The sequence below is a fragment of the Streptomyces sp. NPDC096013 genome (assembly GCF_044763565.1).
Classification (GTDB): domain Bacteria; phylum Actinomycetota; class Actinomycetes; order Streptomycetales; family Streptomycetaceae; genus Streptomyces.
In genome coordinates, this window is sequence record NZ_JBIWGK010000010.1 from 188,597 (window position 1) to 298,649 (window position 110,053).

A 110,053-nucleotide genomic window follows, 5' to 3' on the forward strand; every position below is an offset into this window, starting at 1 on the left:
CCGAACCGCGCCCCGTGTGGGCCTCCAGCCGGACCAGCCCGGTGCCGGCGTCGTTCGTGAGCGAACCGGGCCGCAGGATCGTCCAGTCCAGGGCGTCCAGGCCGCGCACATACGCGTCGGCCTCGCCCTTGGCCCGCAGATACACGTCGAAGACGTCGTCCCCGGAGTGCGTCGGGTCCGCGCCCATCGAGGACACGACGACATGACGTCGTACGCCCGCCAGGACCGCCGCGTCGGCGAACAGCACCGCCGCATCCCGGTCCACCGTGTTCTTGCGGTCCGTGCCGCTGCCCGGGCCCGCGCCCGCCGCGAAAACCGCCGCGTCCGCGCCCCGCAGCCGCGTCGCGACCTCCTCGACCGAGGCCGACTCCAGGTCGAGCACGAGCGGTTCGGCGCCGGCCGCCCGCAGATCGTCGCCCTGCTCTGCCTTGCGGATGATGCCCGCGACCTCGTCACCGCGCGCGGCGAGCAAGCGCTCCAGCCGCAGCGCGATCTGACCATGACCTCCAGCGATGACAATGCGCATGCCTTCGACCGTACGCCCGGACGGCCGCACGCGCCGCATGACTTCAGCCGCGCCCCAGCAGCGCACACCCGTGCCGGACGCGCCCGGCGCGCGGACCGGAGCCCGGGCGCCTCAGGCGTACGCCCCGGCGCAGCGGCGGCGGCTCACGACAACTCGCCCCGTCCCTGCCGGGGCAGCCCCAACTCCGAGCCCGCCGCCGTGTTGCAGTACTCCCGCACCGCACTCGTCCGTGCCACCACGCGCCCCCGGTGCACCACGATCCTGCTGTACGCCAGCGACAGCGCGCCCGCGAGCCGGTCGCCGCGCACCGCGAGCAGTTCGGCCGGAAATCCCGCCTCGACCCGCACTTCCGGGAGCCCGAGCGCCGCGCGTGCCGAGGAACTCACCGTGTCGTAGGCGTCCTCGGGCCGCATCCCGTGCCGCGAGGCCAGCAGGTAGGCCGCCTCCAACGGGTCCCCGCGGCCCACCGGGTTGGACACGTCACGCAGGGCGCCGCTGCCCGCCGCCACCTGGACGCCGGCCGTGCGCAGCAGCCGTACGGGAGCCGTGCCCCGGCGGTCGACGCCGCCGCAGCCGCCCTGCGGCAGGCACACCACCGTGACGTCGGCGGCGGCCAGGTGGTCCGCGATCCGGGTGACCGTGTCCGCGGGCAGCCGCCCCAGGCCCCCGCACGGGCCGAGCGTCACCCCGGGGCGCAGGCCGCCCGCGACCGCCGCCAGCCGGGCCAGCCGGGTCGGGTCGGCCGCGTCCGTGTGCAGGTCGACCGGGCAGCCGTGCTCGGACGCCACCTCCAGGACCGCTTCCACGTACCCCGTCGGATCGGGGTCCAGATCCGGACAACCGCCCACTACGGAGGCACCCATTTTCAGCGCGTCCCGCAGCATCGCGAGCCCGTCCGCCCCCGCCACCCCGGTCAGCAGCCGGGGCATCGCCACCGCCGTCAGCTCCGCGAGCCCCCGCAGTGCCCGCCGCGCCTGGAGGACGGCGGCCAGCGCGCTCAGCCCCTGGACGTCCCCCACGCGCACGTGTGCCCGCTGCGCTGTGGCCCCGTGGCCGAGTTGCAGCAGCGCGGCCTCGGTGGCGCGGCGCTGGACGTCCTCGGGGGCGTAGGAGACCGGTCCGCCGTGCTCGGCCGACAGGGCGGTGTCACTGTGCGTGTGCGGTTCCGCGGGGGCCGGGAGGAGGAGATAGCCGCTGAGGTCGACGCGCGCGCCGCACGCGCGGGTGGCGTCCGTCGCCAGGCTGCCGGCCGTGCCGACCGCCTCGATACGCCCGCCGCCCAGCCGTACGTCCACGGTCCTGCCGTCGGTCAGCCGGGCCCCGCAGAGCAGGAGCGCGGCCGGGTCGGCCGGTCCCGACGAGCCTGAGGAACCCGAGGACGAGTGGGACGGCTGGGGCTGGCTGTCGGGCATCGCGCTCCAGGGGCTCGGGGCTGCGGGGCTCAGGGCTCGGGGCTGCGCAAAGGGGCGCAAGATCACGCAGAGTGAGTCGAGCCTAGGACGGTGATCCGCTCACGGCCGGGAGGAGCGCAATAGTCGTACCGGTGTGGTTCCGCCGTACGGGAGGGGCTCCCGAGGCCGCTGGGAGGGCCGTGGAAGCGGCTTGAGCGGGGCTGTGAAACGGATTTGGGCGAACGGTCGCCGAGCGTGTAATGTCTTCATCGCTCGCCCCAATAGCTCAGTCGGTAGAGCGTCTCCATGGTAAGGAGAAGGTCTGCGGTTCGATTCCGCATTGGGGCTCTGGTGTGAAAGGTTCCCGTCGCAAGATGGGAACCGATTGCATCACAGCGGTGTAGCTCAGTCGGTAGAGCAAGCGGCTCATAATCGCTGTGTCACCGGTTCAAGTCCGGTCACCGCTACTGACAGTAGCCGATTGCGGGGTCGGTCCTTCGATCGGCTACTCTGTTATGCGTTCATAGTCCCATCCGTTCGTCAAGGAGCACTCCTGTGGCTGCCACCGACGTCCGCCCGAAGATCACGCTGGCCTGCGTGGAGTGCAAGGAGCGGAACTACATCACCAAGAAGAACCGGCGTAACAACCCGGACCGACTGGAGATGAAGAAGCACTGCCCGCGTTGCAATGCGCACACCGCGCATCGCGAAACGCGATAAGAATCAGGCTCGTACACGAGGCCGTCCCCGAAGTCTGGGGGCGGCCTCGCGTCGTTCTCCACACCGCAGCAGGAACATCAGGAGGTACCGGGCCATGGCGCTCGACCAGTCCTTCGTGGGGCGGACCTACCCGCCCACCGACCCCTACGAGGTGGGCCGGGAGAAGATCCGCGAGTTCGCGGAGGCGGTGGGTGACACCAACCCCGCCTACACGGACCCGGAGGCCGCCAAGGCGCTCGGTCACTCCGATGTGATCGCCCCGCCGACCTTTGTCTTCTCCATCACGTTCAAGGCGGCGGGACAGGTCGTCCAGGACCCGCAGCTCGGCCTCGACTACAGCCGCGTCGTGCACGGCGACCAGAAGTTCGTCTACGTCCGCCCCGTGCGCGCCGGAGACCGGCTCACGGTCACCTCCACGATCGAGGCGATCAAGTCGATGGCGGGCAACGACATCCTGGACATCCGCGGCGAGGTCCACGACGAGGCGGGCGAGCACGTCGTGACCGCCTGGACCAAGCTCGTGGCCCGCGCGGCGGAGGAGAACTGACATGACGGCGAAGATCGCGTACGACGAGGTCGAGGTCGGCACCGAACTGCCGGCCCAGGCCTTCCCCGTGACCCGCGCCGCCCTCGTCCAGTACGCGGGCGCCTCCGGGGACTTCAACCCGATCCACTGGAACGAGAAGTTCGCCAAGGAGGTCGGGCTCCCGGACGTCATCGCGCACGGCATGTTCACCATGGCCGAGGCGATCCGCGTGGTGACCGACTGGACCGGCGACCCGGGCGCGGTCGTCGAGTACGGCGTCCGCTTCACCAAGCCCGTCGTCGTCCCGAACGACGACCAGGGGGCGACCGTCGAGGTCAGCGCCAAGGTCGCCGCCAAGCTCGACGACAACACGGTCCGCGTGGACCTGGTGGCGATGAGCGCGGGGCAGAAGGTGCTGGGGATGTCACGGGCGGTCGTACGGCTGGCGTGACCGGTTGATCGTCTGGCGTGACCGGCTGATCGTCGGTCGAGGTAAGGGGTGTCCGCAATGGCGGGTGCCCCTTACCCGTACATCCGGACCCGCGTCCCCCTTGACTTAGTTAGTGATTGAGTACTAACTTTCTCGTATGGTCAGGATGAGCGCAGAAGAGAGGCGCGAGAGCGTCATCCGCGCGGCGATCGCCGAGTTCGCGCAGCGGGGGTACTACGGCACCTCCACCGAGGCGATCGCCCAGAGGGTCGGGGTCTCGCAGCCCTACCTCTTCCGGCTCTTCCCGGGCAAGAAGGCGATCTTCGCGGCGGCCTCGCTCAGGTGTGTCGAGGACGTGTGCCAGGTCCTGGAGGAGTCGTCCAAGGGGCTGGAGGGCGAAGAGGCCCTGCATGCCATGGCCAACCGTTATGTGCAGCTCATCTCGGAGTACCCCGAGAAGCTGCAGATGCAGATGCAGACGTACATCACGGTGGCCGCCGCCGAGGCGGAGGGCGACCACGAGTTCGGCGAGGCCGTACGGAAGGGCTGGATGCGGCTCTGGGACGTCGTGCATGTGCCCCTGGGGGCGGATGTCGACCAGACCACGACCTTCCTCGCGTACGGAATGCTGATCAACACCCTGGCGGCCATGGGTTTTCCACCCGAGCACCGGGTCTGGGAAGGGCTCTACCCGTCGGCTCGGATCATTGGCCGGCTGGAGAAGTAGCACGCATCGGCAAAGGGCGGATTCTTCGCCTTTTTCTGCGCGGCAAAGTTAGTCATCGATAACTAATCATCGATACGAGCACCCTTTGGGGGAGCGATGTCACAGCCAACCGCACGGCGCGGGGGAATGGTCTGGGCCCTCGTCATCACCAGCGTCGCCGGCTTCATGGCGGCCCTTGACAACCTCGTCGTCACCACCGCCCTGCCGTCCATCCGCAAGGACCTCGGGGGCGCCCTGGGCGACCTGGAGTGGACCGTGAGCGCCTACACGCTCACCTTCGCCGTCCTGCTGATGTTCGGCGCGGCGCTCGGCGACCGGTTCGGCCGCCGCCGGCTCTTCCTCATCGGCATCACCGTCTTCACCGCCGCCTCCGCCGCCGCGGCCATGGCGCCCGGCATCGAGTCCCTCATCGCGGCCCGCGCGGTCCAGGGCGTCGGCGCGGCGATCATGATGCCGCTGACACTGACCCTGCTGACGGCGGCCGTGCCCGTCGCCAAGCGCGGGATGGCGTACGGCATATGGGGCGCGGTGAACGGTCTCGCCGTCGCCTCGGGACCCCTCATCGGCGGCAGCCTCACCGAGCACATCTCCTGGCACTGGATCTTCTGGCTGAACGTCCCCCTCGGCCTGGCCCTGCTCCCGCTCGCCCGCCTGCGCCTCTCCGAGTCCCACGGCACCGGCGCCCCGCTCGACTTCCCCGGCACCCTCCTCGCCAGCAGCGGCCTCTTCGGCATCGTCTACGGCCTGGTCCGCGGGCCCGCCGACGGCTGGACCAGCTCGCTCGTCCTCACCGGGCTGTTCGCCGGGAGCGCGCTCTTCGCCGGATTCGTCATCTACAGCGTCAACGCCAAGAACCCCATGCTTCCGATGCGGCTGTTCCGCTCCCGCGCCTTCTCCGGGATCAACGCGGCGAGCCTGCTGATGTTCCTCGGGATGTTCGGGTCGATCTTCCTGCTCAGCCAGTACATGCAGGGCGTTCTCGGCTACTCGCCCACCGAGGCGGGTCTGCGGATGCTCCCCTGGACCGGCATGCCCATGCTGGTCGCCCCCGTCGCCGGCATCCTCTCCGACCGCATCGGCGGCCGTCCGGTCGTCGCCGCGGGCCTCTTCCTCCAGGCGGCCGGTCTCGGCTACCTGTCCTACGTGGTCACCACCGACGTCTCCTACAGCGCCCAGCTGCCCGGCCTGATCCTCAGCGGCATCGGCATGGCCCTGTTCTTCGCACCGGCCTCCAACCTGGTCATGTCCAGCGTCCGTCCCCAGGAGCAGGGCATCGCCTCCGGCGCCAACAACGCGCTCCGCGAGGTCGGCGGCGCGCTCGGCATCGCCGTCATGGCGTCGATCTTCTCCTCCCAGGGCGGCTACCAGACCGCACAGACCTTCGTCGATGGCCTGAAGCCCGCCCTGGTCACCGGCGCGGCGGTGGTCGCCCTCGCCGGAGTCGCGACCCTGTTCATCCCGACACGGCGCCGGGCGGCACAGCTCGCGGCGGTGGCGTCCTTCGAGTCCGACGAGCCGGCCGGGTCGGCGGACTCCGACCCGGTGCTGGAGAGCGCCGGTCGCTGAGCCGGACACCCTGGCACGCACGCGTGGAGCCCCGCCGACGTCGGCGGGGCTCCACGCGTGCGTGCGGGTTCGCCGGTGGGGCTCGACGCATGGGTGGGCTTGGAGAAGGGTTGGCCGTACGGCAGTTGAGGGCGGGAGGCTCCACACGTGCGTGCGCGTGCTGCCGGCCACGCGCGCGTGGTGCCGGGGGAGTGACCCGGTGCCGGGCGGAGGGCCCCGCGCCGCACGCGCCGTCGGACGCCCGCACCCGGTCACACGTCACGCGGCCCGCGCCGACGCCCCCCGCCCTGGACACGACGCTCCCGCCCCGGCGACGAAGCCCGCACCCCGCCACCCCGGTGGTGTCAGTCCCGTCTCGTAGTCTTGGGCGCGTGCAGGAACTCCACGATGCTCCCCTCGCCCCCCTGACCACCTTCCGGTTGGGTGGTCCCGCGACCCGGCTGATCACCGCGGCCACCGACGCCGAGGTGATCGACGTCGTGCGCGAGGCCGACGACTCCGGGACGCCGTTGCTGATCATCGGGGGCGGGTCGAACCTCGTCATCGGGGACAAGGGGTTCGAGGGCATCGCCCTGAGGATCGCCACCCGCGGTTTCGTGCTCGACGGCACGCGGCTGGAGCTGGCGGCCGGCGAGGTGTGGACCGACGCCGTCGCGCGGACCGTCGAGGCCGGGCTCGCCGGGATCGAGTGCCTCGCAGGCATCCCCGGGTCGGCCGGTGCGACCCCGATCCAGAACGTGGGGGCGTACGGCCAGGAGGTCTCCGCCACCATCACCGAGGTCGTCGCCTACGACCGCAGGACCCGGGAGACGGTCACCCTCACGAACGAGGAGTGCGCCTTCTCGTACCGGCACAGCCGCTTCAAGGCGGACCCCGAGCGCTATGTGGTGCTGCGGGTCCGGTTCCGGCTGGAGGACGCGGACGGGCTGTCGGCGCCGGTCAAGTACGCCGAGACCGCCCGTGTCCTCGGCGTCGAGCCCGGCGACCGCGTGCCGCTCGCCCGCGCGCGTGAGACCGTCCTCGCGCTGCGCGCGGGCAAGGGCATGGTCCTGGACCCCGACGACCACGACACCTGGTCGGCCGGTTCCTTCTTCACCAACCCGATCCTCACCGACGAGCAGTTCACCGCGTTCCACGCGCGCGTGAAGGAGCGCCTCGGGGAGGACGCGGAGCCGCCCGCGTATCCGTCGGGGGAGGGACACACCAAGACCTCCGCCGCCTGGCTGATCGACAAGGCGGGCTTCACCAAGGGGTACGGCAGCGGACCCGCCCGTATCTCCACCAAGCACACCCTCGCCCTCACCAACCGCGGCGAGGCGACCACCGAGGACCTGCTCGGCCTCGCGCGTGAGGTCGTCGCCGGTGTCCACGACGCCTTCGGGATCACGCTCGTGAACGAACCGGTGACGGTCGGCGTCAGCCTCGACGGCCGGTAGACCCCGCTCGGCCGGCCTCAGTAGGCCAGCCCCACGCCCTGTTTCACCGTCCCGGGGTCGTCGGTCATCGCCAGCATCGCGTGGGCGACGTCGGCGCGGCCGATGAACCGGCCCTTGTCCGGGAAGCCGCCGACCACCGTGCGGTACGTGCCCGTCACCGGCTTGTTCTGGAGGCGTGGCGGGCGGACGCTCGTCCAGTCCGTGGCGCTGGCGGCGAGGGCCGCCTCCATGGCCCGCAGGTCGTCGTAGACGTCCTTCAGGAGGGCCGAGATCAGCCCGCGCGCGGTGCGGTCGAGGAGTCCGGCGCCCGCCGGGTCAGGGCCGATGGGACCGGCGCTCACCACCAGGACCCGGCGCACCCCCTCCGCCTCCATGGCCGTCAGCACCGTCCGTGTGAGCCGGCTCGCGATGCCCGCGTCCTTGCGGCTGCGCGCGCCCAGCCCGGACAGGACCGCGTCCCGGCCCGCGACCGCCGGGCGTACCGCCTCCGGGTCGGTGAGATCCGCGCGGACCACCTCAAGGCCCGCGCCCCGCACGGTCAGCCGCGCGGGGTCCCGGACCACCGCGGTGACCTCGTGGCCCGAGGCCAGCCCCTGGCGGACGATTTCCTGGCCGATGCCTCCGGTGGCACCGAAAACGGTGAGCTTCATGGCGCACTCCTGCCCCTTCGCGAGGTGGGTGAGTATTCACTCACCTCTGCCTGCCTCTAGGGTGGGCAAGCACTCACCCACCCGTCAAGTCCGAACGGACCGTTCATGGAAACCCTGAAGCCCGCCCGGGTCCGCATCCTCGACGCCGCGCACGCGCTGATGCTCACCGTCGGCCTGGCCAAGGCGACCACCAAGGAGATCGCGAAGACGGCGGGCTGCTCCGAAGCAGCGCTCTACAAGTACTTCGCGAGCAAGGAGGAGCTGTTCATCCGCGTCCTCGCGGAACGGCTGCCCCAGCTGACCCCGCTCCTGCGCAGCCTGGCCGCCGAACCCGGACAGCACTCCCTGGAGAACAACCTCACGGAGATCGCCCGCCAGGCGGCCCTCTTCTACGAGCAGAGCTTCCCGATCGCGGCCTCCCTGTACGCCGAGACCCAGCTCAAGCGGCGCCACGACGAGGTCCTGCGGCAGCTCGGCTCCGGCCCGCACAAGCCGATCGAGGCCCTGGACGCCTATCTGCGGGCCGAACAGGCCGTCGGCCGCGTCCGCCCCGACGCCGACACTTTCGCGGCTGCGTCCCTCCTCCTGGGCGCCTGCGCACAGCGCGCGTTCGCCTACGAGGCCGCGGAGACCGGCGCCCGCCCTCCCGTGGACGAGTTCGCGCCCCGCCTGGCCCGGACGCTGCTGGGCGGAATCTCCGTTGCCGGGGACCCCGCCTGACCGCGACCCTTGCCCCATGAGGCATCCCCGATGGAGCTGAGACTCCGCGAGTTCAGGCCCCGGACCGGCCCGCACGAACACCGGGTCGTCCAGCCGTGGCAGCCCCTGCGCCACACCTCACTGCGCGACCCGGCACCGTTCGGGATGCTCATGGGGGACCACGACGGGCTGAGCCGGCTGGCCGGGCTGTTCTCGTTCGCCGCGTACTCCCGGCACACCATCGTGCACATCCCGCTGCGGGACGGCGTGCCGCCCGACGAGGGGTGCGGGGAACTGGTCGACCTGGTGGTGGCCCACCAGGAGGCGGGGCTACGGCCCTCCAGGTGGCCCGGGCTGCGGCGGTCGCTGGGGCGGGGCACCCCGCTCACCGTGCGCACGGACGAGGCCCGTACCGAGCGGCACGCGCGCGCGTGGGAGGAGCGGCCGTACGCCCGTGGGCAGTTGCGGCACAGCACGCACGCGCGTACGTACTTCCTCATCGGCGGCCGTGACGTGCTCGCCACCGCCGCCGCCCACTTCGCCCACGCGGCCGGCTGGGGACCGCGGGAGAAGGGGGTCGTCAAGGGGCGCTCGGCGTTCATGACCTCCCTGGGCGGCGAACTGGTCCCCTACCGGGACGGCTCGCGCCACCCCGAGGTCGCGATCTGTTTCAAGCCGTATCCGCCCTACGCCCACTTCAAGCGACCGGGGCGGTGAGCCAGTCGTCGATGCCCGACAGGAGCTTGGTCTTCATGTCCTCCGGGGCGGCCGAGCCGCGGACCGACTGCCGGGCCAGTTCGGCGAGTTCGCGGTCCGTGAAGCCGTGGTACCGGCGGGCGATCTCGTACTGGGCCGCCAGCCGGGAGCCGAACAGGAGCGGGTCGTCGGCGCCCAGGGCCAGCGGGACACCCGCTTCGAAGAGGGTCCTCAGGGGCACGTCCTCGGGCTTCTCGTAGACGCCCAGGGCCACGTTCGACGCCGGGCACACCTCGCAGGTGATGCCCCGGTCGGCGAGCCGCTTCAGCAGCCGCGGGTCCTCCGCCGCGCGCACACCGTGGCCGATCCGGGTCGCGTGCAGGTCGTCCAGGCAGTCCCGCACCGAGGCCGGTCCCGCCAGCTCGCCGCCGTGCGGCGCCGACAGCAGACCGCCCTCCTGGGCGATCGCGAAGGCCCGGTCGAAGTCCCGTGCCATACCCCGGCGTTCGTCGTTCGAGAGCCCGAAACCGACCACACCCTGGTCCGCGTACCGCACCGCGAGCCGGGCCAGGGTCCGCGCGTCCAGGGGGTGCTTCATCCGGTTCGCGGCCACCAGGACCCGCATCCCGAGCCCGGTCTCCCGGGAGGTCGTCTCCACCGCGTCCAGAATGACCTCCAGGGCCGGGATCAGCCCGCCCAGGCGTGGCGCGTACGACGTCGGGTCCACCTGGATCTCCAGCCAGCCCGAGCCGTCCCTGACGTCCTCCTCGGCGGCCTCGCGCACCAGCCGCTGGATGTCCTCGGGCTCCCGCAGACACGACCGCGCCGCGTCGTACAGCCGCTGGAAACGGAACCAGCCCCGCTCGTCCGTCGCCCGCAGCCTCGGCGGCTCCCCGCTGGTCAGCGCCTCGGTGAGGGCGTCGGGCAGGCGCACGCCGTACTTGTCGGCCAGCTCCAGCACGGTGGTCGGCCGCATCGACCCGGTGAAGTGCAGGTGCAGATGGGCTTTCGGCAGTTCAGAGACATCACGTACACGCTCCATCTGGGAATCCTGCCGTACGTTTCCGCCGTCCCGGTACCACTTTCCCCGATCGTGGTCTTGCTCGCACAAAGCAGCGGGCCGCCTCCCCGGAGGGGAAACGGCCCGCACACACGCGTGGAGACACGAAAACTCAGTCCGTGGCCTCCGCCAGCAGCTTCTGGATACGGCTGACGCCCTCGACGAGGTCCTCGTCACCCAGGGCGTACGACAGCCGCAGGTAACCGGGGGTCCCGAAGGCCTCGCCCGGGACGACCGCGACCTCGGCCTCCTCCAGAATCAGCGCGGCCAGCTCGACCGAGTCCTGCGGGCGCTTGCCGCGGATCTCCTTGCCCAGCAGCGCCTTGACCGACGGGTAGGCGTAGAACGCGCCCTCGGGCTCGGGGCAGAGCACGCCGTCGATCTCGTTGAGCATGCGCACGATCGTCTTCCGGCGGCGGTCGAAGGCCTCGCGCATCTCCGCGACGGCCTTCAGGTCACCGGAGACGGCGGCCAGCGCGGCGACCTGGGCCACGTTCGAGACGTTCGAGGTGGCGTGCGACTGGAGGTTCGTCGCGGCCTTGACGACGTCCTTCGGGCCGATGATCCAGCCCACCCGCCAGCCGGTCATGGCGTACGTCTTGGCGACGCCGTTGACCACAATGCACTTGTCACGCAGCTCCGGGAGGATCGCGGGCAGCGAGGTGAACTTGGCGTCGCCGTAGACGAGGTGCTCGTAGATCTCGTCCGTCATGACCCACAGGCCGTGCTCGACGGCCCAGCGGCCGATCGCCTCGGCCTCGGCCTCGCTGTAGACGGCGCCGGTCGGGTTGGACGGCGAGACGAAGAGGACGACCTTGGTGTTCTCCGTGCGGGCCGCCTCCAGCTGCTCGACGGTGACGCGGTAGCCGGTCGTCTCGTCGGCGACGACGTCCACGGGGACACCGCCCGCGAGGCGGATCGACTCCGGGTACGTCGTCCAGTACGGCGCCGGGACGATGACCTCGTCGCCCGGGTCGAGGATCGCGGCGAAGGCCTCGTAGATGGCCTGCTTGCCGCCGTTGGTGACGAGGATCTGCGAGGCGTCCACCTCGTAGCCCGAGTCGCGCAGCGTCTTCGCCGCGATCGCGGACTTCAGCTCCGGGAGACCGCCGGCCGGGGTGTAGCGGTGGTACTTGGGGTTCGAGCAGGCCTCGATGGCGGCCTGGACGACGTAGTCCGGGGTCGGGAAGTCCGGTTCACCCGCGCCGAAGCCGATCACCGGACGTCCGGCGGCCTTGAGGGCCTTGGCCTTGGCGTCCACGGCGAGGGTGGCGGACTCGGAGATCGCGCCGACTCGGGCGGAGACCCGGCGCTCGGTGGGAGGGGTTGAGGCGCTCATGGGGTCCATCGTTTCAGACCGGAAACCCGCCCGGCACACCGGTTTCACAGACTGAACAGGATGGGGAAGGCACTGAACAACCGTCCGGATTCCCGCCCCGGCCTGGGTGATCTTCCTCCGGCAATCCCCGTACAGGCACTTTCTGTTCGACGACCGGCGCCGGAGCACGTACACTCCTAGCTCGTTGGCCTTCAACAGCCGTGCCCCGCTTGGTGGACACCGAGCACCCGGGCGGATGCGGTACGTTGGGGACGTCACAAAGGGTCGTAGCTCAATTGGTAGAGCACCGGTCTCCAAAACCGGCGGTTGGGGGTTCAAGTCCCTCCGGCCCTGCTACACACACCTTCACCAGGATGTGTGCGCAGCGCATGTACGTACAGCAATGCACCGCCGTGCGGCTCAGACCGGGCGCGGCACGGCCACGACCCGGGAACAGGTGAGGATGAATGGCGGACGCCGTGGGCTCCATCGACATGCCTGATGCCCAGGACGAGGTGTCGGAGTCCAAGAAGAAGCCCCGCAAGGGTGGCAAGCGCGCCAAGAAGGGCCCGCTGAAGCGCCTCGGCATCTTCTACCGCCAGATCGTCGCGGAGCTCCGCAAGGTCGTCTGGCCGACGCGCAACCAGCTGACGACGTACACGACCGTCGTGATCGTCTTCGTCGTCATCATGATCGGTCTGGTGACCGTGATTGACTATGGACTCAATCACGCCGCGAAGTACGTCTTCGGCTGAGGCCGGAAGCGAAGGGCGCCCTGACCGGCGCCCCTTTCGCGTGTTCCACCCCCATGTATCCAGGAAGAAGCAGCCACGTGTCTGACCCGAACCTGAACGAGGCCGTCGAGCCGGACGAGTCCGTGGAAGACGAACTCGACATCGTCGAGGGCGCGGACGAGGAGCTGGACGAGGTCGAGGCTGCAGACGCCGACGCGGGCGAGCCCGCCGAGGAAGCCGCCGTGCGCGTCGAGGACGAGGACGAGGAAGCGGCCGAGGACCTCGACGACGAGACCGCGGCCGAGGACGACGAGGAAGAGGCCGAACCGGCCGAGCCCGTCGACCCCGTCGCCGCCCTGCGCGAGGAACTGCGTCTCCTTCCCGGCGAGTGGTACGTCATCCACACGTACGCCGGTTACGAGAACCGCGTGAAGACCAACCTGGAGCAGCGCGCCGTCTCGCTGAACGTCGAGGACTACATCTTCGCGGCCGAGGTGCCGCAGGAAGAGGTCGTCCAGATCAAGAACGGCGACCGCAAGACCATCAAGCAGAACAAGCTCCCGGGCTACGTCCTGGTCCGCATGGACCTGACGAACGAGTCCTGGGGCGTCGTCCGCAACACCCCCGGCGTCACCGGCTTCGTGGGCAACGCCTACGACCCGTACCCGCTGACCCTGGACGAGATCGTCAAGATGCTCGCCCCGGAGGCCGAGGAGAAGGCCGCGCGTGAGGCCGCCGAGGCCGAGGGCAAGCCGGTTCCGCAGCGCAAGGTCGAGGTCCAGGTGCTGGACTTCGAGGTCGGCGACTCGGTCACCGTCACGGACGGCCCGTTCGCGACGCTCCAGGCGACGATCAACGAGATCAACCCCGACTCGAAGAAGGTCAAGGGTCTCGTCGAGATCTTCGGCCGCGAGACGCCGGTGGAGCTCTCCTTCGACCAGATCCAGAAGAACTAGTTCTTCCTGGACCAACGTCTTCCGAGCAGGTCAGACGGGCTGTCAAAAGCCCGTCTGACCTGCTCGGTTTTTAGCCGCGCACAGATACCCGTTATCGTTGTGCGGTATGCCTCCATCCGGATTAACCGGACGGAAGCCGAACACTCTCACTAGGACCCGGAGAGAGCACATGCCTCCCAAGAAGAAGAAGGTCACGGGGCTCATCAAGCTCCAGATCCAGGCCGGCGCGGCCAACCCGGCTCCGCCGGTCGGCCCCGCGCTGGGTCAGCACGGCGTCAACATCATGGAGTTCTGCAAGGCCTACAACGCGGCGACCGAGTCGCAGCGTGGCTGGGTGATCCCGGTGGAGATCACGGTCTACGAAGACCGCTCCTTCACCTTCATCACCAAGACTCCGCCGGCCGCGAAGATGATCCTCAAGGCCGCGGGTGTCGAGAAGGGCTCCGGCGAGCCGCACAAGACCAAGGTCGCCAAGATCACCCAGGCGCAGGTCCGTGAGATCGCCACGACCAAGCTGCCCGACCTGAACGCCAACGACCTGGACGCCGCGTCGAAGATCATCGCCGGCACCGCCCGTTCCATGGGCATCACGGTCGAGGGCTGACCTTCACCTCGTAGGAAAAACCGTGGCAGGGCCTGCTCGGCCCACACCACGACTCCTCAGAACACACACAGGAGCAGTAGTGAGCAAGCGCAGCAAGTCTCTCCGCGCTGCGGACGCCAAGATCGACCGGGAGAAGCTGTACGCCCCGCTCGAGGCCGTCCGTCTCGCCAAGGAGACCTCCACCTCCAAGTTCGACGGCACCGTCGAGGTCGCCTTCCGTCTGGGTGTCGACCCGCGCAAGGCCGACCAGATGGTCCGCGGCACCGTGAACCTCCCGCACGGCACCGGCAAGACCGCCCGGGTCCTGGTCTTCGCGACCGGTGACCGTGCCGAGGCCGCGACCGCCGCAGGCGCCGACATCGTCGGTTCCGACGAACTCATCGACGAGGTGGCGAAGGGCCGGCTGGACTTCGACGCCGTCGTCGCCACCCCGGACCTCATGGGCAAGGTCGGCCGCCTCGGCCGCGTGCTCGGTCCCCGTGGTCTCATGCCGAACCCCAAGACCGGCACCGTGACGCCGGACGTGGCGAAGGCCGTCAACGAGATCAAGGGCGGAAAGATCGAGTTCCGCGTCGACAAGCACTCGAACCTGCACTTCATCATCGGCAAGTCGTCCTTCGACGACACCCAGCTGGTGGAGAACTACGGCGCGGCCCTGGACGAGATCCTCCGTCTGAAGCCGTCCGCCGCCAAGGGTCGCTACATCAAGAAGGCCGCGATCAGCACCACGATCGGCCCCGGCATTCCGGTCGACCCGAACCGCACCCGCAACCTCCTCGTCGAGGAGGACCCGGCCGCCGTCTGAGTCTCGCGCTCACCCCGGCAGCCGCGTCCAGCGCGCGTCAGCATCGGACGAGCCCCGCAACCTTCGGGTTGCGGGGCTCGTCCTCTTTTCGGACGGGGTGTCAGTGCCCTGCGCTAGCGTTCTTGGCAGGCACAGCAATCGCATAGGGGTGGGGACCGATGAAGAGCACGACCGTGCGCCGGGTGGGACTCTCGATCGCGGTGGCCACCGCGCTGGCCTCGGTGGCCGCCTGTGGCTCCTCGGGTTCCTCCGGGGGCTCCGGCAAGGACGACAAGGCCCTCGGCAAGGGCGTGACGCGGGTGAGCCCCATCGCGGCCCTGCGCAGCGCCGAGCAGTCCACCGACAAGGCGGACTCCGCGAAGGTCGAGTCGTCCACCGTGATGGGCTCCCTGATGTCCATGGACGCCAAGGGGAACCTCGGCTGGGGCCACGGCCTCACCGGCACCCTCACGATGACGTACACCGGCGGCACCCTGGCCGACACGATGCGCGCGGCGGGCAGCACATCGATGGAGGCCCGCTATCTGCCGGACGCGTACTACGCCAAGATGGGCGAGAAGTTCGCCGCGCAGGCCGACGGCAAGCACTGGCTCAAGTACGCCTACGACGACCTGGCCAAACTCGGCGGCAGCTCCGGCGCGTACCTCAAGGACCAGATACAGAACTCGACGCCGAACCAGTCGGTGAAGCTCCTGCTCGCCTCCGGTGACGTCACGAAGGTCGGTACGGAGTCGGTCCGCGGCCAGCGGACCACGCACTACGCGGGCACGGTCGACGTCGCCGACCTCGCCGCCAGGAACTCGAACCTCACCGCCAGCCAGCTCGCCGCCCTGAAGAAGCAGCTCACCGCGGCCGGCGTCACCACCGAGCACGTCGACATCTGGATCAACGCCCAGGACCTCCTGGTCAAGAAGACCGAGAAGGGCCAGATGTCGTCGGGCCAGTACACCCAGACCGCGTACTACAGCGACTATGGAGTGAAGGCCGACGCGACGGTACCCCCGGCGAGCGACACCGAGGACTTCACGGCACTGCTGAAGAAGCAGGGCCTGACCCCGGGCAGCGGCGACACGGCGACGGGGTCCGGCACGAGCTCCTGAGCAGGGCCCAACTCCGGCCGGGCCCAAGGGAATTCGGGAGACCCCCGGCACCGCCCGGGGTTAGGCTCACGGCTCTCGCTGTGCATCGGCCATGCGTTCCCTGTGTCCCATGGGTTCTTCGCGGCCGTCGCGTTCTGTTCCCTGGGGGGAAACACATGAGGTCTCCCGTACGTCGGTCCACGCGCCGCGGCGTCACCGGTGCCGGGCTCGCCGCCCTGCTCCTCGCCGGGGGAGCGGTCGGCTGCTCGAAGACCGCCGCGGACCGCTCGCCGGACATGGCGCCCGCCGCGGCCGTCGCCGCAGCGGCGAAGAAGACGCAGGACATCACGTCGCTCCGCTACCGGATGGCCGGCGAGATGCCCGGCGAGGGGACCGTCGAGGCCGAGGCCGCGATGACCACCGAGCCGCAGGCCATGAGCATGAAGATGACCTCGTCCACGTCCGGCGGGACGGTCCAGCTGCGCCTCGTCGGCAAGGCGCTCTACCTCAACGGCGGCCCCGGGACGGCGAAGGAACTGGGCGGCAAGAGCTGGGTGAAGCTCGACATGTCCGCCCTCGGAGGCGCGGGCGCCGACCTGACCGCCAACGCGATGGGCGCCGCCGAGGCCGACAAGAACCCGGCCGCCGAGACCGCCTTCCTCACCGGCGCCAAGGACGTGAAGAAGGTCGGCACCGAGACCGTCGACGGAGTGCGCACCACCCACTACGCCGGCAAGGTCACCCTCGCCGACGTCAGGGCCGCCGCCAAGAGCGAGGGCAAGGCCACCGCGGAGCAGCGCGAGAGGAGCGTCGGGCAGTACGAGAAGATGGGCGTCGACGCGATCACCATGGACATGTGGGTCGACGGCGACCACCGCGCCAAGCGGTTCCGGATGCGCGGCGAGGGCGACAAGGGCCCGCTGGACCTGACGGTCACCTTCCTCGGCCTGAACCGGCCGGTGACGGTCACCGCCCCGCCCGCGAAGGACACCACCGACCTCGCCGAGCTGATGAAGAGCGCCCAGGGCTGAGCCGTACGGGCGGATTTGCTTGAGCCTGCGGCGTTCACGTACTCTGCTCCAGAAGCCAAAGACCGCTGGTCGTTGCCGTGCCTCCCAAGGGTGTGGTGACCGAAGGATCCGCTGAACAGTGGACGACCCGCGCAGGTGAACTGGATGTGCTCCCGGAATGCTGTTTCCGGTCGAGCTACGCCCCGTGCGCCTGCGCCGGGGCGTTTTCTCTGTCCCAGCCCCTTCTGAGCGGTCCTCATCACCCGGAAGGAGGCCGACGCTCTATGGCAAGGCCCGACAAGGCTGCCGCGGTAGCCGAGCTCGCGGGACAGTTCCGCGACTCGAACGCCGCCGTGCTGACCGAGTACCGGGGTCTCACCGTGGCGCAGCTCAAGACGCTGCGTCGTTCGCTCGGTGAGAACGCCCAGTACGCCGTGGTGAAGAACACGCTGACCAAGATTGCGGCCAACGAGGCCGGGATCAACACGCTCGACGACCTGTTCAACGGTCCGACGGCGGTCGCCTTCATCACCGGTGACCCGGTGGAGTCGGCGAAGGGTCTTCGTGACTTCGCCAAGGACAACCCGAACCTCGTCATCAAGGGCGGTGTCCTTGACGGCAAGGCGCTGTCCGCCGACGAGATCAAGAAGCTCGCGGACCTCGAGTCCCGCGAGGTTCTGCTCTCCAAGCTGGCGGGTGCCTTCAAGGGCAAGCAGACGCAGGCTGCGCAGCTCTTCCAGGCGCTCCCGTCGAAGCTCGTCCGCACGGTGGACGCCCTTCGCGCCAAGCAAGAAGAGCAGGGCGGTGCCGAGTAATTCGGCTCGCAGCATGACCGCCGCCTGAGGCTCCGCGCCGCACGGCAACGGTCGTAGCGGGCCGAACGTACGCCCGCCAGACATGTACACACCGGCACCAGCCGAAATTAGTGGAAGGAAGCCATCGTGGCTCTCACCCAGGACGAACTGCTCGCCGAGTTCGAGACCATGACCCTCATCCAGCTTTCCGAGTTCGTGAAGGCGTTCGAGGAGAAGTTCGACGTCACCGCCGCCGCCGCGGTCGCCGTTGCCGGCCCCGCCGCCCCCGGCGCCCCGGTCGAGGCCGCTGAGGAGCAGGACGAGTTCGACGTCATCCTCACCGGCGCCGGCGAGAAGAAGATCCAGGTCATCAAGGTCGTGCGTGAGCTGACCTCCCTGGGTCTCAAGGAGGCCAAGGACCTCGTGGACGGCGCCCCGAAGCCCGTCCTCGAGAAGGTCGCCAAGGAGGCCGCCGAGAAGGCCGCCGAGTCCCTCAAGGGCGCCGGCGCCTCGGTCGAGGTCAAGTAACACCCTCGAGGCCGTGAACGGGGTCCCAAGGACCTTGTAACGCCTCACCCCCGAAGAGCGATCATCCATCTGGGTGGTCGCTCTTCGGCGTTCCCGGGTCGGGTGAGCGGCAGCCTTGCGGTCAGGGGTTCGCGGAGTATGGTGATCTTCTTCGTGCCTCCGGGCAGCCCTGGTGGCATGTGGTGTGGGCCATGGAGGCCTTGACGAACCGCACGCAGCGCGCAATTCTCAGGACGCGTCGTCACAACGATCCGAATCCGAGGCATGGATCGGCGGCGAAGAGGGCAGTATCAACGCGTTGAGGACGTGAGCTTGCCGAGGGTGTTGAGCACGACGAGGGTCTCAAAAAAGCGGGGCTGGACATCAGTGCGCCGAGTGGCTACACTGACCCTTTGCGCTGCCTGTTAGCTGCTCCCTGCCCGTCACCAGGGGCATGCCCTCACTTGAGCATCGATGACCGGACCATCTCTGACCTGGCCTTTCCGGGCCGTCTCAGGAAGTCCGTGTCTCCTTGCCCCTGAGAGGGGCCGGTACGCGCGTAGTGAGTCCGAGCCCTCGGAAGGACCCCCTCTTGGCCGCCTCGCGCACTGCCTCGACCGCGAATATGAACAACGGCGCCAGCACCGCCCCGCTGCGCATCTCCTTTGCAAAGATCAAGGAGCCCCTCGAGGTTCCCAACCTGCTCGCGTTGCAGACCGAGAGCTTCGACTGGCTGCTCGGCAACACCGCCTGGCAGAGTCGGGTCGAGGCGGCTCTGGAGTCGGGTCAGGACGTCCCCACCAAGTCCGGTCTGGAGGAGATCTTCGAGGAGATCTCTCCGATCGAGGACTTCTCCGGGTCGATGTCGCTGACCTTCCGCGACCACCGTTTCGAACCTCCCAAGAACAGCATCGACGAGTGCAAGGAGCGCGACTTCACGTACGCCGCCCCGCTCTTCGTAACCGCTGAATTCACCAACAACGAGACCGGCGAGATCAAGTCCCAGACGGTCTTCATGGGCGACTTCCCGCTCATGACCAACAAGGGCACCTTCGTCATCAACGGCACCGAGCGTGTCGTCGTGTCGCAGCTGGTCCGTTCGCCGGGTGTCTACTTCGACTCCTCGATCGACAAGACGTCCGACAAGGACATCTTCTCCGCCAAGGTGATCCCGTCCCGGGGTGCCTGGCTGGAGATGGAGATCGACAAGCGCGACATGGTCGGTGTCCGCATCGACCGCAAGCGCAAGCAGTCCGTCACCGTCCTGCTCAAGGCTCTCGGTTGGACGACCGAGCAGATCCTCGAGGAGTTCGGCGAGTACGAGTCCATGCGCGCCACCCTGGAGAAGGACCACACCCAGGGCCAGGACGACGCGCTCCTCGACATCTACCGCAAGCTGCGTCCGGGCGAGCCCCCGACCCGCGAGGCCGCGCAGACGCTTCTGGAGAACCTCTACTTCAACCCGAAGCGCTACGACCTCGCCAAGGTCGGCCGCTACAAGGTCAACAAGAAGCTGGGCGGCGAAGCCCCGCTCGACGCCGGTGTGCTGACCGTCGAGGACATCATCTCGTCGATCAAGTACCTGGTGAAGCTGCACGCCGGTGAGACCGAGACCGTCGGTGACAACGGCACGACGATCGTCGTCGAGACCGACGACATCGACCACTTCGGCAACCGCCGTCTGCGCAACGTCGGCGAGCTCATCCAGAACCAGGTCCGTACGGGCCTGGCGCGTATGGAGCGTGTCGTCCGCGAGCGGATGACGACCCAGGACGTCGAGGCGATCACGCCGCAGACCCTGATCAACATCCGGCCGGTCGTCGCCTCCATCAAGGAGTTCTTCGGCACCAGCCAGCTGTCGCAGTTCATGGACCAGAACAACCCGCTGTCGGGTCTCACCCACAAGCGCCGTCTGTCGGCTCTTGGCCCGGGTGGTCTCTCCCGTGAGCGGGCCGGCTTCGAGGTCCGTGACGTGCACCCCTCGCACTACGGCCGCATGTGCCCGATCGAGACCCCTGAAGGCCCGAACATCGGCCTGATCGGCTCGCTCGCCTCCTACGGCCGGGTCAACGCGTTCGGTTTCGTCGAGACGCCGTACCGCCGGGTCACCGACGGTGTCGTCACCGACGAGGTCGACTACCTGACCGCCGACGAAGAGGACCGATTCGTCATCGCGCAGGCCAACGCGCCGCTCGGGGACGACTTCCGGTTCGAGGAGACCCGCGTCCTGGTCCGCCGCCGTGGCGGAGAGGTCGACTACGTCCCCGGTGACGACGTCGACTACATGGACGTCTCCCCGCGCCAGATGGTGTCCGTCGCGACCGCGATGATCCCGTTCCTGGAGCACGACGACGCCAACCGTGCCCTCATGGGCGCGAACATGATGCGTCAGGCGGTGCCGCTGATCAAGTCCGAGGCGCCGCTGGTCGGCACCGGCATGGAGTACCGCTGCGCGGTCGACGCCGGTGACGTCCTGAAGTCGGAGAAGGACGGTGTGGTCCAGGAGGTCTCCGCGGACTACATCACCACCGCCAACGACGACGGCACGTACACCACGTACCGCCTCGCGAAGTTCTCCCGCTCGAACCAGGGCACCTCCGTCAACCAGAAGGTTGTCGTGGACGAGGGCGCCCGGGTCATCGCCGGCCAGGTGCTGGCCGACGGTCCCGCGACCGAGTTCGGCGAGATGGCGCTCGGCAAGAACCTGCTCGTGGCGTTCATGCCCTGGGAGGGTCACAACTACGAGGACGCGATCATCCTGTCGCAGCGCCTCGTCCAGGACGACGTCCTCTCCTCGATCCACATCGAGGAGCACGAGGTCGACGCCCGTGACACCAAGCTGGGCCCCGAGGAGATCACCCGGGACATCCCGAACGTCTCCGAGGAGGTCCTCGCCGACCTCGACGAGCGCGGCATCATCCGGATCGGTGCCGAGGTCGTCGCCGGTGACATCCTCGTCGGCAAGGTCACGCCCAAGGGTGAGACCGAGCTGACCCCCGAGGAGCGCCTGCTCCGCGCGATCTTCGGTGAGAAGGCGCGCGAGGTGCGCGACACCTCGCTGAAGGTGCCGCACGGCGAGATCGGCAAGGTCATCGGCGTCCGCGTCTTCGACCGCGAGGAGGGCGACGAACTGCCGCCGGGCGTCAACCAGTTGGTCCGGGTGTATGTTGCGCAGAAGCGCAAGATCACCGACGGCGACAAGCTGGCCGGCCGACACGGCAACAAGGGTGTCATCTCGAAGATCCTGCCCATCGAGGACATGCCGTTCCTCGAGGACGGGACTCCGGTCGACATCATCCTGAACCCGCTGGGTGTCCCGTCCCGAATGAACCCGGGACAGGTCCTGGAGATCCACCTCGGCTGGCTCGCCAGCCGCGGCTGGGACGTCTCCGGGCTCGGCGAGGAATGGGCGCAGCGCCTACAGGCCATCGGTGCCGACCAGGTCGTCCCGGGTACGAACGTCGCCACCCCCGTCTTCGACGGTGCGCGTGAGGACGAGCTCGCGGGTCTGCTTCAGCACACGATCCCGAACCGCGACGGAGAGCGCATGGTGCTCCCGACCGGCAAGGCCCCGCTGTTCGACGGCCGCTCCGGCGAGCCGTTCCCGGAGCCGATCTCGGTCGGCTACATGTACATCCTGAAGCTGCACCACCTGGTCGACGACAAGCTGCACGCCCGTTCGACCGGTCCGTACTCGATGATCACCCAGCAGCCGCTGGGTGGTAAGGCGCAGTTCGGCGGTCAGCGCTTCGGCGAGATGGAGGTGTGGGCGCTGGAGGCATACGGCGCCGCGTACGCCCTCCAGGAGCTGCTCACCATCAAGTCCGACGACGTCACCGGCCGCGTGAAGGTCTACGAGGCCATCGTCAAGGGCGAGAACATCCCCGAGCCCGGCATCCCCGAGTCCTTCAAGGTGCTCATCAAGGAGATGCAGTCGCTCTGCCTGAACGTGGAGGTGCTGTCCAGTGACGGTATGTCCATCGAGATGCGTGACACCGACGAGGATGTCTTCCGCGCAGCGGAGGAGCTCGGCATCGACCTGTCCCGGCGCGAGCCGAGCAGCGTCGAAGAGGTCTGACGGGAGTCCGGAGACCTGCCGCGCGCAGGTCTCCGGCCCCAGGACCCCCGTATCAGACCCCAAGACTTACAACCCTGAGAGGGATTGACGCATAGTGCTCGACGTCAACTTCTTCGATGAGCTCCGGATCGGTCTGGCAACCGCTGACGACATCCGTCAGTGGAGCCACGGCGAGGTCAAGAAGCCCGAGACCATCAACTACCGCACGCTCAAGCCCGAAAAGGACGGACTCTTCTGCGAGAAGATCTTCGGTCCGACCCGGGACTGGGAGTGCTACTGCGGCAAGTACAAGCGCGTCCGCTTCAAGGGCATCATCTGTGAGCGCTGCGGCGTCGAGGTGACCCGCGCCAAGGTGCGCCGTGAGCGGATGGGCCACATCGAACTGGCCGCGCCCGTCACCCACATCTGGTACTTCAAGGGTGTCCCGTCCCGTCTGGGATACCTGCTCGACCTCGCCCCGAAGGACCTCGAGAAGGTCATCTACTTCGCGGCGTACATGATCACGTTCGTCGACGAAGAGCGCCGCACGCGTGACCTGCCCTCGCTGGAGGCGCACGTCTCCGTGGAGCGTCAGCAGGTCGAGAACCGGCGTGACTCCGACCTCGAGGCCCGTGCCAAGAAGCTCGAGACCGACCTGGCCGAGCTGGAGGCCGAGGGCGCCAAGGCCGACGTGCGCCGCAAGGTGCGCGAAGGCGCCGAGCGGGAGATGAAGCAGCTGCGCGACCGTGCGCAGCGCGAGATCGACCGCCTGGACGAGGTGTGGACCCGGTTCAAGAACCTCAAGGTCCAGGACCTCGAGGGCGACGAGCTCCTCTACCGCGAGCTGCGTGACCGCTTCGGCACGTACTTCGACGGTTCGATGGGTGCCGCGGCGCTCCAGAAGCGCCTGGAGTCCTTCGACCTCGACGAGGAGGCCGAGCGCCTCCGCGAGATCATCCGCACCGGCAAGGGCCAGAAGAAGACCCGTGCGCTGAAGCGGCTCAAGGTGGTGTCCGCGTTCCTGCAGACCTCCAACAGCCCCAAGGGCATGGTCCTCGACTGCGTCCCGGTCATCCCGCCGGACCTCCGCCCGATGGTGCAGCTGGACGGTGGCCGCTTCGCGACCTCCGACCTGAACGACCTGTACCGCCGTGTGATCAACCGCAACAACCGCCTGAAGCGCCTTCTCGACCTCGGTGCCCCCGAGATCATCGTGAACAACGAGAAGCGCATGCTCCAGGAGGCCGTCGACGCGCTCTTCGACAACGGCCGTCGTGGCCGCCCGGTGACGGGCCCCGGCAACCGTCCGCTGAAGTCGCTGTCCGACATGCTCAAGGGCAAGCAGGGTCGCTTCCGTCAGAACCTGCTCGGCAAGCGCGTGGACTACTCCGCGCGTTCCGTGATCGTCGTCGGTCCGCAGCTGAAGCTCCACCAGTGCGGTCTGCCGAAGGCCATGGCGCTGGAGCTCTTCAAGCCGTTCGTGATGAAGCGCCTGGTCGACCTGAACCACGCGCAGAACATCAAGTCGGCGAAGCGGATGGTCGAGCGCGGCCGCACGGTGGTCTACGACGTCCTCGAAGAGGTCATCGCGGAGCACCCGGTCCTGCTGAACCGTGCGCCCACGCTGCACCGCCTCGGCATCCAGGCCTTCGAGCCGCAGCTGGTCGAGGGCAAGGCCATCCAGATCCACCCGCTCGTCTGCACCGCGTTCAACGCGGACTTCGACGGTGACCAGATGGCCGTGCACCTGCCGCTCTCCGCGGAGGCGCAGGCCGAGGCCCGCATCCTGATGCTGTCCTCGAACAACATCCTGAAGCCCGCCGACGGCCGTCCGGTGACGATGCCGACCCAGGACATGGTCCTCGGTCTGTTCTTCCTCACCACCGACGGTGAGCTCCGCGACGTCAAGGGCGAGGGCCGCGCGTTCGGCTCCACGGCCGAGGCGACGATGGCGTTCGACGCCGGCGAGCTGGCGCTCCAGTCGCCCGTCGACATCCGCTTCCCGGTGGGCACCATCCCGCCGCGTGGCTGGGTGCCGCCGGTCCGCGAGGAGGGCGAGCCCGAGTGGCAGCAGGGTGACACCTTCCGCCTCCGTACGACCCTGGGCCGCGCGCTCTTCAACGAGCTGCTGCCCGAGGACTACCCGTTCGTCGACTACTCGGTGGGCAAGAAGCAGCTCTCCGAGATCGTCAACGACCTGGCCGAGCGCTACCCCAAGGTCATCGTGGCGGCGACGCTCGACAACCTGAAGGCGGCCGGCTTCTTCTGGGCGACCCGTTCCGGTGTCACCGTGGCCATCTCCGACGTCGTCGTTCCCGAGGCGAAGAAGGAGATCGTCAAGGGTTACGAGGCGCAGGACGAGAAGGTCCAGAAGCAGTACGAGCGCGGTCTGATCACCAAGGAAGAGCGCACTCAGGAGCTCATCGCGATCTGGACCAAGGCGACCAACGAGGTCGCCGAGGCGATGAACGCGAACTTCCCGAAGACCAACCCCATCTTCATGATGGTTGACTCGGGTGCCCGAGGAAACATGATGCAGATGCGTCAGATCGCCGGTATGCGTGGTCTGGTGTCGAACGCCAAGAACGAGACGATTCCCCGTCCCATCAAGGCGTCCTTCCGTGAAGGCCTGTCCGTGCTGGAGTACTTCATCTCCACCCACGGTGCCCGTAAGGGTCTGGCCGACACCGCGCTGCGTACCGCCGACTCGGGTTACCTCACCCGTCGTCTGGTCGACGTCTCCCAGGACGTCATCATCCGCGAGGAGGACTGCGGCACCGACCGCGGCCTCAAGCTGCACATCGCGGAGCGCGGCGCGGACGGCGTCCTGCGCAAGGCCGACAACGTCGAGACCAGCGTGTACGCCCGTGCGCTGGCCGAGGACATCACCGTCGACGGCAAGGTGCTGGCCCCGGCCAACACCGACCTCGGCGACGTCCTCATCGACGAGCTGGTCAAGCACGGCATCGAGACGGTCAAGACCCGCTCGGTCCTGACCTGCGAGTCCGCCGTCGGCACCTGCGCCATGTGCTACGGCCGCTCGCTGGCCACCGGCAAGCTGGTCGACATCGGTGAGGCGGTCGGCATCATCGCCGCCCAGTCCATCGGTGAGCCCGGCACGCAGCTGACGATGCGTACCTTCCACACCGGTGGTGTGGCCGGTGACGACATCACCCAGGGTCTGCCCCGTGTCGTCGAGCTCTTCGAGGCTCGTACGCCGAAGGGTGTCGCCCCGATCTCCGAGGCCCAGGGCCGCGTGCGGATCGAGGAGACCGAGAAGACCAAGAAGATCGTCGTCACCCCGGACGACGGCAGCGACGAGACGGCGTTCCCGATCTCGAAACGTGCCCGTCTTCTGGTCAGCGAGGGCGAGCACGTCGAGGTGGGCCAGAAGCTCACCGTGGGTGCCACCAACCCGCACGACGTGCTGCGCATCCTGGGTCAGCGTGCCGTCCAGGTCCACCTGGTCGGCGAGGTCCAGAAGGTGTACAACTCGCAGGGTGTGTCGATCCACGACAAGCACATCGAGATCATCATCCGGCAGATGCTCCGCCGTGTGACGATCATCGAGTCCGGCGACGCCGAGCTGCTGCCCGGCGAGCTGGTCGAGCGCTCCCGCTTCGAGCAGGAGAACCGTCGTGTGGTGCAGGAGGGCGGTCACCCGGCCTCCGGTCGTCCGCAGCTCATGGGTATCACCAAGGCCTCGCTGGCCACGGAGTCCTGGCTGTCGGCGGCGTCCTTCCAGGAGACGACCAGGGTTCTGACGGACGCGGCGATCAACGCCAAGTCCGACTCCCTGATCGGCCTCAAGGAGAACGTCATCATCGGTAAGCTCATCCCGGCCGGTACGGGCCTGTCCCGCTACCGCAACATCCGGGTCGAGCCGACCGAGGAAGCCAAGGCCGCGATGTACTCGGCCGTCGGCTACGACGACATCGACTACTCGCCGTTCGGCACGGGCTCCGGCCAGGCCGTCCCGCTGGAGGACTACGACTACGGTCCGTACAACCAGTGAGTAGCTGAAACGAGTCGAAGGGCGGCACCCCGTGCGGGGTGCCGCCCTTCGGCGTTTCTCAGTGCGGTGTCAGCTCCCAGGCCGTGACCACCACCGTGGCGATCGCGGCCAGGGCGCCGATGCTGGCGAGCGGCCAGCGGGAGCGTTCCAGGGCGTCCAGCCGCTGTTCGTGGTCGGCGAGCTGGCGGTCGGTCTGGTCGCTGCGCTGGACCAGCAGCGCGAGCGAGCCGTCGACGCGGGCGAAGCCGGCCTCGACGGTTCCGCGCAGCCGTTCCAGTTCCACGGCGACGGCGAGCGGGTCGGACAGGGAGGAGGATTCGTTCACATGTCCTCCCGTCCCGGCTCGGCCTTGACCAGCTTCAGCAGCGCGCCGTCCCCGGCCGCGGGCACGTCGGTGCGCAGCCAGGAGGGCAGCAGGGCCTGTACGGCGGGCAGGGCCATGACCCTGGTGACGCCGGCGGCGACGGCCAGCGCCGCGGCCACCCAGGGCAGGGTGTCCGGGACACCGGCGGCGTCGACGACCGCCGGGAGCAGGACACACAGGCCGACAGCGGTCTGTAGAACGGTACGGAGGGTGCGCTTGGCGGCCTCTGACATGGGTGGACCTCGTCCTTCCGAGCGGTTCAGGAGCTGTACGGGACTTTCAGCGCGGCCCAGGAGGTGGCGCCGGGCCAGCCGTCGGCGGCGGTGCCGGTGTAGCCGAGCTTGCGCTGCCACTTGGCGTAGGAGGCGCGGTCCGCGGTGGTCCACCGGGGGCCGGGACCTGTGGTGTACGCCGAGCAGCCGACGGCGACCAGGCGCTTGCCCATCGCGGTGACGATCGCGGACTCGGGGTTCTTCTTGAACCAGTCCGCGCCGGGGAAGGGCTGGTGGGCCGGTTTGGCGGGCGGGGTGACCTTGGTGCCGAGGCGGGTGGCGACGCGGCTGCGGAAGCCGGCCATCGTGAAGCCCCGCGGGTCGATCTTGGTGTTCGTCCACTCCTTGTGGCCGATCACCGAGTGGGCGTTCCAGCCGTGTGCCCGGCAGAGTGCGGCCGAGGCCCGGACCATCGCGTCCAGCTGGACCGCGGGCCAGGGGTCCTTGCCGTCGCCGAGGTTGACGCACTCGAAGCCGTAGAAGTGGACGTTGCCGTCCGTGTCGTTCCGGTTCGGGGCGGGGAGGGTGGGGCTCTGGGCGATGACGGCCTTCAGTACGGCGCCGTCGCCGCTGCCCGCGTGGTTGGCTCGGCCGTTGCCGACGAGGTGGACGGTGCCGTCCTTGGCGATGACGCCGTGGCAGAGGGGGCCGGGGAGTTCCGAGTGGCCGTTGTAGCAGAGGTTGACGGAGGGGGTGGTGCCGGTGGTGACGGTGTGGTGGATGACGACGCCGTTCACTGGGCCCCAACTGCCTTTGCTGTTGCGGTTGTTGGTGCGCCAGCCGGGGTGTTCGACGACGGTGATGCCCTCGGCTTTGAGGGCTGCGATCAGGGTGTCCGGGGAGAGGGGTTGGGCCATGGGGTGCCTTCTTGGTCGGCGGGGTGGGCATGAAAAAACCCGGGCCTGGGGTGGGGGCTCGGGTTGTGTGCGGGGTGCGGGTGGGTGGGGGCTGGTCGCGCAGTTCCCCGCGCCCCTAGGGAGTTGCCGCTGCTGTTGGTTCGCCGTTGCCGTTGCCGTCGCCGTCTCCCGGGGGCGTGTCCGGTGGGGTCCACTTGGCGCAGAGGGTTGTGTATGCCGCCGTGTTGTCCACGAAGTTGGCCAGGGCTGCGGCGACCGCCTGTTGGGCCGCTGTGGGGTCGGGGACCACCGGGTTGGTGCCGACCGGGAGGACGGTGACGCGGCCGCTGCCGCGGAGGGTGGCGGCGCCGGGGCCGGACTCGGTGAACTGGGCGGTGACGGTGACCGGGGAGTAGAGGCCGGTGACCGAGTCGGGGGCGATGACGCTGTTGTAGCTGGAGTCGGAGACGTTGACGTAGACGGTGTGGCCGGCCTCGGTGATGGTGGCGCGGCCCGCGAAGTCGATGGCGAGGCCCCAGGGCTGGGTGGGGTCGATGTCCATGGGCTGTCCTTCCTCAGGTCTGGCGGCCGTACATCAGTACGGGGTTGACGTAGACGGTGCCGGAGGCGCTGGTGACCTGGGCCTGGACCTCGACCTTGAGCAGGCCGCCGTAGGCCGCGGAGAAGTCGGAGGCGACCGGGCCCGACTGGTCGAAGTCGGCGCCGGCGGCGACGACGGTGCCCCACTGGGCGCCGTTGACGAGGAGCTGGACGGAGCCGGTGGCGCCGGAGCTGGCGCGGGTGTTCATGAGGAGCCGCATCTTCGGCTGCCAGACGACGTTGTAGGACATCGCGATGGTCGTCATCGTGGTCGCCGTAGTCTGCGGCCAGCGGGTGACGGCCGCGTCCTGCGGCGGCAGCAGGTTCAGCCAGGGCCGGGCGAGACCGCCGGTGGCGACGTCGTCCGAGATCAGCTCGCGCTCGGCGATGTCGTAGATCCGCAGGGGCTGGGCGGAGGTGGCGGTGCCGTCGCCGTTGTACATGCTCATGGCGCGGGTGCCGGTCTGGCGGCGGAGTTCCATGCGGTACTCGCTGGTGCCGGGCCACTTGCCGACCTTGAAGATCGGGGAGCCGGTGGCCGGGCCGACCTCCAGGGTGCCGCCGGAGACGGTGTTGAGGGCGGGGCGGGTGTTGACGGCGGTGGAGAGCTGCTGGATGCGGCGCTCCATCTGGGTGAGCCGGTCGATGATGTCCTCGGGGAGCTGGGGCATCAGACCTCCTCCAGGTAGAGGTCGGCGGTGTCGGGCCGGCCGCGCTGGGCGGGGCTGACCTTGACGCCGATGATCCGGTAGCGGGTGTCGAGGCCCTCGGCGTACCACTCGTCGGTGATCCGGATGCGGGCCGTGCGGCCGATCAGCGCGGACGGGACCAGGTCGTCGAGGCGGACGCTGATCTCGGGGATCACCACCGCGCCGGTCGCGGCGGCCAGTTCGGTGCGGGCGAGGGCGGTCAGGGTGGCCGTGTCGGTGATGTCGTTGTGGTCCGAGGTCAGGTCGATGCGGGGATAACCCGCTTGTCCGATCAGGTCGTTGGCCACCGCGACCGTCGAGCAGAGCGGCCGGGACTCGCTGGCCTGGTCGCTGTTGGTGGAGGCGCCGCGGGCCCGGTCGGTGGTGCCGCCGCGGGTCGCGTCGCGCGGGAAGGAGTACGCCAGGATCGTGCCCGGGCGGTCCATCACCAGGTCGGTGGCGCCGGTGAGGATCTTCGGGCTGCCGAGCCGGAGGCGGCGCACCCGGGCGCCGGTCGTCGGGTCCGTGTACACCGAGATGTAGTGCTCGAAGCCGTTCTCCAGCGCGGCCAGGGCGTCCAGCGCGTCGAGGTAGACCGTCTCGTCGCCGTCGCGGTAGCTCGCCGAGCGGGTCACGCCGGAGGTCTCGGTGCCGTAGGTGACGCCGATGTCGCCGCCGGGCAGCGCGGTCTGGAGGTCGGTCCACAGGGCCCGGGCCACATCCAACTGGTCACCGTGGAGCGCCAGTTGGTAGTCCTCGTCGTACTCCGGTGTGGGCGCCCGGATCACGCGCCGTCCCGCGTACGACTCGAAGGTCGCCGCCTGGACACCGAGGGTGAGGACGCCCTGGTCGTCGCTCTGGAGGGTGCTGGTCCAGACGATGCCGCCCCACCACAGGTCGCTGCCGCGCTGGAGGTAGACCGAGGTGCGGCCCTCCTCGATCCGGCGGACCCGGGCGGCCATCGCCGCGTCCGGCACCGGGATGGTGCCCGAGAGCGAGCCGGCCTTGCCGATGTAGTCGTCGACGGTGACATCGCGCAGCGGCAGGATGTCGATGGTGTTGTCGGTGCGCAGGTCGCAGAAGATCGCCCGGTAGGGCGTGTTGACGGTGGTCATACGGCGGCCTCGTAGGTCGCCGACCCGAAGATGGTGTGGCCGTTCGCCCAGGTCCACGGGGAGAGGGAGTCCACTCCACCGGTGTTGGTGAGGGCGACGGCCGTGCCCTGGCCTGAGGAGGTGACGAGCTCGAAGGTCCCGGTGGTGGTGGGGTAGAGCCGGGCCATGACGCGGTTGCCCGCGGTGTTGGCCGACAGTTCGGCGAAGCCGATCGACATCCGGGTCGCGGCCGCGGCGACCGGCAGCGAGAAGCGCCAGTTGTCGTTGGTGGTGGGGTTGGTGCCGAAGGTGGTGGTGCTGCCGAAGATGATCTGGAAGTTCAGGTGCACGGTCGTACCGAACTTCACGTACCGGCAGCTCACCGAGGCGTTGCCGAAGGACGGGGTCGCCGAACCGCTGTTGGTGGTCCAGGCCGGGGTCCAGCTCTGCCAGGTCGGCAGCACCGGGTAGTCGGACCAGGCGGTGCCGTTCCAGCGCTGCAACTGGCCGCTCACGTCCCGGTACTGGCCCGGGTAGGCGCCGTTCGCGGTGTCGGTGGTGACCGGGAGGATGCCGCCGAGGCCGACCGTCGCGTTGCGGACGCCGGTGAGGGCGGTGGCCCAGGCGATGCCGCCGGTGCCCGCGCTCGTGTTCTTCGGTACGGCGATCTGGTAGAGCGGGATGGCGAGGTCGGGGGTGGCCGGGACCGCCGGGGTGGCCGCGGGGGTGCCCTGGACGATCTCGACGACGGCCTCGCTGCGGCCCGAGCCGTCGTAGAGGTCGTCGTAGATCCGCAGGACGAGCAGGTCGATCCGGCCGTACTGGGCGTCGCCGTCGGCGAAGGTGACGTTCAGGTACTCGGTCAGGGCGACCGGGTAGGCGCCGCGGCTGTCGGTGGACTGGATGACCGCGCGGCCGGGGCTGACCGAGGCGCGCATGCTGCTCGCGGTGCCGGTCAGGGTGAAGCCGGTGATGCGGAACTGGCCGTCGGGGGAGCCCGGGAGGATGCCGGAGCGGGTGGCGACGGGCGAGGTGGGGGTGAGGGCACCGAGCGAGACGAGCCGGGTGTCCTCGCGGGTCTGGCTGTCCGGGGAGAGCCAGCCGGAGCGAACGGCCATGGTCGAACTCCAATCAATGAGTGGGTGGTTGAGGGGATGTCAGAGGACTGGCTCCACGCGTCGCAGCTGTCCGCGACGAACCGTCACGACGCGGACTCGTACGTGCCGTGGATCGACAGCACGTCGCCGACCGCCCAGGCGTAGGGCAGCGACTTGTCCCAGATGCCGGTGCTGGTGCCGGAGGTGTCGCGCAGCGAGCGGACGTAGCCGACACCGCTGGTCGACGTGAGCAGGCCGCTGCCCTGGTAGAAGAGCAGCGCCGACGAGTCGTAGGCCTCCGCGTTCAGCACCCGGCCGTCGAGCTTCCACGCGGTGCCGTTCGGCGCGAACGGCAGCCGGAACGTCCAGTTCGCGTTCGCGTCCTGGGCGGCCAGGTTGGTCGTCGAGCCGATCTTCAGATAGATCCGGACGTGCACGACCGTCCCGAGCTTCGCGTACGACCCCGCCAGCGTGCCGTTGCCGACCACGGGCGCGGCGCCGGTCTCGGCTCCCCACACCGGGGTGTAGTCCGTCCAGGTCGGCGCGGGCAGGTAGTTCACCCAGGCGGTGCCGTTCCAGCGCTGGAGCACACCGCCGGAGGTGTCGCGGTACTGGCCGGTGTAGCTCGCGGTGGTGACCGCGCCGGCCGGGGCGATCCCGCCCAGGGCGCTCGGGTACGACACCCAGGCCGAGCCGTCCCAGCGCTGAAGCGCCCCGCCCGAGTCGCGGAACTGGCCCGGATAGGCGCCGTTGCCGGTCTCGCCGTACGCCGGGAGGATGCCGCCGACCGCCACGACGGGGGTGCGCAGGTCGGTGACGTCGGTGCTCCAGGTGATACCGCCCCTGCCCGCGCTGATGCCCGCGGCGACCCTGACCTGGTAGAGCGCGAGGCCGATGCCGGGGATCACCGGGGCGACGGGGGTGGCGGCCGGGGTGCCCTTGATGATCTCCAGGGCGGCCTTCGTCTGGCCGGAGTTGTCGTAGAGCGAGTCGTAGATCCGCAGGACGACCAGGTCGATACGGGGGTTGGTGGCGTCGCCGTCGGTGAAGGTCAGGGCGGACGGCTCGGGGAGGGTGACCGGGTAGGCGCCCCGGGTGGCGCCCGCCGCGATGACGGCGCGTCCCTCGTGGACCGTCGCCGACATGGCGCCCGCCGCGCCCTCCAGCCAGAAGCCGGACATGCGGTAGAGGCCGTCGTACGAACCCGGGAGGATGCCGGAGCGGACCTCCAGGGGATTGACGGGAGTGGTCGCGCCGAGCTGGGTCAGACGGGTGTCCTCGCGGGTCTGGCCGGTCTCGGCCACCCATGCGCTGCGGAGGTTCATGTACGGGCTCCTGTGGTGGAGGGGGTGAGATGGTGGGGCTGCGGTGCGTGGGCCGTCCCGGTCGATCCCCGGCGGGGCGACTGGCCCCGGACGCGCGGCGGTTCAGGTGCGCAGCCACTCCGCGGCGAAGCTGGTGGCGTAGCCCGAGCCGCCGAGGGTGGTGAGGGTGGTGCCGGAGTTCTGGAGGCCGTGGAGGGCGAGCTTGTCGCCCGCCGCGCACTTGAGGAGGGCCGTGCCGGTGACGCTGGTGGCGCCCGGGCCGGCTCCCACCAGCCAGGTGGCGCGGGGGACTCCGGCGCCGTTCTGGTGGATCCGGGCGCCGCGCGAACCGGTCGTGGACTCGTTGAACCAGGTGAGGGTGCAGCTCACCCGCCACCAGCCCGCCCTCGGCACGGTGTAGGTGTTCGACCCCGACCAGCCGGTGACGTCGTCGACGTCCGTCGTCTGGAGGGTGATCTGCGTCCAGGGGCCGGAGGTGACGGACTGGGCGGTGGTCTGCTCCACGCTCAGCAGGATCTTTGAACGACCCTCCGCGTACTGCCAGTTGGAGCCGTCCCAGCGCTGAAGGAGACCGGACGCGTTCTCCTGGTACTGACCGGCGTAACTGCCCGTCGTCAGCGCCCCGATGGGCGCGATGCCGCCCACCGCCTTCGGGTACGACACCCAGGCCGAGCCGTCCCACCGCTGGAACGTGCCCGGGGTGTCGCGGTACTGCCCGGGATAGGCGCCCTCGAAGCCCGACGCCGGGACGATCCCGCCCAACGCGGCCGTGGAATAACGGAGGTTGGTGACCGCCGTGGTCCACGACAGACCGCCGTTCCCCGCCGAGGCGCCGGCCGGGACCGCTATCCGGTAGAGGGGGACGGCGTTGCCGTTCGGGGTGACGGGGGCGGTGGGGACGGCCGCCGGGGTGCCCTTGACCAGCCGTAACAGCGCGGTGGTCGAGCCCGTTCCGTCGTAGTCGTCGTCCAGTACGGCGAGTTCGACCAGGTCGATCCGGCCGTACTGGGCGTCGCCGTCCGGCACGGTCAGGGTCTCGGGATCGGTCACCGCGACCGGATAGGCGCCCTGGAGGATGCGGGAGCTCTGGACGAAGGCGCGGCCGGTGCCGATCGTGAACGTCATCGTCCCGGTGGCGCCGGTGAGCGCGAAACCGCCGGGGACGATGCCGCCGCGTGCCTTCAGGGGGACGTTCTCGGCCGTGCTCGCGTTGATGGTGAGCAGGCCGGAGAGGGTCAGCCGGGTGTCCTCACGAGTCTGGTCGCCCGGCGTGAGCCAGGCCGCTCTGACCGTCATGCGATCACCACTCCGCCGAGCGCCAGCGCACCGAGAGCTGCGCGCCCGTGTCGTAGGTGTCGGGGCGGAACGCCAGCTCGGCGCGGCCCGGTTCGAAGGCGAAGAGCTCCTCGGGGCTGCTGTCCGCCGCCGCGGTGTGGCGCCGGGAGGCGGTGGCGTTGAGGGTGACCGTGCCGGCCGCCGTGTCCACGACGAGTTCGTCGCCGGCGGCGAGTCCGATCTCGTAGCGCAGCCGCCGGCCCGACGTCCGGTCGGTGACGGTCGGGTTGGTGCAGGGGCCGGTGAAGGTCAGGACCGGATGCGTGGGCGCCGAACCGGAGTTGTCGGCGCCGACGTCTCCCGTGGACGATGCCTGGCCCCAGTACAGCGGCCAGGTCAGCGGCCAGGTGAGGCCGCTCTCCGGCTGCGGGGCGCCGGTGACGGCGGTCTGCTCGTCGACGGTGTAGCGGCGCGGATCGGTGGCGTACCACTGCACGGAGGCCTTGGAGACGCCCTGTGTGGTGTACGTCCGGTCGGCGGCCAGCACGCGCTGACTCACCCGGGCCCGGACGGCCAGGGTCTCGCCGTGCAGCCGTACCGCCAGCCAGCGTTCGGAGTCGCCGAGCAGCAGGGCCTGGCGCAGGGCGCGGGTCGCGGCGAGCGAGGACGCGGTGTCGTCGCTCGGGGGCACGGTCCACACCGAGCCGCCGACCTTGCGGGGCTTGGCGTACCGTGCGCCCGGCCAGGCGCCGTGCGCGGTGGGGTGATCGGCGTCGGTCGTGTCGTAGTCCGGCAGGTCCTCCCACCCGGTCAGTCCGTCACTGCCGATCTCGTACGGCGTACCGGGGCCGAGCAGCAGGCCCGCCCACTGGAGTTGGCCGTCGCGGGTGATGAGGGTGCCGGGGGGGATGTCGTCGGTGGTCGTGGTGGATGGGGTGGTCGTGAGATCGGGCATGGGGCGTCACCTCGCTGGGGTGGGTGGGGCAGGGGGGTTGGGGGCGTGGTGGCTTCGCCGGGAGGTTGTTCGTCGGCTGCGGGTGCGTTGTGGCTGGTCGCGCAGTTCCCCGCGCCCCTTAGGGGGTGAGGCTGGGCCGGGGTGGAGTGGTTGCGCGTTGCCCGCGCCCCTAGGGGGTGTTGCTGGGCCGGGGTTGAGTGGTTGCGGTTTACCTTCGGGCGGCTGCGTGGGCGGTGGCCAGGAAGAGGAGGTCGGTTGCGGTGCCGTGGGCGCCGGTGCCGTTGCTCTCGTAAAACTCCTTGATGTGGTGGGCGCGTTGGGTGTGCCGGGATGTGCGGGTGCGGGCGGCGAGGGCGCGTTGGCGGTCGAGGGCCGTGAGGGAGAGGACCTTGCCGGTGCGGGCGCCGGGGACCGCGATGCCGCCCTCCGCGAGCATCGGGATCTTGCTCAGGTGCACCCCGAACTTCTTGCCGAGGATGCTGAAGCTGAGCTTGTTCAGGCCGTCGATCACCCAGTTCGCGAAGGCGACCAGGCCCTCGATCGGACCCTTCACGACCCCGGCGACGGTCTGGGCGCCGGTGGTGACGAACTGGCCCATCGCGCGCAGGGTGTTGCTGGTGGCGTTCTTGATCCGGGTGAAGCCGGCCGGGATGTCCTTGGTGATCCAGTTCAGGACCGGCTTGACGGCGTTCTTGAAGCCGCTCCAGATCGCGGACACCCTGCCGCTCAGGGCGCGGGTGTCGCCGGTGGTCAGCGCCTTGAGGACGGCGAAGCCGGTGCCGATGACCGTGCCGAGGGCGGAGAGGGTGGTGGTGATCAGGGTGAGGTAGCCGGTGACGTACGTGTTCACCGCGCTCGCGATCAGCTTCAGGATCGGGCCGAGGATCGTGAGGTAGCTCTGGACGTACTTCAGGATCAGCGTGGCCAGTTGGTCCATCAGGCGCCGGCCGGTCTCGGAGTTCAGGGCGATGTCCAGCAGCCAGCCGGCCAGGGGGAGCAGGATGCCGGCGACGAAGCCGAGGGGGTTGGCCCGGGTGACGGCGTTGATGATGATCATCACGCCGGAGCCGATCGTCATCGCCGTACCGAAGGTGTCGAGGAGACCGCCCAGGACACCGGACGCGGCGATGAGGGTGCCGACCACGGCGAAGACACCGCCCAGGCCGGTGCTGAGCCTGCCGAGGGCCTTCTTGGCCGAACTGACCCTGGTGGCGGTCGACTTGATGCCGGAGGCCGCGGTGGTCGCGGTCTGCCCGGTCCTGGTGACGGAACGGGCCGCGGTGTCCGCGTTCGTCTTGAGCTGCTGTACGGCGGTGGCGCCCTGGGCCGCGGGTGCGGCGACGCGGTCGAGGTCGGCGGCGGCGCCGGTGACGCGTTGGGCGAAGGACCGTACTCCGGACTGGGCCTGGTCGACCCTGGTCCGGAAGGAACGCAGGGCGGGGACGGCACCGGCGAGGGGGTCGCGGAGCGGGCCGGCCGCGCCGCTCATCCGCGTGCCTTCGCCAGGAACATCAGCGCGTCGGCGGTGCTCTGCGGGGTGCTGGTCTGGGCCGCGTAGTAGTTCTCGATGTGCAGCGCGCTGCCGTCGGTGCCGGACATCCCGGCGTACGCCTGCCCGCGTGAGGCCGCGGCCTTGAGCAGCCGGTCGAGCTTGCTGAGCGGCAGGACGGCCTCCGCCTCGCCGGCCTCGGCCAGGAGCGCCGGGACACCGCCGGAACGGGGCATCACGACACCGCCGGAGGCCAGCGCGGGAATCCTCGGCAGGCTGACGCCGAAGGTCTTGCCGCCGACCATCGGGACCCAGCCGGGGATGGAGACGTGGATGCCGTTGAGGGCGCCGATCGCGCGGTTGATGAGCCCGATGACGGCGTTGATCGGGTCGCGGACCGCGCCCTTGATGCCGTTGAAGGCCTGGCCGGCGATGCCCTTCAGTCCGCCCCAGATGCTGGACAGCCGGTCCTTCACGGCCCGGAAGGCGTCCGGGATCGCGGACTTGACCCAGCTCACGACCGGCGAGATGACGGCCTTGATGCCCTTCCAGACGTTCGAGACGACCGTACCGATCGCCTTCAGGACGCCGGTGATGATCGACTTCCATACGTTGACGTAGGTCCTGATCACCGTGGCGACGGCCTTGACGATGTTCGTGATCGCCGTCTTGATCCCGCTCCACACCGACTTGATCAGCTTGCCCGCGTTCTTCATGATCGGCTCGATGGCCTTCATGACGCTGCTGATCACGGACTTGATGACCTCGAAGGCCTGCTTCAGGACCTTCTGCATGGTCTTGGAGTTGGTCACCATGTCGATGACCTTTGAGATGAGTGGCTGGAGCAGGCTCATGAGCATGCCGAAGAAGTTGCCCTTCATCGACTTGTTCATCTTGTCCTGGCCGGTGGCCGCTTTGCCCGCACCGGATTCGTACTTGCCGAGATTGACACCGGCGCTCGAGCCCGTCTTGCCGGCCTTGGCGAGGGACACCTCGGCCCGGTCGGAGGCGGTCTTGAGGTCTTTCAGCTCCTTCCCGGAGCCCTGGGCGGCGGTCTTGAACTGCTTGAGCTGACCTTCACCGGACTTCGCCTTGTCACCGACGCCTTTGACGGCGGTACCGGCCGTGCCCGCCTGGGTCTGGAAGTTCTTGAGTCCGGTCGATGATCTGCTGAGTGCCTGAACGAGGGACATCTGTTCTCTGGTCCTTTCGCGGTCGGGGTGCATATGAACTGGCCCAGTCCATTGCTTTTAGATGCCCGCCAAGGCCTGGCTCAGCGTGTTGACGGAGCCCGTCAATGCGACGAGATTTTTAGCCGTACTGTCCCTGGGTTTTGGTGCCTGCGGTTTTCCGGCGCTTCCGGCCGCTCGCAGCCTGCTGCGAAGGTCGTCCACGCCGCTTTTCGCTTCGTCCGCTGTCCGCTGGGCCAATCGGACATCGCTGTGCAGGTCCTGGCCCTGCGCGGCTTTATAGAAGGTCCCCTTCGCCCAGGTGCGTATCTGTTGCTTCTCCTGCGCCAGCCTCCGCATCATCTCCTGCTTCTGTTCCTGTTCCTTGTTCTTCTTTTCCTGGTCCTCTGTCTCCAGTCTTCTGACGATCTTGTCGGGCATGACCCTGTGCCACCACTTGTTGTCGGGCTTGGTCCAGGGAAAGGCGTAGAGGGAGTTTCCCAGCCAGCTGATCCCTTTCTCGTCCACTTTGAAGAGAGTGAAGTCGACCTTGACGAGAGTGAGTCCCGTGGCCACCGCAGCGAGACCGATTTTCACGTAGTCAAGCGAGTGATTGATCGCCGTCACCTTCATGGTGAGCGTCTTGGCTTCGTCTTTTCGGAAGTAGGCCTGGAGGACGTTACTCAGGGAAGGGACGTCCTTGCCCCAGTCCAGGGAGTGTTCGGCGCTACCGCCCGAGGGACCTGACATGTGTGTGCCTCTCTTCTGTGTTGAACTCTTCTTCTCCTGAAGGACTTGAATCCCGGTAATGCGCGATGCGATCATCTGCGGAGTGGCCGAGAACGTGGCTTAAAAAGGGGAAGATGTGGACGCTGCGGTAGTCGTGGATATCCAGGGCGGATTCGTCCCCAATGTGGTGTTGGAGAGCGTTCGGTTTGCCGTGCCGCTGGCCGAGTCCGAGTTCGGCGGACTGGCGGCAGGCATCTGGTTCTGCGCCGGCAGACCGATCAGGATTCCCCTTCCGGAGCCGGCGGGGCTCGACGTCTGGGTCGACGATTGGCTCGACCGCGGTTCGCCGACCGCGCGGCTACGCGGTGTGAAGCGCGACAATGGCTTGCAGCGCTTGAAGGAGAGCGGGAAAATCCGCAGCGGTCAGCCGTTCCGGCTTAGTCCGACGCTGGAAGCTGTCCTCGACGCGTCGGCGAATCTGCGGGACCACACCGTCGTGTTCGTCGTGCTGACGGAGGAGCCGGAGGACGGCGCGGAGTTCATGGCGACGATGAAGCGCGCGGCACGCTATCCGGTGTTCTGGGTCTTCATCGGAGCCGAGGCATCGGTGGAGCGGTCGGCGCGGCTAGGGGTGGTGGACACCCTGGGCCGAGAGCCCGGGGACCCGGAGAACTTCGTCATCGTCAAGGTCAACGGCTGGCCCGCCGTGACGCGTTGGTCCGTCTCCAGGAAGGTCAGGCGGGCGGTCCGACACTGGCGCAGCCGGACTCCCCTCGGCTGAGGCCGACGGGGCGGAAGCGAGCCTGGAGATGAGCGGCGGGCGTTCAGCGCCGAGCTACGCCTCCGTACGCAGCAGCCCTGACCCCACGGCCCCCGCGAACTCCGCCCACGCCCTCCGGCTCACCGTCGCCCACGGCAGTTCCGGCTGCTTCGAGTCGCGGAGCGCGATGAGGGGGCCGGTGGTCGCTATTTCGACGCACGCGTTGGCGGATGCCTCGGAGTACGAGGACTTGCGCCACTTCGGCTCGGACACGGGGGTACCTCTCACAGGTCGGCGGCGATCGAGAGGATGAGGTCTCTCGACTTGTTCGGATTCAACGCGACCTGTTCGACCAAGTCCAGCCGTCGTCGGAAGTTGGCCAGTTGGGTCGGAGAGTCGAAGAACACCGCGCCGATGGGGGAGTCCACCTCGACTGTGTCCAGGTGGGAGCTGGCGGCGGAGACGTACATCATCGTGTCGCCGGCCATGGGGAAGCCCTCAGCGGTGAACGGGATCACGAGCAGCCGGACGTTGGGGCGCTCGCTCTCCTCCAGCAGCCGGCCGAGTTGGGCCTTGGCGACCCGGCGGCCTCCGGTGTGCATGCGCAGCGCCGCTTCGTGGACCAGGCCGACGTACGGAATACCCGGAGCGTCCGCGATCACGGTGTGCCTCGCCAGGCGCTGGGCGATCCTCAACTCGACCTCCAGGCGCGGCAGTGCCGGGACGAAGAGGTCGAACAATGCCCGTGCGTGCTCCTCGGTCTGGAAGAGCCCAGGGATGTGGGCGGTCTGCAGCGTGCGCAACCCGGTGGCGTGATGTTCGAGTTCCGCAAGGTCCACGAAGTCCGGCGGGATCTTGCCCCGGTACTCGTCCCACCAGCCCTTCGACCGTCCGCCGGTCATCGAGGCGAGGGCGTCGATCAGTTCGGGGTCGTCGCATTCGTAGATGCTCGCGAGACGGCGGAGGCGCTCCTCGCTGATGCCGAAACGACCAGCCTCGATGTTGGAGATCATCGTCCGGTCGGCGCCGAGCCGTTCGCCCGCGACCGGGGCGGTCATGCCGATGGCCTCGCGCAGTCTGCGCAGCTCGGCGCCGAAGCGACGTTGGCGAATGGTGGGGGCCTGTCGGGGTGCCATGGATCAACTCCTCGCTCGCGCGCACAGTTTGCCGACCTGTGAGCCGGGCGTCCAACTCGTTCAACGATAGTACTCGTTTTAGTGAATCGGGTAGCACGCGTTTTAGTTCCGCTAGTAGCTTGTGCAGCAAGCCGCTCATCGACTCCCCGCGAGGTGAACGATGGACCACCCTCCCTTCAACACCACCCCCACCCGCGTCGGTTGGGACACCTCCGCCCTCGACCCCCTCCGCCCCGTCGCCGAGGCCCGGCACCGCACCCGCGTCTGGCTCCAAGAGCACTGGAAACTGGGCGAGTTGGCCGGCTCCGTCGAGCTCGCCGTGGGGGAACTGTGCACCAATGCCGTACGGCACGGCGGTGGGCTCGCCGGGTTGGAGCTGACACTCGGGACCGGGCGGGAGTTTGCTCCACCGTCTCTGCGGGTGATGGTGACCGACCGTGCGCCTGCGCTGGCGCCCGAACTGCCCGCGTGCGCCGACCTGTTGGACGAGGGCGGGCGGGGGCTGCGGCTCGTCGAGGCGTTGGCGCGGCGGTGGGGATGGCATCGCACCGGGTTCGACGAGAAGCAGGTCTGGTGCACATTCACCGTGTGAGGCGGTGACCGGTGTTCACGGTCGGCCGCCCCGTCCCCGCCCCGCCTCCGTCAGCGCGTCCGTCCACCCCGCCGCGTACGCCCGTGACTCGCGCGTGAGCAACTCCTCGTACAGCCGGTCGAGCAGTGCCTCGCGGTTCGGCGCGGGGGAGCGCAGGAGGTGGGCGAGGTGGGCGTAGGTGTCGATCGGCTGGTGCGGGGAGTTGCTCGTGCCAGTCGCCATGTCGGCCTGCTTTCCGGTCTGTCCGCTGGGCTGGTGGTACAGGTGGCGCTCCTGAGGCGTTCGAAGCGTCTGTTCGAACTAGTGTACGAGTAATCTCATGGTGGCGTTTCGTGTTTGCCGAACCCCGCCGCCCGCTCGGCGCTCCGGACCTGCGGTGATGCGGGGTGCGGTGGCAGTTGTGCCGGCTCGGTGAAGTAGTATCCGGCCGTTCTCCCGTCAGTGAATGAGAGGTGAATGACCAGGTCCCGTACGGCATTTGAGGGCCTGTGTACGACGGTGGGCGGCGACAGGGCGGCCGTCCTCGCGCTGGGGGGCGCGGTGGGGCAGAGACGAGAGCAAGGCCTACGGGGTGGATGGGAACGCGAGCGACGCGCGGCAGACGCATGTGATCGACTGGCTCGAACAGGCCCCCGATCTCCCTCATCTCATCGCCCGGCTGTCCGAACTCGTCCTACGGCTCGGCTACGCCCCCGACGACCTCGTCGTCCTTCCCCGCGCCGAACTCGACCGGCGTGAACTGGCCGCCTACAGCGCCGGCTGGGCCGACGTCGTCGACGAGCAGCTCCCCGCCGTCCGGCGGGCGTACGAGCGGCGCATCACCGCCGCCTACCTCCAGGGCCAGGAGGACGCCCGTACCGGACGCCGCCCGCACCGCGCACCTCATGAGTACGGGAGCGGGAGTGAGAGTAATGGGAGCGGTGGCGGTGAGGTCATTCAGCTTCCCTATGTTCAACTGCTGCGGCCTCCCTCCGAGTTGACGCGGGTAGAGGAACGCGGGGAACGGGAGCGGTCCCTCGCGGACGGGGCGCCCAGGCCAATACCCGAGGCGGAGATCGAGGTCGAGCCCCCGGTGGAGACCGAGGCCGACATCCTCGTCTCCGCCCGTGACGTCCGCGAGAAGCGGCCCGCGCCTACCGAACGGCGTCCGGTCGTACGGCGCAACGGGCGGCCCAGCGTGCCCCCGCTGAACGCCGGTGCCGGACGCGACAAGGGACGTAGAGCAGAGCCTGCCGAGCCGTCGTCGGCGTCCGCCTCCACCGGCGAGCGAAGTGAGAAACGGCCCCGGCTCTCCGCCAAGGTCCGTGCCCTCGCTGATGAGTTGGAGGGGCGGGCCCCCGGCCGGTCCCGGGGCGAGGGGCCGGGACCGGGACGGGCGGAAGGGCCGGCGGACTGACGATCAGCCGAAGAAACGGGCCAGTTGGACCGTCGACGGGGCTGCGGCGTCCGTATGCGTGTCCGCAGCCGCCGTCTCCTTCGGCCGCGCCCCGGCCGGGATCTCCTCGCCCCCGGTCTCCGTGTCGTCGTCGTACGACGGGCGCGGTACCGGCGCCGGCGGGTCCGGCTGGTCGCCCTCCTCCGAGTTGACGGAGGCGAACATCCAGTTGGCGGCGGCGAGATGGTCCACGGCGGCGGCCAGCAGATGGTCGGTCACCGACCAGTCGGCGGCCTCGCCGTGCAGCTCCCGGTTGAGGGCGCTGTCGTGCGGCAACTGCCGTATGAGCACGGTGAGTCGGCGCGCGGAGAGCCGGTCACGGTGCCAGTCGAGCAGATCGATGCCGTAATAGCGGAGCAGGTCCGCCTCAAGGGCCTCGGCGTGTTCGTCGACGAACCCGACGAGGCTCAGCCTTCCCCCAGGCCGAGCCCGGTCTCCTTGCCGTAGGCCTCCAGGATGGCGGCGATGTCCTGCATCGTGACCTCGTGCTGTTCGAAGCGGGTGAACTGCTTCTCGCCCAGCAGGAGTCGGAGCAGCCCGTCCACGTCGTTGTCGTCGAGCTTGCGCAGTGCCTTGGCGGTGGCGCGGGTCAACTCGGTGGGGAGGGTGTAGCTCTCGGTGTCGAGTTCGAACGACCAGGTACGGCCGAGGGCTTCGAGCCGCTGGGCGCGGGCCGCGTTGACGTCGAAACGGGTCATGGTGATGAGGGCTCCTGACTGGGTTCGTAAGTAACTGAGTTGGGGTTGGGGGTGGGACGGGCGAGCCCGCCCGTCCCACCCCGGTGGGTCAGGACGCGGCGTACGCGGCGTCCTTCATCACGAAACTGGCCAGCGGCGAACCGTCGGCCGCGGACATCGCGCTGAACGTGATGCCCAGCTGCGCCGCCGACTTGCGGGCCAGCTTGATGTCGTCCGACGCGGTGACCTGGCCGCGCGGGATGCCGAAGCGGTACGTCACCTTCGAGCCGTCGCTCGCCCGCACATCCGTGAACTCCAGTCCGAGGGCGCGGACATCGGCGAACGGCCGGTCGGCGATGTCGTACTGGTAGACACCCGTCGAACCGGTCACCGCGGCGACCCCGCCGCCGCCCATGAAGAACGGCAGCGTGTCCTCGTTGAACTGCATCAGCGAGAACTTCAGGGTCAGGTCGCGGTCCGAGTACACGAAGTGCACCGGGCTCACGGCCTGCCACACGTCGACCGGCTCCAGCTTGTCCTTCTTGCTGAAGGTGACGCCGTCACCGGAGGTGAACCCGAGGTTCTTCCAGGACGACCAGTCGGTCGCGCCGTCGGCGGAGAACGTCGACGGTACGGCCGTGTCGGCCGGGGCGACGTAGAGACGGCCCACACCGGCGATGCGGATCTCGGAGGAGTTGGTTCCTGCCATGGTGAATCTCCTTGTTTTCCAGGTGAGTTCGGATGTGGTGCGGTCGTACTCGGGAGGTCCGGGTACGAAGAAGGCCCCGCCGGGGGGTGGCGGGGCCTTCGGTCTGTGGGGCGTGCGGCGTGGAGCGTCCGGGGGATCGGGGAGGGGATCAGTAGACGTCCACGTACACCTTCATCACCGTGACGTAGCGGTTGGCCGCGGAGTAGAGGTAGTCGGGCAGCCAGCGCGGGCCGTCCTGCTCCTCGACCTCGGTGACGAGGTTCGTGCCGTACCTGTTGTTCGCCATCGCTAGTACGGCCTGCCGGGCGTCGTTGGCCAGGAGGTGCGCGGCCTGCTTGGTCGGGCCGTACACCTCCAGCTCGATCAGCGGCTGGTCGACATGGCGCTCGCCGACCCAGGCGCCGCCGCGCCGGTTGACGAACACGGCGGCGGCCGTGCCGTCGAAGCCGGTCGGCGCCTGTACGGCGACGACGGCGCCGGAGAGCCGGGGGTCGTCCTTCAGGATGTCGACGATCATCGCCTCGACGTCCGGGAAGGCGCTCGGTGGAGTGGGTGTGGTCATGCCGGGTCACCTCGGGGCAGCTTCGGGAGAGCGTGCGGGACGCGACGAGGCGCTGAGCGGCCGACCTGCGGGCGCAGCTCCGCCGCTGCACCAACTGTGACAGACGAGCGTGCGCGCACGCAACTAAAAACCGAGAACCGGTGGGGCAGCGGTGACCTGAGGTGGGGGAGGGGCTCGGGAGCCGAGGGGGTGCTGGGTGGGGTGAGGGTGGGGGAGAAGCCTGGGGAGCGGGGAGGGAGGGACCAGTTCCCTCTACCGCGAAACGGGGACCGTCAAAGCGGAAACCGGACGTCGGCCGGTCAGTCGGTCACCAGCATCCGGGCGCCCTCGTGATCGGCGTGCTCCGCCCCCGGCGCCTCGTTCGGCAGGAACTGCTCGACCACCCGCACGAACATCTCCCGCCGGTCGGCCGGTACCCCCAGCAGGTCGGCGACCTCCTCCAGCGTGGGGCGGCGGCCGAACTCAGCGCCGGGCGCGGGGGAGGCCAGGTACTCGTGCGGGTCGGCGAGTTCCTCCGCGGTGAGCCGGCCGGAGCGGATGAGCATGTCGCGGACCGGCACGCCCAGCACGCGGGCGAGCCTGCGCGTGGTCTCGAGGTCCGGCATGCTCTGGCGCTGCAACAGGCGGGTGACGGCGGCCCGGTGGACGCCCGCCTCGTCCGCTATCCGGGACTTGCCGCCGCCGCGCGGGCTGTCGATGTCGTAGCCGCGGTCGCGCATCAGGTCCTCGACCCACGCGGCGAACGCGTCCAGATCCTGGCTGGTCATCTGTGTGCTCGCTTCCTTCGGATTGCAGCGAGTTTAGCTTGCTTGCGCGCACGGAATTACGTGCTCGCGTGCAAGCACTGAGGAAAATCCGCCTAATTGGGCGGAGGTTTGGTGGAGGTGAGGCCCCGGGGGCCGGTTTCGTGACGGATTGTCGTCACGACTGTGAGGTGGGTGACCGCAGTGAACGTTGCGAGCGCGCGCGCAATCTGTAAACCTGGATGACCGGATGGCACGTGCCAAACGCCTGTGCCACACCCGTCCGACAGGGAGGCCCCATGTCCACCGACTCCTGCCCGCCACCACGCCCCTACGACGAACCCGCGGGCTGGCAGAGCACCGCCGCCTGCGCCGGGCTCCCGCCCAAGGCCGTCTTCTCGAAGAAGGTCAAGGAGGCGGCCCCCGTTCTGCGGGCCTGCGCCCGCTGCCCGGTACGGCGGAACTGCGAGCGCATCGTCGCCCCGACCGACAACTGGTTCGACGGCGTCTGCGGCGGCCGGCTCTACCGCTCGGGGCGCCCGGTCGAGATCCCCGCGCACCTCCTCCCGAACATGCCGGCGGCGCCGGCTCCGCGGGGAGGCTCCCTTGCCTGACCGGAGTCCGGCGTCCGCCGCGGCGGACCCGACCACGCACGCCGCCCTCTGGATCGGCATGCTGCTCCAGCAGTTCCCCGAACTCACCGTCGAACTCGCCCCCGGCCGCACCGCCCCCACCCGCCGCGCCCCCGGCCCACCGCCCCCCGACCTCGCCGACCGGCTCCGCGAGGAGCGCGCCGAGGCCCTCCTCCTGGAACAACGGCACGGACTCGCCGCCCCCGGCCACAGCGCGGCCCCGCTGCGCCTGCACATCTCCGACACGATCCGGGACATCACCGACGGCGTCGTAGAACTGGAGGAGGCCGTGCGGGAGCGGCTCGGGCTGCCTCGGGCGCGACGGGTGTCCGTGCCCGAGCGGCTGCGGCGGATCGCCGGACTGCTCGACGAGGTGGCGGCCGACGCCGTACTCGCCGCGCATGTGCGGGACGAGACGCGGCGGATGGCGCGGCGCTGTGCGCGGGCGCTGGGGGACACCGAGACCGTCGTACGGGTGTCGGGCCGCTGCTCCTGGTGCGACTCCGTCTCGCTGCGGGCCTTCCCCGACCGGGGCGCGGTGCTCTGTGTGAACCCGGCCTGCCGCTGCCCGGAGCCGGACTGCGGCTGCCACGACGACCCGGCCTACCGGCACACCTGGGACGAGGGGGAATGGGACCGATGACGACACTCACCAGGGGCGGGATGCCGACGCTGATCCCCGGGCCGCTCGCCGCGCAGGAGGCCGGGGTCGCCCCCGCCACCATCCGCAAGTGGGTCCAGCTCGGGCACCTGACGCCGGTCGCCAAGGCGGGACGGGCCCAACTGTTCCGGCTGGAGGACGTGTTCGCCGCGGAACGCGCGGCGGGCGGCGCCCAGCGCGCCAGGCGCACCCGGTGATGGACGCCCGTCGCCGTGCCGCTTCCCGGGACCTCGGGGTCGCTCCATCCGCAAGTGGGTGCGGCTCGGATATCTGACGCCGGGTCGGCAGGCCGGGACGCGCGGCTGGCGGTCCCTGGCGCACCCGGTGACGGACGGCCGTCGCCGTGCCGCTTCCCGGGACCTCGGGGCCCCCGCCACCCGCGAGCGGGTGCGGCTCGGCGTCTGACGCCGGTCGGTAAGCCGGGACGCGCGGCCGGCGGCGCCCGGCGCACCCGGTGACGGACGCCGGTCGCCGTGCCGCTTCCCGGGGTCCCGGGGCCCCCGCCACCCGCAAGTGGGTGCGGCTCGGCGTCTGACGCTGGTCGGCAAGCCGGGACGCGCGGCCGGCGGTCCCCGGCGCACCCGGTGACGGACGCCCGTCGCCGTGTCCCTTCCCGGGACCCCGGGGCCCCGCCACCCGCGAGCGGGTGCGGCTCGGCATCCGACACCGGTCGGCAAGGCGGACGCGCCGCCGGCGGCACCCGGCGCACCTGGTGAAGGGGCCGCCCCCACCCCCCTCTACGTCGTCGGCCGCGCTCCCCTCAACGCCGGCAACCCCCGCTCCCCTCTATCTCGGCCGCCCCCGCCCCTCTAACAGGGAACCGGGGGCGGCCCCTTTGTACCCCCGGAGGGAACCGGTGCCGTTTTCTGTGCGTTGGAGCATGATGAAGGCATTCGGTCTCCGGCGCCGGGGGAGGTGCTCTGTGTCGTACCCGACACCGTGGCAGGGGCAGGGGCAGGGGCAGGGGCAGGGGCAGGGGTCGCCGCAGCCCTGGCAGGGGCAGAGCGGGGCGTCGATGCTGGCCGCGACCGCCGACCGGGAGCGGACGGTGGACGTGCTCCGGGCCGGCTTCGCCGAGGGGCGGCTGCGCGAGGACGAGCTGGAGAAGCGGGTCGCGCGGGCCTACGACTCCCGGACCGTGGGCGAGTTGATGCTCCTGGTCGCCGATCTGCCCCAGGGTCCGCTGGCGGCGCCGGTGTACCAGGGGCCGCAGGCAGGTTTCCGCCCGGTGCCTCCGACGTTCCTGCCGCCCCCGGTCCAGCCGACCAACGGCAAGGCGGTCGGCTCCCTGGTCTGCGGGCTGCTCACCGTGCCGACGATCGGCCTCACCGGCATCCCCGCGGCGATCCTCGGCCACACCGCCCGCGCCGAGATACGCAGGACCCACGAGGGCGGCGACGGGTTAGCGCTGACCGGACTGGTCTTCGGCTGGCTCGCGCTCACCGGCTGGACCCTGATGCTGCTGCTCCTGATCGTGGCCGCCGCCAGCTCCCCGTGAGGGGCGGTCGCCGTAGAATCGAAGATCGCTGAGGGGGTCCGGCTTCGGCATGTCCCGTGCCGAGCCGTGGGTGCCACCCATTTGTTTTGACCGCAGCGAATGAGGTAGGTACGCTCAGACCTTGTGCCTGGGGTGTGCCCTGGCTCTCGTGCGTGCCTTGAACCGCACTAAGGGAGCCGTCACTGGCCACCGCAATCTGCGCCCCTTTTGCTCACCGGCGAAAGTCTGCGGGATTCGACACACCCGACCGCGTGGGTCGGTGACGTTCCAGGTTAGCTTCACCATCGGCACACAGAAACCGGAGAAGTAGTGCCTACGATCCAGCAGCTGGTCCGGAAGGGCCGGCAGGACAAGGTCGAGAAGAACAAGACGCCCGCACTCGAGGGTTCCCCTCAGCGTCGTGGCGTCTGCACGCGTGTGTTCACGACCACCCCGAAGAAGCCGAACTCGGCCCTGCGTAAGGTCGCGCGTGTGCGTCTGACCAGCGGGATCGAGGTCACCGCTTACATTCCGGGTGAGGGACACAACCTGCAGGAGCACTCCATCGTGCTCGTGCGCGGCGGCCGTGTGAAGGACCTGCCCGGTGTTCGCTACAAGATCATCCGCGGTTCGCTTGACACCCAGGGTGTGAAGAACCGCAAGCAGGCCCGCAGCCGCTACGGCGCCAAGAAGGAGAAGTAGAAAATGCCTCGTAAGGGCCCCGCCCCGAAGCGCCCGGTCATCATCGACCCGGTCTACGGTTCTCCTCTTGTCACCTCCCTGATCAACAAGGTGCTGCTGAACGGCAAGCGCTCCACCGCCGAGCGCATCGTGTACGGCGCCATGGAGGGCCTGCGCGAGAAGACCAGCAACGACCCGGTCATCACGCTGAAGCGCGCGCTGGAGAACATCAAGCCCACGCTTGAGGTCAAGTCCCGCCGTGTCGGTGGCGCCACGTACCAGGTTCCGATCGAGGTCAAGCCCGGTCGCGCCAACACGCTCGCGCTCCGCTGGCTGGTCGGCTACTCCCGCGCCCGTCGCGAGAAGACCATGACCGAGCGTCTGCTCAACGAGCTTCTCGACGCTTCGAACGGCCTCGGTGCGGCCGTCAAGAAGCGCGAGGACACCCACAAGATGGCCGAGTCCAACAAGGCCTTCGCGCACTACCGCTGGTAGTCGCAGACCCCATCGAGACCGAGAGAAGACTGAAGCCTTATGGCTACCACTTCACTTGACCTGGCCAAGGTCCGCAACATTGGGATCATGGCCCACATCGACGCGGGCAAGACGACCACCACTGAGCGGATCCTCTTCTACACCGGCGTCAGCTACAAGATCGGTGAAGTCCACGACGGCGCCGCCACCATGGACTGGATGGAGCAGGAGCAGGAGCGTGGCATCACGATCACCTCTGCTGCCACCACCTGTCACTGGCCGCTCGAGGACGACGACTACACCATCAACATCATCGACACCCCGGGGCACGTCGACTTCACCGTCGAGGTGGAGCGTTCGCTGCGCGTCCTCGACGGTGCCGTCACGGTGTTCGACGGTGTCGCCGGCGTTGAGCCGCAGTCCGAGACGGTGTGGCGTCAGGCCGACCGTTACGGCGTGCCGCGCATCTGCTTCGTGAACAAGCTCGACCGGACCGGCGCGGAGTTCCACCGCTGCGTCGACATGATCAAGGACCGCCTCGGTGCGGTTCCGCTGATCATGCAGCTTCCGATCGGTGCCGAGATGGACTTCAAGGGCGTTGTGGACCTGGTCCGCATGAAGGCGCTCGTGTGGTCCGCCGAGGCGGCGAAGGGCGAGATGTACGACGTCGTCGACATCCCGGCCACGCACGCCGAGGCCGCCGAGGAGTACCGCGGCAAGCTGGTCGAGGCCGTCGCCGAGAACGACGACGAGATCATGGAGCTGTTCCTGGAGGGCGTCGAGCCCACCGAGGAGCAGCTGTACGCCGCGATCCGTCGCGTCACCATCGCGTCCGGCAAGTCCAAGGGCGTCACGGTCACCCCGGTGTTCTGTGGCACCGCGTTCAAGAACAAGGGCGTCCAGCCCCTGCTCGACGCGGTCGTGCGCTACCTCCCGACCCCCCTGGACGTCGAGGCCATCGAGGGCCACGACGTCAAGGACCCCGAGGTCGTCGTCAAGCGCAAGCCGTCCGTGGACGAGCCGCTGTCCGCGCTCGCGTTCAAGATCATGAGCGACCCGCACCTGGGCAAGCTCACCTTCGTCCGGGTCTACTCGGGCCGCCTGGAGGCGGGTTCGGCAGTGCTGAACTCGGTCAAGGGCAAGAAGGAGCGCATCGGCAAGATCTACCGCATGCACGCGAACAAGCGTGAGGAGATCGAGTCGGTGGGCGCCGGCGACATCGTCGCCGTCATGGGCCTGAAGCAGACCACCACCGGTGAGACGCTGTCCGACGACAAGAACCCGGTCATCCTGGAGTCCATGGACTTCCCGGCGCCGGTCATTCAGGTCGCCATCGAGCCCAAGTCCAAGGGTGACCAGGAGAAGCTGGGTGTGGCCATCCAGCGTCTCGCGGAGGAGGACCCCTCCTTCCAGGTCCACTCGGACGAGGAGACCGGCCAGACCATCATCGGTGGTATGGGCGAGCTGCACCTCGAGGTGCTGGTCGACCGTATGCGCCGTGAGTTCAAGGTCGAGGCCAACGTCGGTAAGCCGCAGGTCGCGTACCGTGAGACGATCCGCAAGGCCGTCGAGCGTGTGGACTACACCCACAAGAAGCAGACCGGTGGTACCGGTCAGTTCGCCAAGGTGCAGATCGCGATCGAGCCCATCACCGAGGCCGACGGTCCGGCGTACGAGTTCGTGAACAAGGTCACCGGTGGCCGTATCCCGCGGGAGTACATCCCGTCGGTGGACGCCGGTGCGCAGGAGGCCATGCAGTTCGGCATCCTCGCCGGGTACGAGATGACGGGTGTCCGCATCACGCTTCTCGACGGTGCCTACCACGAGGTCGACTCCTCCGAGCTCGCGTTCAAGATCGCCGGTTCGCAGGCCTTCAAGGAGGCCGCGCGCAAGGCGTCTCCCGTGCTCCTTGAGCCGATGATGGCCGTCGAGGTCACCACGCCCGAGGACTACATGGGTGACGTCATCGGCGACATCAACTCCCGCCGTGGCCAGATCCAGGCCATGGAGGAGCGTGCCGGTGCCCGCGTCGTGAAGGGCCTCGTGCCCCTCTCGGAGATGTTCGGCTACGTCGGCGACCTCCGCAGCAAGACCTCGGGTCGCGCAAGCTACTCGATGCAGTTCGACTCCTACGCCGAGGTTCCCCGGAACGTCGCCGAGGAGATCATCGCGAAGGCCAAGGGCGAGTAACACACACCGTTTGCACGCTTTAGGCTTGACACCGACCGCCGGGGTCCGAAGACCGGCAGCGGGACGAGAGATCGTCCCCGGAACCCGGGATCAGAACCCCGGCGGGCGGCATCCCAGCAAAGATCACCTGGCGCCGATGAGTAAGGCGTACCAGAACCACTCCACAGGAGGACCCAGTGGCGAAGGCGAAGTTCGAGCGGACTAAGCCGCACGTCAACATCGGCACCATCGGTCACATCGACCACGGTAAGACGACCCTCACGGCCGCCATTACCAAGGTGCTGCACGACGCGTACCCGGACCTGAACGAGGCCTCGGCCTTCGACCAGATCGACAAGGCTCCTGAGGAGCGCCAGCGCGGTATCACGATCTCGATCGCGCACGTCGAGTACCAGACCGAGACGCGTCACTACGCCCACGTCGACTGCCCCGGTCACGCGGACTACATCAAGAACATGATCACGGGTGCCGCGCAGATGGACGGCGCGATCCTCGTTGTCGCCGCCACCGACGGCCCGATGCCGCAGACCAAGGAGCACGTGCTCCTGGCCCGCCAGGTCGGCGTTCCGTACATCGTCGTCGCCCTGAACAAGGCCGACATGGTGGACGACGAGGAGATCCTGGAGCTCGTCGAGCTCGAGGTCCGTGAGCTCCTCTCCGAGTACGAGTTCCCGGGCGACGACCTTCCGGTCGTCAAGGTCTCGGCGCTCAAGGCTCTCGAGGGCGACAAGGAGTGGGGCCAGACGGTCCTCGACCTGATGGCCGCCGTCGACGAGTCGATCCCGACCCCCGAGCGTGACGTCGACAAGCCGTTCCTCATGCCCGTCGAGGACGTCTTCACGATCACCGGTCGCGGTACGGTCGTCACCGGCCGTATCGAGCGTGGTGTCCTGAAGGTCAACGAGACCGTTGACATCATCGGCATCAAGCAGGAGAAGACCACCACCACGGTCACCGGCATCGAGATGTTCCGCAAGCTGCTCGACGAGGGCCAGGCCGGTGAGAACGTCGGTCTCCTCCTCCGTGGCATCAAGCGCGAGGACGTCGAGCGCGGCCAGGTCATCATCAAGCCCGGCTCGGTCACCCCGCACACGGAGTTCGAGGCCCAGGCGTACATCCTGTCCAAGGACGAGGGTGGCCGTCACACGCCGTTCTTCAACAACTACCGTCCCCAGTTCTACTTCCGCACCACGGACGTGACCGGCGTCGTGACCCTCCCCGAGGGTACCGAGATGGTCATGCCGGGCGACAACACTGAGATGACGGTTTCGCTCATCCAGCCCGTCGCCATGGAAGAGGGCCTGAAGTTCGCCATCCGCGAGGGTGGTCGCACGGTGGGCGCCGGCCAGGTCACCAAGATCAACAAGTAGTCTTGGCTGATCCGACCGGTCTCTGACCGGTAGGTCTCGAAGAGGCCCGTACGACTTCGGTCGTACGGGCCTCTTTGCTGTTACGAAACTATTCGTCGGGTACGACCCGTTGTCCCCTCCCTCCCCTCGCCCCACCATTTGTCATGCCGCTGACCAAATGAGGTGTGGAGGGGTGTGCCATGGCTGCGTCCGTCAGTCGAAGGGCCGTTCTGGGGGCGGGAGTCGCCGCGGTACCGGTGCTGTCGTCCGGAGTGACCTCGCCGGCGTCGGGGCCCCTGGACGCGGGTCCGTACCTCTCCTTCTCGCGTACGGCGGGTGCCTTCCCCCTGGTCGGCGCCCCGGTCGTGGTGGACCCCGGCGATCACCCCGGAGTCGTACGGGTGGCGGCGGACCTGAGGGACGACATCGAACGCGTCACCGGCATACGCCCCGGCGGCGCGCTCGCGCGTGAGCGTGACGTGGTGCTGGTCGGCACGATCGGGCGCAGCGCGCTGATCGACGGTCTGGTCGCCGCCGGGAAACTGGACGTGTCCGGGGTGCGGGGCCGGTGGGAGACCTCGCTTCAGACCGTGGTCGAGCGGCCGATGCCGGGGGTGGAGCGGGCGTTCGTCATCGCGGGGAGCGACCCGCGCGGCACGATCTTCGGTGCCTACGACGTCTCGTACGGCATCGGGGTCTCGCCCTGGCACTGGTGGGACGACGTGCCGCCGGCGCACCGCGACGAGGTGTGGGTGCGGCCGGGGCGGTACTCGCAGGGGACGCCGGTGGTGAAGTACCGCGGCTTCTTCATCAACGACGAGAACCCGGCGCTGGGGACCTGGGCGCCAGAGTACTTCGGTCCCGGCAAGGCGCCGGGGTATCCGGGCGGCTTCACCGCGGACTTCTACGGCAAGGTCTTCGAGGTGCTGCTGCGGCTGAAGGGGAACTACCTCTGGCCGGCGGTGTGGGGCCGGGCGTTCGCGGAGGACGACCCGGAGAACCACCGGCGGGCCTCGGAGTACGGGATTGTCATGGGCACGTCGCACGAGGCGCCCATGATGCGGGGCATCGAGGAGTGGAACCGGCACGCCGTGGCCGCCGTCCGGGACTCCTCCGGTGCGATCGTGACCCCGGGGCACGATCCGTACGGCGGCACGGGGGAGTGGTCGTACCGCCTCAACTCCCAGGCGATACGCGCCTATTGGCGGGCCGGAGTACAGCGCATGGTCGACCAGGGCTTCGAGGGCGTCGTCACGCTCGGCATGCGCGGCAACGGCGACACCAGCCTCCCCGACGGCGACGGCATCGAGCTGATGCAGGAGATCATCGCGGCACAGCGGCAGATCATCGAGGAGGTGACGGGACGGCCCGCGGCGGACACCCCGCAGGTGTGGACGCTCTACAAGGAGGTGCAGCGGTACTGGGACCGGGGGTTGAGGGCACCGGACGACGTCACGGTGGTCCTCACGGACGACAACTGGGGGAACATCCGTAAGCACCCGGAAGCCGCGGACGCCGACCGGGCCGGCGGCTTCGGCCTGTACTACCACTTCGACTACGTGGGCGCCGGGCGGAACTACAAGTGGGTGGACACGGCGAACCTGCGGAACGTGTGGGAGCAGCTGCACGCGGCGCACGCGTACGGGAACCACGGGCTGTGGGTCGCGAACGTCGGCGACCTGAAGGGGAACGAACTGCCGACCGAGTTTTTCCTCGACTACGCCTGGAACCCGGCGGACTGGGATGCCGACGACCTTCCGGCCTGGGAACTCCGTTACGCCCGGCAGAACTTCGGCGCCGGACAGGCCGAGGAGATCGCCTCGGTCCTCGCCGCGTACGGACACTTGCAGGCGCGCCGCAAACCGGAGCTGCTGAACCGGCGGATCACGCTCGTCGACGGCCGGGTGGTCACCGACGACCAGCAGACCCCCTTCGCCTTCGGACACCGGGAGTTGGAGCGGGTCACGGAGGAGTGGCGGGAGCTGGGACGCCGGGCCGAGCGCATCGGCCGACGGCTGCCGGCCGGGGTGCGGGACGCGTGGTTCGAACTCGTCGGCTACGAGGTCCAGGCCACCGCCAACCTCTACGGGCTGCGCGCGGCCGAGTTCACGAACCTGCTCTACGCGGCCCAGGGCCGGGCCGCCACGAACGACCTCGCGGAGGCGGCGGAAGCGGGACTGGAGACGGACTTCGCGCTGGCCGACCGCTTCAACTCGGCGGTGGCGAACGGGAAATGGCGGGGTTTCCAGACCCAGCCGCACATCGACTACGGGGATGTGGAGCGGTACGGGCCCAACGCCGGGTGGCAGCAGCCGGAGAAGGACAACGTGGCGTTGCCGGATGTGCTGTTCCCGGCGGTGCGGCGGATCGAGGTGCCGGAGGCGGCGGAGCTCGGGGTGGCGGTGGACGGCTCGGAGGCGGCGTGGCCCGCCGAGCCGGGTGCCGGGGCGGCCGTACTGCCGACGTTCAGTCCGTATCAGACGCGGCCGCAGCAGTTCGTCGAGGTGTTCAACCGGGGGCGTACCGCCTTCGACTACCGGATCGAGGCGTCGGTGCCGTGGCTGACCGTGGACCGGCCGCGGGGACGGGTCGAGCGGCAGGTGCGGGTCGAGGTACGGGTGGACTGGGCGAAGGCACCGGCCGGACGGGCCGAGGGGGAGCTGACGGTGACCGGCGCCGGGGGATCGGTCACGGTCGGCTGCGTCGCCGAGCGGCCGTCGGGGCGGGGAATGCGGGGGTTCGTGGAGGCGGGCGGGTACGTCGCGATCGACGGCGAGCACTACGACCGGGCGGTCGGCGGGTGGCGCCGTATCGAGGGCATCGGGCGGACCGGCGCGGGAATGACACCGTGGCCGGTGACGCTGCCCCGGCAGACGCCGGGCGGGGTGGGGTCGCCGCGGCTGGAGTACGAGGTGACGCTGCTGACGCCGGGTTCCGGGGTGTCCGGGGTGTCAGGGGTGTCAGGGGCATCCGGGGTTTCCACGGCGTCCAGGACTTCCGGGGTTTCCGGGGGCGAGGTGACGGTGTGGGTGTACCTGTCACCGCGTAACCCTGCGTTGCAGACGGGCGGCCTACGCTACGGCGTCTCCCTCGACGCCGGTCCGATCCAGACCGTCGACATCACCATCGGCGCAGATGACGGGCTGTTGAACGACGTGTGGGCCCGCCACACCTCCGACAACGTCAACGCGACGGCGACGAAACACTCCGTGACGAAGGCCGGGGTCCACCGGTTGAAGTTCTGGATGGTGGACCCGACGGTGGTGCTGCAGCGGCTCGTGATCGACACGGGGGGTCTGCCGGCGCTGTACCTGGGGCCGTTGGAGAGTCGGCGGGTGTAGCGAGGAGACCTCAGTGGGCGGGCCGAGTGTGTCGAGCGTGTCGGGTGTGCCGAGCGAACCGGGCGTCTCGGCAACGAGGAAGCTGGCGTCCTCACCGGGTGAGAAACGGGCGGCGGCGCGGGCGATCGAGGACCACATCGAACCCGGTACGCGGGCGGCGGGGCGATGGGCTGACGACGAACACGACGCCGCCGTACGGGAGTTCGCCGCGCGGGACGGGGACGGGTGGGTGACTTCGGGGGCGCTGAAGAAGGCACACGGGGCGTGGGCGGACCAGGTACGGAACCTGATGGACCGGCTGGGCGCGGAGAAGGACGCGTTGCGGAGCGGGAACGCGGTGCTGACGAGCACGGATCTGGCGGTGGGGTCGGCGGTGCGGGAGCGGTCGTCGTTGGACACGTACTGAGACTCCAGGCTTCGAACTGCCGTCATCACAAGGACTATTGGGGCAACCGGGCGCATGCCGACGTATCACGAGATCATGACCACCGACCTCGCCGCGCTGACCACCGCGGCCGAGCGCTGGGACGGCATGGCGGGCGAGTTCGAGAAACAGGAGACGGCGTACCGGCGGGATGTGCACGGCATCTCGATGGGCACGTCGTGGACAGGGCTCAGCGCCGACGCGGCGAGCGTCCGCTTCGACACCACGCTGAAGGAGTTCCAGTACGCCCAGACGGAGGCCAAGGGCATCGCCTCGCTGCTGCGGGACGCGCACGACCGGTTCGTGGAGTTACGGAGCCGGGTGGTGGCGGCCCGGTGGGACGCGGTCCGAGCGGGCATGCGGGTCTCCGACTCGGGCGTGGTGAGCCCGGGTTCGGACCAGCCGGACACCCCCGGCGACCCCAAGGCCGTAGAGCCGTGGCAGGAGCGGATCACCAAGGCGGTGCGCGATGTGACGGACGCGGACGAAGGGGTCCGGGTCGCGTTGGCGGGGGTGGTGGTCGACTCCGAACTGCTGGCCGGTGGGCGGGGGTTCAACGGCCGGGCGGTGGGTGACGTCGAGGTGTACGAGGCGGTGGAGGCGGAGGGGTACCTGCGGAAACTGAGCGGGGGAGGTGACTTGACGGCACCTCAACTCGCTGAGCTGGAACGGTCGTTCCGTGACAACGCCGAGGACGAGAGGTTCTCGCGGATGGTCCTGGACGACCTCGGCACCGCCGGCACGCTCAAGCTCACCAACGAGCTGAACGACCGTATCCACGTCCAGGGCGGGGCGGGGACCGGCTCGTACTCGGCGATCGAGACGGGTCTGGCGAACGCGCTCGCCACGGCGACGAAGGACACGAAGTCGGCGTGGTACCGGAAGTGGCGGGCCGGGATGCGGCACGCGGGCGTCGAGCACTACGCCACGGACGCGCAGGGCCTCCACCTGGACAAGGCGGTCGGCTATCAGTCCCTCGTCACGCTGATGCGGCAGGGGCACGGTTACTCCCCGGGGATGGTCGAGGATCTCACCGGGGACATGATCGCGGCGGAGAAGAAGCATCCCGGGATCTGGCGGGTGAAGGGCACGTATGCCGGGGCGGACGGTGGCTGGTTCGCCAACGACCCCGTCGACGGCATGCTCGGCATCATGAGCCGTGACCCCGCGGAGGCCGCGCGCTATCTGCATTCCGACGTCCACATGAAGTACCTCATGAAGGACCGCGACTGGAATGTCACCCTGAACGACGAGGGGGTTTCCAAGGGCGGCCACCATGTGCCCCGGCTGGACGGGGACGACCGGGCCGGATTCGGGGCGGCGTTGCAGGCGGGGGCCACGGGGATTGATCCTGCGGATCCGGGCGGGGTGCGTCAGGGGGACCGGGCCACGCAGGACGCGGTGTTCAAGTCGGCGCTCACGTATCTCTCGGACAGCGGGGATGAGTTCCCGCCTTCGTTGCGGGGGCCGATGGCGAACGTGCTTATCAATCACGGGGATACGGTGCATGCGGCCATGGGTGAAGTCGCCGTGGCTAAGTCGCCCTTGGATCAGCATCAGCTCTTCGAGGTTGTGAAGCAGGTGTCCAAGGACGAGGGGGCGTACGGCACGTTGAACGGCGGGATGAACCAGGCCATGGTGTCGGCCATTCACAAGGATCACTCGGACTCGGCTGATTCTCTTATCCGAGCTGGCCGGACCGTGGGCTTCCTGGAGGAGGGGCGTTTGCAGGCTGCGGGCGACCCGAAGGTTGCTGAGTTCGAGACCAAGCCGTTCTTCGACAAGGCGATCAGCTACATCCCTGTGGTCAGTGGTGATGTGCAGACGGGGTTCGACTACGTGACCGATCAATGGCTCGCGGACGAACAGAAGAGGCTCGATGACAAGCAGGCGGATAAGAACGTCCAGGACTATTCCAAGAGGAACGGCCAATTGATGGCTCTCGCAGGAGAGTGGAGAAAGCTGCACCCGGTGAAGGGTGGTTCGTACTTCAACCCCGAAGAGCAGATCAGCAGGTCCTCTCGGGACGGGATTGCGCAGGCAACAGGAGTGTCTGGAGAGCAATCCAGGTGAACGTCCGCATGTGCCTGGCCGCTTTGACGCTTGCCGCCCTTGTGGTGTCCTGTGGGACCTCCACTGATCGCGAAGTACCGCAGGTGATTTGCGGTACACGTATCGATCCAGCCCTCACTCAGCCGCTCGTGAAGAATGAGAAAGGTTTCCACGAGTTCACCCGAGTCGAACGCTCCGAGGCGATCTCTGCACCCTGCGCATTGTTGGAGGGGAGCGACCCGGTCCTTGAGTTCCGTTTCTCGTGGGAAGAAACCGAAGCAGATCTCATGTACCTGGCGTTGGACGCTGGAACCGTTTCACGCATCACGGAACCCCGCACCATCAACTTCACCTACAAGACAATCGTCGGCACCGACGGAGCCATCTCGACCACCCCCTGCAAAACCAACGGCGGCGACTACTTCACCCTCACCCTCCAAGTCCCCCAAATCCCCCTCACGGACCAGACCCACCGCAAGGACATCGAGAAGTTCATGCGGGCCTACTTCCCGGCGACGCTCAAGACCCTGGGGTGCGGAGCCCACGCGGCCCCGCACCCCTCCGGGAGTTGAGCTACGACGCCACGCGGTAGCTGATCACCTCACCGGGCTGTGTCCTGAACTCCAGGCGGAAGCGGGTGTTGTCCCGCACGTTGGTGGACAGGGTCGTCCAGCCCGGATACGGCAGCAGCTTCCACGCACTGCAGCCGATCGTCGAACCGTTGGCCCGCTCCAGGCAGGAGCGGGCATCCGTCTGGTAGCGGACGTACGTGAGGCGCACGTTGATGTCCGCGCACCGGTTGGTCGTGTAGTACGGCCCGACCGCGTTGAAGCCGTACCGCAGCCCGATGGTCGCCGACCGGGCACCCCCGTAACAGCTGGTCGCCGCGGAACTGACTCCCGCGCTCGGTCCCGACATTCCCCCCAAGGCCATGGCTGCCACAAGAGCGATCTTCGCCCACTTGCGCATACACACCTCCATCGACAGACCGGATTATTCGGTCGATGGGCACATTAAATTACTCATCTTGTGCTTTGCGGGTGGATGTAAAGAAGTGCCATCAAGGGGTCAACAGGAGGCCCCACCCTGTCCGTTGGTGTCCGGCGGGACGGGCCTTGTCGGTCAGTGTTGTTCAGTGGTCCGCGTCGGCGTGCGCGCCCCGCGGGGCATTTCCACCGCGTGCCCGAACGCCGAATCCCGCCCCGCCGCGAACTCCCCCTTCGTAAACACGGGGCGATTCGGGTCGTGCCCTCGGGAAGCCGGCGGCGAGGGGCTTGATGCCGACGCGGGCGCCTGCGGGGCGGGACTGGCATGGACGCCGAGGCCGATCAACTGGACCGACTTCGTGGCGTACAGCGTTCTAATAGGGGCCATCCCCTACGGGTTCACCACCGTCCCCCCGAACGTCACCCTCAACGTCCCGCTCGACGTGAACGACCAGCCCAGCGCGCCGCTGTACGACGCGCACCGGGACCCGTTCGTCCCGGTCCAGAACTGGTTCGAGCTGTCCGCGTCGCCCACTGTCTTGTCGTTCGAGCCGCTGACCGCGAACCGGCACGACGTGTTCGTACGGAACACCGACGTCCCCTTGTCGAAGGAGAAGTTGCGTTCCGCGTTGTCGATGCCGACGTTGTTGGAGACCGTCATCGTGCCCGGGTTGCTGTTGTAGGTGAACCCGTGATGGCCGTTGCCGTAGGCGATGTCGTGCCGGACGACGTGGTTGACCGCGATGTCGTCGCCGCCGAGCTTGTAGCCGTTGCGGTCGCCGTCGCCGCTCTGGCTGCCGTCGGTGAGGGTGCCGTTGCCGTAGGAGAGGCTGTATTCGATGGTCACGGGGCCGATCGCTCCCGTGTCCGTCTTGGTGTAGAGGTCCCAGCCGTCGTCGATGTTGTTGTGGGAGACGTCGTAGCGGAAGACGTTCCCCGTACCGGTCGTCAGCTTCGCCGCGAAGCCGTCCGCGTCCTCGCCGTCCGAGTCGGCGTTGTCGTGCGACTCGGAACTGACCACCAGGTTGTTCGAGGGCCAGGACGAGCTCGGCGTGCTGGAGGAGATGCGGCCCAGCTGGAGGCCCGTGTCGCGGTTGTGCGACGTCACCGTGCGCTCGATGACGTTGTTGCTGCCTCCGACGTAGATCCCGTTGTCGCCCGCGTGCGACACCGTGAGGCCGTAGACGTGCCAGTAGTTGGCGTACAGCTGGAGCCCGCGGTTGGACGAACTCTCGCTCTGGGCGGAGAAGTCGAGGACCGGTGCCTCGCCGTTGTAGGCGGTGAGCGTGGTGCGGGCGGACGCCGTGCCGTCCGCGCCCGCCGGGATCGTGATCGTCGAGCTGTTGGCGTACGTCCCGCCGCGCAGGTAGATCGTGCCGCCGGGCGCGATGCGGCTGATCGCGGTGGCGAGGGTGGTGGGGGCGGAGAGGGTGCCGGCCGCGCTCGCGGTGCCGGTCGGTGACACGTACTGCGTGGCGCTCGCGGCCTGTGCGGGGGTGCCGGACAGGGCGACGAGTGTGCCGGCCATCAGGCCGACGCACGCGATGACTGGTCTCGCTTGCATCGTTCTGCCTCCAGGGTCGTCCCATGACCAGGGAATCCAGGGTTCCGTGCAGGAGCTCCATGCGATGGAAAGCGCTTTCCGGCGCTCCGTCAGCGAACGTAAGCGCTTGCTATGGGCGCGTCAAGATGCGCGTACTTGATTCCTGTTCACGGAGATGAACTCGCGGGAGGGCGTCGCTGGCGCGTGTGTTTGACCTGCGTCACTCCGGGGGTAATCTCTACGCCCCGATTGGCCAGCCGCCTGCGCCATATGGCAGACTGTCGGAGTTGCTCGGTCGAGTGTTGATGCTGCGCGCCTCCCGTCGGGAGGACCGGAAGCGAGTCCCACGGTACTCGTCGTCCCAACTGCCTCACGGCAGCGCTGGGACGGACGTACGGGAATCTTTCGGGAAGTGTCAGTGCGGCGCCGGCCAGGCACCCGGTGGGCTTCTTCGCCCTCGGCTTGCGGTTCCGGAAGGGCCGTGCTTTCCCAGCAGGGAAGTTCCGTATATGGGACTTCTGTGTCGGTGAGAGCGCGACACACCCGACCGCGTGGGTCGGAGGAATCGAAGTGAGCAGAAGGGCATACCGGGGTGCAGAGCGTTACTAGAGACAGGACTACTGAGTAGCCATGGCGGGACAGAAGATCCGCATCCGGCTCAAGGCCTACGACCACGAGGTCATCGACTCCTCGGCGAAGAAGATCGTCGAGACGGTGACGCGCACTGGTGCGTCGGTCGCGGGCCCGGTGCCGCTGCCCACTGAGAAGAACGTGTACTGCGTCATCAAGTCGCCGCACAAGTACAAGGACTCGCGCGAGCACTTCGAGATGCGCACGCACAAGCGCCTGATCGACATCCTCGACCCCACCCCCAAGACCGTTGACTCTCTGATGCGACTCGACCTCCCGGCCGGTGTCGACATCGAGATCAAGCTCTAGGGGTCGGTGAGCTGAAGATGGCAAAGCAGATCAAGGGCATCCTGGGCGAGAAGCTCGGCATGACGCAGGTGTGGGACGAGAACAACCGTGTTGTTCCGGTCACCGTCGTCAAGGCCGGCCCGAACGTCGTGACCCAGGTCCGTACGAATGACTCCGACGGCTACGAGTCGGTCCAGATCGCCTTCGGCGAGATCGACCCGCGCAAGGTGAACAAGCCCCTCAAGGGCCACTTCGCCAAGGCCGATGTCACCCCCCGTCGTCACCTCGTCGAGATCCGTACCGCTGACGCCAGCGAGTACACCCTCGGCCAGGAGATCACCGCCGCGACCTTCGAGGCCGGCGTCAAGGTGGACGTGACCGGCAAGAGCAAGGGCAAGGGCTTCGCCGGTGTCATGAAGCGTCACAACTTCAAGGGCCTCGGCGCCGGACACGGCACCCAGCGCAAGCACCGCTCTCCCGGCTCCATCGGTGGCTGTGCCACCCCGGGCCGTGTGTTCAAGGGCCTCCGCATGGCGGGTCGTATGGGCAACGAGCGGGTCACCACCCAGAACCTGACCGTTCACGCCGTTGACGCGGAGAAGGGCCTGCTCCTCATCAAGGGCGCGGTTCCTGGTCCGAACGGCGGCCTCGTCCTGGTCCGCACCGCGGCCAAGGGGGCCTGAGGACTATGAGCACCATTGACATTCTGTCGCCCTCCGGCGACACCGCCGGGACTGTAGAGCTCCCGGCCGAGATCTTCGACGTCGAGAAGATCAGCATCCCGCTGCTTCACCAGGTCGTCGTCGCGCAGCTGGCCGCCGCCCGTCAGGGCACGCACAAGGTCAAGCGTCGTGGCGAGGTCCGCGGTGGTGGTAAGAAGCCGTACCGCCAGAAGGGCACCGGCCGCGCCCGTCAGGGTTCGACCCGCGCCCCGCAGTTCGCCGGCGGTGGCGTCGTGCACGGCCCGACGCCGCGCGACTACTCGCAGCGGACCCCGAAGAAGATGAAGGCCGCGGCCCTGCGCCACGCCCTCACCGACCGGGCCCGCAACGCTCGCATCCACGTCGTCACCGGCGTGATCGAGGGCGAGACCCCCTCCACCAAGGCCGCCAAGAGCTTCCTCGGCAAGGTCAGCGAGCGCAAGAACGTGCTCCTGGTCATCGAGCGCTCCGACGAGGCCGCGCTGCTTTCCGCGCGCAACCTGCCCCAGGTCCACATCCTGGAGCCGGGCCAGCTGAACACGTACGACGTACTCGTCTCGGACGACGTGGTCTTCACCCAGGCCGCTTTCGAGTCCTTCGTGTCTGGCCCCCAGGCCGCTGACACCGAAGGGAGCGAAGCCTGATGGCTACGCGTCACCCGAGCATTGCCTCCAAGGCGGCCAAGGCCGCCAAGGCCGCGCGCGTCGCCAAGGCGAAGCGTCACGAGGCCGAGGGCAAGAACACTGTCGAGACGCCGATCAGCAAGTCGTTCACGGACCCCCGTGACGTGCTGCTGAAGCCGGTCGTCTCGGAGAAGAGCTACGCGCTTCTCGACGAGGGCAAGTACACCTTCATCGTGGCCCCGGGCGCCAACAAGACCCAGATCAAGCAGGCCGTCCAGGCGGTCTTCTCGGTCAAGGTCACCGGGGTCAACACGATCAACCGCCAGGGCAAGCGCAAGCGCACCAAGACCGGTTTCGGTCAGCGCGCGGGCTCCAAGCGCGCGATCGTGACCCTCGCTGAGGGCGACCGTATCGACATCTTCGGCGGTCCGTCCGCGTAAGCGGGTCGGATCGTCCGATATCGGACGAGGACTGAGAAATGGGAATCCGCAAGTACAAGCCGACTACGCCGGGCCGTCGTGGCTCCAGCGTCGCCGACTTCGTCGAGGTCACGCGGTCCACGCCGGAGAAGTCGCTGGTCCGCCCGCTGCACAGCAAGGGCGGCCGTAACAACGCCGGTCGTGTGACCGTTCGCCACCAGGGTGGCGGACACAAGCGCGCCTACCGAGTCATCGACTTCCGTCGCCATGACAAGGACGGCGTGCCGGCGAAGGTCGCGCACATCGAGTACGACCCCAACCGCACCGCGCGCATCGCGCTGCTGCACTACGCGGACGGCGAGAAGCGCTACATCCTCGCCCCCCGCAACCTGTCGCAGGGCGACCGCGTCGAGAACGGTCCCGGGGCCGACATCAAGCCGGGCAACAACCTGGCGCTCCGCAACATCCCGGTCGGTACCACGATCCACGCGATCGAGCTCCGTCCCGGTGGCGGCGCCAAGTTCGCCCGCTCCGCCGGTGCCTCCGTGCAGCTGCTCGCGAAGGAGGGCTCGATGGCCCACCTCCGCATGCCCTCCGGTGAGATCCGCCTGGTCGACCAGCGCTGCCGCGCCACGGTCGGCGAGGTCGGCAACGCCGAGCAGAGCAACATCAACTGGGGCAAGGCCGGCCGCAAGCGCTGGCTGGGCGTCCGCCCGACCGTCCGCGGTGTGGCGATGAACCCGGTCGACCACCCGCACGGTGGTGGTGAGGGCAAGACCTCCGGTGGTCGCCACCCGGTCTCCCCGTGGGGTCAGAAGGAGGGTCGTACTCGTTCGCCGAAGAAGGCTTCGAACAAGTACATCGTCCGCCGCCGCAAGACGAACAAGAAGCGCTAGGAGCGGGTTTAGATGCCGCGCAGTCTCAAGAAGGGGCCCTTCGTCGACGGACACCTCATCAAGAAGGTGGACGCCCAGAACGAAGCCGGTTCCAAGAACGTCATCAAGACCTGGTCCCGCCGCTCGATGATCGTCCCGGCCATGCTCGGCCACACGATCGCGGTGCACAACGGCAAGACCCACATCCCGGTGTTTGTCACCGAGTCGATGGTCGGCCACAAGCTCGGCGAGTTCTCGCCGACGCGCACCTTCCGGGGTCACGTCAAGGACGACCGGAAGTCGAAGCGCCGCTAGCGCGGGGTGAACGACCATGACAAACACTGAAGGGACAACCATGGAAGCCAGGGCCCAGGCGCGGTACATCCGCGTCACGCCCATGAAGGCCCGCCGAGTGGTGGACCTCATCCGTGGCATGGACGCCACGGAGGCTCAGGCGGTCCTGCGTTTCGCCCCGCAGGCCGCGAGCGTGCCGGTGGGCAAGGTGCTGGACAGCGCCATTGCCAACGCCGCGCACAACTACGACCACACCGACGCCGACAGCCTCTTCATTTCCGAGGCGTACGTCGACGAGGGTCCGACCCTGAAGCGGTTCCGGCCGCGCGCCCAGGGCCGTGCCTACCGGATCCGCAAGCGGACCAGCCACATCACCGTGGTCGTCAGCAGCAAGGAAGGAACCCGGTAATGGGCCAGAAGGTTAACCCGCACGGGTTCCGGCTCGGCATCACCACGGACTTCAAGTCCCGGTGGTACGCCGACAAGCTGTACAAGGACTACGTCAAGGAAGACGTCGCCATCCGTCGGATGATGACGTCCGGCATGGAGCGCGCCGGCATCTCGAAGGTGGAGATCGAGCGCACCCGTGACCGCGTGCGTGTGGACATCCACACCGCTCGTCCGGGCATCGTCATCGGCCGCCGTGGCGCCGAGGCCGACCGCATCCGCGGCGACCTCGAGAAGCTCACGGGCAAGCAGGTCCAGCTGAACATCCTCGAGGTCAAGAACCCCGAGACGGATGCCCAGCTGGTCGCGCAGGCCGTCGCCGAGCAGCTCTCCTCCCGCGTCTCCTTCCGCCGCGCCATGCGTAAGAGCATGCAGTCGGCGATGAAGGCCGGCGCCAAGGGCATCAAGATCCAGTGCGGCGGTCGCCTCGGCGGCGCCGAGATGTCCCGCTCGGAGTTCTACCGCGAGGGCCGCGTGCCCCTGCACACGCTCCGCGCGAACGTGGACTACGGCTTCTTCGAGGCCAAGACGACCTTCGGCCGTATCGGTGTGAAGGTCTGGATCTACAAGGGCGACGTCAAGAACATCGCCGAGGTCCGCGCCGAGAACGCCGCTGCCCGTGCGGGTAACCGCCCGGCGCGCGGTGGCGGCGCGGGCGGCGACCGCCCGGCCCGCGGCGGTGGCCGCGGTGGCGAGCGTGGCGGCCGCGGCCGCAAGCCGCAGCAGCAGTCCGCGCCGGCTGCCGAGGCCCCCAAGGCCGAGGCTCCCGCCGCCGCTGCCGCTCCGGCTGAGGCGCCGTCCTCTTCTACTGGCGGAACGGAGGCCTGACCGAAATGCTGATCCCCCGTAGGGTCAAGCACCGCAAGCAGCACCACCCCAAGCGTCGTGGTCAGGCCAAGGGCGGTACGCAGGTTTCGTTCGGCGAGTACGGCATTCAGGCCCTCACGCCGGCGTACGTGACGAACCGCCAGATCGAGGCCGCCCGTATCGCGATGACCCGCCACATCAAGCGTGGCGGCAAGGTCTGGATCAACATCTACCCGGACCGCCCGCTCACGAAGAAGCCTGCCGAGACCCGCATGGGTTCCGGTAAGGGTTCTCCCGAGTGGTGGATCGCGAACGTGCACCCGGGACGGGTCATGTTCGAGCTGTCCTACCCCAACGAGAAGATCGCCCGTGAGGCCCTCACTCGCGCAGCGCACAAGCTGCCGATGAAGTGCCGGATCGTCAAGCGCGAGGCAGGTGAAGCGTGATGTCGGCCGGTACCAAGGCGTCCGAGCTGCGCGAACTGGGTGACGAGGAGCTTCTCGCGAAGCTCCGCGAAGCCAAGGAAGAGCTGTTCAACCTCCGCTTCCAGGCGGCGACCGGTCAGCTCGAGAACCACGGTCGGCTCAAGGCCGTCCGCAAGGACATCGCGCGGATCTACACCCTGATGCGTGAGCGCGAGCTGGGCATCGAGACGGTGGAGAGCGCCTGATGAGCGAGAGCAACGTGACTGAAGAGCAGACCGCATCCCGCGGCTTCCGCAAGACCCGTGAGGGTCTCGTCGTCAGCGACAAGATGGACAAGACCGTCGTCGTCGCCGTCGAGGACCGCGTGAAGCACGCGCTGTACGGCAAGGTCATCCGCCGTACGAACAAGCTCAAGGCCCACGACGAGCAGAACGCCGCAGGCGTCGGCGACCGCGTCCTCCTCATGGAGACGCGCCCGCTGTCCGCGACGAAGCGCTGGCGCATCGTCGAGATCCTCGAGAAGGCCAAGTAGGTAATTCCCGCAAGGGAATTCCACGTAATGCAGCCTGCGGGCAATCCCGCAGGACAGTTCCGCCAGGCTCCAGGGGCCGTTCACTGAACGGCCCCTGGGGAACCGGCAGACGATCAGGAGATAGACGTGATCCAGCAGGAGTCGCGACTGCGCGTCGCCGACAACACTGGTGCGAAGGAAATCCTTTGCATCCGTGTGCTCGGTGGCTCCGGTCGCCGCTACGCGGGCATCGGTGACGTCATCGTCGCCACCGTCAAGGACGCGATCCCCGGTGGCAACGTGAAGAAGGGTGACGTCGTCAAGGCCGTCATCGTTCGCACCGTCAAGGAGCGCCGCCGTCCGGACGGCTCGTACATCCGCTTCGACGAGAACGCCGCCGTCATTCTGAAGAACGACGGCGACCCTCGCGGCACCCGCATCTTCGGCCCGGTCGGGCGCGAGCTGCGCGAGAAGAAGTTCATGAAGATCATCTCGCTGGCTCCGGAGGTGCTGTAAGCATGAAGATCAAGAAGGGTGACACGGTTCAGGTCATCACCGGCAAGGACAAGGGCAAGCAGGGCAAGGTCATTGCCGCTTACCCGCGCGACGAGCGCGTCCTGGTCGAGGGTGTGAACCGGGTCAAGAAGCACACCAAGGCAGGCCCCACCGCCAAGGGTTCGCAGGCCGGTGGCATCGTCACGACCGAGGCGCCGATCCACGTCTCCAACGTCCAGCTGGTCGTTGAGAAGGACGGCAACAAGGTCGTCACGCGTGTCGGCTACCGCTTCGACGACGAGGGCAACAAGGTTCGCGTTGCCAAGCGGACGGGTGAGGACATCTGATGACTACCACCACCACTCCGCGTCTCAAGACGAAGTACCGCGAGGAGATCGCGGGCAAGCTGCGTGAGGAGTTCTCCTACGAGAACGTCATGCAGATCCCCGGCCTCGTCAAGATCGTGGTGAACATGGGTGTCGGCGACGCCGCCCGTGACTCCAAGCTCATGGACGGTGCCGTCCGTGACCTGACCACGATCACCGGTCAGAAGCCGGCCATCACCAAGGCCCGCAAGTCCATCGCGCAGTTCAAGCTGCGCGAGGGTCAGCCGATCGGTGCCCACGTCACGCTCCGTGGCGACCGCATGTGGGAGTTCCTGGACCGCACCCTGTCGCTCGCGCTTCCGCGCATCCGCGACTTCCGTGGTCTGTCTCCCAAGCAGTTCGACGGTCGTGGCAACTACACCTTCGGTCTCACCGAGCAGGTCATGTTCCACGAGATCGACCAGGACAAGATCGACCGCGTCCGGGGTATGGACATCACCGTGGTGACCACGGCGACCAACGACGCCGAAGGCCGTGCCCTTCTCCGTCACCTCGGCTTCCCCTTCAAGGAGGCGTAAGCGAGATGGCGAAGAAGGCTCTGATTGCCAAGGCTGCTCGTAAGCCCAAGTTCGGTGTGCGTGGCTACACCCGCTGCCAGCGCTGCGGCCGCCCGCACTCCGTGTACCGCAAGTTCGGCCTCTGCCGTGTGTGCCTTCGTGAGATGGCTCACCGTGGCGAGCTGCCGGGCGTGACCAAGAGCTCCTGGTAGTCCGGTAGTTCCGGACTCCCGAAGCTCTCGGTAAGCACAGGGCACGGTCAGGTGCCCACCCCTCCATGGCGTAGGCTGGGAGGGTTGGGCGCCTGACTGCCGCCCATACGCACGCGGACCCTGTCCGCTAATGAATGCTTACTACGCCGTAGGTCCACCGCACCGCACCCGCCTCGTCTCGGATCGAGGAGAGGGATGGGCACCTGGAAACCCCGGCGAGAGAGGCCGAAGGCCAATTCATGACCATGACTGATCCGATCGCAGACATGCTTACGCGTCTGCGGAACGCGAACTCGGCATACCACGACTCCGTGACGATGCCGGCATCGAAGATCAAGTCGCACATCGCGGAGATCCTCCAGCAGGAGGGCTTCATCACGGGCTGGAAGGTCGAGGACGCCGAGGTCGGCAAGAACCTCGTTCTCGAGCTGAAGTTCGGCCCGAACCGTGAGCGCTCCATCGCGGGCATCAAGCGGATCTCCAAGCCCGGTCTCCGGGTGTACGCGAAGTCCACCTCCCTGCCCAAGGTGCTCGGTGGCCTCGGCGTGGCGATCATCTCCACGTCGCACGGTCTCCTCACCGACAAGCAGGCCGGCAAGAAGGGCGTAGGCGGAGAAGTTCTCGCCTACGTCTGGTAGCGGAAGGGAAACGGAAGAAGCTATGTCGCGTATTGGCAAGCTCCCCATCACGGTTCCCGCCGGCGTGGACGTCACCATCGACGGCCGTACGGTCTCGGTCAAGGGCCCCAAGGGCACCCTGACCCACACCGTCGCAGCGCCGATCGACATCGCCAAGGGTGAGGACGGCGTGCTGAGCGTCACCCGCCCCAACGACGAGCGTCAGAACAAGGCCTTGCACGGCCTGTCCCGCACGCTGGTGGCGAACATGATCACCGGCGTGACCGAGGGTTACGTGAAGAAGCTCGAAATCAGTGGTGTCGGTTACCGCGTAGCGGCCAAGGGTTCGAACCTCGAGTTCGCTCTCGGCTACAGCCACTCGATCACCGTCGAGGCGCCCGAGGGCATCTCGTTCAAGGTCGAGAACCCGACGCACTTCTCGGTCGAGGGCATCGACAAGCAGAAGGTCGGCGAGGTTGCGGCCAACATCCGCAAGCTGCGCAAGCCCGACCCGTACAAGGCCAAGGGCGTCAAGTACGAGGGCGAAGTCATCCGGCGCAAGGTCGGAAAGGCGGGTAAGTAAGCCATGGCATACGGTACGAAGATCGCTAAGGGCGACGCTTACAAGCGTGCTGCCATCAAGCGTCGTCACATCCGCATCCGGAAGCACATTTCCGGTACGGCTGAGCGTCCGCGCCTGGTCGTGACCCGCTCCAACCGCCACATCGTGGCCCAGGTCATCGACGACATCAAGGGTCACACCCTGGCGTCGGCGTCGACCCTGGACACCTCGATCCGCGGCGGCGAGAGCGACAAGTCCGCGCAGGCCAAGTCGGTCGGCGCCCTGGTCGCCGAGCGCGCCAAGGCCGCCGGTGTCGAGGCTGTCGTATTCGACCGTGGCGGCAATCAGTACGCGGGGCGCATCGCCGCCCTGGCGGACGCCGCCCGCGAAGCCGGACTGAAGTTCTAGTCGCTTCCGTAGCTAGCGGAAAGAGAGAGGTAATCCAATGGCTGGACCCCAGCGCCGTGGAAGCGGTGCCGGTGGCGGCGAGCGGCGGGACCGGAAGGGCCGTGACGGCGGCGCTGCTGCCGCCGAGAAGACCGCGTACGTTGAGCGCGTAGTCGCGATCAACCGCGTCGCCAAGGTTGTCAAGGGTGGTCGTCGCTTCAGCTTCACCGCGCTCGTCGTGGTGGGCGACGGTGACGGCACCGTCGGTGTCGGTTACGGCAAGGCCAAGGAGGTGCCGGCCGCGATCGCCAAGGGTGTTGAAGAGGCCAAGAAGCACTTCTTCAAGGTCCCCCGTATCCAGGGCACCATCCCGCACCCGATCACGGGTGAGAAGGCCGCGGGCGTCGTCCTGCTCAAGCCTGCTTCCCCCGGTACCGGCGTTATCGCCGGTGGCCCGGTGCGTGCGGTACTCGAGTGCGCCGGCGTTCACGACATCCTGTCGAAGTCGCTCGGCTCGTCCAACGCGATCAACATCGTGCACGCGACCGTGGCGGCCCTCAAGGGCCTGCAGCGTCCCGAGGAGATCGCGGCCCGCCGCGGTCTGCCCCTCGAGGACGTCGCCCCCGCGGCTCTCCTTCGTGCACGTGCCGGGGCGGGTGCGTAATGGCTCGCCTCAAGGTCACACAGACGAAGTCGTACATCGGCAGCAAGCAGAACCACCGTGACACTCTGCGGTCCCTTGGTCTCAAGGGGATCAACACCGTGGTCGTCAAGGAGGACCGCCCCGAGTTCCGCGGAATGGTGCACACCGTCCGCCACCTCGTGACGGTTGAGGAGGTCGACTGATCATGGCGGACAATAACCCGCTCAAGATCCACAACCTCCGTCCCGCCCCGGGCGCCAAGACCGCCAAGACCCGTGTGGGTCGTGGTGAGGCGTCGAAGGGTAAGACGGCCGGTCGTGGAACCAAGGGCACGAAGGCCCGTTACCAGGTTCCGGAGCGCTTCGAGGGTGGCCAGATGCCCCTCCACATGCGTCTCCCGAAGCTGAAGGGTTTCCGTAACCCGTTCAAGACCGAGTTCCAGGTCGTCAACCTCGACAAGCTGGGCGCGCTGTACCCCGAGGGTGGCGAGGTCACCGTAGAGGGTCTCGTCGCCAAGGGTGCCGTTCGCAAGAACAGCCTCGTCAAGGTGCTCGGCCAGGGCGAGATCTCCGTGGCGCTGCAGGTGACGGTGGACGCCGTCTCCGGTTCCGCCAAGGAGAAGATCACCGCCGCAGGCGGTACCGTCACCGAGCTCGTCTGAGCGCGATGACATAAGCGATCCCGACCGGGGATACCCCATAACGGGGTATCCCCGGTTGGTCGTTCCACGGGGGCAGTGTCGCCGGTAAGGTGGCCTGCACTGTTCTTATTCGTCGAACCTCAAGACCGTCACCCTTGACGCACGCGCGCGGGGGTCGCAGGAGGCACCGTGCTCACCGCGTTCGCCCGGGCGTTCAGGACGCCCGACCTGCGCAAGAAGCTGCTCTTCACGCTCGGCATCATCGTGGTCTACCGGGTCGGTACCCACGTTCCGATCCCCGGCGTCAACTACACGGCCGTACAGCAGTGTGTGACCGAGGCCTCCGGCAACCAGGGCCTCTTCGGTCTCGTCAACATGTTCTCCGGCGGTGCGCTGCTGCAGATCACGGTCTTCGCGCTCGGCATCATGCCGTACATCACGGCAAGCATCATTCTGCAGCTGCTGACCGTGGTGATCCCGCGTCTGGAAGCCCTCAAGAAAGAGGGCCAGGCCGGTACGGCGAAGATCACTCAGTACACGCGCTATCTGACCGTGGCACTCGCCATCCTTCAGGGCACCGGCCTGGTGGCCACCGCCCGCAGCGGCGCCCTCTTCTCCGGCTGCACGGTCGCGACGAGCATCGTCCCCGACCGCGCCATCTTCACGACCATCACCATGGTCGTCACCATGACCGCCGGCACCGGCGTCGTGATGTGGCTCGGCGAGCTCATCACCGACCGCGGCATCGGCAACGGCATGTCGATCCTGATGTTCATCTCGATCGCGGCCACCTTCCCCTCCGCGCTGTGGACCATCAAGAAGCAGGGCACGCTGGCCGGCGGCTGGATCGAGTTCGGCACCGTCATCCTCGTCGGCCTGGTGATGGTCGGCCTGGTGGTCTTCGTCGAACAGGCCCAGCGCCGCATTCCCGTGCAGTACGCGAAGCGCATGATCGGCCGCCGTTCCTACGGCGGTACGTCGACCTACATCCCGCTGAAGGTCAATCAGGCGGGTGTGATTCCCGTCATCTTCGCGTCGTCGCTGCTCTACATCCCGGCTCTGGTCGCGCAGTTCTCCAGCGGCGACGCCGCCTGGAAGACCTGGGTGACGCAGAACCTGACCAAGGGTGACCACCCGATCTACATCACCGCGTACTTCCTCCTGATCGTTTTCTTCGCGTTCTTCTACGTGGCGATCTCGTTCAACCCCGAGGAAGTAGCGGACAACATGAAGAAGTATGGTGGCTTCATCCCGGGCATCCGGGCTGGCCGACCGACCGCTGAGTACCTGAGCTACGTACTCAACCGGATCACCTGGCCGGGTTCGCTGTACTTGGGTCTGATCGCTCTCGTCCCGACGATGGCGTTGGTTGGCTTCGGGGCAAGCCAGAACTTCCCGTTCGGTGGCACCAGCATCCTGATCATCGTGGGTGTCGGTCTGGAGACGGTGAAGCAGATCGAGAGCCAGCTCCAGCAGCGCAATTACGAAGGGTTCCTCCGCTGATGCGAATCGTCCTCGTCGGGCCGCCGGGTGCCGGTAAGGGAACGCAGGCTGTGCGTCTCGCCAAGACGCTGCACATCCCGCACATCTCCACGGGCGACCTCTTCCGTGCCAACATCAGTCAGGCCACGGAACTCGGCAAACTGGCGAAGTCCTACATGGACGCGGGCAACCTGGTCCCGGACGAGGTCACCATCGCGATGGCCAAGGACCGCATGGAGCAGCCGGACGCGGTCAACGGCTTCCTCCTGGACGGGTTTCCGCGCAATGTGTCGCAGGCCGAGGCGCTGGACGAGCTGCTGAAGACCGAGGGCATCAAGCTGGACGCGGTCCTGGACCTGGAGGTCCCGGAGGACGAGGTGGTCCGGCGCATCGCCGGCCGCCGCATCTGCCGCAAGGACTCCAGCCATGTCTTCCACGTGACCTACAGCCCCCCGCAGCAGGACGGCGTCTGTGACGTCTGCGGCGGCGAGCTGTACCAGCGCGACGACGACTCCGAGGACACGGTCCGTACGCGCCTGGAGGTCTACCACACGCAGACCGAGCCGATCATCGACTACTACAAGGCCCAGGGCCTGGTGGTCACGATCTCCGCGCTCGGCCCGGTGGACGAGGTCACGCAGCGGGCGCTCGACGCGCTGAAGGGCGAGGACGAGGGCGACAAGTAGTCGTCAGGCAGATCCGGCCGCGGTGCCCGCAGGGGTGCCGCGGCCGTACTGTTGTACAGGTACATCACCGGTAGGACGCGGAAGACGGAGAGCGCAGGCCCCCATGGTGCAGATCAAGACCCCCGAGCAGATCTCCAAGATGCGCGAGGCGGGGCTGGTCGTCGCCGCGATCCACGCGGCCACGCGTGAGGCGGCCGTACCCGGAGCGAGCACGAAGGACCTGGACGAGGTCGCCCGCAAGGTCCTCGCCGACCACAACGCGAAGCCGAACTTCCTTGGCTACGGCGGCTTCCCCGCGACGATCTGCACCTCGGTGAACGAGGTCGTCGTCCACGGCATCCCCTCCGAGGACGTCGTCCTGAAGGACGGCGACATCATCTCCATCGACTGCGGCGCGATCATCGACGGCTGGCACGGGGACGCGGCGTACACCGCGTTCGTCGGCTCCGGCCACTCCCCGGAGCTCATCGAGCTGTCCCGGGTCACCGAGGAGTCGATGTGGGCCGGCATCGCCGCGATGAAGCTCGGCAATCGGCTCGTCGACATCTCCCGTGCCATCGAGACGTACATCCGCCGGCAGCCGAAGCCGGGCGGCGGGAAGTACGGGATCGTCGAGGACTACGGCGGCCACGGCATCGGTACGGAGATGCACATGGACCCGCATCTGCTGAACTACGTGGAGAAGCGGCGGGGCAAGGGGCCCAAGCTGGTCCCGGGGTTCTGTCTGGCGATCGAGCCGATGGTGTCCCTGGGGACCCCGAAGACCGAGGTGCTCTCCGACGACTGGACGGTCATCACGACCGACGGGACGTGGTCCTCGCACTGGGAGCACTCGATCGCGCTGACGGAGGAGGGGCCGCTCGTGCTGACGGCTCCCGACGGGGGCAGGGCGAAGCTGGCCGAGTACGGGATCACGGCTGCGCCGGATCCGCTCGCGTAGTTCTTCGTCCGCGCGCCCGCTGGGGCTGGTCGCGCAGTTCCCCGCGCCCCTGAAAGGACAGGGCATTGCCGCGCCCTGTGCTTAAGGATCTCGACTCCGGGGCATCCTTCCTCGATTCGTCTTTCCGAGTGGCCTGACGTAGACTGACTCGTCGGCTCTCGTGCACCCGCATGTCCGCATGCACCCCGCAAGGGGACGCACAGAGTCGATCAAGGTAGTCGATTCGAAGGGCGAAGCGTGGCCAAGAAGCAAGGTGCCATCGAGATCGAAGGCACTGTCGTCGAGTCTCTCCCGAACGCCATGTTCAAGGTGGAGCTCCAGAACGGCCACCAGGTCCTGGCACACATCAGCGGCAAGATGCGTATGCACTACATCCGCATCCTCCCTGACGACCGGGTCGTGGTGGAGCTGTCTCCGTACGACCTGACGCGTGGCCGGATCGTCTACCGCTACAAGTAGATCTTGCCCAGGCTCCGCGCAAGCGGCGCCGAAGGCAACTGACCCGGAGAACCTCACCAATGAAGGTCAAGCCGAGCGTCAAGAAGATCTGCGACAAGTGCAGGGTGATCCGCCGTCACGGTCGGGTCATGGTCATCTGCGAGAACCCGCGCCACAAGCAGCGCCAGGGCTGACGCACGACCTTCCCTCTGCATTCATCGCAGAGTTTCGCGCGACGCGAGCAGTACATGTTCATACGCAGGACCCGGGCGTAGTAGGCGCCCGACACCCCCGGCTCGGAGGCTGGGGACCCACGCCGTACCAAATCTTCCGCGGAAGAGGCCGGCGGCTGGGATCCGGTTCTGCGGAAGACCTCCGAAGATCAACTGGAGCCATTGAATGGCACGCGTTTCCGGTGTCGACATCCCGCGCGAAAAGCGTGTGGAGGTCGCCCTCACCTACGTGTTCGGCATTGGTCGGACCCTTTCCCAGCTGACGCTGGCCGAGACCGGCATCGACCCCAACACCCGCGTTCGCGACCTCTCGGAAGAGCAGCTCGTCGCGATCCGCGAGTACGTCGACGCCAACATCAAGACCGAGGGTGACCTCCGTCGCGAGATCCAGGCCGACATCCGCCGCAAGGTGGAGATCGGCTGCTACCAGGGTCTCCGTCACCGTCGTGGTCTGCCCGTTCGCGGTCAGCGCACCAGCACGAACGCTCGTACCCGCAAGGGTCCGCGTCGCGCCATCGCCGGCAAGAAGAAGCCGGGCAAGAAGTAGTCCACAGCGGACAACGCTTCACCAGCGGTCTTCGCTGTAGGACCGACCACCTCCCCGTAGGAGTAATAGATGCCCCCCAAGGGTCGTCAGGGCGCTGCCAAGAAGGTGCGCCGCAAGGAAAAGAAGAACGTCGCTCACGGCCACGCGCACATCAAGAGCACGTTCAACAACACGATCGTCTCGATCACGGACCCCTCGGGCAACGTGATCTCCTGGGCCTCCGCCGGCCACGTCGGCTTCAAGGGCTCGCGCAAGTCCACCCCCTTCGCCGCGCAGATGGCCGCCGAGTCGGCCGCCCGTCGCGCGCAGGAGCACGGCATGCGCAAGGTTGACGTCTTCGTGAAGGGCCCGGGCTCCGGTCGCGAGACCGCGATCCGCTCCCTCCAGGCCACTGGCCTCGAGGTCGGCTCCATCCAGGACGTCACCCCCACCCCGCACAACGGCTGCCGTCCGCCGAAGCGCCGCCGCGTCTGACGCACGGTTCGCCTGAGGTTTCGGGCGGTACGGCTCGTAAGGGTCGTGCCGCCCGTACCCTTGTAGCTGTATCAACATCGGGCTGACGCCCGGTGGCAAGGGCGTCAAATAGCGGGCGCCCATGACAGAAGGATCGAACATGCTGATTGCTCAGCGCCCCTCGTTGACCGAAGAGGTCGTCGACGAGTTCCGCTCCCGGTTCGTCATCGAGCCGCTGGAGCCGGGCTTCGGCTACACCCTCGGCAACTCCCTCCGTCGTACGCTCCTCTCCTCGATCCCCGGCGCTGCTGTCACCAGCATCCGGATCGACGGTGTCCTGCACGAGTTCACCACCGTGCCGGGCGTCAAGGAGGACGTCACCGACCTGATCCTCAACATCAAGCAGCTGGTCGTCTCCTCGGAGCACGACGAGCCGGTCGTGATGTACCTGCGCAAGCAGGGCCCGGGTCTGGTCACCGCCGCCGACATCGCGCCCCCGGCCGGTGTCGAGGTGCACAACCCCGACCTCGTCCTGGCCACGCTGAACGGCAAGGGCAAGCTGGAGATGGAGCTGACCGTCGAGCGCGGTCGCGGCTACGTCTCCGCCGTGCAGAACAAGCAGGTGGGCCAGGAGATCGGCCGTATCCCGGTCGACTCCATCTACAGCCCGGTGCTGAAGGTCACGTACAAGGTCGAGGCCACGCGTGTCGAGCAGCGGACCGACTTCGACAAGCTGATCGTCGACGTCGAGACCAAGCAGGCCATGCGTCCCCGTGACGCCATGGCGTCGGCCGGCAAGACCCTGGTGGAGCTGTTCGGTCTCGCCCGCGAGCTGAACATCGACGCCGAGGGCATCGACATGGGCCCGTCCCCGACGGACGCCGCCCTTGCCGCTGACCTCGCCCTGCCGATCGAGGAGCTGGAGCTCACGGTCCGCTCCTACAACTGCCTCAAGCGCGAGGGCATCCACTCCGTGGGTGAGCTCGTGGCGCGTTCCGAGGCCGACCTCCTGGACATCCGCAACTTCGGTGCGAAGTCCATCGACGAGGTCAAGGCGAAGCTGGCCGGCATGGGCCTGGCCCTGAAGGACAGCCCGCCCGGATTCGACCCGACGGCCGCTGCCGACGCCTTTGGCGCCGACGACGACGTGGACGCCGGGTTCGTCGAGACCGAGCAGTACTAGGCGCTTCGCGAGGACGCCGGATTTTGGCTGCGGACCGGCTGTGGCTGGTCGCGCAGTTCCCCGCGCCCCTTACGGGGCTCGGGGTCTCCGACGGGCGATCGCCCGCTCGGACACTGACCTCGGTACCTGATACGGCCGGGGCAGACACCTAGGAGAAACACCATGCCGAAGCCCACCAAGGGTGCCCGTCTGGGCGGCAGTGCCGCGCACGAGAAGCTGCTCCTCGCGAACCTCGCGAAGTCGCTCTTCGAGCACGGCCGCATCACCACCACCGAGGCGAAGGCCCGCAAGCTGCGGCCGTACGCCGAGCGTCTGATCACCAAGGGCAAGAAGGGCGACCTTCACAACCGCCGTCAGGTGCTTCAGGTGATCACGGACAAGAGCGTCGTCCACACGCTCTTCACCGAGATCGGCCCGCGCTACGAGAACCGTCCCGGTGGCTACACCCGTATCACCAAGATCGGTAACCGTCGTGGCGACAACGCGCCCATGGCTGTCATCGAGCTCGTCGAGGCGCTGACTGTCGCACAGGCTGCGACGGGTGAGGCCGAGGCGGCGACGAAGCGTGCGGCCAAGGACAACGAGGCTGCGGCTCCTGCCGAGGTCGTCGAGGACGCCAAGCCGGTCGAAGCCGACGAGGAGTCGAAGGACGCGTAACACCGTCTCTCGGCTGCCGGTCCGCTGTGGCCGGTTGCGCAGTTCCCCGCGCCCCTTGAAAACGGGGTGTGTGGCGGGTCCGTTCCTTTCGGGGGGCGGGCCCGCTTTTGTGTACCTGAAAGGATCCAGGGGTGAGTGACGAAGTTCAGCCTGGTCATGTCCGCGTACGACTCGACCTTTCCTACGACGGGACCGGCTTCTCCGGGTGGGCCAGGCAGGCCGGGGGGCGGCGGACCGTGCAGGGGGAGGTCGAGGAGGCGCTGCGGACGGTGACGCGGTCGGGGGAGGTGGCGTACGACCTGACCGTGGCCGGACGGACCGATGCCGGGGTGCATGCCCGGGGGCAGGTGGCCCATGTCGATCTGCCGGGAGAGGTGTGGGAGGAGCACCGCGAGAAGCTGCTGAAGCGGCTTGCGGGGCGGCTGCCGAAGGATGTGCGGGTGTGGGGCGTCACGGAGGCCGCCGAGGGCTTCAACGCGCGGTTCGCGGCCCTGTGGCGGCGTTACGTCTACCGGGTGGGGGACCGGCCGGGGGGCGTGGACCCGTTGCTGCGGAACCATGTGCTGTGGCACGACTGGGAGTTGGACGTCGACGTGATGGACGCCGCCGCAAAGTCCCTGGTCGGGGAGCATGACTTCGCCGCCTACGCGAAGAAGCGCGAGGGCGCGTCGACCGTGCGGGAGATCTTCGACTTCGGGGTGCGGCGGCGCGGTGACGGGGTCATCGAGATCGAGGTGCGCGCCGACGCCTTCTGCCACAACCAAGTGCGGTCCATGGTCGGCGCGTTGCTGTTCGTCGGCGACGGGCACCGGGGCGCCGAGTGGCCGCGGAAGGTGCTGGACGCGGGCGTACGGGACAGTGCCGTGCATGTCGTACGGCCGCTCGGTCTGACCCTGGAGGAGGTCGCCTATCCGGCGGACGAGGGGCTCGCGGAGCGGCAGTTGCTGGCCCGGCGGGTGCGGGGCACCGTGCACTGAGGGGCCGGTCGGGCGCCAACTTCCGTCGGCGCCCCGCTCGTTACTGTGCCGCCGCCGAAGCCTGGGTCTCGCCGCGGGCGTGGATCTGGTCGAAGGCGAACTTGCCGAGGTCGTCGCCGATCGTGAAGACCGCGGTGTCCTTCGCCGTCACGTCCTTGCCGTTGTCGAAGCCGGCGATCGTGAAGTAGGCGTAGCGGCCGTAGGAGTTGGTGGTCGTGCGGCAGATGGCGCCGTCGCAGAACGGCTTGACGCCCTTGCCGGAGAGGGACTTGACGACGCTCTTGGTGTCCGCCTGGCCCTTGACCTTCGTCGCCTGGGCCTCGGTGTCGAAGAGGGCGACGCCGACCGTGACCGCGATGTTGCCCTTGACGTACGTGACCCGCATGAGGCGGGTGCAGCCGTTCGCGGTGAGGACCTTGGGGAGGGTGCCCGCGGCGACCGAGGCGCAGTTCGTGGTGTCGGCCGTCGGGCCCTTCTTGTACACGGTCGAGGCGACCGTTAGCTGGGTGCCCGGGAAGAGGGTGGTGGGGCTGAGCGGCGCGGTGTCCTTCGCCTTGCTGGAGATGAACTCCTTCGGGTCCAGCGGCGGGGGCGCGCTGGTCGGGGCGAAGGACGGCGAGGTGGCGCCGGTGGGCAGGGACCCGCTCGCGGGCAGGTTCGTGGGCTTGCCGGACGCGCTGTCGTCGCCGTTCGCCGAGACCACGGCCATGGCCACGGCCGTCCCGACGGCCACCGTCGCGAGCGCGCCGCCGCCTATGAACAGCAGGCGCTTGCGTCTGTTGCGCGTCTCCGACGCCTCGGCGAGCGCGGCCCAGTCCGGGGTCTGCTCGTCGACGTTGCCGCCCCACGGCTGCTGCGAATTGGGTTTCCAGGGATCCCACTGGGACTGGGGTCCCCCCTGTCCGAAGCTCATGGGTCGCATCCTAGACGGGGTGACGGGGGTACCGGTGCGCCTCAATGAGGCCTGTGGCGACTGACGTTGGGGAAGTCACGGTAAGTGGTTCCACGGTCGCTGTCCGCTGTGGAACGGGGTCGGCCCCACGCGTTTTGACCCGTCCGGGGCGGCGCGGGTACTCTTACGGTTTGTTATGCGTATCGGCTTGGTCCCTTGCGGACAAGAGGCCCTTACGTAGGTTCCCTGGAGCAGTTACCAGTGGGCGGCATACGGGCAGGGTCCCCGGCACTGTCGTCCCCAGCTGCACGATCGCTTCAGTGATGCCATGTGTCAGGCCCTATCCACTGAAGAAGTGAAGGCTACGAAGTGCGTACGTACAGCCCCAAGCCCGGCGATGTGACTCGCCAGTGGCACGTCATCGACGCCCAGGACATCGTCCTCGGCCGTCTGGCTACCACTGCTGCGAACCTCCTCCGCGGCAAGCACAAGCCGACCTATGCCCCCCACATGGACATGGGCGACTTCGTCATCATCATCAACGCCGACAAGGTTCACCTGTCCGGCAACAAGAAGACCCAGAAGCTGGCGTACCGCCACTCCGGTTACCCGGGTGGTCTGCGCTCCGTCCGTTACGACGAGCTGCTGGCGAAGAACCCCGAGAAGGCCGTCGAGAAGGCCATCAAGGGCATGATCCCCAAGAACACCCTGGGCCGTCAGATGCTCAGCAAGCTGAAGGTCTACTCGGGCGACCAGCACCCGCACGCTGCGCAGCAGCCGGTGCCGTTCGAGATCACCCAGGTCGCGCAGTAGTTCCGGCCACACCCCCTAAGACAGAAAAGAATCTGAGGAGAACCGTGGCCGAGACCACCGTTGAGCAGCCGGTCGAAGAGACCGAGACCGAGCTCGTCGACATCGAGAGCTACACCACCGAGTCCGACGTCCCCGTCGAGGGTGAGTACACGTCGGAGTCGCTCGCCGGCCGCTTCGGCGACCCGCAGCCGGCCGCCGGCCTGGGCCGTCGCAAGAACGCCATCGCGCGCGTTCGCATCGTGCCCGGCACCGGCAAGTGGAAGGTCAACGGGCGCACGCTCGAGGACTACTTCCCGAACAAGGTCCACCAGCAGGAAGTCAACGAGCCCTTCAAGGTGCTCGAGCTGGACGGCCGCTACGACGTCATCGCCCGCATCTCGGGTGGCGGCGTCTCCGGTCAGGCCGGTGCCCTGCGCCTCGGCGTGGCCCGCGCGCTGAACGAGGCCGACGTGGACAACAACCGCGGCGCCCTCAAGAAGGCCGGTTACCTCCGTCGCGACGACCGTGCGGTCGAGCGCAAGAAGGCCGGTCTCAAGAAGGCCCGCAAGGCTCCGCAGTACAGCAAGCGCTAGATCCCGCCTGCTGTCTGTACTCCGAACGCCCCGGCGGCACGCCAGTCGTGCCGCCGGGGCGTTCGTTTATCACAGCGCGGGGCGTATAACGGCACAAGACGCTCAAAGGCTTGTGTGATCGGATGACCAGGCATCGTATGCCTGGAACGCAGGACTTTCGCCTTGCAGAACTTTCGCCTTCCTCAGGAGGACAAGTGGGACGACTCTTCGGCACGGACGGCGTGCGCGGTGTCGCCAACGCGGATCTGACGGCCGAGATGGCGCTCGGCCTCTCCGTCGCCGCGGCGCACGTGCTCGCCGAGGCGGGCACCTTCGCCGGCCACCGGGCGACGGCCGTGGTCGGGCGGGACCCGCGCGCGTCCGGGGAGTTCCTGGAGGCCGCCGTGGTCGCGGGCCTGGCCAGCGCCGGCGTGGACGTGCTGCTCGTCGGCGTGCTGCCCACCCCCGCGGTGGCGTATCTCACCGGCGTGCTGGGCGCCGACCTCGGCGTGATGCTCTCCGCGAGCCACAACGCCATGCCGGACAACGGCGTGAAGTTCCTCGCCCGCGGCGGGCACAAGCTCGACGACGAGCTGGAGGACCGGATCGAGAAGATCTACGACGAGCACCGCACCGGCGCCCCCTGGGACCGCCCGACCGGTGCGGGCGTGGGCAGGATCCGGCACTACAGCGAAGGCTTCGACCAGTACGTCGCCCACCTCATCGGCGTGCTCCCGAACCGGCTCGACGGCCTGAAGATCGTCCTCGACGAGGCGCACGGCGCCGCCGCCCGGGTCTCCCCGGAGGCGTTCTCGCGGGCCGGTGCCGAGGTCGTCACGATCGGCGCGGACCCCGACGGGCTCAACATCAACGACGGGTGCGGCTCGACCCACCTGGATCTCCTCAAGGCCGCCGTCGTCGAGCACGGCGCGGACTTCGGCATCGCGCACGACGGTGACGCCGACCGCTGCCTGGCCGTGGACCACACCGGCGAAGAGGTCGACGGGGATCAGATCATGGCCGTGATCGCGCTGGCGATGCGGGAGCGTTCCGCACTGCGCTCCGACACCGTCGTCGCGACCGTCATGTCGAACCTGGGCTTCAAACTGGCCATGGAGCGCGAGGGCCTGACGCTCGTCCAGACCGCGGTCGGCGACCGCTACGTCCTGGAGGAGATGAAGGAGCACGGCTACGCGCTGGGCGGCGAGCAGTCCGGCCACGTCATCATCCTGGACCACGCGACCACCGGCGACGGCACGCTGACCGGCCTGATGCTGGCGGCGCGGGTCGCCGCCACGGGTCGTACGCTCAAGGACCTCGCGTCCGTGATGACGCGGCTGCCGCAGGTCCTCATCAACGTGCCCGACGTGGACCGCACCCGGGTCGGCACCTCCGCGGACCTGGCCGCCGCGGTGGCCGAGGCGGAGCGTGAACTCGGCTCCACGGGACGGGTGTTGCTGCGTCCGTCCGGTACCGAGCCGCTGGTCCGGGTGATGGTGGAGGCCGCCGACATCGACCAGGCCCGGTCGGTGGCGGGACGGTTGGCGGATGCCGTGAAGTCGGCGCTCGGCTAGGTGGGCCGAGCGGTGGCGCGCTCGCGCTGCCAGGCCCAGAAGGTCTTCTGCGCCAGCAGTGTGAGCGTGCCCGCCGCGACGATCCCCCCGAGGTTGGCGAGGAGCTGCCAACTGGAGCCCCACGTCTGGGAGTAGTCGCGGTAGCTGAAGGCCACGGCGGCGTTCGCGGCGGCCGGGACGGTCGTCACCGAGATCGCGACACCGATCAGCGCACCGGACTTGGCCGAGGTGAGGGACAGCGTGCCCGCGATGCCGGCCAGGAAGGCCACGACGAAGGACATCAAGTCGGGCTTCCAGATGAAGGCGGTGTTGGGCCGGGCCGCCTCCACCATCGACTTCTCGAACAGGCCGAAGGCGTCCAGCAGCCAGCTGAAGCCCGCCGTCAGCAGCATGGCCGCGGCGAACCCGGCCAGCAGCGCCCACAGCGACCGCCACACCAGCTGCGGCGCCCTCCGCACCAGCGCGGTGGAGATCCCGGCGAGCGGCCCGAACTCCGGTCCCACGGCCATCGCGCCCACGATCAGGATCGCGTTGTCCAGCATCACACCGCAGGCCGCGAGCATCGTGGCGACGGCCAGGAACGCGACGTAGGTGACGGTGAGCGTCGACTCCTCGTGGGTGGCGTCCGCGAGGTGCTCCCACAGGACGGCGTCGGCACCCTCGCCCGGCGCGTCCTCCTCGGCCCGGTCGGCCCGCTCCGACAGCGACAGGCCGATCTCGTCGACGGCGATGGAACCGGTGCGGTCCAGCCCCGACTCCCGTAGCGCGCTGATGAGTTCGTCGCCGGCCTCGCGGGCGACGTCGCACATCACGACATCGCCGACGGGGTCGCGGGCGGCGCCGGTCAGGACGACGAGATGCGCGGTGCCGACCGTCGACTCGATCAGCCGGACCACGTCGTCGGTCCGGTCGGCGGGGGTGATCAGGCGCAGATGCAGCATGACGCCTTTCTAACAGGCGCCCGCCGCGGATCTACAGCTTGCGCAGCCTCAGCCGCTGGACCTTGTGGTCGGTGCCCTTGCGGATGACCAGGGTGGCGCGGCCCCGGGTGGGGGCGATGTTCTCGACCAGGTTGGGCTTGTTGATGGTGCGCCAGAGGGTCCGGGCGTAGTCGACGGCCTCCTCCTCGGAGACCTGGGTGTACTTGCGGAAGTACGAGTCGGGGTTCTGGAACGCGGTGGCGCGCAGCTTGCGGAACCGGTTCAGGTACCAGCGCTCGATGTCCTCGGCGCTCGCGTCGACGTAGACACTGAAGTCGAAGTAGTCGGCGAGCCCGACGCGGGTGCGGCCGTCCTTGCCGGGGAGCGCGGGCTGAAGCACGTTGAGCCCCTCGACGATCAGGATGTCCGGGCGGCGGACGGTGAGCCGCTGGTCGGGGACGATGTCGTAGATGAGGTGGGAGTAGACGGGCGCGGTGACCTCGTCCTTGCCGGCCTTGATGTCGGCGACGAAACGGGTCAGCGCGCGGCGGTCGTACGACTCCGGGAACCCCTTGCGCGACATCAGCCCGCGTGCCTCCAACTCCCGGGTGGGCAGCAGGAATCCGTCGGTGGTGACCAGCTCCACGCGGGGGTGCTCGGGCCAGCGGGAGAGCAGCGCCTGGAGGAGACGGGCGACGGTCGACTTCCCTACGGCGACGGAGCCGGCGACGCCTATGACGAACGGCGTGCCGGACTGGGACCCCTGCTCGCCCAGGAAGGTGTTCAGGGCGCCTCGGAGCGCGTCCGTGGCGCCGACGTAGAGATTGAGGAGTCTGGAGAGCGGGAGGTAGATGTCCCGCACCTCGTCGAGGTCGATGACATCACCGAGGCCACGCAGCTTCTCGACCTCCTCGGCGGTGAGCGGCAGCGGCGTCTTGTCGCGCAGCGCGCTCCACTCGGCTCGGGTGAGGTCGACGTAGGGAGTCGCCTCCGGCTTGTGCCGGTGGGCGCTCCGGGGCATCGGGGAGACCGGGGAGATCACCAGTCCATTGTTAACGGAGTTTGAACGGGGTGGTGGGTGGGGTGCGTCACGTGGGGTGGCATCGGGGCGTGGGCTGGGGCCCCGGGCCCTGACCCGGTGGGCGGTATCCCCCGTCGATCGTGGCCGTAATTTCCGAAATCGGGCACGGAGTGCCGGGTTCGGGCGGGGTTCGGCGCCTAGGCTGCGGCGCATGTGCGGAATCGTGGGATACGTGGGGTCGCAGTCGGCGCTCGATGTCGTGATGGCCGGGCTGAAGCGGCTGGAGTACCGGGGGTACGACTCGTCGGGGGTCGCCGTGCTCGCGGACGGTGGGCTGGCGGCGGCGAAGAAGGCGGGGAAACTCGTCAATCTGGAGAAGGAACTGGTCGACCGCCCGCTGCCCGCGGGGTCGACCGGCATCGGGCACACGCGCTGGGCCACGCACGGCGGCCCGACCGACGCGAACGCCCACCCGCATCTCGACAACGCGGGCCGGGTCGCCGTCGTCCACAACGGCATCATCGAGAACTTCGCCTGTCTGCGGGCCGAGCTGGCCGAGCGCGGGCACGACCTCGCCTCCGACACGGACACCGAGGTGGTCGCGCATCTGCTGGCCGAGGAGTTCTCGGCGTGCGCGGACCTGGCGGAGGCGATGCGGCAGGTGTGCCGGCGGCTGGAGGGCGCGTTCACGCTGGTCGCGGTGCACGCGGACGAGCCGGACGTGGTCGTGGGGGCGCGGCGCAACTCGCCGCTCGTGGTCGGGGTCGGCGAGGGTGAGGCCTTTCTCGCCTCCGACGTCGCCGCGTTCATCGCCCACACGCGCTCCGCGATCGAGCTGGGCCAGGACCAGGTCGTCGAGCTGCGCCGGGACGGGGTGACCGTCACCGGGTTCGACGGCGCTCCGGCCGAGGTCCGCTCCTATCACGTCGACTGGGACGCCTCCGCCGCCGAGAAGGGCGGCTACGACTACTTCATGCTCAAGGAGATCGCCGAGCAGCCGAAGGCGGTCGCCGACACGCTGCTGGGCCGGATCGACGCGGCGGGCCTGCTCACCCTGGACGAAGTCCGCATCCCCGTCCATGAGTTGAGGGAGATCGACAAGGTCGTCATCGTCGCCTGCGGTACGGCCTTCCACGCCGGCCTGATCGCCAAGTACGCCATCGAGCACTGGACCCGGATTCCCTGTGAGGTGGAGCTGGCCAGCGAGTTCCGGTACCGGGACCCGATCCTCGGGGCCCGCTCGCTGGTGATCGCCATCTCCCAGTCCGGCGAGACGATGGACACCCTGATGGCGCTGCGGCACGCCCGTGAGCAGGGTTCGAAGGTCCTGGCCATCTGCAACACCAACGGGTCGACGATCCCCCGTGAGTCGGACGCGGTGCTGTACACGCACGCCGGGCCCGAGGTCGCGGTGGCGTCGACGAAGGCGTTCCTGACGCAGCTGGTCGCGTGCTACCTCGTGGCGCTGTATCTCGGGCAGGTCCGCGGCACCAAGTGGGGGGACGAGATCCAGGCCGTCATCCGGGACCTGTCGCAGATCTCCGGTGAGGTCGAGCGGGTGCTGGAAACCATGGAGCCGGTACGGGAGTTGGCGCGCTCGGTCGCCTCCAAGAACACCGTGCTGTTCCTGGGGCGGCACGTCGGTTATCCCGTCGCTCTCGAAGGCGCCCTGAAACTCAAGGAGTTGGCGTACATGCACGCCGAGGGCTTCGCGGCGGGCGAGCTGAAGCACGGGCCGATCGCCCTGATCGAGGAGGGCATGCCGGTCGTCGTGGTCGTGCCGTCGCCGCGCGGGCGGTCCGTGCTGCACGACAAGATCGTGTCCAACATCCAGGAGATCCGGGCGCGGGGCGCGATGACGATCGTGATCGCGGAGGAGGGCGACGACACGGTCGTACCGTACGCGGACCATCTGATCCGGATTCCGGTCACCCCGACCCTGCTCCAACCGCTGGTCGCGACCGTGCCGTTGCAGGTGTTCGCCTGCGAGCTGGCGACGGCTCGGGGCAACGAGGTGGACCAGCCGCGGAATCTGGCGAAGTCGGTGACGGTGGAGTAGGCGGCCACGGCGGCGGCGGTGGCACCTGGTTGTCCCAGCCGCGTGCGCCGGGCTTCCCGGGGCGGGAACTGCCTGAGCGCGGCGCACGCGGTTGCGCGCCGCGCTCGGCACAGGCAGGGGGACGGGCCGCCGGGGAGAGCAGGGCTACTCCTCGACCGTGAGTCCCTTTCGCAGTTTCGTCAGGGTGCGCGACAGCAGCCGCGACACGTGCATCTGCGAGATGCCCAGTTCGTCGCCGATCTCCGACTGCGTCATGTTGGCCACGAAGCGCAGGGAGAGGATCTGCCGGTCCCGGGACGGGAGTTCGGCGATCAGGGGCTTCAACGACTCGACGTACTCGATGCCTTCGAGTCCGTGGTCCTCGTAGCCGATGCGGTCCGCGAGGGCGCCCTCGGAGTCGTCCTCCTCGGGCTGGGCGTCAAGTGAGCTGGCCGTGTAGGCGTTTGACGCCGCCATGCCCTCGACGACCTCGTCCCTCGAGATCTTCAGGCGCTCCGCCAGCTCGCCCACGGTGGGGGCGCGGTCGAGCTGCTGGGCCAGTTCGTCGCCGGCCTTGGCGAGGTCCAGCCGGAGTTCCTGGAGCCGGCGCGGGACGCGCACGGACCATGAGGTGTCACGGAAGAAGCGCTTGATCTCCCCGACGATGGTTGGCATCGCGAAAGTGGGGAACTCGACACCGCGGCTGAGTTCGAAACGGTCGATCGCCTTGATCAGGCCGACGGTGCCGACCTGGATGATGTCCTCCATCGGCTCGCTGCGCGAGCGGAAGCGGGAGGCGGCGAACTTGACCAGCGCGAGGTTGAGTTCCACGAGCGTGTTGCGGACGTACGAGTATTCGTGCGTGCCTTCTTCGAGCGATTCGAGCCGCTCGAAGAGGGTCTTGGAAAGCGCCCGCGCGTCGACTGCGCCGACCTCGTCGTACGGGGGGATCTCGGGGAGCCCCTCGATGGCGGTGGGATCCAGTTGAGCCGGTGGGGGTGTCGACGTCGCTGCCGGGGTAGGCGATGCGTCGAGCCGGGGTGACATGGTGTCCTCCATCGTTCTCGGCATATGGCTGCCGAAGCCGGTGCGTGCACTGCGGAGTGCGGCGCCTCCAAAGCCGGTCGTGTCGGTCATATCGAATGTCCAATACTTGTCCCTACTAGCCCTACCCGTTTTCTGGAGCCCGCCGCAAGTGCGTTGTGCGCCCATATGTCTGAATATGGGCGTTTGTTCGGGTGTCAGAGAGTGTGAGGAAGGCGTAGTGTTCCAGGGCGAACGTCAACAGCCACGACCTCGGGAGAGAGAGACGGCATGGACCGCGGGACGGTCGGCAGCGCACAGTCGGGCCGGCTTCTGGTCGAGGTGCGGAAACAGGGCCTCAGCGCCGTTGTGACACCGGCGGGTGAGTTGGATCACCACACCGCCGATCTGTTGCGCGAACCGCTGGAGGACCTGCTCGCCCATGGGTACGCACGGCTCGTCGTGGACTGCTCACGACTGGAGTTCTGCGACTCCACGGGCCTCAACGTGCTGCTCGGCGCGCGCCTCAAGGCGGAAGCCGCAGGTGGTGGAGTGCATCTCGCGGGGATGATGCCCGCGGTGGCGCGCGTCTTCGAGATCACAGGGGCGGATGCGGTGTTCACCGTCCACGACACACTCGGGGCGGCCCTCGCCGACGAGTCCGGCTGAGCCCCCTTTCTGCCCGTGCGACCGGTGAATTACCCGCGCCTCGGCTTCCGTGCCGAGTAAGGGGTGTTTTGCCGGTTCGCTCGGGCAGGAGAACATCTGAACCTGTTGAGAACCAGAGCGACCAAAACGCTCGCGATCCACGTACTGACACTTGAACACGTACCGACTCTTGAATCGTGAACCGGTGAATCGGTGAGGTGAAGCGCTGATGAGCACCACCCGGCCCTACCCGCCGGGCGACCGCCCGGAGCCCGGTGGCGCTGCGGAGGCGCCCGCCGGAGGCGCTGCCGCGCCGTCCGTCGGGGACGACGCCGAACCGGCCGTGGGCCGGGACACCCGCAGGCTCAGTTTCGCGGGTGAGAGCGGCGTCGTCCCGCTGGCCCGCGACTTCGCCCGCCAGGCGCTGTACGCCTGGGGCTGGCTGCCCGCCGAGGGCGCCGACCGGCGCGCCGCCGCCGAGGATGTGCTCCTCGTCGTCTCCGAGCTGGTCACCAACGCCTGTCTGCACGCCGAGGGCCCGGACGAGATGTGGATCACCTGCGACAACAAGGTGATCCGCGTCGAGGTCTCCGACCGCGGCACCGGTCAGCCCGCCCCCAGAACCCCGCACCGCGCGGGCCGCCCCGGCGGCCACGGCATGTTCATCGTGCAGCGGCTGTGCCTGGACTGGGGGGTCGTCCGCGCGCCGGGCCTCACCGGAAAGACGGTATGGGCGGAACTGGGCGCGCCGGCCTAGCCCGGATCGTGCCCCTGCCCGCCCCCTGACCTGGTCCTCCCTTACCCACCTCGGGTTACCTCCGGTCACCCCCTCCACTCGGTGCTCCCCTCGCGCACGTCGGATCGTCACAACTCCGGCGTGCGTCTTGTCTTCCCTCCTCACGGGCCCGGGCGTACCTTGACGGCCGATCTGATGTGCCGTCAGGAATGAGGGGACCGTGTCGTACCAGAAACGAACCGCAGCGCTCGCGTCTGTCGCGGCCCTGGCCGGCTCGGCGGTATTCATGGCCGCCCCCGCAGCCCGGGCCGACGTGGTCGACGTCAACTACAAGTGCCAGACGCCCATCGGCGTCAAGACCGCCGTCTCGCCGATCGACATCAAGGGTGTCAAGAGCGGCAGCGGCTACCGGCTCACCATGTCCTGGCAGAAGGGCGTCTCCTCCAGCCCCGTCGAACTCGGCAAGGGGGCGATGAGCCCGAGCGCCACCATCAAGGTGGGCGGCGCGGACAGCGGCACGGTCTCGGTGTCGGGGCCGGCGAACCAGGCGGCGATTCCCGCCAACACCCCCATCAAGATCAACGACTTGACGGGTACGTACACCCCGAAGGCGTCCGGCAAGGTCACGTTCACCGCGGCCGTGCTCACCATCAAGGCCCTGGGTACGACGACGACGTGCACGCCGACCAACAGTCCCGGGCCGTCGCTCACGCTGGACGTGACAGGGTCGGGCGGTTCGTCGGGGGGCTCCGGCGGCTCCGGCGGGTCGACCGGCTCCACCGGTTCGACGGGGAGCGGCACCGGTACGGACTCCAGCGGCACGCTTCCGAAGACCGGCCCCGACGACTCGGTCATCGCCCTCGGCACGCTCGGCGGCACGGTCCTGCTCGCGGGCGCGGCGGGCACCCTGTGGCTGACCCGGCGCAACCAGACGGCCCGCGCCCGCCGCTGACAGCCCCCCGTACGCCCGCTGGAGCCGCCCATGCCGCCGTCGTCGACCGCCCGCGTCCTGTGTCTGTCCCTCCTCGCCCTCCTGGCGGCCGCGCCGACCGCAACGGCCGCCGGGGGATGGACCGTTGCGCCCGCGGGCGGCGGACGGCCGACGTTCTACGCCGAGGGCGAGCCCGGCACGACCCTCCAGGACACGGTGTCCGTGACCAACCCCACCACCCGCGCGGTCACCGTCCGGCTGCGTGCCACCGGCGTCCCGGTCACCTTCGCCGACACCGGGGTGCGGGTCCCCGCCCGCACCCGCGCCGACGTCCCGTTCACGGTGAACGTCCCGGCGACCGCCACCCCGGGCGACCGCACCGCCACGATCCTCGCGCGTGACACGAGGGGCCGGGAGGCGACCGTACGGCTTCAACTCCGGGTGCGCGGACCGGCGTTGTCGGCGCTGACCGTCGAACACGTCACGGTCCACGGCGACCGCATCGCCTACGAACTGGTCAACCGCGGCACCACCCCCCTCACCCCGACACTCGCCGTCCACGCCACCGGCGTCCTCGGCACCCTCCTCGACCGCGCCCCCCGCGCCCTCCCCGTCCAACTCCCGCCGGGCGCACGCCGGAAGCTCACCGAACCCTGGCCCGGCCACCCCACCCTGGACGCGGTCGACCTGCGCCTCACGGTCACGGCGGCCGGCGGCGCCCACGACACGGCGGACACGACGACACGGTTCGTGCCGTGGGGCGCGGTGACGGGGATCGGCGGTGCGGCGGTGGCCGGGAGCACGCTGCTTCTCGTACGACGGCAACGGCGCCGCAGGGGCGACGAGGTGGCCGAACATCCGCGGGCGGAAGCCGAGTTGACGGGAGCGGTGAGGTGAGCGGCAAGGTGCGGATACCGGCGCTGGTGGCGGTGCTCGCGCTGCTCCTGCTGCCGTTGGCGGGGGCGGCGCCGGCCGCGGCGGCGGGCGGGCCGGGTGTGAAGCTCTCCACGTCGCAGGCGGGGACGGGCGGTTCGATCACCGTCTCCGGCAGCGGGTGGCGGGCGCACGCCCTGCTGATGGTGCTGATCTGCGGGCAGGCGACGCCCGCGCGCGGGGTGATCGGCGGCACCAACTCCTGTGCCAACGCGGACGGCCGGGCCGTGACGACGGACGCCAAGGGCGCCTTCAGCAGGAAGCTGCCGGTGTCGGAGCCGCCCGTGCCGTGCCCGTGCGTGGTGCACGTGGCGACGGTGACCGGGGCGAGCGCGTCCGCCGACACGGTGTTCCAGGTGGCAGGACACGCGGTCGAACCACTCCCCGCGGAGCCCTCCGCCGGACGCCTGTCGGTCCTCTCGGACACCCGGCTGGACGGTTCGAGCGGCCTGCTGACCTGGTTCGGGGCGCCACCGTCCCGCACGCTGGTCTTCACCGTCGGCAACGCCGGCTCGTCCCCCGTCAAGAACCCCGTCTTCCAAGTCGGCACCTCCCACGGGGTGTTCGCGCCGCAGTGGGACGACCAGGAGTTCAACGGCACGATCGCGCCCGGCGGGAAGGCGGAGATCAGACTCCCGGTCGACCTCGCGGCCGGGGCGCACGGCGACTACACCGTCTCGATGAAGTACGGCGGCCGAGTCCTGGCCGAACAACCATGGGGAGTCGGCCGCCCCTGGGGCGTGACCCTGTTCTGGGTCCTGCTCTGCGTGGTCGTACCGGCGGCGGTGTTCCGCGTCGGGATGGCCGTGGTGGACCGGCTGCGCCCCCGCAAGGCGGCCCGCAGCACGGGCCCGCCCCGGCACCGGGCCCTGCACATGCCCGCCCAAGTCACCCTGCGCATGCCGAAGTTCGGCACGGCGGACCCCTCGCGTGAGGACGCCCCGACGACCTCGACCCTGCCGTGGTTCACCCCGGACTCCGATCCGGGCACGGCCGGTCGACTCTCCGCACCGCACGACGACAGCCCGACGAGTCCGACGACTCCCACCAGGAAGGGACTTACGTGAGCAAGCGAAGGAGAGTCATACCGGCCGGCGGAGGCGGTGTACGGAGAGCGGGTGCGGCGACGTTCGCGCTGGTCCTCGGCGGCGCGGGCCTCGCGCTCGGCCTGACCGCCGGGACCGCGCAGGCCGCCGAGGTGTCCTACGCCACCCACTGCGTGCCGCCCGCCGGAATCGACCCCGTCGACGGCACCACCAAGGTCGAGATCACCGCGCCCGCGACGGCGAAGGTCGGCGACACCGTCGACGTCGTCTGGAAGTTCACGCAGGCCGCGTCCAAGAACCCCGACATCATCGACCTTCCCGCCAACTCGGTCCAGCCGTCGGGGACGTTGAAGGCGAAGGGTGCGCAGACCGCCGACATCGCGATGCAGGGGCCGCGCGAGAACCCGGCGATTCCCAAGGGCGCGGTCATGACCCTGTCCGACATGAAGGGCTCCCTGAAGCTGACGACGCCGGGTGAGGTGACGCTGACCCCGGACGCGTACACGGTCAACGCGTTCTCGACGGACACGAAGTGCGCTCCTACGGCGACGGTCTCGCCGTCGGCGACGATCAACGTGACGGCGGGGGACGGCAGTTCGTCGAGTACGTCACCCACGCCATCGGACTCGCCGTCGGAATCCGCGTCGCCCAGTGATTCGGCGTCTGCGTCTGCGTCTGCGTCGGCATCGGCATCGGCGTCCGCCTCGTCGAGCGACGGCACCGGGACCGGGCAGACCGACTTCACCGGCAAGGAGGTCTCCGTCCCGTACGCGTGCAAGACGCCCATCGGCGACAAGAACGCGACCTCGCCCGTCCAGATCAACGCCTCGAAGGACGGCGGGAGTTACGCCCTCACCGTCCAGTTCAAGAAGTCGGTGATGGACAGCCCCGCCGACATCCCGGCGGGCTCCGTGAAACCGTCGATGGAGGTCACCCTGGGCGGCGCGGACAAGGGCACGGTCCATGTCGAGGGGCCGACCAACTCCGCCGCCATCAAGTCCGGCGACCCGATCGAGATACCGGACCTCACCGGCACGTACAAGCCCGGCGCGAGCGGCACGTCGACCCTCTCACCCGGGGTTCTCACGATCAACGCCCTCGGTACGACGACGACGTGCACGCCCACCAAGTCCGAGGTCTCCCTCACCCTCGACACGACGGCACAGGCCAGCGGCGCGTCCGGGGGTTCCTCCACGTCGGGCGGTACGTCCGGGTCGACGTCCACCTCCGGAGGCCTGGCGGAAACGGGCTCCGACAGCCACGGCGGCCTGAAGGCCCTCGGGTTGGTCTCCGGCACGGCGATCCTTTTGGGCGTGGCGGTGTTCACGTTCATGCCGGGGCGGAGGCGACTGCGCTAGCGAGGTGAAGGTTGGGCCACTCGCTTCTTGCCAGTGTCGGGCTTCCGCGGCCCGAGTAAAGGGCGCTCCGCTGCGCTGCGCGTCGGCTGCGCCGATGGCCCTGCGGGCCACCCTTGACTCGGTCCGCTCCAGCCCGTTGGAGAAGCGAGCGAGCGGCCCGGAGGAATGGGTGGCCAGCTAGGAATCCCCGTGCCGGTACTGGGCTGTGGACCGGTGTGGGGGGATGCGCGCTGGCGTCTCGCCTGCACGCCGCCTCGGCTCAGCGGCGACCGCCCAGTGGGGACTTCCCAACAGACAAAAGGCAGAGCAGAAGGGAAATGGCGAGAGGGGAGAGGCGAGGAGCGGGGGGGGCGAGGGACGGGGGACGAGGGGCAAGGGGCAGCGGGCAAGGGGGAGTGGGCAGCGGTCGGTGGGTAGGGGGTCGGCGGGTGGGGGTCGCTGGAAGCCGGGGGTAAATCTAACCACTGTCATGTGCTGTAACTGGTTAGAAAAGACCCGGGCCCGCACCGTCGCCCGCCCTAGCCCCGGCCCCACTTCCCCCGCCTCCCGCCCTGCCTCCCGTCTCTCCCCCCCGGGCCCTAGCCGTCCTCCCTCTTCCCCCGCCTCCCGCCCTGCCTCCCGTCTCTCCCCCCCGGGCCCTAGCCGTCCTCCCTCTTCCCCCGGCCCTCGCCCTCCTTCCCGTCTCTCCGCCCCCCGGGGCTCTCGTCCTCCCTCTCGCCTTCGTCGTGGCTCGTAGAGGGCGGCGGCTAGGAAGGTGATGGCGAACAGGGCAGGCTCCTCGCCCCTGCTCCCGTCGTCGACTTCTTCTCCGCGTCTCCTGTGCCGTTTCCGAGGGGCTCGGGCCGCCGGTTTTCTTCTCCTCGCGCACCCACCACTCCCGCCGCCGCCCTCCACAAGCCGGGGTCTTTTCTAACCAGTCATCGCATCCGACAGTGGTTAGATTTACCCACAGCTTCCAGGGCCCTCCAGGGCCCTCCGGGTCGCCCGTTGGCTGGCCGCCGCTGCTCCCTGCTTGTTGACTGCTGAGGAAGTCCCCGCCGGGCGGTAGCCGCCCAGTAGGGCTGGCGCGTAAGCAAGACGGCAGCGCTCCCCCACCCATGGCCGATGGCCGGTCGGCGCTGCGTCGGTGTGGGCCTGCGCAGGAGGTGCCTGTCCGTGCGCCTGTGTCTCTCCTCACCGGCGGTTGGCCGCTGGGCCGGTCCGGCGCGCGGGTGGGACGCCGACGTGTCACCCTCGCCCTCGAACCCGGTCCTCTTTGAAAGCCGGGAACATTTCTAACTGGCCAAGGGTGCGACAGCGGTTAGATTTATACCTGGCTTCCAGCACCCACCCACCCATCCACTCACCCCTCGTCCACGCACTCAGGGTTGGCCGCTGAGCCGGCCCGGCGTGCTGGCGAGGCGCGAGCGCGTATCCCTCACACCGGCCAGCAGCCCAGTACAGATATGGGCCTTTCTGCCTGGCCACCCATCCTTCCGGGCCGCTCGCTCGCTTCTGAAACGGGCTGGAGCGGTCCTAGTCAAGGGTGGCCCGTAGGGCCATCGCCGGAGGCGACGCGTAGCGCAGCGGAGCGCCCTTTACTCGGGCCGTGGAAGCCCGACACTGGCCGAGAAGCGAGTGGCCCAACGGTGACTTGGGGATGCCGGGGGGTGTGAGAAGGGCCGCCACATCCCGGGGGATGTGACGGCCCTTTCGGTGAGTCGTCGTAGGGCGGACTCGGTCAGTGGACGTCGCCCATGAGTTCTCGGACCTTCTTGCGGTACATCCAGACCGCCGCGCCGGCGAGGACCGCCAGGAAGGCCTGGAGGGCGACGATGCCGGTCTTGTTGAGGTCCACGCCGGCGATGGAGAGGAGGCCCGTGGTCGCGTCGCCCGCTGTGACCGCCAGGAACCAGACGCCCATCATCTGGGAGGCGTACTTCGCGGGGGCCATCTTCGTGGTGACGGAGAGGCCGACGGGGGAGAGGGTCAGCTCGCCCACCGTCTGGACGAAGTAGATCGCCACCAGCCACATCGCCGCCGCCTTGTGACCGCCGTCGGCGATCGCGAGCGGGGCCAGGAAGAGGAAGAAGGACGCGCCGATCAGGACGAGGCCCATCGCGAACTTCGTCGCCGTGCTCGGCTCCTTGCCGCGGCGGGCCAGGGCCAGCCAGGCCCAGGCGAAGACCGGGGCGAGGGCCATGATGAGGACGGGGTTGACGGACTGGTACCAGGAGATCGGGAAGTTCCAGCCGAAGACGGTGTTCTTCGCCGAGGAGTCGGCGAACAGGGACACCGTCGAGCCGCCCTGGTCGTAGATCATCCAGAACACGGCCGCGGCGACGAAGAACCAGATGTACGCGGACATCTTCGACTGCTCGGAGCGGTCGAGGTCCTTGTCGCGCTTGATGCGGGCGATCACCAGGACGGGGATGACCAGGCCGGCGATCGTGATCGGGACCAGCAGCCAGTTCAGGGTGTAGTGGCCGGAGAAGCCGACGATCGCGTAGAAGACGACGGCGACAGCCGCCCACAGGGCCGACTTGCGGAGCGTGGCCGCCTTCTCCTGCGCGGACAGCGGCGTGGGGACGATGTCCGAGCGGGAGCTGAGGTGGCGCGTGCCGAGCAGGTACTGGGCGAGGCCGAGGGCCATGCCGACCGCGGCGAGCGCGAAGCCGAAGTGCCAGTTGACGTTCTCGCCGACCGTGCCGATGGCCAGCGGCGCGGCGAACGCGCCGACGTTGATGCCGATGTAGAAGAGCGTGAAGCCGCCGTCACGGCGCGGGTCGTCCGGGCCCTCGTAGAGGTGGCCGACCATCGTGGAGATGTTGGCCTTCAGCAGGCCCGAGCCGATCGCCACCAGGCCGAGGCCCGCGAAGAACGTGCCCGAGGTCGGCAGCGCCAGGGTGAGGTGGCCGAGCATGATGACCACGCCGGCCACGGCGACCGTCTTGCGGGGGCCGAGGACCCGGTCCGCGAACCAGCCACCGGGGAGGGTGAGCAGGTACACGAGCGACAGGTACACCGAGTAGATCGCGGTCGCGGTGGCCGCGCTCATGTGCAGGCCGCCGGGTGCCACCAGGTACAGCGGGAGGAGAGCCTTCATGCCGTAGTAGGAGAATCGCTCCCACATCTCGGTCATGAAGAGAGTGGCCAGTCCGCGGGGGTGGCCGAAGAAGGTCTTCTCGGAACCGGGGGTGCCCGGAGTCACCGAGTCCTTCGTCAGGCTGGACGCCATGATCGATCCTTGCTGGTCGGGAAACCGCACACAAATAAGACCTTCAGCCGTAAAAGCTCGCCAAAGGTCTTCAGTGTCACTACAGGCGGTCAGGCCACCATACGGCAGGACACTGCCGGATATGGAAGGACTTGAGACATCGATCACAGGGATTAGTGGAACCGCGAGCACCTTTTCGAAGGTGGATACAAGGATCACACCCCACAGGCAGAGGTTCCGACCACCTTCTTCACAGAAGCGAATGCGGCGTGCCGCAAGGTAAGAACCACTCGTGGCGATCACACCCCGACCGCTGTCCGAGGCGGACTACCATCACCCCATGACCCGTGTACTGCTCGCCGAGGACGACGCGTCCATCTCGGAGCCGCTGGCCCGCGCTTTGCGCCGGGAAGGTTACGAGGTCGAGGTGCGCGAGGATGGCCCCACAGCGCTCGACGCCGGCATTCAGGGCGGCATCGACCTGTGTGTCCTGGACCTGGGCCTGCCCGGCATGGACGGCCTGGAAGTGGCCCGCCGACTGCGCGCCGAGGGCCACACCGTCCCCATCCTCATCCTGACCGCGCGCGCCGACGAGGTGGACACCGTCGTCGGACTCGACGCGGGCGCCGACGACTACGTCACCAAGCCCTTCCGGCTCGCCGAACTGCTCGCCCGCGTCCGGGCCCTGCTCCGGCGCGGTGCCGCCGAGCCCGCGCAGCCGCCCGCAACGCACGGCGTCCGGATCGACGTCGAGTCGCACCGCGCGTGGATGGGCGACGAGGAACTCCAGCTCACCGCCAAGGAGTTCGACCTGCTGCGGGTTCTGGTGCGGGACGCGGGACGGGTGGTCACCCGGGACCAGTTGATGCGCGAGGTCTGGGACACGACGTGGTGGTCGTCGACCAAGACCCTCGACATGCACATCTCGTGGTTGCGGAAGAAGCTCGGTGACGACGCGGCCAACCCCCGGTACATCGCCACGGTGCGGGGTGTCGGGTTCCGGTTCGAGAAGAGCTGACCCGGTTTACGCGCGTCATCACCGTGGTGGCTCGGGTGGGTGCACGGGTGCGGGCTGTGCGTGGCTCGTCGCGCCCACGCGGCGGCCCCGCGCATCGACACTGCCCGCGCCCCTGAGGGCGCCGCACACACCGGTTCTCACACAGTCTCCGGCCGGAGGGCTCCGTGCGTCGTCGTCTTATTCAGTCCACCCTCGCCGTGGTGCTCGTGGTGATCGCTGTCTTCGGTGTGTCCCTTGTCATCGTGGAGACGCGGACCATCAGCAACAGCGCTCAGGAACGGGTGGATTCCGAGGCGCTCCGGCTGGCCAGCATCGTGGACAGCCGGATTCTCGGCGCCGAGATCGTCGACTCCGAGGTGCTGCGCACGCAGGTCACCGAGGACCGGTACGCCGTGATCCGCATCCCGGGCGACCCGGTGATCGAGGTGGGCACCAAGCCGGCCGGTGACGTCATCCGCTCCACCGCCAAGGGCGAGGAGGGCGAGACGGTCACCGTCGAGGAGCCCCGCTCGACCGTCACCCGCGAGGTCGGGCGGACGCTGCTCATCATCGGCGCCGTCGCCCTGCTCGCCGTGGTGGCCGCCGTCCTGCTCGCCGTACGGCAGGCCAACCGGCTCGCCTCCCCGCTCACCGACCTCGCGGAGACCGCGGAGCGGCTCGGTTCGGGTGACCCGCGGCCCCGGCACAAGCGGTACAGCGTCCCGGAGCTGGACCGGGTCGCCGATGTCCTCGATTCCTCCGCCGAGCGCATCGCCCGGATGCTCACCGCCGAGCGGCGGCTGGCCGCCGATGCCTCGCACCAGTTGCGTACGCCCCTGACCGCGCTGTCCATGCGCCTTGAGGAGATCACCCTCACCGACGACCCGGACACGGTGAAGGAGGAGGCGACGATCGCGCTGACGCAGGTCGAGCGGCTCACGGACGTCGTGGAGCGGCTGCTGACGAACGCGCGGGACCCTCGTACCGGCTCCGCCGTCTCCTTCGACCTCGACGAGGTCATTCAGCAGCAGCTCGCCGAGTGGCGGCCCGCCTACCGCAGTGCCGGGCGCGCGATCGTCAGCTCGGGCAAGCGGCATCTTCAGGCCGTCGGCACCCCGGGCGCCGTCGCGCAGGTGCTGGCCGCGCTGATCGAGAACTCTCTGATGCACGGCGGCGGCACGGTCGCCCTGCGCACCCGCGTCACCGGCAACCAGGCCGTCGTGGAGGTCACCGACGAGGGACCCGGGGTGCCGACCGATCTCGGCGCCCGCATCTTCGAGCGCACGATCAGCGGCCGTAACTCCACCGGGATCGGGCTGGCCGTCGCGCGCGACCTCGCGGAGGCGGACGGCGGGCGGCTGGAGATGCTGCAGGCGCAGCCGCCGGTGTTCGGGCTGTTCCTGTCGCGTACGCCGCCGACGAAGCGGGTGCCCGTGGACGACGACGAGCCCACGGTCCGCTGAGGGAGCGGGGGCAGGCGGAGAGAGTGGTTCAGCTCACGTGCTGCTTGGGGCGGGGCAGCGGCTCGGTGGCGGGAGCGGGGACGGCGGGGTCCGCCGACTCCGCCAGCACCTCGTCCTCCACCGGCAGCGCCTTGAACACCCAGCTGCGGTACGACCAGAAGCGGAACAGCGTCGCGATGCCGATGCCGAGCACCTTGAAGACGTTGCGCTGCAACGAGCTGTCCCAGCCGAAGCCGTAGATCGCGGCGAACAGGACGCCGTTCTCGATGACCAGGCCGACCAGGCTGAACGCCAGGAACAGGCTGAGTTCCTTGGTGCGGGCGCTCTTGTCGCGGTCACGGTAGGTGAAGTAGCGGAAGCCGACGTAGTTGCACCCGATGGCGACGATCGTCGCGATCACGTTGGCGCGTACGGCCTGGAGGCTGGTCAGATGCCACAGCAGGTTGGAGACCGCGAAGTTCACCACGGTGCCGACCACGCCCACCGCGCCGAACTTGGCGACCTCGCGGGCGAGCCGTTTGAAAGGCCCTTCGGAACCACGTCCCATGGTTGTGCAGGCCCCTGTCTTCTCGGATTCTCGACCCAGTCATGCTAACCACCGCTTTCCCCCGGCGTCCGCGAAGCCGCTCACAGGTCGGGAAGAGACCCGGAAAAGAACGGTAAGAGGTACGGAAATCAGGCCGCCCTGGCGTGACCGATACCCTGAGGGGGTGACGTTCCCGGTAGTCGGCATGGTCGGCGGCGGTCAGCTCGCTCGTATGACACACGAGGCGGGCATCCCGCTCGGCATCAAATTCAAGCTCCTCAGTGACACCCCTCAGGATTCCGCGGCGCAGGTCGTCGGCGATGTCGTCATCGGCGACTACCGCGACCTCGACACGCTGCGTGACTTCGCGCGGGGCTGCGATGTGATCACCTTCGATCACGAACACGTACCCACCGAGCATCTGCGCGCCCTGGAGGCGGACGGCATCCCCGTGCGCCCCGGCCCGGACGCGCTCGTGCACGCCCAGGACAAGGGCGTGATGCGGGCCAAGCTCGTCGAGATCGGTGTGCCGTGCCCACGGCACCGGCTCGTGAGCGACCCCGCGGACGTCGTCGCGTTCGCCGGGGAGGGGGAAGGCTTCCCCGTCGTCCTCAAGACCGTCCGCGGCGGCTACGACGGCAAGGGCGTCTGGGTCGTCGACTCCCCGGAGGAGGCCGCCGACCCGTTCCGCGCCGGCGTCCCCGTCCTCGCCGAGGAGAAGGTCGACTTCGTGCGCGAGCTGGCGGCGAACGTCGTCCGCTCCCCGCACGGGCAGGCCGTCGCCTACCCGGTGGTCGAGTCCCAGCAGGTCAACGGCGTCTGCGACACGGTCATCGCGCCCGCCCCCGACCTGGACGAGTCCCTCGCGCTGCACGCCGAGGAGATGGCGCTGCGCATCGCCAAGGAACTCGGGGTCGTCGGCCATCTCGCCGTCGAGCTGTTCCAGACCCGCGACGGCCGCATCCTCGTCAACGAACTCGCCATGCGCCCGCACAACTCCGGTCACTGGACCCAGGACGGCGCGGTCACCAGCCAGTTCGCGAACCACGTCCGCGCGGTCCTCGACCTCCCGCTGGGCGATCCGCGGGCCCGGGCCCCCTGGACCGTGATGTGTAACGTTCTCGGCGGCGACTACCCGGACATGTACTCCGCGTATCTGCACTGCATGGCCCGGGACCCCCAGCTGAAGATCCACATGTACGGCAAGGACGTGAAGCCCGGCCGCAAGGTGGGCCACGTCAACACCTACGGCGACGACCTGGACGACGTCCTGGACCGCGCCCGTCACGCAGCCGGCTATCTGAGAGGCACGATCACCGAATGAGCCCCGTCGCAGGACCCGTCGTAGGAATCGTCATGGGGTCGGACTCCGACTGGCCCGTCATGGAGGCCGCCGCGAAGGCCCTCGACGAGTTCGAGATCGCGTACGAGGTCGACGTCGTCTCCGCGCACCGCATGCCCCGCGAGATGATCACGTACGGGGAGCGCGCCGACGGCCGCGGCCTCAAGGTGATCATCGCGGGCGCGGGCGGCGCCGCCCACCTCCCCGGCATGCTCGCCTCGGTGACCCCGCTCCCGGTGATCGGCGTGCCCGTGCCGCTGAAGTACCTGGACGGCATGGACTCGCTGCTGTCCATCGTTCAGATGCCGGCCGGGGTCCCCGTCGCCACCGTCTCGGTCGCCGGCGCGCGCAACGCGGGTCTGCTCGCCGCCCGCATCCTGGCCACGCACGACGACGAACTCCTCGTCCGCATGCGGGAGTTCCAGCAGGAGCTGAACGACCAGGCCGCCGAGAAGGGCAAGCGGCTGCGCGCCAAGGTCGAGGGCGGCGGCGCCAGCGGCTTCGGTTTCGGGAAGTGACGGCGATGACGTCACTGGACCGGGCCCGGGAGCTGCTCCGCGAGTTCCCCGTCGTCGACGGGCACAACGACCTGCCCTGGGCGCTGCGCAAGCAGGTCACCTACGACCTCGACGCCCGCGACATCGCCGTGGCGCAGAACGCGCACCTGCACACCGACATCCCGCGGCTGCGCGAGGGCGGCGTCGGGGCGCAGTACTGGTCGGTGTACGTCCGCTCGGACCTGCCCGACCCGGTGTCGATGACGCTCGAACAGATCGACTGCGTACGGCAGTTGCTCGCCCGCTACCCGCGGGACCTGGCGCCCGCGCTGACCGCCGCGGACATGGAGGCGGCGCGCGCCGAAGGCCGTATCGCCTCCCTCATGGGTGCGGAGGGCGGCCACTCGATCGCCAACTCCCTCGGCACGCTGCGGGGGTTGTACGCGCTCGGCGTCCGCTACATGACGCTCACGCACAACGACAACGTGGCGTGGGCGGACTCGGCGACGGACGAGCCGGGCGTGGGCGGGCTGTCGGCGTTCGGCCGGGAGGTCGTCCGCGAGATGAACCGCGAGGGCATGCTCGTCGACCTCTCGCACGTGGCGGCCACGACGATGCGCGACGCGCTGGACACGTCGACCGCCCCGGTGATCTTCTCGCACTCCTCGGCGCGCGCGGTCTGCGACCACCCGCGCAATGTCCCGGACGACGTGCTGGAGCGGCTGGCCGGCAACGGCGGCATGGCGATGGTGACGTTCGTACCGAAGTTCGTGCTCCAGGCCGCCGTGGACTGGACGGCCGCGGCCGACGACAACATGCGCGCGCACGGCCTGCACCACCTGGAGACCACGGCGGAGGCGATGAAGGTGCACCGCGCCTTCGAGGAACTCCACCCGCGCCCCGTCGCCACGGTCTCCACCGTCGCCGACCACCTCGACCACATGCGTGAGGTCGCGGGCGTCGACCACCTCGGCATCGGCGGCGACTACGACGGCACGGCCTTCACCCCGGACGGACTGAACGACGTCTCCGGCTACCCGAACCTCATCGCGGAACTGCTCGACCGCGGCTGGTCCACCACCGACCTGGCCAAGCTGACCTGGCAGAACGCGGTACGGGTGCTGGGCGCGGCGGAGGACGTGGCGCGGGACCTTCAGGGGACGCGGGGGCCGTCGAACGCGACGATCGAGTCGCTGGACGGCTGACCGGCGGGTGAGCCGCGCGGCGCGGGAGCGCCTGTTCCCGCGCCGTACCCCGAACGCCCCGCCCACCAGGAAGCCCCCACGTCAGCGTGCGACGGTGACCGTACTGCCGTAACGACGTACGGAGCCCGCCATGGCCGACCTCCAGGACCAACTGCACGCGACGACCGAGGTCGGCGAGCTCGACGACTTGGTCCACGAGCCCTTTCCCGGGGGGCCCTTCCCGCCGGACACCGCGGAAGCGTACGATCCCGTCTCCGACCCGGACGCCGCCCCGCTGGAGCGCGCGCACGCCATCCTCGCCGCGCACCCCGTCGCGGACGGCTACAGCGGGCTGCCGTGGGCGCTGCGGCACCTGCCGTGGTTCGACCTGGAGCTGGGGGAGAGCTCCGTGGACACCGACGTGCCCCGGCTGCGCGAGGGGCACGTGGGCGCGCTGTTCTGGTCGCTGCACCTGCCCGAGGGGCTCGCCGGGGACCGGGCCGTCGGCGCCACCCTGGAGCAGCTCGACCTGGTGAAGACGGTGGTCCGCGCCCACCCCGAGGGGCTGCGGCTCGCGCACACCGCCGGCGAGACCACCGACGTGCGCAACTGCGGCCGTATCGCCGTGCTGCTCGGCCCCGCCGGAGCCGCCGCGCTCGGCGACTCGCTGGGCATCCTGCGCTCCCTGCACGCGCTGGGGCTGCGGGTCCTCACGCTGTCCCGGGTGTCCTGGGCGAGCGAGGCCGGGCTGACCCGGTTCGGCGAGGAGGTGGTCCGCGAGATGAACCGGCTCGGCGTGCTCGCGGACCTCTCCGGCGCCTCCGACGGCACCATCCACCGCGCCCTCGCGGTCTCCAAGGCGCCCGTCCTGTTCACCCGCTCCGCCGCCCGCACGCTGCGCCCGCACCCGGCCAACCTCTCCGACGAACTCCTCGCCGCGGTCGGCGCCGCCAAGGGCCTGTGCATGGTGCCGCTCACCGCCGAGCAGACCGGCCCGTCCGTCCGGGACGTCGCCGACCACCTCGACCACGTGCACGAGGTCGCGGGCCGCGAGTGCGTCGCCCTGTCCGGCACGTACGACGCCGGTACGGCCCACCCGCAGGACCTCGCCGACGCCTCCTGCTACCCGCACCTCATCGCCGAGCTCCTCCACCGCGGCTGGTCCGAACCCGACCTCGCGCTGCTCAGCTGGGGCAATGTCCAACGCGTCCTGCGCAGCGCCGACTTCACCGCGCGGGCGGCACAGCAGCGCCGGGAGCCGTCGACGGCGAAGATCGCGGAGCTGGACGGGTAGCGGGCGGTTCCCCAGGTCCTGCGGGTCGTACAGGCCCTACAGGTCTTACAGGTCCTACGGGTGGTCGATCCGGCAGAGGCAGAAGGGGTGCCCCGCCGGGTCGGCGTACACCCGGAAGTCCTCCTTGTCCTCCTGGTGCAGGGGCCGCGCGCCGAGCGCCAGGGCCTTGGCCTCCGCGACCTCCAGCTCCTCCCAGGTCGACCCGGAGTCGAAGTCGAGATGAAACTGCTGCGGCCGGTCCGCGCGCGGCCACTCCGGCGGGGTGTAGTCCGTCACCCGCTGGAAGGCGATCCGGGGGCCGTCCGGGATGTTGAGTACAACCCACTCGTCGGTGGCGACGTGGGGCGTGCCGCCGAGGATGCCGGCGTAGAACCTGGCGAGCGCGACGGGGTCGGGGCAGTCGATCACGGTGGAACGGAAACGGGCGACGGCGGTCAAGGCGACCTCTCTGGTGTCGGTGTCGGGGGCGATCGCGCCGCTGGTCGTCAGCAGGCGCAGAGGCAGAACGGGTGCCCCGCCGGATCGGCGTACACACGCCAGGTGCGGGCCCGGTCGTCGGTGTCCAGCGGTCTCGCGCCCAGGGCCAGGACGCCCTTCTCGGCCGCGTCCAGGTCCGTGACGGTCAGGTCGAGATGGAACTGCTGGGAGCCGCCGGGCGCGGGCCACTTCGGCGGTTCGTGTCCGGGGGCCTTCTGGAACGCGAGTGTCCGTCCGCCGGGGAGCTTCAGGTCGAACCAGGCGCCCTCCTCGTCCTCCTCGGGGGTGCCGCCCAGGATTCCGGCGTAGAAGGCGGCGAGTGCGCGGGGGTCGGGGCAGTCGAGGACCACTGCGCCCAGTTCGGCGATGGGGGCGGGAGCGGTGCCGGGGCGGGGGTCGGGGTCGGTCATGACGGACTCCTCCTTGTTACCCGTTGACGGCGTGAGCCGGTAACGACGGTTACTGCATGCTCCCGTACAGGGGGTAACGTCGCAAGCATGAAGTGGTCGCGCACATGAGTGAGAGAGTCCCCGCGCCCGGAGACCTGGCCCTGATCGAGGCCCTGGTCAACACCCTGGACATCGAGGCGGGCACCGACGAACTCGACACGGCGGACGGCCGGGCCCCCTTCGGCCTCACGGAGCCGGAGCTGCCGGCCGCCCGCGAACTCCGCGAGTCCCTGCGCGCCACCCTGCTCGCCCACGCGGGCCACCCCGCGCACCGAGCGACCACCCCGCTCGGCGAACTCCTGTCGCGGGCCCCGCTGTTGATCGCGGTGGACGCCCACGACGGCTCCGCGAGCCTCGAACCAGCCGACTCCGCCCCCCTGCTCTCCCGGGTGGCATCGGCGGTCGCCCAGTCCCTCGTCCAGGGCATCTGGCCCCGCCTCAAGGCCTGCGAGGCCCCCACCTGCCACTGGGCGTACTACGACCGCAGCCCGGCGGGCCGGGGGCGCTGGTGCTCGATGGCGGTCTGCGGGGCACGGGCGAAGATGCGGCGGTACCGGGCCAAGTCGCCTTGAGGGAGGGCGACTTGAGCGGTCACGGCGCCCCGCACAGTCCAGTGGTGCAGAATGCAGCCAGACGTCGGTCCGGCCGACTGAGCCTCGGCCGGACCGACGTCGTCCGCCCGGCCGCGCGCTACGCGGTGGGCCGCCCCATCGCCCGGAACGTCCAGCCCGCCTTCCGCCACAGCGCCGGGTCGAGGGCGTTGCGGCCGTCCAGGACCACGCGGGCGCGTACCGCGTCGCCGAGGGACGCCGGGTCCAGCTCGCGGAACTCGCGCCATTCCGTCAGGTGCAGGACCACGTCCGCGCCGCGCACGGCCTCCACGGCGGTGTCGGCGTAGCCGAGGGTCGGGAAGAGGCGGCGGGCGTTGTCCATGCCCTTCGGGTCGTAGACGGTGACCTGGCCGCCCTGGAGGTGGATCTGGCCGGCGACGTTGAGCGCGGGGGAGTCGCGGACGTCGTCGGAGTCGGGCTTGAAGGTCGCGCCGAGGACGGCGACCCGCTTGCCGAGGAAGGAGCCGCCGCCGAGCGCCTCGCGGGTCATCTCGACCATCTGGCCGCGCCGGCGCATGTTGATGGAGTCGATCTCGCGGAGGAAGGTCAGCGCCTGGTCGGCGCCCAGTTCACCGGCGCGCGCCATGAACGCCCGGATGTCCTTCGGGAGGCAGCCCCCGCCGAAGCCGATCCCGGCCCGCAGGAACTTCTTGCCGATCCGCTCGTCGTGCCCGATCGCCTCCGCCAGCTTCACGACATCGCCGTCCGCCGCCTCGCAGACCTCGGCCATCGCGTTGATGAAGGAGATCTTCGTGGCGAGGAAGGAGTTCGCGGCCGTCTTCACCAGTTCGGCGGTCGGGAAGTCCGTCACGACGAACGGCGACCCGTCCGCGATCGGCCCCGCGTACACCTCGCGCAGCAGCCTCTCGGCCCGCTCGCTGCGGACGCCGACGACGATTCGGTCGGGGTGCAGCGTGTCCGCGACGGCGAAGCCCTCGCGCAGGAACTCCGGGTTCCAGGCCAGCTCGGCGTCCTCGCCGGCGGGCGCGTGCGCGGCGAGGTAGGCGGCGAGCCGGTCCGCCGAGCCCACGGGGACGGTGGACTTGCCGACGACCAGCGCGGGACGCGTGAGGTGCGGGGCGAGCAGCTCGAAGGCCCGGTCGACGTACGACATGTCGCAGGCGTACTCCCCGTGCTTCTGCGGGGTGTTCGTGCACATGAAGTGGACGTCGCCGAACTCGGCGACCTCGGCCCAGTCCATGGTGAAGCGCAGCCGCCCGGTGGAGCCCTCGATCCCGGCGACATGCTTGCGCAGCAGGTCCTCCAGCCCCGGTTCGTACATCGGGACCTCGCCCCGTTGCAGCATCTCGATCTTCTCGGGGACGACGTCCAGCCCCAGCACCTCGTAGCCCAGCTCGGCCATGGCCGCGGCGTGCGTGGCGCCGAGATAGCCGGTGCCGATCACGGTGATCTTGAGGGCCATGAGTGCTCCAGAAGGGGGACGGGGGCGATGCGCGCCCGAGCATAACCGGCGCTCTCACCGGGCACCTTTCCCCCTGTCGCCAAGCTCACGTATCACTCCCGTGGGCGGGCCCCTAAAATTTGGGTTACTTAACGGTAATTAGCGCCGTCATCACAGCGTCCCTTGGAGCGTGAGAGACCTTGGCCGGATCGGCTGACTTCGACCTGTACCGCCCGTCGGAGGAGCACGACATGCTCCGCGACGCGATCCGCTCACTGGCCGAGGCGAAGATCGCGCCGTACGCCGCCGCGGTGGACGAGGAGTCCCGCTTCCCGCAGGAGGCCCTGGACGCCCTCGTCGCGAACGACCTGCACGCCGTCCACGTACCCGAGGAGTACGGCGGCACGGGCGCGGACGCGCTGGCCACGGTGATCGTGATCGAGGAGGTGGCCCGCGTGTGCGCGTCCTCCTCCCTCATCCCCGCGGTGAACAAGCTGGGCTCGCTCCCGGTGATCCTCTCGGGCTCCGAGGACCTGAAGAAGCGGTACATGACCCCGCTCGCCAAGGGCGACGCGATGTTCTCGTACGCCCTCTCCGAGCCGGACGCGGGCTCGGACGCGGCCGGCATGAAGACGAAGGCGGTCCGCGACGGCGACCACTACGTCCTGAACGGCGTGAAGCGCTGGATCACGAACGCGGGCGTCTCCGAGTACTACACGGTGATGGCGGTCACGGACCCCGAGAAGCGCTCCAAGGGCATCAGCGCCTTCGTCGTCGAGAAGTCCGACGAGGGCGTCTCCTTCGGCGCTCCGGAGAAGAAGCTCGGCATCAAGGGCTCCCCGACCCGCGAGGTCTACCTCGACAACGTCCGCATCCCGGCCGACCGCATGATCGGCGCCGAGGGCACCGGCTTCGCCACCGCGATGAAGACCCTGGACCACACCCGCATCACCATCGCGGCCCAGGCCCTCGGCATCGCCCAGGGCGCCCTCGACTACGCCAAGGGCTACGTCCAGGAGCGCAAGCAGTTCGGCAAGCCGATCGCCGACTTCCAGGGCATCCAGTTCATGCTCGCCGACATGGCCATGAAGATCGAGGCCGCCCGCGCCCTCACCTACCAGGCCGCCGCCGCCTCGGAACGCGGCGACAAGAACCTCACCTTCCAGGGCGCCGCGGCCAAGTGCTTCGCCTCGGACGTCGCCATGGAGGTCACGGTCGACGCCGTCCAGCTCCTCGGCGGCTACGGCTACACCCGCGACTACCCGGTCGAGCGCATGATGCGCGACGCCAAGATCACCCAGATTTATGAAGGCACGAACCAAGTTCAGCGGATCGTGATGGCAAGGAACCTTCCCTAGCAGGGTTTTTGCAGGTCAGGGGCCGTTTCGAGGTCTGGAGGAGCGCTCTCGGCTTCCTGCCCGTTGCGGCCCGATCAGGGCTGTTCCTGGGCATCATGCTGGGGGAAATCCTGGGCGGAAAACAGCCAGTGACCTGCACAAACAACACAGCCCCCGGCAGGATGCCGGGGGCTGTTGTCGTACGCGTCTCAGGCGACCTCTGACACCTCCGACGGGTCGTCGGCGCCGGGCGTCAACATCGTTGCGATGGCGGCTCGACCGCGCTGCTCGGCTCCTTCGAAAATGTAGTGATAGTGCTCCCTCAGCACGTCTGTGCTGCTGTGGCCCATCCAGTCGGCCACGTCGTTCTCAGGGACTCCGGCGTACAGAAGCCGCGACCCGTAGTAGTGCCGGAGTGAGTGCGCCTTGCAGTACTTCACCTGTCCGTTGTCCAGCGCCTCCATCCAGATCTTCGGGTAGAAGTAGGACGCGTAGAGGTAGCCAGTCCGCGTCACGTTGGGGAAGAGAAGCCGTTCCGGCCCCCATACGCCGTGGTTCTTGATGTGCCGCCGTAGCTCGAAGGCGACGTTCGGCGGGAGGGGGACGGAACGCCCTGGCTCGCCTTCATCGCGAGCCTTGATGTGCCGACGCTGGATCGCGCTGTTCTTCCCCGACTCGGTGTCGCCGTCCTCCGCAATCTGGAAGTCGACGCGCAGCGTCTCCGCCTTGAAGTCGATCTGATCGCGGGACACCGCCATGGCCTCACCCAGCCGCAGGCCGCACCCGGCCATGAGCCACAGCATCGCGCGGTATCGCGGAGGAGCGGCATCCAACATCGCCAGAACTTCCCGCGTCGTGAGCCGCCGTGCGGTGCTCTTCTGCTCCCGGATCTCCTTGGCGCGGCTCCCTGCGCCCTTGACCCTCTTGCACGGGTTCCGGCCGATGATCTCGTCGGCGACGGCCCAGTCCATCATCCCGGAGAAGAACGAGAACCGCTGACGGCGTGTACGGGCGGACAGCTTCCGATCCTGCTCCATCCACAAGAGCCACTGCTCAACATCTGCGACCTTCAGGGACACGATGGACCGAGCCTTGAAGAATGGCTCAAGGGTCGTTCTCTGGATGGATCGGTACTGCTTCTTGGTGCTGTTCTCCAGCTTCCTTTGATCCGTCCACTGCTCCCACACGGCCGTCACAGGCTGCTTGCCCAACCGGTCGTCCAGGTAGGTCCCGGCGTCGAGTTCCTGTTCCTTGCGCTTGCGCTGGTCGTCAGCTCGCGTCTTGGTGCTGAAGGTCTTCCGACGCTGCTTGCCGTCAGGGTCGTACCAAAACGTCGTCCACTTCTTCGGGTCGTCCGTCGATCGTGCGACCCATGCCCTTGCCACTGAGGCGCCCCCTCTTGCTGCTGCCGACACACGGGACCCCCGCCGCCGTGCCAGTCACTCACTGGCGTCTCAAGTTTGCTCATCAGCCACCCTGGGTTGTCAACACAGGGTGGAGCACCCTGTGTGGTACTTTCGGAAACATGGACGCGGATGAGAGCGGGTTCGAGATCACTCAGGAGCAAGGGGCCTGGGTGATCCGCATGTGGTGGCCGGCCGGACCGATCGCGGGAGGGCCGCAGCGGATCACTGTCGAGGCGTCAGGAGACGCTGTCACTCGTGACGTGGCGCGCGGGATCTCCACGACCGTTCTGCGCAGGCTCGACCTGGCGGCGGCCATGAAGCTGGCTGAGCAGGCGCCCGAACTGCAACAGGGCATGGCGGAGGTGACGGCGAAGGTGGAGGAAGCCGGATCGTCGGCGGGTCTGCTACTAGCCGACCAAGGGGTGTCAGAGACCTACTTGGCCATGCTGGCCGCGACTTACAAGACCATGGCTGACACGGGTGCTCCGGCGCCTGTTCCGTGGTTGGCGCGGCTCATCGGTCGCCGTCCCGAGACCGTGAAGGATCATCTCAAGCGGGCGCGAAGAGAGGGGTACCTGACCACCGTTGCGGGCAAGGCTGGCGGCGACCTGACTGAGAAAGCGACGGAGGCACTTGCGACCTTCGCTAAATCCGGTGACGAACAAGGCTGACATTCGCTATTGCTGAAGCAGCACACAATGAGCCCCCA

General features: G+C 68.7%; 120 protein-coding genes, 3 tRNA genes and 1 pseudogene (1 of these 124 only partly in view). 86 read left to right on the forward strand and 38 right to left on the reverse strand.

Annotated elements, in window-relative coordinates:
• A protein-coding gene (locus ACIRB1_RS30660) for an NAD(P)H-binding protein (protein ID WP_403467695.1) crosses the window boundary here: on the reverse strand, positions 1–526 show its 5' portion. 131 nt of this gene lie to the left of the window's left edge; the window shows 526 of its 657 coding nt (coding positions 1–526); its start codon is at positions 524–526; its stop codon lies off the left edge, out of view.
• A 143-nt stretch (positions 527–669) separates the two neighbouring features.
• Positions 670–1,938: an amidohydrolase family protein gene (locus tag ACIRB1_RS30665; RefSeq protein WP_403467696.1), complete on the reverse strand. Its 1,269-nt coding sequence runs from the start codon at positions 1,936–1,938 to the stop codon at positions 670–672.
• Between the two features lie 254 nt (positions 1,939–2,192).
• Between ACIRB1_RS30665 and ACIRB1_RS30670 the strand changes: the two genes are divergently transcribed.
• The 8 genes from ACIRB1_RS30670 (at position 2,193) to ACIRB1_RS30705 (ending at position 7,322) form a co-directional block, all read left to right on the forward strand.
• Positions 2,193–2,265: transfer RNA gene (locus ACIRB1_RS30670), tRNA-Thr, on the forward strand.
• Positions 2,266–2,311: 46 nt separating this feature from the next.
• Positions 2,312–2,384 (forward strand) — tRNA-Met (locus tag ACIRB1_RS30675).
• Between the two features lie 88 nt (positions 2,385–2,472).
• Complete coding sequence (gene rpmG, locus ACIRB1_RS30680; RefSeq protein WP_003948671.1) at positions 2,473–2,637, forward strand: 50S ribosomal protein L33; 165 nt, start codon at positions 2,473–2,475, stop codon at positions 2,635–2,637.
• Positions 2,638–2,731: 94 nt separating this feature from the next.
• The gene (locus ACIRB1_RS30685) at positions 2,732–3,184 is read left to right on the forward strand and encodes a MaoC family dehydratase N-terminal domain-containing protein (protein ID WP_352184847.1); all 453 of its coding nucleotides are present in this window, start codon (positions 2,732–2,734) and stop codon (positions 3,182–3,184) included.
• Between the two features lies 1 nt (position 3,185).
• The gene (locus tag ACIRB1_RS30690; RefSeq protein WP_352184848.1) at positions 3,186–3,614 is read left to right on the forward strand and encodes a MaoC family dehydratase; all 429 of its coding nucleotides are present in this window, start codon (positions 3,186–3,188) and stop codon (positions 3,612–3,614) included.
• Between the two features lie 136 nt (positions 3,615–3,750).
• Positions 3,751–4,320: a TetR/AcrR family transcriptional regulator gene (locus ACIRB1_RS30695; RefSeq protein ID WP_403467697.1), complete on the forward strand. Its 570-nt coding sequence runs from the start codon at positions 3,751–3,753 to the stop codon at positions 4,318–4,320.
• Positions 4,321–4,416: 96 nt separating this feature from the next.
• Entirely contained in the window at positions 4,417–5,886 is a 1,470-nt protein-coding gene (locus tag ACIRB1_RS30700; protein WP_403467698.1) for a DHA2 family efflux MFS transporter permease subunit, read from the forward strand.
• Between the two features lie 371 nt (positions 5,887–6,257).
• Entirely contained in the window at positions 6,258–7,322 is a 1,065-nt protein-coding gene (locus ACIRB1_RS30705; RefSeq protein ID WP_403467699.1) for a UDP-N-acetylmuramate dehydrogenase, read from the forward strand.
• A gap of 17 nt (positions 7,323–7,339) precedes the next feature.
• Here ACIRB1_RS30705 and ACIRB1_RS30710 read toward each other — a convergent pair whose 3' ends face one another.
• Positions 7,340–7,972 carry an NAD(P)-dependent oxidoreductase gene (locus ACIRB1_RS30710; RefSeq protein WP_403467700.1) on the reverse strand — a complete coding sequence of 211 codons (633 nt, stop codon included), beginning with the start codon at positions 7,970–7,972 and terminating at the stop codon, positions 7,340–7,342.
• A 105-nt stretch (positions 7,973–8,077) separates the two neighbouring features.
• Here ACIRB1_RS30710 and ACIRB1_RS30715 point away from each other — a divergent pair, with 105 nt between their 5' ends.
• Positions 8,078–8,692, forward strand: a complete 615-nt coding sequence (locus tag ACIRB1_RS30715) for a TetR/AcrR family transcriptional regulator (RefSeq protein ID WP_403467701.1) — start codon at positions 8,078–8,080, stop codon at positions 8,690–8,692.
• Positions 8,693–8,722: 30 nt separating this feature from the next.
• On the forward strand, positions 8,723–9,388 hold the full coding sequence (locus tag ACIRB1_RS30720) for a hypothetical protein (RefSeq protein ID WP_403467702.1): 666 nt from the start codon (positions 8,723–8,725) through the stop codon (positions 9,386–9,388).
• Here ACIRB1_RS30720 and ACIRB1_RS30725 read toward each other — a convergent pair.
• Positions 9,369–10,409: an adenosine deaminase gene (locus tag ACIRB1_RS30725; RefSeq protein WP_403467703.1), complete on the reverse strand. Its 1,041-nt coding sequence runs from the start codon at positions 10,407–10,409 to the stop codon at positions 9,369–9,371. The two genes, ACIRB1_RS30720 and ACIRB1_RS30725, sit on opposite strands and share 20 nt — an antisense overlap.
• Before the next feature lie 130 nt (positions 10,410–10,539).
• Positions 10,540–11,766 carry a pyridoxal phosphate-dependent aminotransferase gene (locus ACIRB1_RS30730; RefSeq protein WP_329554512.1) on the reverse strand — a complete coding sequence of 409 codons (1,227 nt, stop codon included), beginning with the start codon at positions 11,764–11,766 and terminating at the stop codon, positions 10,540–10,542.
• Between the two features lie 260 nt (positions 11,767–12,026).
• Here ACIRB1_RS30730 and ACIRB1_RS30735 point away from each other — a divergent pair.
• The 11 genes from ACIRB1_RS30735 to ACIRB1_RS30785 all read left to right on the forward strand — a co-directional run bounded on the left by ACIRB1_RS30735 (position 12,027) and on the right by ACIRB1_RS30785 (position 26,306).
• Positions 12,027–12,099: transfer RNA gene (locus ACIRB1_RS30735), tRNA-Trp, on the forward strand.
• A 113-nt stretch (positions 12,100–12,212) separates the two neighbouring features.
• The gene (gene secE, locus ACIRB1_RS30740) at positions 12,213–12,500 is read left to right on the forward strand and encodes a preprotein translocase subunit SecE (RefSeq protein ID WP_266769433.1); all 288 of its coding nucleotides are present in this window, start codon (positions 12,213–12,215) and stop codon (positions 12,498–12,500) included.
• Between the two features lie 77 nt (positions 12,501–12,577).
• Complete coding sequence (nusG, locus tag ACIRB1_RS30745) at positions 12,578–13,435, forward strand: transcription termination/antitermination protein NusG (protein WP_352184856.1); 858 nt, start codon at positions 12,578–12,580, stop codon at positions 13,433–13,435.
• Between the two features lie 169 nt (positions 13,436–13,604).
• On the forward strand, positions 13,605–14,039 hold the full coding sequence (rplK, locus tag ACIRB1_RS30750) for a 50S ribosomal protein L11 (RefSeq protein WP_010986329.1): 435 nt from the start codon (positions 13,605–13,607) through the stop codon (positions 14,037–14,039).
• Positions 14,040–14,118: 79 nt separating this feature from the next.
• Entirely contained in the window at positions 14,119–14,844 is a 726-nt protein-coding gene (rplA, locus tag ACIRB1_RS30755) for a 50S ribosomal protein L1 (protein WP_352184857.1), read from the forward strand.
• Between the two features lie 158 nt (positions 14,845–15,002).
• Positions 15,003–15,944, forward strand: a complete 942-nt coding sequence (locus tag ACIRB1_RS30760) for a hypothetical protein (RefSeq protein ID WP_352184858.1) — start codon at positions 15,003–15,005, stop codon at positions 15,942–15,944.
• A 155-nt stretch (positions 15,945–16,099) separates the two neighbouring features.
• Entirely contained in the window at positions 16,100–16,954 is an 855-nt protein-coding gene (locus ACIRB1_RS30765) for a DUF1396 domain-containing protein (protein WP_403467704.1), read from the forward strand.
• Between the two features lie 263 nt (positions 16,955–17,217).
• Positions 17,218–17,748, forward strand: coding sequence for a 50S ribosomal protein L10 (gene rplJ / locus ACIRB1_RS30770; protein WP_328830971.1), 531 nt, complete (start codon positions 17,218–17,220; stop codon positions 17,746–17,748).
• A 123-nt stretch (positions 17,749–17,871) separates the two neighbouring features.
• Complete coding sequence (rplL, locus tag ACIRB1_RS30775; RefSeq protein ID WP_352184925.1) at positions 17,872–18,255, forward strand: 50S ribosomal protein L7/L12; 384 nt, start codon at positions 17,872–17,874, stop codon at positions 18,253–18,255.
• Between the two features lie 571 nt (positions 18,256–18,826).
• A complete protein-coding gene (gene rpoB, locus ACIRB1_RS30780; protein ID WP_352184860.1) occupies positions 18,827–22,312 on the forward strand; it encodes a DNA-directed RNA polymerase subunit beta in 3,486 nt (1,161 codons plus the stop codon).
• Positions 22,313–22,406: 94 nt separating this feature from the next.
• Positions 22,407–26,306: a DNA-directed RNA polymerase subunit beta' gene (locus ACIRB1_RS30785; RefSeq protein WP_352184861.1), complete on the forward strand. Its 3,900-nt coding sequence runs from the start codon at positions 22,407–22,409 to the stop codon at positions 26,304–26,306.
• 58 nt (positions 26,307–26,364) lie between these two features.
• On the opposite strand, the gene ACIRB1_RS30790 is transcribed toward ACIRB1_RS30785, so the two are convergent.
• The 13 genes from ACIRB1_RS30790 to ACIRB1_RS30850 form a co-directional block, all read right to left on the reverse strand.
• Positions 26,365–26,631 carry a hypothetical protein gene (locus ACIRB1_RS30790; RefSeq protein WP_352184862.1) on the reverse strand — a complete coding sequence of 89 codons (267 nt, stop codon included), beginning with the start codon at positions 26,629–26,631 and terminating at the stop codon, positions 26,365–26,367.
• A complete protein-coding gene (locus ACIRB1_RS30795; RefSeq protein WP_403467705.1) occupies positions 26,628–26,903 on the reverse strand; it encodes a hypothetical protein in 276 nt (91 codons plus the stop codon). The genes ACIRB1_RS30790 and ACIRB1_RS30795 overlap by 4 nt, the downstream gene beginning before the upstream one ends.
• A gap of 26 nt (positions 26,904–26,929) precedes the next feature.
• The gene (locus ACIRB1_RS30800) at positions 26,930–27,799 is read right to left on the reverse strand and encodes a peptidoglycan-binding protein (protein WP_403467706.1); all 870 of its coding nucleotides are present in this window, start codon (positions 27,797–27,799) and stop codon (positions 26,930–26,932) included.
• A 115-nt stretch (positions 27,800–27,914) separates the two neighbouring features.
• Positions 27,915–28,340 (reverse strand): ATP-binding protein, encoded by a 426-nt coding sequence (locus ACIRB1_RS30805; RefSeq protein ID WP_403467707.1) that lies wholly within the window; start codon positions 28,338–28,340, stop codon positions 27,915–27,917.
• A 13-nt stretch (positions 28,341–28,353) separates the two neighbouring features.
• Positions 28,354–29,049 (reverse strand): hypothetical protein, encoded by a 696-nt coding sequence (locus tag ACIRB1_RS30810; protein ID WP_403467708.1) that lies wholly within the window; start codon positions 29,047–29,049, stop codon positions 28,354–28,356.
• Complete coding sequence (locus tag ACIRB1_RS30815; RefSeq protein ID WP_403467709.1) at positions 29,049–30,182, reverse strand: hypothetical protein; 1,134 nt, start codon at positions 30,180–30,182, stop codon at positions 29,049–29,051. The genes ACIRB1_RS30810 and ACIRB1_RS30815 overlap by 1 nt, the downstream gene beginning before the upstream one ends.
• Entirely contained in the window at positions 30,179–31,279 is a 1,101-nt protein-coding gene (locus ACIRB1_RS30820; RefSeq protein WP_403467710.1) for a hypothetical protein, read from the reverse strand. Before ACIRB1_RS30820 ends, ACIRB1_RS30815 begins: the two co-directional genes overlap by 4 nt.
• A gap of 83 nt (positions 31,280–31,362) precedes the next feature.
• On the reverse strand, positions 31,363–32,583 hold the full coding sequence (locus tag ACIRB1_RS30825) for a hypothetical protein (protein ID WP_403467711.1): 1,221 nt from the start codon (positions 32,581–32,583) through the stop codon (positions 31,363–31,365).
• A 102-nt stretch (positions 32,584–32,685) separates the two neighbouring features.
• Positions 32,686–33,879, reverse strand: a complete 1,194-nt coding sequence (locus ACIRB1_RS30830; protein ID WP_403467712.1) for a hypothetical protein — start codon at positions 33,877–33,879, stop codon at positions 32,686–32,688.
• Positions 33,880–33,883: 4 nt separating this feature from the next.
• A complete protein-coding gene (locus ACIRB1_RS30835; protein WP_403467713.1) occupies positions 33,884–34,813 on the reverse strand; it encodes a phage distal tail protein in 930 nt (309 codons plus the stop codon).
• Positions 34,814–35,021: 208 nt separating this feature from the next.
• A complete protein-coding gene (locus ACIRB1_RS30840) occupies positions 35,022–36,302 on the reverse strand; it encodes a tape-measure protein (RefSeq protein WP_403467714.1) in 1,281 nt (426 codons plus the stop codon).
• Positions 36,299–37,495 (reverse strand): phage tail protein, encoded by a 1,197-nt coding sequence (locus tag ACIRB1_RS30845; protein ID WP_403467715.1) that lies wholly within the window; start codon positions 37,493–37,495, stop codon positions 36,299–36,301. The genes ACIRB1_RS30840 and ACIRB1_RS30845 overlap by 4 nt, the downstream gene beginning before the upstream one ends.
• 57 nt (positions 37,496–37,552) lie before the next feature.
• Positions 37,553–38,296, reverse strand: a complete 744-nt coding sequence (locus tag ACIRB1_RS30850) for a hypothetical protein (RefSeq protein ID WP_403467716.1) — start codon at positions 38,294–38,296, stop codon at positions 37,553–37,555.
• Positions 38,297–38,336: 40 nt separating this feature from the next.
• Between ACIRB1_RS30850 and ACIRB1_RS30855 the strand changes: the two genes are divergently transcribed.
• Positions 38,337–38,981 carry a hypothetical protein gene (locus tag ACIRB1_RS30855; protein WP_403467717.1) on the forward strand — a complete coding sequence of 215 codons (645 nt, stop codon included), beginning with the start codon at positions 38,337–38,339 and terminating at the stop codon, positions 38,979–38,981.
• Positions 38,982–39,035: 54 nt separating this feature from the next.
• Here ACIRB1_RS30855 and ACIRB1_RS30860 read toward each other — a convergent pair whose 3' ends face one another.
• Together ACIRB1_RS30860 and ACIRB1_RS30865 are read right to left on the reverse strand one after the other, a co-directional pair.
• A complete protein-coding gene (locus tag ACIRB1_RS30860; protein WP_403467718.1) occupies positions 39,036–39,233 on the reverse strand; it encodes a DUF397 domain-containing protein in 198 nt (65 codons plus the stop codon).
• 11 nt (positions 39,234–39,244) lie between these two features.
• Positions 39,245–40,096 (reverse strand): helix-turn-helix domain-containing protein, encoded by an 852-nt coding sequence (locus tag ACIRB1_RS30865; protein ID WP_403467719.1) that lies wholly within the window; start codon positions 40,094–40,096, stop codon positions 39,245–39,247.
• A 160-nt stretch (positions 40,097–40,256) separates the two neighbouring features.
• Between ACIRB1_RS30865 and ACIRB1_RS30870 the strand changes: the two genes are divergently transcribed.
• Positions 40,257–40,688 (forward strand): ATP-binding protein, encoded by a 432-nt coding sequence (locus tag ACIRB1_RS30870; protein ID WP_403467720.1) that lies wholly within the window; start codon positions 40,257–40,259, stop codon positions 40,686–40,688.
• 15 nt (positions 40,689–40,703) lie between these two features.
• Here ACIRB1_RS30870 and ACIRB1_RS30875 read toward each other — a convergent pair whose 3' ends face one another.
• Positions 40,704–40,910 (reverse strand): hypothetical protein, encoded by a 207-nt coding sequence (locus tag ACIRB1_RS30875; RefSeq protein ID WP_266769384.1) that lies wholly within the window; start codon positions 40,908–40,910, stop codon positions 40,704–40,706.
• A gap of 349 nt (positions 40,911–41,259) precedes the next feature.
• Between ACIRB1_RS30875 and ACIRB1_RS30880 the strand changes: the two genes are divergently transcribed.
• The gene (locus tag ACIRB1_RS30880; protein ID WP_403467721.1) at positions 41,260–42,084 is read left to right on the forward strand and encodes a hypothetical protein; all 825 of its coding nucleotides are present in this window, start codon (positions 41,260–41,262) and stop codon (positions 42,082–42,084) included.
• A 3-nt stretch (positions 42,085–42,087) separates the two neighbouring features.
• On the opposite strand, the gene ACIRB1_RS30885 is transcribed toward ACIRB1_RS30880, so the two are convergent.
• The 5 genes from ACIRB1_RS30885 to ACIRB1_RS30905 all read right to left on the reverse strand — a co-directional run bounded on the left by ACIRB1_RS30885 (position 42,088) and on the right by ACIRB1_RS30905 (position 44,838).
• Complete coding sequence (locus ACIRB1_RS30885; RefSeq protein ID WP_403467758.1) at positions 42,088–42,465, reverse strand: hypothetical protein; 378 nt, start codon at positions 42,463–42,465, stop codon at positions 42,088–42,090.
• A gap of 65 nt (positions 42,466–42,530) precedes the next feature.
• The gene (locus tag ACIRB1_RS30890) at positions 42,531–42,821 is read right to left on the reverse strand and encodes a hypothetical protein (RefSeq protein ID WP_266769381.1); all 291 of its coding nucleotides are present in this window, start codon (positions 42,819–42,821) and stop codon (positions 42,531–42,533) included.
• An 88-nt stretch (positions 42,822–42,909) separates the two neighbouring features.
• Complete coding sequence (locus ACIRB1_RS30895; protein WP_352184879.1) at positions 42,910–43,509, reverse strand: phage tail protein; 600 nt, start codon at positions 43,507–43,509, stop codon at positions 42,910–42,912.
• Between the two features lie 148 nt (positions 43,510–43,657).
• On the reverse strand, positions 43,658–44,071 hold the full coding sequence (locus ACIRB1_RS30900) for a hypothetical protein (RefSeq protein WP_403467722.1): 414 nt from the start codon (positions 44,069–44,071) through the stop codon (positions 43,658–43,660).
• A gap of 299 nt (positions 44,072–44,370) precedes the next feature.
• Positions 44,371–44,838: a helix-turn-helix transcriptional regulator gene (locus ACIRB1_RS30905; protein WP_352184881.1), complete on the reverse strand. Its 468-nt coding sequence runs from the start codon at positions 44,836–44,838 to the stop codon at positions 44,371–44,373.
• Between the two features lie 275 nt (positions 44,839–45,113).
• Here ACIRB1_RS30905 and ACIRB1_RS30910 point away from each other — a divergent pair, with 275 nt between their 5' ends.
• From ACIRB1_RS30910 to ACIRB1_RS30965, 12 genes are all read left to right on the forward strand, one after another.
• Positions 45,114–45,428, forward strand: coding sequence for a WhiB family transcriptional regulator (locus ACIRB1_RS30910; protein WP_403467723.1), 315 nt, complete (start codon positions 45,114–45,116; stop codon positions 45,426–45,428).
• Positions 45,421–46,089: a hypothetical protein gene (locus tag ACIRB1_RS30915; protein WP_403467724.1), complete on the forward strand. Its 669-nt coding sequence runs from the start codon at positions 45,421–45,423 to the stop codon at positions 46,087–46,089. Before ACIRB1_RS30910 ends, ACIRB1_RS30915 begins: the two co-directional genes overlap by 8 nt.
• Positions 46,086–46,304, forward strand: a complete 219-nt coding sequence (locus ACIRB1_RS30920) for a hypothetical protein (RefSeq protein ID WP_352184884.1) — start codon at positions 46,086–46,088, stop codon at positions 46,302–46,304. Before ACIRB1_RS30915 ends, ACIRB1_RS30920 begins: the two co-directional genes overlap by 4 nt.
• 725 nt (positions 46,305–47,029) lie before the next feature.
• The gene (locus ACIRB1_RS30925) at positions 47,030–47,605 is read left to right on the forward strand and encodes a DUF1707 and DUF4190 domain-containing protein (protein ID WP_403467725.1); all 576 of its coding nucleotides are present in this window, start codon (positions 47,030–47,032) and stop codon (positions 47,603–47,605) included.
• Positions 47,606–47,914: 309 nt separating this feature from the next.
• The gene (gene rpsL, locus ACIRB1_RS30930; RefSeq protein ID WP_003948652.1) at positions 47,915–48,286 is read left to right on the forward strand and encodes a 30S ribosomal protein S12; all 372 of its coding nucleotides are present in this window, start codon (positions 47,915–47,917) and stop codon (positions 48,284–48,286) included.
• Positions 48,287–48,289: 3 nt separating this feature from the next.
• Positions 48,290–48,760: a 30S ribosomal protein S7 gene (gene rpsG, locus ACIRB1_RS30935; protein ID WP_005481264.1), complete on the forward strand. Its 471-nt coding sequence runs from the start codon at positions 48,290–48,292 to the stop codon at positions 48,758–48,760.
• A gap of 39 nt (positions 48,761–48,799) precedes the next feature.
• Positions 48,800–50,929: an elongation factor G gene (gene fusA, locus ACIRB1_RS30940; protein WP_328830998.1), complete on the forward strand. Its 2,130-nt coding sequence runs from the start codon at positions 48,800–48,802 to the stop codon at positions 50,927–50,929.
• 176 nt (positions 50,930–51,105) lie between these two features.
• Positions 51,106–52,299, forward strand: coding sequence for an elongation factor Tu (tuf, locus tag ACIRB1_RS30945; protein ID WP_019072299.1), 1,194 nt, complete (start codon positions 51,106–51,108; stop codon positions 52,297–52,299).
• Positions 52,300–52,478: 179 nt separating this feature from the next.
• Complete coding sequence (locus tag ACIRB1_RS30950) at positions 52,479–55,619, forward strand: glycosyl hydrolase 115 family protein (RefSeq protein WP_403467726.1); 3,141 nt, start codon at positions 52,479–52,481, stop codon at positions 55,617–55,619.
• A 13-nt stretch (positions 55,620–55,632) separates the two neighbouring features.
• Positions 55,633–56,025, forward strand: coding sequence for a hypothetical protein (locus ACIRB1_RS30955; RefSeq protein WP_352184886.1), 393 nt, complete (start codon positions 55,633–55,635; stop codon positions 56,023–56,025).
• A 75-nt stretch (positions 56,026–56,100) separates the two neighbouring features.
• Complete coding sequence (locus tag ACIRB1_RS30960) at positions 56,101–58,116, forward strand: hypothetical protein (RefSeq protein ID WP_403467727.1); 2,016 nt, start codon at positions 56,101–56,103, stop codon at positions 58,114–58,116.
• Positions 58,113–58,667, forward strand: a complete 555-nt coding sequence (locus ACIRB1_RS30965) for a hypothetical protein (RefSeq protein WP_403467728.1) — start codon at positions 58,113–58,115, stop codon at positions 58,665–58,667. The genes ACIRB1_RS30960 and ACIRB1_RS30965 overlap by 4 nt, the downstream gene beginning before the upstream one ends.
• Position 58,668: 1 nt before the next feature.
• On the opposite strand, the gene ACIRB1_RS30970 is transcribed toward ACIRB1_RS30965, so the two are convergent.
• On the reverse strand, positions 58,669–59,064 hold the full coding sequence (locus tag ACIRB1_RS30970) for a hypothetical protein (RefSeq protein ID WP_403467729.1): 396 nt from the start codon (positions 59,062–59,064) through the stop codon (positions 58,669–58,671).
• A 408-nt stretch (positions 59,065–59,472) separates the two neighbouring features.
• Positions 59,473–60,555, reverse strand: a pseudogene (locus ACIRB1_RS30975) (right-handed parallel beta-helix repeat-containing protein); the annotation flags it as partial.
• A 699-nt stretch (positions 60,556–61,254) separates the two neighbouring features.
• Here ACIRB1_RS30975 and rpsJ point away from each other — a divergent pair.
• From rpsJ to truA, 31 genes are all read left to right on the forward strand, one after another.
• Positions 61,255–61,563 (forward strand): 30S ribosomal protein S10, encoded by a 309-nt coding sequence (gene rpsJ / locus ACIRB1_RS30980; RefSeq protein WP_003948644.1) that lies wholly within the window; start codon positions 61,255–61,257, stop codon positions 61,561–61,563.
• Positions 61,564–61,580: 17 nt separating this feature from the next.
• Positions 61,581–62,225: a 50S ribosomal protein L3 gene (rplC, locus tag ACIRB1_RS30985; protein WP_019072287.1), complete on the forward strand. Its 645-nt coding sequence runs from the start codon at positions 61,581–61,583 to the stop codon at positions 62,223–62,225.
• A gap of 5 nt (positions 62,226–62,230) precedes the next feature.
• Complete coding sequence (gene rplD, locus ACIRB1_RS30990; protein WP_328831004.1) at positions 62,231–62,887, forward strand: 50S ribosomal protein L4; 657 nt, start codon at positions 62,231–62,233, stop codon at positions 62,885–62,887.
• Positions 62,887–63,306, forward strand: coding sequence for a 50S ribosomal protein L23 (gene rplW / locus ACIRB1_RS30995; RefSeq protein WP_266769358.1), 420 nt, complete (start codon positions 62,887–62,889; stop codon positions 63,304–63,306). Before rplD ends, rplW begins: the two co-directional genes overlap by 1 nt.
• 38 nt (positions 63,307–63,344) lie before the next feature.
• A complete protein-coding gene (gene rplB / locus ACIRB1_RS31000; protein ID WP_093824855.1) occupies positions 63,345–64,181 on the forward strand; it encodes a 50S ribosomal protein L2 in 837 nt (278 codons plus the stop codon).
• Positions 64,182–64,193: 12 nt separating this feature from the next.
• Positions 64,194–64,475, forward strand: a complete 282-nt coding sequence (rpsS, locus tag ACIRB1_RS31005; protein WP_019072284.1) for a 30S ribosomal protein S19 — start codon at positions 64,194–64,196, stop codon at positions 64,473–64,475.
• Between the two features lie 40 nt (positions 64,476–64,515).
• A complete protein-coding gene (rplV, locus tag ACIRB1_RS31010) occupies positions 64,516–64,863 on the forward strand; it encodes a 50S ribosomal protein L22 (RefSeq protein ID WP_003974262.1) in 348 nt (115 codons plus the stop codon).
• Positions 64,863–65,729, forward strand: coding sequence for a 30S ribosomal protein S3 (gene rpsC / locus ACIRB1_RS31015; RefSeq protein WP_352184889.1), 867 nt, complete (start codon positions 64,863–64,865; stop codon positions 65,727–65,729). Before rplV ends, rpsC begins: the two co-directional genes overlap by 1 nt.
• A 5-nt stretch (positions 65,730–65,734) precedes the next feature.
• Positions 65,735–66,154, forward strand: a complete 420-nt coding sequence (rplP, locus tag ACIRB1_RS31020; protein ID WP_010986348.1) for a 50S ribosomal protein L16 — start codon at positions 65,735–65,737, stop codon at positions 66,152–66,154.
• Positions 66,154–66,378, forward strand: a complete 225-nt coding sequence (gene rpmC / locus ACIRB1_RS31025; protein ID WP_003998824.1) for a 50S ribosomal protein L29 — start codon at positions 66,154–66,156, stop codon at positions 66,376–66,378. Before rplP ends, rpmC begins: the two co-directional genes overlap by 1 nt.
• Positions 66,378–66,665, forward strand: coding sequence for a 30S ribosomal protein S17 (gene rpsQ, locus ACIRB1_RS31030; RefSeq protein WP_019072282.1), 288 nt, complete (start codon positions 66,378–66,380; stop codon positions 66,663–66,665). The genes rpmC and rpsQ overlap by 1 nt, the downstream gene beginning before the upstream one ends.
• Positions 66,666–66,791: 126 nt before the next feature.
• Positions 66,792–67,160 (forward strand): 50S ribosomal protein L14, encoded by a 369-nt coding sequence (gene rplN, locus ACIRB1_RS31035; protein WP_003998823.1) that lies wholly within the window; start codon positions 66,792–66,794, stop codon positions 67,158–67,160.
• 2 nt (positions 67,161–67,162) lie between these two features.
• Complete coding sequence (gene rplX, locus ACIRB1_RS31040) at positions 67,163–67,486, forward strand: 50S ribosomal protein L24 (RefSeq protein WP_019072281.1); 324 nt, start codon at positions 67,163–67,165, stop codon at positions 67,484–67,486.
• Positions 67,486–68,043 (forward strand): 50S ribosomal protein L5, encoded by a 558-nt coding sequence (gene rplE / locus ACIRB1_RS31045; RefSeq protein WP_019072280.1) that lies wholly within the window; start codon positions 67,486–67,488, stop codon positions 68,041–68,043. Before rplX ends, rplE begins: the two co-directional genes overlap by 1 nt.
• A 5-nt stretch (positions 68,044–68,048) precedes the next feature.
• The gene (locus ACIRB1_RS31050; protein ID WP_003948630.1) at positions 68,049–68,234 is read left to right on the forward strand and encodes a type Z 30S ribosomal protein S14; all 186 of its coding nucleotides are present in this window, start codon (positions 68,049–68,051) and stop codon (positions 68,232–68,234) included.
• A gap of 239 nt (positions 68,235–68,473) precedes the next feature.
• A complete protein-coding gene (gene rpsH, locus ACIRB1_RS31055) occupies positions 68,474–68,872 on the forward strand; it encodes a 30S ribosomal protein S8 (protein WP_013001411.1) in 399 nt (132 codons plus the stop codon).
• Positions 68,873–68,894: 22 nt separating this feature from the next.
• Positions 68,895–69,434 carry a 50S ribosomal protein L6 gene (rplF, locus tag ACIRB1_RS31060; protein WP_318018230.1) on the forward strand — a complete coding sequence of 180 codons (540 nt, stop codon included), beginning with the start codon at positions 68,895–68,897 and terminating at the stop codon, positions 69,432–69,434.
• A 3-nt stretch (positions 69,435–69,437) separates the two neighbouring features.
• Positions 69,438–69,821, forward strand: a complete 384-nt coding sequence (gene rplR, locus ACIRB1_RS31065) for a 50S ribosomal protein L18 (protein ID WP_019055526.1) — start codon at positions 69,438–69,440, stop codon at positions 69,819–69,821.
• A 37-nt stretch (positions 69,822–69,858) separates the two neighbouring features.
• Positions 69,859–70,464, forward strand: coding sequence for a 30S ribosomal protein S5 (rpsE, locus tag ACIRB1_RS31070; protein ID WP_006376045.1), 606 nt, complete (start codon positions 69,859–69,861; stop codon positions 70,462–70,464).
• Complete coding sequence (gene rpmD, locus ACIRB1_RS31075; protein WP_006376032.1) at positions 70,464–70,646, forward strand: 50S ribosomal protein L30; 183 nt, start codon at positions 70,464–70,466, stop codon at positions 70,644–70,646. Before rpsE ends, rpmD begins: the two co-directional genes overlap by 1 nt.
• Before the next feature lie 2 nt (positions 70,647–70,648).
• Positions 70,649–71,104 carry a 50S ribosomal protein L15 gene (gene rplO, locus ACIRB1_RS31080; RefSeq protein WP_352184890.1) on the forward strand — a complete coding sequence of 152 codons (456 nt, stop codon included), beginning with the start codon at positions 70,649–70,651 and terminating at the stop codon, positions 71,102–71,104.
• Between the two features lie 168 nt (positions 71,105–71,272).
• Positions 71,273–72,586: a preprotein translocase subunit SecY gene (gene secY, locus ACIRB1_RS31085; RefSeq protein WP_328831007.1), complete on the forward strand. Its 1,314-nt coding sequence runs from the start codon at positions 71,273–71,275 to the stop codon at positions 72,584–72,586.
• Positions 72,586–73,251, forward strand: coding sequence for an adenylate kinase (locus tag ACIRB1_RS31090; RefSeq protein WP_352184891.1), 666 nt, complete (start codon positions 72,586–72,588; stop codon positions 73,249–73,251). Before secY ends, ACIRB1_RS31090 begins: the two co-directional genes overlap by 1 nt.
• Before the next feature lie 103 nt (positions 73,252–73,354).
• Positions 73,355–74,191: a type I methionyl aminopeptidase gene (gene map, locus ACIRB1_RS31095; RefSeq protein ID WP_352184892.1), complete on the forward strand. Its 837-nt coding sequence runs from the start codon at positions 73,355–73,357 to the stop codon at positions 74,189–74,191.
• 237 nt (positions 74,192–74,428) lie between these two features.
• Positions 74,429–74,650 carry a translation initiation factor IF-1 gene (gene infA, locus ACIRB1_RS31100; protein ID WP_003948620.1) on the forward strand — a complete coding sequence of 74 codons (222 nt, stop codon included), beginning with the start codon at positions 74,429–74,431 and terminating at the stop codon, positions 74,648–74,650.
• 59 nt (positions 74,651–74,709) lie between these two features.
• Positions 74,710–74,823 (forward strand): 50S ribosomal protein L36, encoded by a 114-nt coding sequence (gene rpmJ, locus ACIRB1_RS31105; RefSeq protein ID WP_003998809.1) that lies wholly within the window; start codon positions 74,710–74,712, stop codon positions 74,821–74,823.
• A gap of 205 nt (positions 74,824–75,028) precedes the next feature.
• Positions 75,029–75,409 (forward strand): 30S ribosomal protein S13, encoded by a 381-nt coding sequence (gene rpsM, locus ACIRB1_RS31110; protein WP_019055531.1) that lies wholly within the window; start codon positions 75,029–75,031, stop codon positions 75,407–75,409.
• 69 nt (positions 75,410–75,478) lie between these two features.
• A complete protein-coding gene (gene rpsK / locus ACIRB1_RS31115) occupies positions 75,479–75,883 on the forward strand; it encodes a 30S ribosomal protein S11 (RefSeq protein WP_003956432.1) in 405 nt (134 codons plus the stop codon).
• A gap of 139 nt (positions 75,884–76,022) precedes the next feature.
• A complete protein-coding gene (locus tag ACIRB1_RS31120; protein WP_019055532.1) occupies positions 76,023–77,045 on the forward strand; it encodes a DNA-directed RNA polymerase subunit alpha in 1,023 nt (340 codons plus the stop codon).
• Positions 77,046–77,207: 162 nt separating this feature from the next.
• Complete coding sequence (gene rplQ / locus ACIRB1_RS31125; protein WP_352184893.1) at positions 77,208–77,702, forward strand: 50S ribosomal protein L17; 495 nt, start codon at positions 77,208–77,210, stop codon at positions 77,700–77,702.
• Positions 77,703–77,833: 131 nt separating this feature from the next.
• The gene (gene truA / locus ACIRB1_RS31130; protein WP_403467730.1) at positions 77,834–78,679 is read left to right on the forward strand and encodes a tRNA pseudouridine(38-40) synthase TruA; all 846 of its coding nucleotides are present in this window, start codon (positions 77,834–77,836) and stop codon (positions 78,677–78,679) included.
• A gap of 40 nt (positions 78,680–78,719) precedes the next feature.
• On the opposite strand, the gene ACIRB1_RS31135 is transcribed toward truA, so the two are convergent.
• Complete coding sequence (locus ACIRB1_RS31135) at positions 78,720–79,592, reverse strand: hypothetical protein (RefSeq protein ID WP_352184895.1); 873 nt, start codon at positions 79,590–79,592, stop codon at positions 78,720–78,722.
• 348 nt (positions 79,593–79,940) lie between these two features.
• Here ACIRB1_RS31135 and rplM point away from each other — a divergent pair, with 348 nt between their 5' ends.
• From rplM to glmM, 3 genes are all read left to right on the forward strand, one after another.
• Positions 79,941–80,384 carry a 50S ribosomal protein L13 gene (rplM, locus tag ACIRB1_RS31140; RefSeq protein WP_045559465.1) on the forward strand — a complete coding sequence of 148 codons (444 nt, stop codon included), beginning with the start codon at positions 79,941–79,943 and terminating at the stop codon, positions 80,382–80,384.
• Between the two features lie 44 nt (positions 80,385–80,428).
• Entirely contained in the window at positions 80,429–80,956 is a 528-nt protein-coding gene (rpsI, locus tag ACIRB1_RS31145) for a 30S ribosomal protein S9 (RefSeq protein WP_328831012.1), read from the forward strand.
• Positions 80,957–81,150: 194 nt separating this feature from the next.
• Entirely contained in the window at positions 81,151–82,509 is a 1,359-nt protein-coding gene (gene glmM, locus ACIRB1_RS31150; RefSeq protein WP_403467731.1) for a phosphoglucosamine mutase, read from the forward strand.
• Here the strand turns inward: glmM and ACIRB1_RS31155 are convergent.
• A complete protein-coding gene (locus ACIRB1_RS31155) occupies positions 82,506–83,450 on the reverse strand; it encodes a DUF389 domain-containing protein (RefSeq protein ID WP_403467732.1) in 945 nt (314 codons plus the stop codon). The genes glmM and ACIRB1_RS31155 overlap by 4 nt on opposite strands.
• A gap of 31 nt (positions 83,451–83,481) precedes the next feature.
• Complete coding sequence (gene coaA, locus ACIRB1_RS31160; protein WP_352184928.1) at positions 83,482–84,450, reverse strand: type I pantothenate kinase; 969 nt, start codon at positions 84,448–84,450, stop codon at positions 83,482–83,484.
• A 211-nt stretch (positions 84,451–84,661) separates the two neighbouring features.
• Here coaA and glmS point away from each other — a divergent pair, with 211 nt between their 5' ends.
• Positions 84,662–86,509, forward strand: a complete 1,848-nt coding sequence (gene glmS / locus ACIRB1_RS31165; protein ID WP_352184898.1) for a glutamine--fructose-6-phosphate transaminase (isomerizing) — start codon at positions 84,662–84,664, stop codon at positions 86,507–86,509.
• 144 nt (positions 86,510–86,653) lie between these two features.
• Here the strand turns inward: glmS and ACIRB1_RS31170 are convergent, their stop codons facing one another.
• On the reverse strand, positions 86,654–87,535 hold the full coding sequence (locus ACIRB1_RS31170; RefSeq protein WP_352184929.1) for an RNA polymerase sigma factor SigF: 882 nt from the start codon (positions 87,533–87,535) through the stop codon (positions 86,654–86,656).
• 267 nt (positions 87,536–87,802) lie between these two features.
• Between ACIRB1_RS31170 and ACIRB1_RS31175 the strand changes: the two genes are divergently transcribed.
• The 6 genes from ACIRB1_RS31175 (at position 87,803) to ACIRB1_RS31200 (ending at position 93,163) form a co-directional block, all read left to right on the forward strand.
• Positions 87,803–88,180, forward strand: coding sequence for an STAS domain-containing protein (locus tag ACIRB1_RS31175; protein WP_266769331.1), 378 nt, complete (start codon positions 87,803–87,805; stop codon positions 88,178–88,180).
• 208 nt (positions 88,181–88,388) lie between these two features.
• The gene (locus ACIRB1_RS31180; protein ID WP_352184899.1) at positions 88,389–88,916 is read left to right on the forward strand and encodes an ATP-binding protein; all 528 of its coding nucleotides are present in this window, start codon (positions 88,389–88,391) and stop codon (positions 88,914–88,916) included.
• A 199-nt stretch (positions 88,917–89,115) separates the two neighbouring features.
• Entirely contained in the window at positions 89,116–89,847 is a 732-nt protein-coding gene (locus ACIRB1_RS31185; RefSeq protein WP_352184900.1) for an LPXTG cell wall anchor domain-containing protein, read from the forward strand.
• 30 nt (positions 89,848–89,877) lie between these two features.
• Positions 89,878–90,723: a hypothetical protein gene (locus ACIRB1_RS31190; protein WP_403467733.1), complete on the forward strand. Its 846-nt coding sequence runs from the start codon at positions 89,878–89,880 to the stop codon at positions 90,721–90,723.
• The gene (locus tag ACIRB1_RS31195) at positions 90,720–91,826 is read left to right on the forward strand and encodes a hypothetical protein (RefSeq protein WP_403467734.1); all 1,107 of its coding nucleotides are present in this window, start codon (positions 90,720–90,722) and stop codon (positions 91,824–91,826) included. Before ACIRB1_RS31190 ends, ACIRB1_RS31195 begins: the two co-directional genes overlap by 4 nt.
• On the forward strand, positions 91,823–93,163 hold the full coding sequence (locus ACIRB1_RS31200; protein ID WP_403467735.1) for a hypothetical protein: 1,341 nt from the start codon (positions 91,823–91,825) through the stop codon (positions 93,161–93,163). Before ACIRB1_RS31195 ends, ACIRB1_RS31200 begins: the two co-directional genes overlap by 4 nt.
• 1,720 nt (positions 93,164–94,883) lie before the next feature.
• Here the strand turns inward: ACIRB1_RS31200 and ACIRB1_RS31205 are convergent.
• Positions 94,884–96,380: an oligopeptide:H+ symporter gene (locus ACIRB1_RS31205; protein ID WP_403467736.1), complete on the reverse strand. Its 1,497-nt coding sequence runs from the start codon at positions 96,378–96,380 to the stop codon at positions 94,884–94,886.
• 319 nt (positions 96,381–96,699) lie between these two features.
• On the opposite strand from ACIRB1_RS31205, the gene ACIRB1_RS31210 reads away from it, so the two are divergent.
• On the forward strand, positions 96,700–97,377 hold the full coding sequence (locus ACIRB1_RS31210; RefSeq protein WP_174447603.1) for a response regulator transcription factor: 678 nt from the start codon (positions 96,700–96,702) through the stop codon (positions 97,375–97,377).
• A gap of 164 nt (positions 97,378–97,541) precedes the next feature.
• The gene (locus ACIRB1_RS31215) at positions 97,542–98,819 is read left to right on the forward strand and encodes an ATP-binding protein (protein ID WP_352184905.1); all 1,278 of its coding nucleotides are present in this window, start codon (positions 97,542–97,544) and stop codon (positions 98,817–98,819) included.
• A gap of 28 nt (positions 98,820–98,847) precedes the next feature.
• Here ACIRB1_RS31215 and ACIRB1_RS31220 read toward each other — a convergent pair whose 3' ends face one another.
• The gene (locus ACIRB1_RS31220; RefSeq protein WP_352184906.1) at positions 98,848–99,366 is read right to left on the reverse strand and encodes a GtrA family protein; all 519 of its coding nucleotides are present in this window, start codon (positions 99,364–99,366) and stop codon (positions 98,848–98,850) included.
• Between the two features lie 163 nt (positions 99,367–99,529).
• Here ACIRB1_RS31220 and ACIRB1_RS31225 point away from each other — a divergent pair, with 163 nt between their 5' ends.
• The 4 genes from ACIRB1_RS31225 to ACIRB1_RS31240 all read left to right on the forward strand — a co-directional run bounded on the left by ACIRB1_RS31225 (position 99,530) and on the right by ACIRB1_RS31240 (position 103,662).
• Positions 99,530–100,669, forward strand: a complete 1,140-nt coding sequence (locus tag ACIRB1_RS31225; RefSeq protein WP_352184907.1) for a 5-(carboxyamino)imidazole ribonucleotide synthase — start codon at positions 99,530–99,532, stop codon at positions 100,667–100,669.
• Positions 100,666–101,205, forward strand: a complete 540-nt coding sequence (purE, locus tag ACIRB1_RS31230) for a 5-(carboxyamino)imidazole ribonucleotide mutase (RefSeq protein WP_352184908.1) — start codon at positions 100,666–100,668, stop codon at positions 101,203–101,205. Before ACIRB1_RS31225 ends, purE begins: the two co-directional genes overlap by 4 nt.
• Before the next feature lie 5 nt (positions 101,206–101,210).
• Entirely contained in the window at positions 101,211–102,389 is a 1,179-nt protein-coding gene (locus tag ACIRB1_RS31235; protein ID WP_352184909.1) for a dipeptidase, read from the forward strand.
• 130 nt (positions 102,390–102,519) lie between these two features.
• Positions 102,520–103,662 (forward strand): dipeptidase, encoded by a 1,143-nt coding sequence (locus tag ACIRB1_RS31240; protein ID WP_403467737.1) that lies wholly within the window; start codon positions 102,520–102,522, stop codon positions 103,660–103,662.
• A gap of 54 nt (positions 103,663–103,716) precedes the next feature.
• Here ACIRB1_RS31240 and ACIRB1_RS31245 read toward each other — a convergent pair whose 3' ends face one another.
• A complete protein-coding gene (locus tag ACIRB1_RS31245; protein ID WP_403467738.1) occupies positions 103,717–104,100 on the reverse strand; it encodes a VOC family protein in 384 nt (127 codons plus the stop codon).
• Positions 104,101–104,147: 47 nt separating this feature from the next.
• Entirely contained in the window at positions 104,148–104,549 is a 402-nt protein-coding gene (locus ACIRB1_RS31250; RefSeq protein WP_403467739.1) for a VOC family protein, read from the reverse strand.
• A 104-nt stretch (positions 104,550–104,653) separates the two neighbouring features.
• On the opposite strand from ACIRB1_RS31250, the gene ACIRB1_RS31255 reads away from it, so the two are divergent.
• The gene (locus ACIRB1_RS31255; protein ID WP_403467740.1) at positions 104,654–105,160 is read left to right on the forward strand and encodes a CGNR zinc finger domain-containing protein; all 507 of its coding nucleotides are present in this window, start codon (positions 104,654–104,656) and stop codon (positions 105,158–105,160) included.
• Between the two features lie 118 nt (positions 105,161–105,278).
• Here ACIRB1_RS31255 and ACIRB1_RS31260 read toward each other — a convergent pair whose 3' ends face one another.
• The gene (locus ACIRB1_RS31260) at positions 105,279–106,622 is read right to left on the reverse strand and encodes a UDP-glucose/GDP-mannose dehydrogenase family protein (protein WP_352184914.1); all 1,344 of its coding nucleotides are present in this window, start codon (positions 106,620–106,622) and stop codon (positions 105,279–105,281) included.
• A 179-nt stretch (positions 106,623–106,801) separates the two neighbouring features.
• Here ACIRB1_RS31260 and ACIRB1_RS31265 point away from each other — a divergent pair, with 179 nt between their 5' ends.
• A complete protein-coding gene (locus tag ACIRB1_RS31265) occupies positions 106,802–107,959 on the forward strand; it encodes an acyl-CoA dehydrogenase (RefSeq protein WP_352184915.1) in 1,158 nt (385 codons plus the stop codon).
• A gap of 188 nt (positions 107,960–108,147) precedes the next feature.
• Here ACIRB1_RS31265 and ACIRB1_RS31270 read toward each other — a convergent pair whose 3' ends face one another.
• A complete protein-coding gene (locus tag ACIRB1_RS31270; protein ID WP_403467741.1) occupies positions 108,148–109,323 on the reverse strand; it encodes a tyrosine-type recombinase/integrase in 1,176 nt (391 codons plus the stop codon).
• Positions 109,324–109,463: 140 nt separating this feature from the next.
• Between ACIRB1_RS31270 and ACIRB1_RS31275 the strand changes: the two genes are divergently transcribed.
• On the forward strand, positions 109,464–110,015 hold the full coding sequence (locus tag ACIRB1_RS31275; protein WP_403467742.1) for a hypothetical protein: 552 nt from the start codon (positions 109,464–109,466) through the stop codon (positions 110,013–110,015).
• The last annotated feature ends 38 nt before the right edge of the window (positions 110,016–110,053 follow it).

Excerpts from the sequence above, each read along its gene's own strand:
- ACIRB1_RS30665 (WP_403467696.1), bottom strand. The coding sequence starts at position 1,938 with ATGCCCGACAGCCAGCCCCAGCCGTCCCACTCGTCCTCGGGTTCCTCA.
- ACIRB1_RS30685 (WP_352184847.1), top strand. The coding sequence starts at position 2,732 with ATGGCGCTCGACCAGTCCTTCGTGGGGCGGACCTACCCGCCCACCGAC.
- ACIRB1_RS30690 (WP_352184848.1), top strand. The coding sequence starts at position 3,186 with ATGACGGCGAAGATCGCGTACGACGAGGTCGAGGTCGGCACCGAACTG.
- ACIRB1_RS30695 (WP_403467697.1), top strand. The coding sequence starts at position 3,751 with ATGGTCAGGATGAGCGCAGAAGAGAGGCGCGAGAGCGTCATCCGCGCG.
- ACIRB1_RS30700 (WP_403467698.1), top strand. The coding sequence starts at position 4,417 with ATGTCACAGCCAACCGCACGGCGCGGGGGAATGGTCTGGGCCCTCGTC.
- ACIRB1_RS30710 (WP_403467700.1), bottom strand. The coding sequence starts at position 7,972 with ATGAAGCTCACCGTTTTCGGTGCCACCGGAGGCATCGGCCAGGAAATC.
- ACIRB1_RS30715 (WP_403467701.1), top strand. The coding sequence starts at position 8,078 with ATGGAAACCCTGAAGCCCGCCCGGGTCCGCATCCTCGACGCCGCGCAC.
- ACIRB1_RS30720 (WP_403467702.1), top strand. The coding sequence starts at position 8,723 with ATGGAGCTGAGACTCCGCGAGTTCAGGCCCCGGACCGGCCCGCACGAA.
- ACIRB1_RS30725 (WP_403467703.1), bottom strand. The coding sequence starts at position 10,409 with ATGGAGCGTGTACGTGATGTCTCTGAACTGCCGAAAGCCCATCTGCAC.
- ACIRB1_RS30730 (WP_329554512.1), bottom strand. The coding sequence starts at position 11,766 with ATGAGCGCCTCAACCCCTCCCACCGAGCGCCGGGTCTCCGCCCGAGTC.
- secE (WP_266769433.1), top strand. The coding sequence starts at position 12,213 with ATGGCGGACGCCGTGGGCTCCATCGACATGCCTGATGCCCAGGACGAG.
- rplK (WP_010986329.1), top strand. The coding sequence starts at position 13,605 with ATGCCTCCCAAGAAGAAGAAGGTCACGGGGCTCATCAAGCTCCAGATC.
- ACIRB1_RS30760 (WP_352184858.1), top strand. The coding sequence starts at position 15,003 with ATGAAGAGCACGACCGTGCGCCGGGTGGGACTCTCGATCGCGGTGGCC.
- ACIRB1_RS30765 (WP_403467704.1), top strand. The coding sequence starts at position 16,100 with ATGAGGTCTCCCGTACGTCGGTCCACGCGCCGCGGCGTCACCGGTGCC.
- rplJ (WP_328830971.1), top strand. The coding sequence starts at position 17,218 with ATGGCAAGGCCCGACAAGGCTGCCGCGGTAGCCGAGCTCGCGGGACAG.
- ACIRB1_RS30795 (WP_403467705.1), bottom strand. The coding sequence starts at position 26,903 with ATGTCAGAGGCCGCCAAGCGCACCCTCCGTACCGTTCTACAGACCGCT.
- ACIRB1_RS30800 (WP_403467706.1), bottom strand. The coding sequence starts at position 27,799 with ATGGCCCAACCCCTCTCCCCGGACACCCTGATCGCAGCCCTCAAAGCC.
- ACIRB1_RS30805 (WP_403467707.1), bottom strand. The coding sequence starts at position 28,340 with ATGGACATCGACCCCACCCAGCCCTGGGGCCTCGCCATCGACTTCGCG.
- ACIRB1_RS30810 (WP_403467708.1), bottom strand. The coding sequence starts at position 29,049 with ATGCCCCAGCTCCCCGAGGACATCATCGACCGGCTCACCCAGATGGAG.
- ACIRB1_RS30815 (WP_403467709.1), bottom strand. The coding sequence starts at position 30,182 with ATGACCACCGTCAACACGCCCTACCGGGCGATCTTCTGCGACCTGCGC.
- ACIRB1_RS30820 (WP_403467710.1), bottom strand. The coding sequence starts at position 31,279 with ATGGCCGTTCGCTCCGGCTGGCTCTCCCCGGACAGCCAGACCCGCGAG.
- ACIRB1_RS30825 (WP_403467711.1), bottom strand. The coding sequence starts at position 32,583 with ATGAACCTCCGCAGCGCATGGGTGGCCGAGACCGGCCAGACCCGCGAG.
- ACIRB1_RS30830 (WP_403467712.1), bottom strand. The coding sequence starts at position 33,879 with ATGACGGTCAGAGCGGCCTGGCTCACGCCGGGCGACCAGACTCGTGAG.
- ACIRB1_RS30835 (WP_403467713.1), bottom strand. The coding sequence starts at position 34,813 with ATGCCCGATCTCACGACCACCCCATCCACCACGACCACCGACGACATC.
- ACIRB1_RS30840 (WP_403467714.1), bottom strand. The coding sequence starts at position 36,302 with ATGAGCGGCGCGGCCGGCCCGCTCCGCGACCCCCTCGCCGGTGCCGTC.
- ACIRB1_RS30845 (WP_403467715.1), bottom strand. The coding sequence starts at position 37,495 with ATGTCCCTCGTTCAGGCACTCAGCAGATCATCGACCGGACTCAAGAAC.
- ACIRB1_RS30850 (WP_403467716.1), bottom strand. The coding sequence starts at position 38,296 with ATGATCGCATCGCGCATTACCGGGATTCAAGTCCTTCAGGAGAAGAAG.
- ACIRB1_RS30865 (WP_403467719.1), bottom strand. The coding sequence starts at position 40,096 with ATGGCACCCCGACAGGCCCCCACCATTCGCCAACGTCGCTTCGGCGCC.
- ACIRB1_RS30870 (WP_403467720.1), top strand. The coding sequence starts at position 40,257 with ATGGACCACCCTCCCTTCAACACCACCCCCACCCGCGTCGGTTGGGAC.
- ACIRB1_RS30875 (WP_266769384.1), bottom strand. The coding sequence starts at position 40,910 with ATGGCGACTGGCACGAGCAACTCCCCGCACCAGCCGATCGACACCTAC.
- ACIRB1_RS30890 (WP_266769381.1), bottom strand. The coding sequence starts at position 42,821 with ATGACCCGTTTCGACGTCAACGCGGCCCGCGCCCAGCGGCTCGAAGCC.
- ACIRB1_RS30895 (WP_352184879.1), bottom strand. The coding sequence starts at position 43,509 with ATGGCAGGAACCAACTCCTCCGAGATCCGCATCGCCGGTGTGGGCCGT.
- ACIRB1_RS30900 (WP_403467722.1), bottom strand. The coding sequence starts at position 44,071 with ATGACCACACCCACTCCACCGAGCGCCTTCCCGGACGTCGAGGCGATG.
- ACIRB1_RS30905 (WP_352184881.1), bottom strand. The coding sequence starts at position 44,838 with ATGACCAGCCAGGATCTGGACGCGTTCGCCGCGTGGGTCGAGGACCTG.
- ACIRB1_RS30910 (WP_403467723.1), top strand. The coding sequence starts at position 45,114 with ATGTCCACCGACTCCTGCCCGCCACCACGCCCCTACGACGAACCCGCG.
- ACIRB1_RS30920 (WP_352184884.1), top strand. The coding sequence starts at position 46,086 with ATGACGACACTCACCAGGGGCGGGATGCCGACGCTGATCCCCGGGCCG.
- rpsG (WP_005481264.1), top strand. The coding sequence starts at position 48,290 with ATGCCTCGTAAGGGCCCCGCCCCGAAGCGCCCGGTCATCATCGACCCG.
- fusA (WP_328830998.1), top strand. The coding sequence starts at position 48,800 with ATGGCTACCACTTCACTTGACCTGGCCAAGGTCCGCAACATTGGGATC.
- ACIRB1_RS30950 (WP_403467726.1), top strand. The coding sequence starts at position 52,479 with ATGGCTGCGTCCGTCAGTCGAAGGGCCGTTCTGGGGGCGGGAGTCGCC.
- ACIRB1_RS30960 (WP_403467727.1), top strand. The coding sequence starts at position 56,101 with ATGACCACCGACCTCGCCGCGCTGACCACCGCGGCCGAGCGCTGGGAC.
- ACIRB1_RS30970 (WP_403467729.1), bottom strand. The coding sequence starts at position 59,064 with ATGCGCAAGTGGGCGAAGATCGCTCTTGTGGCAGCCATGGCCTTGGGG.
- rpsJ (WP_003948644.1), top strand. The coding sequence starts at position 61,255 with ATGGCGGGACAGAAGATCCGCATCCGGCTCAAGGCCTACGACCACGAG.
- rplC (WP_019072287.1), top strand. The coding sequence starts at position 61,581 with ATGGCAAAGCAGATCAAGGGCATCCTGGGCGAGAAGCTCGGCATGACG.
- rplD (WP_328831004.1), top strand. The coding sequence starts at position 62,231 with ATGAGCACCATTGACATTCTGTCGCCCTCCGGCGACACCGCCGGGACT.
- rplW (WP_266769358.1), top strand. The coding sequence starts at position 62,887 with ATGGCTACGCGTCACCCGAGCATTGCCTCCAAGGCGGCCAAGGCCGCC.
- rplB (WP_093824855.1), top strand. The coding sequence starts at position 63,345 with ATGGGAATCCGCAAGTACAAGCCGACTACGCCGGGCCGTCGTGGCTCC.
- rpsS (WP_019072284.1), top strand. The coding sequence starts at position 64,194 with ATGCCGCGCAGTCTCAAGAAGGGGCCCTTCGTCGACGGACACCTCATC.
- rplV (WP_003974262.1), top strand. The coding sequence starts at position 64,516 with ATGGAAGCCAGGGCCCAGGCGCGGTACATCCGCGTCACGCCCATGAAG.
- rpsC (WP_352184889.1), top strand. The coding sequence starts at position 64,863 with ATGGGCCAGAAGGTTAACCCGCACGGGTTCCGGCTCGGCATCACCACG.
- rplP (WP_010986348.1), top strand. The coding sequence starts at position 65,735 with ATGCTGATCCCCCGTAGGGTCAAGCACCGCAAGCAGCACCACCCCAAG.
- rpmC (WP_003998824.1), top strand. The coding sequence starts at position 66,154 with ATGTCGGCCGGTACCAAGGCGTCCGAGCTGCGCGAACTGGGTGACGAG.
- rpsQ (WP_019072282.1), top strand. The coding sequence starts at position 66,378 with ATGAGCGAGAGCAACGTGACTGAAGAGCAGACCGCATCCCGCGGCTTC.
- rplX (WP_019072281.1), top strand. The coding sequence starts at position 67,163 with ATGAAGATCAAGAAGGGTGACACGGTTCAGGTCATCACCGGCAAGGAC.
- rplE (WP_019072280.1), top strand. The coding sequence starts at position 67,486 with ATGACTACCACCACCACTCCGCGTCTCAAGACGAAGTACCGCGAGGAG.
- ACIRB1_RS31050 (WP_003948630.1), top strand. The coding sequence starts at position 68,049 with ATGGCGAAGAAGGCTCTGATTGCCAAGGCTGCTCGTAAGCCCAAGTTC.
- rpsH (WP_013001411.1), top strand. The coding sequence starts at position 68,474 with ATGACCATGACTGATCCGATCGCAGACATGCTTACGCGTCTGCGGAAC.
- rplF (WP_318018230.1), top strand. The coding sequence starts at position 68,895 with ATGTCGCGTATTGGCAAGCTCCCCATCACGGTTCCCGCCGGCGTGGAC.
- rplR (WP_019055526.1), top strand. The coding sequence starts at position 69,438 with ATGGCATACGGTACGAAGATCGCTAAGGGCGACGCTTACAAGCGTGCT.
- rpsE (WP_006376045.1), top strand. The coding sequence starts at position 69,859 with ATGGCTGGACCCCAGCGCCGTGGAAGCGGTGCCGGTGGCGGCGAGCGG.
- rpmD (WP_006376032.1), top strand. The coding sequence starts at position 70,464 with ATGGCTCGCCTCAAGGTCACACAGACGAAGTCGTACATCGGCAGCAAG.
- rplO (WP_352184890.1), top strand. The coding sequence starts at position 70,649 with ATGGCGGACAATAACCCGCTCAAGATCCACAACCTCCGTCCCGCCCCG.
- ACIRB1_RS31090 (WP_352184891.1), top strand. The coding sequence starts at position 72,586 with ATGCGAATCGTCCTCGTCGGGCCGCCGGGTGCCGGTAAGGGAACGCAG.
- map (WP_352184892.1), top strand. The coding sequence starts at position 73,355 with ATGGTGCAGATCAAGACCCCCGAGCAGATCTCCAAGATGCGCGAGGCG.
- rpmJ (WP_003998809.1), top strand. The coding sequence starts at position 74,710 with ATGAAGGTCAAGCCGAGCGTCAAGAAGATCTGCGACAAGTGCAGGGTG.
- rpsM (WP_019055531.1), top strand. The coding sequence starts at position 75,029 with ATGGCACGCGTTTCCGGTGTCGACATCCCGCGCGAAAAGCGTGTGGAG.
- rpsK (WP_003956432.1), top strand. The coding sequence starts at position 75,479 with ATGCCCCCCAAGGGTCGTCAGGGCGCTGCCAAGAAGGTGCGCCGCAAG.
- ACIRB1_RS31120 (WP_019055532.1), top strand. The coding sequence starts at position 76,023 with ATGCTGATTGCTCAGCGCCCCTCGTTGACCGAAGAGGTCGTCGACGAG.
- rplQ (WP_352184893.1), top strand. The coding sequence starts at position 77,208 with ATGCCGAAGCCCACCAAGGGTGCCCGTCTGGGCGGCAGTGCCGCGCAC.
- ACIRB1_RS31135 (WP_352184895.1), bottom strand. The coding sequence starts at position 79,592 with ATGAGCTTCGGACAGGGGGGACCCCAGTCCCAGTGGGATCCCTGGAAA.
- ACIRB1_RS31155 (WP_403467732.1), bottom strand. The coding sequence starts at position 83,450 with ATGCTGCATCTGCGCCTGATCACCCCCGCCGACCGGACCGACGACGTG.
- coaA (WP_352184928.1), bottom strand. The coding sequence starts at position 84,450 with ATGCCCCGGAGCGCCCACCGGCACAAGCCGGAGGCGACTCCCTACGTC.
- glmS (WP_352184898.1), top strand. The coding sequence starts at position 84,662 with ATGTGCGGAATCGTGGGATACGTGGGGTCGCAGTCGGCGCTCGATGTC.
- ACIRB1_RS31170 (WP_352184929.1), bottom strand. The coding sequence starts at position 87,535 with ATGTCACCCCGGCTCGACGCATCGCCTACCCCGGCAGCGACGTCGACA.
- ACIRB1_RS31175 (WP_266769331.1), top strand. The coding sequence starts at position 87,803 with ATGGACCGCGGGACGGTCGGCAGCGCACAGTCGGGCCGGCTTCTGGTC.
- ACIRB1_RS31180 (WP_352184899.1), top strand. The coding sequence starts at position 88,389 with ATGAGCACCACCCGGCCCTACCCGCCGGGCGACCGCCCGGAGCCCGGT.
- ACIRB1_RS31190 (WP_403467733.1), top strand. The coding sequence starts at position 89,878 with ATGCCGCCGTCGTCGACCGCCCGCGTCCTGTGTCTGTCCCTCCTCGCC.
- ACIRB1_RS31205 (WP_403467736.1), bottom strand. The coding sequence starts at position 96,380 with ATGGCGTCCAGCCTGACGAAGGACTCGGTGACTCCGGGCACCCCCGGT.
- ACIRB1_RS31210 (WP_174447603.1), top strand. The coding sequence starts at position 96,700 with ATGACCCGTGTACTGCTCGCCGAGGACGACGCGTCCATCTCGGAGCCG.
- ACIRB1_RS31220 (WP_352184906.1), bottom strand. The coding sequence starts at position 99,366 with ATGGGACGTGGTTCCGAAGGGCCTTTCAAACGGCTCGCCCGCGAGGTC.
- purE (WP_352184908.1), top strand. The coding sequence starts at position 100,666 with ATGAGCCCCGTCGCAGGACCCGTCGTAGGAATCGTCATGGGGTCGGAC.
- ACIRB1_RS31235 (WP_352184909.1), top strand. The coding sequence starts at position 101,211 with ATGACGTCACTGGACCGGGCCCGGGAGCTGCTCCGCGAGTTCCCCGTC.
- ACIRB1_RS31240 (WP_403467737.1), top strand. The coding sequence starts at position 102,520 with ATGGCCGACCTCCAGGACCAACTGCACGCGACGACCGAGGTCGGCGAG.
- ACIRB1_RS31250 (WP_403467739.1), bottom strand. The coding sequence starts at position 104,549 with ATGACCGACCCCGACCCCCGCCCCGGCACCGCTCCCGCCCCCATCGCC.
- ACIRB1_RS31255 (WP_403467740.1), top strand. The coding sequence starts at position 104,654 with ATGAGTGAGAGAGTCCCCGCGCCCGGAGACCTGGCCCTGATCGAGGCC.
- ACIRB1_RS31260 (WP_352184914.1), bottom strand. The coding sequence starts at position 106,622 with ATGGCCCTCAAGATCACCGTGATCGGCACCGGCTATCTCGGCGCCACG.
- ACIRB1_RS31275 (WP_403467742.1), top strand. The coding sequence starts at position 109,464 with ATGGACGCGGATGAGAGCGGGTTCGAGATCACTCAGGAGCAAGGGGCC.